We start from the raw sequence: 82,270 nt of genomic DNA on the forward strand, positions 1-82,270 counted from the left end.
AGAAACCCTGATTTGCCGCAATGCGTTATCCACAAGGTTTCTCCTCATTCAAAAACAAGGTTTTATTCAGCAAACAAAAAACCCTTACCATTTTAAAGGCAAGGGTTTGGATTTATGAACGGTTAACTATAACTGGCAAGTTATATAAATAAAATTAAACCTGTTGGTAAAACACCTGGTCAAACTGGTTTACGGCATCTTTGCTTTCCAGTGTTGAGTGTCCCATTAAAAACTCGTCAACCTTGCGGGCGGCCTCACGGCCTTCTGATATAGCCCATACCACCAGCGACTGTCCACGGCGCATATCACCCGCAGCAAATACTTTGCTTACGTTTGTACGATAAACACCTTCTTTCGCTTTCACATTTTTACGCTCGTCAAGTTCTACACCAAGTTGCTGCAAAGCACCCTCAAACTGAGGATTAACAAAGCCCATAGCTAAAAATACGCGCTGGCAAGATATCTCGCGTTCGCTTCCTTCTACCTCGGTAAACTTAACCGGGCGGCCCATAGCGTCTATTTCCCAGGTAACATCAGTTACTTTAAGGGCTTTCAGTTCGCCGTTTTCATCGCCGATAAACTCTTTAGTATTTATGCCCCAAAAACGTTCAACACCTTCCTCGTGCGAGCTAGTGGTTTTCAATACCATCGGGTAAGTTGGCCATGGCATGTGCGCGGTACGCTCAGATGGCGGTTGTATCATCACTTCAAATTGTTTAACCGAACGAGCGCCCTGGCGGTTAGATGTACCTACACAATCGCTGCCTGTATCGCCACCGCCAATTACAACAACATCTTTGCCTGCTGCTGTTATCTCTTCTGTATTAAAAGCGATGCTGCTTACGCGTTTATTTTGCTGTTTCAGGAAGTCCATGGCAAAGTGCACACCTTTAAGGTCGCGGCCGGGGATAGGCAGATTACGTGGTATGGTAGATCCGCCTGCTAATACTACTGCATGATAGTTGCGCACAATCTCGTCGGCGGCAATGTCTTTACCTACCTCAACATTGCATTTAAATTCAACGCCATCCTCTTCCATAATCTGGATACGGCGGTCTATCACCCATTTTTCCAGTTTGAAATCAGGTATTCCATAGCGCAACAAGCCACCCGGGCGATCGTCCCGTTCGTAAACTGTAACGTTATGGCCTGCCTTGCTTAATTGTGCGGCAGCAGCTAAACCTGCCGGACCAGAGCCTACTACTGCCACCTTTTTGCCTGTTTTGATTAACGGGGCAACCGGCTTAACCATGTTTTTTGAATAAGCAATCTCTATGATGTGCTTTTCTATTTCCTCTATAGTAACCGGTGGCTTGTTAATGCCTAATACACATGCCGACTCGCAGGGTGCCGGGCATATCCTGCCGGTAAATTCAGGAAAGTTATTGGTAGATGATAAAATATAGTATGCTTCGTCCCAGCTTTTACGATACACAGCATCGTTAAACTCGGGTATAACATTACCAAGCGGGCATCCGTTATGGCAAAATGGTATGCCGCAATTCATGCAGCGCGCCGATTGCTGGTTTAACTTTTCATCAGAATACAAACCAACAAACTCATTATAATTTTTTACCCTTTCGGCAACGGGTGTTTTTGCGGGAAGCTCCCTGTTATATTCCTGAAATCCTGTAACTTTTCCCATTATAATTTAGCTAACGGTTTGATATTCTAATTTCTGTAACACTTTCTTGTACTCTTTAGGGAATACTTTAACAAACTGGGTTGAAGCTTTGCTCCAGTTTTTTAGGATGTCTTCAGCTACTTTGCTTCCGGTTAAGCTGATATGCTTTTTAAGCAACGCTTTGATCTGTTCCTCGTCTTTAACGCTAAGCGGGTCAAGGTCAACCATCTCGGTATTGCAGTTATCAGCAAACGTACCATTAGGATTATAAATCCATGCAATACCGCCGCTCATACCAGCAGCAAAGTTGCGGCCCGTTTCACCCAGAATTAAAGCGCGGCCACCGGTCATGTATTCGCAACCATGGTCGCCAATACCTTCTACAACTGTGGTAGCGCCAGAGTTACGCACAGCAAAACGCTCGCCGGCCATACCCCTTACAAAGAGCTCTCCACTGGTTGCTCCATAAAGGGCAACGTTGCCTATAATAATGTTGTTTTCAGGTTTGAAGGTTGCGTTAGCAGCCGGATAGATAGCCAACTGGGCACCAGATAAGCCTTTACCAACATAGTCGTTTGCTTCGCCTTCCAGTTCAAAAGAAACGCCTTTGGTATTAAAAGCGCCAAAGCTTTGCCCTGCCGAGCCTTTAAACTTGTAATTAATAGTATTATCCGGTAATCCGGCAGATCCGTATACCTTTGATATTTCGTTTGATAGCAATGTCCCGATTGTACGGTCTACATTCTTCACCTCAAAGGTACCGAATACCGGCGTTTTATCTTCCAGCGCAGGTTTTGCGTGCTCAAGCAGTTGCCAATCCAGTATAGCATCCATGCCATGATCCTGTTTCTCGCTATTGTACAGCGTGCTGCCTTTAGCTGTAGTTACAGGATGTAATATGGCAGAAAGATTAATGGTTTTTGCTTTCCAGCTTTTTATACCGTCTTTCACCTTCAGGAACTGCACACGGCCCACCATTTCGTTAATGGTACGGAAACCCAACTCGGCCATTATCTCGCGTAACTCCTCTGCCATAAAGCGGAACAGGTTAACAATATGATCGGGCTTACCACTGAATAATTTCCTTAGTTCAGGGTCCTGAGTAGCCACACCTACCGGGCAGGTATTCAGATGGCATTTGCGCATCATGATACATCCACCGGCTACAAGGGCTGCTGTGGCAACGCCCCATTCTTCGGCGCCCATTAAGGTAGCAATAGCCAAATCGCGACCGGTTTTTAGCTGACCATCCGTTTGTAATACTACACGGCTGCGCAGTTTGTTACGTACAAGTGTCTGGTGTGCTTCGGCTAAGCCAAGTTCCCACGGTAAACCAGCGTGTTTGATAGAGCTGATTGGTGATGCACCTGTACCCCCATCATAACCGGCAATCAGGATCACATCGGCATGTGCCTTGGCAACACCTGCTGCAATAGTACCCACACCGGCTTTTGAAACCAGTTTAACGTTGATACGTGCGGCACGATTAGCATTTTTAAGGTCGAAGATTAGCTGGGCTAAATCCTCTATTGAATAAATATCGTGGTGTGGTGGTGGCGATATCAAACCAACTCCTGGCGTTGAGTGACGTGTTTTGGCGATCCACTCATCAACCTTATGACCCGGCAATTGTCCGCCTTCACCTGGTTTGGCACCTTGTGCCATTTTTATCTGAAGTTCGTCGGCATTGGTCAGATAATGTGATGTAACGCCAAAGCGTGCGGAGGCTACCTGTTTAATGGCCGAACGCATAGAATCGCCGTTAGGTAGCTTATCATAGCGCATTTCATCCTCACCACCTTCACCGGTATTACTTTTACCACCAATGCGGTTCATGGCGATAGCCATAGTGCTGTGCGCCTCATGAGAAATAGAACCAAACGACATGGCGCCTGTAGCAAAGCGCTTCATGATGTTTTCTGCAGGTTCCACCTCGTCAATGCTTATTGATTCGCGGTGATGTGCAAAATCAAGCAAGCCTCGTATCGTATAATGTTTTTCGGTTTGCTCATTTACAGCGGCCGCGTAATTTTTATATACCTGGTAACTATTGCTGCGAGTAGCATGTTGCAGCAGGTGCACGGTAGTTGGGTTGAACAAGTGGGCTTCGCCGCGGCGTTTCCACTGGTAAATACCGCCCTCAGGCAATAAATGACTATCAGTTTTCGGGCTGTTAAAGCCTGTTTTATGCTTGCAAAGCGATTCTTTTGCAATTTCATCAAGCCCAAGGCCTTCAATACGGGTAACAGCACCGGTAAAGTAACGGTCAACCACATCTTTGTTAAGACCTAAGATCTCAAAAACCTGCGAACCGTGGTACGACTGCAGCGTTGAAATTCCCATTTTAGAAAAAATCTTCAGCAATCCATCATTAACCGATTTTACATAGTTTTTGTAAAGCGATTTAAGATCAAGGCTGGTTTCCAGATGTCCCTGGTTGTAAAGCGTCTCTATGGTTGAAAGCGCCAGGTATGGGTTAATAGCTGTTGCACCAAATGCCAGTAAAGTAGCAAAGTGGTGTACTTCCCAAACATCGCCGGTTTCAGCAACAATACCTACCGCGCCGCGGCGGCCTTTTTTGATCAGGTGATGATGCACTGCAGAAACAGCCAGCAACATTGGTATTGGCGCGTGTTCCGAGTCGATAGCCCGGTCGCTTAATATCAATACTTCAAAACCATCATCTACGGCATCCTCGGCATAGCGGCATAGCCTTGCTATACCTTTTTCCATAGAGCCCGGATTGCCGTCCGCATTATAATAGGTTTGCAGCGTTTTAGCATGGAACATACCGGTATCAATAGAACGCAGTTTTTCCAGCTGATGGTTCTTCAATATCGGATGGTTAAGCACCACACAATGGCAATGCATTTTATCTTCATCCAACAGGTTGCCATTGTTACCAATAAAGGTAGCCAGACTCATTACCAGGCGCTCGCGGATAGGGTCTATCGGCGGGTTGGTTACCTGGGCAAAAAATTGCTTAAAGTAACTTGAAAGGTGCTGTGGCTTGTCGGATAATATGGCAAGCGGAACATCAGTACCCATAGAGCCAACAGGCTCTTTACCATCCAAAGCCATTGGCTTAATAATGGTGTCGATATCCTCGCGGCTGTAGCCAAACACCTGCTGATAACGGTAAACCGCATCGGCGCTAAGGCTGGCGAATGACAAGCGGGGCTCGGGCAGGCTGCCTAAACGGATCTTATAATTATCCAGCCAGGTGCCATAAGGCTGCTGGCCTGATATTTCGCGTTTAATTTCTTCGTCAGTGATGATCTTACCTTTTTCGGTATCTATCAACAGCATTTTACCCGGCTGCAGGCGGCCTTTTCTCACAATGGTACTTTCATCTAACTTTAAAGTACCGGCTTCTGAAGCGGCGATAACGCGGCCATCATTGGTAATAACAAAACGCAAAGGGCGTAGTCCGTTACGGTCAAGCACCGCACCTACCAGTTTCCCATCGGTAAAGCTGATAGCTGCCGGCCCATCCCATGGCTCCATTAAAGTGGCGTGGTACTCATAAAAGGCCTTTTTGATCGGGTCCATCTGCTCGTTACCATCCCATGCCTCAGGTATCAGCATCATCATTACATGCGGCAATGAGCGGCCGGTATGAAGCAATACCTCGATTATATTATCCAGACAGGCAGAGTCGGATTGATTATTATCTATAACGGGCAACAGCATTTCCATTTCCTCGTTAGTGAAATAGGCCGATGCAAATGACTTAACGCCCGAGTAAAACCAGTTAAGGTTACCGGTAAGTGTATTGATCTCGCCGTTATGGGCGATAAGGCGGAACGGCTGTGCCAGTTTCCAAGATGGAAAGGTGTTGGTTGAAAAGCGTGAGTGTATCAACGCCAAACCCGATGTAACGCGCGGATCGGCCAGGTCTGAAAAATACTTACGCAACTGGTAAGTTGTTACCTGCCCTTTGTAAATGATAGTTTTGCAGGAAAACGATGTAAAATAAAAATATTCGCTGGCTGCAGGTACTGTTTCCAGTACTGTTTTATTGATGTATCTGCGCAGTACATATAATTTGCGCTCAAAATCGTCTATGTTAGTAATATTACGGGGGCGGGCTACAAAAATCTGCTCACAATCCGGCTCGGCCTGGCGTGCGGTTTCGCCAATAACAGACGAATCCACATTTAACTTACGATATCCAAGTGTATCAAAGCCAAGCTTCTCAACAGCAGCAGCAATAATTTTTCGGCAAGCCTTTTTTAACGATGGGTCCTTAGGCAAAAACATCATACCCACACCGTACTCTCCCGGCTCCGGCAAACTAATCTCTAACTCAGAACATTCCTCCATTAAAAATTCATGCGGAAGTTGTATCAGTATACCTGCACCATCACCGCTTTCAGGGTCGCAGCCGCAAGCCCCACGGTGCTCCATATTTTCAAGCATAGTTAAGGCATCACTAACAATGCTGTGCGATTTATGGCCGTTTATATGAGTTATAAAACCTGTCCCGCAAGAGTCGTGCTCAAATTCGGGCCTGTAAAGGCCCTGCTGGTTGCATTCACTTTGATCCATATCTTTTACTAATGGTTTATAATTAGCGTAATAACGAAGTTACTAAAATTACCATTTTTTTATAAGAAGCGCCTTAATTTTTTTAAATTTTCTAAAACAATCATCATTTTATACAATAAATTTATTATGTCGACAATAATCATATACTTTATATATGAATTTGGTAATTTTAAACAACGATATGATATGCACACATAGCAAATACATCAATAATTCTACATTTGCAAAAAATTGAGTTTATACCTTATTATATGGCAGAAAAGAATAAAGCAGTGTTTTTAGACCGGGATGGCGTTTTGAACCAGGAGATGGGCGATTACGTTTGCCGATTTGAGGATTTCCATGTACTGGATAATTTTAGCGCGTTAAAAGAACTACAGGACAGAGGCTATCTGCTTATTGTGGCCACCAATCAGGGCGGCCTGGCCAAAGGCTGGTATACCGAGGATGAACTTGCTAAAATGCATAGCCATCTTAAACAGGTTTATCAGGAGCATGGTGTAGAACTAAAAGATTTTTTTTACTGCCCGCATCACCCTAATTTTACCGGCGACTGCGATTGCCGCAAACCTAAGCCCGGATTGCTGTTACAAGGCATTGAAAAATATAACATCGACCCATCGAAGTCCTACTTTATAGGTGACAGGGAGCGCGATGTTATAGCAGGTACAGCCGCTGGTGTAAAGGGTATATTAATTAATAGCGACCAGCCAATAAGTACTGTTTTAGATTTGATTGATTAACATAGCTCAAACATTTTAGCGCTACTTTGTTTATATGCAGTAAACGTTAATGGCATTTTGGAATAAAATAAAAAACTACGACACGCTATTTTTTTCGGTCTTAGCGTTTTTCGCTATTTATTTATTCTGCAGTTATAATGGCGTAGGCATCTCGCCCGACTCCATTATGTATACCAGCGCTGCCCGCAACTTTGTAGCACACGGTAATCTGCATACCTTTAATCATGCCCCCATTGTTGATTTCCCGGTATTTTACCCTACATTTTTAGGTATCATCAGCTTTATTACCCGGATAGACCCTACCCTGTTTGGATGGTGGCTGGATGCCCTAATGTTTGCCTCACTTATTTTTTGCAGCGGATGGATCATATCGCGCTTTGAACCAACGTCCCATATATATAAATGGCTTATTCTGATTGCGATTATACTTAACCCGGGCTTGTTACAGGTTTACACCTACCTGTGGTCTGAAACCTTGTTTATACTGGAGGTACTGCTTTTCATGATCATCTTCAGGCAGTACATGCTTCAGCATACCGTTAAATGGCTGGTATTTGCTGCCATAATTGGCGCTGTAGCCTGTATAACACGTTATGCTGCTGTAACCATTGTTGGTACAGGAGGCTTATTGCTGCTGCTGGACAGGTCGTTGCCTGTCCGCAAAAAAATTGGCCACATACTTATTTACGGGTTTATTTCGATATCATTACTCGTAGCCAACCTGTGGTTCAATGCGCTGCACACGGGTACGGTGACAGGCCCCCGGGAACCATCCATAACACCTTTCCATAAAAACCTGTATTACTTTGGCACGGTGTTTTGCGACTGGCTGGGCTTTACGCCAAATCAATACTTTCTGGCAACTCCTTTAGCTGTCATTATCCTCGCTGGATTTATCATTGCGCTTGTTTACAATTTTTATCGCCGCAGGCTAAGCAGCTTTGAAAACATTGCTATAACATTTGCCCTGGTTTATGGGTTATTTATTGTATTATCTTCTACCTTTTCAAGATATGAACGCATTAATCCACGTTTACTATCGCCCATGTACATACCAGCCTTATGGGGATATTCAAGCTGGGCACTGCTTGTGCTTAAGCGGGTTAACAACCGGCGCGTGCGCGTAGCAATAGCTGCATTGTTTATTGCTGCTATGTTAGGGTACATCACAAAGATCTTCCTGGTAGATAAAACGCGTTACAATGACTTGATAGCCGATGAATATGGCAACCCGGGTTACACAGATAACGACTGGATGGAATCGGAAATGGCAAACTATCTAAAGACTATGGATAAAAGCATTTTTAAACCAAAGGTCACTATCTACTCGGATGCGCATGAGGCGGTTTACTTTTTCTCGGGAATGTCATCATACCTGGTACCGCATAAATTTTTTAAAAAGGATGTTGAGAAGTTTTATCAGAAAAAACATTTCTATCTCATTTGGTTTAAAAACCTCGAGAACCGGGAGCTGATCAATCTCACAGATATCAAATCCCATAAACAACTTAAACCTATCAAGGAATTTGGTGATGAGGGTGGGATTTACGAATATAATCTGAACTCGAATTAAAAATTGTCTGAACTCGAATTATAAGAATTTATTGAAGTGACAGAATGAATTTGCTTTATAATTCGATAAATTCAACAAATTCTTATAATTCGAGTTCTAACATTTATATAAGCACTTATACATTTTAACATATTCATAAAAATTAAGTACGCCCATTATATTTTTAATAATTTATTAACCTTGAAATTTTGATTTAATAATTGAGTGGCTATATTTGCAGCACTTACCAGCGGTACTATACAAAAAAATGGAAAAGTATAAACTACATCATCTGCATCTGCACCATCACCACTCTGTGGTGAAAAGATAATGTATGTTTCTACGCGAAATAACAACCTCCGTTTATATAGTTACTAAAACTCCAATTTGTGAAAACATTAAAAATAGCGATCCAAAAATCGGGTCGGCTCAACGAAAAATCCGTTGAATTATTAAAAAATTGCGGCCTTAACTTCGAAAACTATAAGAGCTCGCTGATATCTCCGGTTTCCAACTTTCCGTTAGAAATACTTTTTCTTCGTGATGATGATATTCCCGAATATGTACAGGATGGCATTGCCGACCTGGGCATAGTGGGCGAAAACGTAATACAGGAAACCGAAGTAGAAGTAAGTTACCTGCAGAAATTAGGTTTCGGCAAATGCTCATTAAAAATTGCCGTACCTAATAATAATACAATTGATGATCTGCAGCAGCTTAACGGCCGCTCCATTGCCACTACTTATCCTGTAATTTTAGGAAAGTTTTTAAAGGAGAAAGGTATAACTTCAGATATACGCACCATATCAGGTTCGGTAGAGATTTCTCCCGGCCTGGGTTTAAGCGATGCCATTTGCGACCTGGTATCAACCGGTGGTACTTTAAAAAGCAATGGCTTAAAACCTTTTGCAGATGTAATGAGCAGCGAGGCGGTTTTGATTGGCCGCAAGGGTAGCGAGAATGAAGACCTGGTACAGGAACTGATCCAGCGCATACAATCTGTTCTGCGCGCAAAAGAAACCAAATATGTGGTATTAAATGTGGAGCGCAAGAACCTGCCGGCCATTACCGCGTTATTACCGGGTGTAAAAAGCCCATCGGTAGTGCCATTGGCAGAAGGTGATTGGGTTGCGGTACACACCGTAATACCCGAGCGCGATTTTTGGGACCGCATTAGTCAGTTAAAGCAGGCCGGCGCACAGGGCATAGTAGTAATGCCGATAGAAAAGATAATACTTTAGTTAGGCCTCTCCTAAATCCTCTTCAATGGAGAGGATTTTGAGTAAGGCTTTTAAAAAGTCCCTTTCCTTTGGAGGGGGGTTGGGGTGAGGCTAAAAATGAAAACATACAATTACAGCGATTTAAACAAGCAGGATATCCAAACCCTGGTTCAACGCAATATTGATCCGGCGAATGAGATACGTACACTGGTAGAAGACGTAATAGGTAATGTAAAACAGCATGGCGATCGTGCTTTGTATGATTATGCTCACCAGTTTGATAAAGTATTGCTGAAAAAGCTCTATCTGGATAAAGCAGAACTTGAAGAAATTGCGGCTACTGTATCTACCGAGCAAAAAGCTGCTTTACAGATTGCTTATAATAATATTTACAAGTTTCACCAGTCGCAACTAAAGGCTGAAGACAGAGTTGAAACAATGCCCGGTGTAACCTGCTGGCGCGAGTTACGGCCTATAGAAAAGGTTGGATTGTACATCCCGGGTGGTACAGCCGTTTTACCGTCAACGTTCCTGATGCTGGGCATACCCGCACGTATTGCCGGGTGCAAAGAAATTGTAGTTTGCTCGCCCCCGCAAAAAAATGGTAAGGTAAATGCCTTTATAGCTTACGTGGCTTTGATGCTGAACATCGACAGGGTTTACCTGGCAGGTGGCTCTCAGGCTGTTGCAGCTATGGCCTATGGTACGGAAAGTATAACCAAGGTCGATAAGATATTCGGCCCTGGAAACCAGTTTGTAACCAAGGCAAAAACCATTATACAATCAACCACTACAACAGCAATCGATATGCCTGCCGGCCCGTCGGAAGTATTGGTCATTGCCGATGATACGGCCAATCCCGCTTTTGTAGCTGCCGACCTGCTGGCACAGGCGGAACACGGTATTGATAGCCAGGCGATATTGGTTTGTACTTCCGAAAGCATCGCGCAGCAGACCCTTGCCGAACTTGAAAAACAATTGCAGGTATTGCCCCGTGCAGAAATTGCAAAACAAACTATCGATAATTCGTACATTGTTATTACTGACAACCTTGATGAAGCTATGAACTTTAGCAACCAGTATGCCCCGGAGCACTTGATACTGGCAACAGAAAAATGGCAGCAAATAACCGGGCAGATTGTTAACGCCGGTTCTGTTTTCCTGGGTAACCTTACACCGGAAAGCGCCGGTGACTACGCCTCAGGTACCAATCATACGCTGCCGACAAGCAGTTATGCAAGGGCATATTCTGGTGTGTCGGTAGATTCGTTTGTAAAAAAGATAACCTTTCAGCATTTGAGTGAGGAAGGTATAAAAAATATCGGCCCTGCAGTTGAAACGCTGGCCGACCTGGAAGGGCTTCACGCGCACAGAAACGCGGTGAGTGTGAGGATGTAATTAGAAAGATAAAGATGTGACTTTGCGACCGATAGCGCGGCAATCTCAGCATATCCATTTGTCCTATGAGATTGCCGAGTGACTGCTCTCCTCGCAATTACATAACTAACAAGAGAATAACAACATGTTCGATATAAATAAAATACTAAGAACAAACATCAAAAACCTGACCCCTTATTCGTCCGCGCGTGATGAATTTCAGGGAGAGGCCAGTGTATTTTTGGATGCTAATGAAAATGCCTTTGGTTCGCCGCTGGTACAGGCCTACAACCGCTACCCTGATCCTATGCAGTACCAGGTTAAAATGCGCCTGAGCCAGATAAAAGGTGTCCCTGCCCGTAATATTTTTTTAGGTAACGGTAGCGATGAGGCAATCGATATTCTGTTCCGCAGTTTTTGTAACCCCGGTGTTGATAATGTAATTATTGTACCTCCCACTTACGGTATGTACGAGGTATCGGCCAACATCAATGATGTGCAGATCAAACGGGTTTTATTAACCCAGGATTATCAACTGAATCTGGAAGGCATTGCCGAAGCTATTGACGAGAACACCAAACTCATCTTTATCTGTTCGCCAAACAACCCTACGGGAAACTCAATTAACCGCGACGATATAGAAACGCTGCTCGCTAACTTTAGCGGTATTGTAGTGGTTGATGAGGCATATATTAATTACAGTCGCCAGAAAACTTTTATACAGGAGCTTACAGAATACGCCAACCTTGTAGTGCTGCAAACACTGTCAAAAGCCTGGGGTCTGGCAGGTTTACGTGTAGGCATGGCCTTCGCCAGCGAGGAAATTATTGAGGTGATGAACAAGGTCAAACCGCCGTATAACATTAACGAAGCGTCACAAACACTTGCATTGCAGGCCCTGGACAATATAGATCAGGTGAACGTTTGGATTAAAGAAACCCTGCAGCAGCGTGATAAGCTGGTGCTTTCCTTAAAGCACATGGATTTCGTACAGGATATTTACCCGTCCGATGCCAACTTTATTCTGGTAAAGACAACCAATGCCAAAAGTATTTACGAATATCTTGTTCAACACGGCATTATCGTTCGCGACAGGTCAAAAGTTGAACTTTGCGAGGGCTGTCTGCGTATTACAATTGGCACACCGCAGGAAAATGAAGAACTGATCAACACATTACAGCAATTTAAATAATGAGCAAGCTGCAAAAAGTACTTTTTATTGACCGCGATGGTACACTTATTAAAGAACCGGCCGATGAGCAGATCGACTCATTCGATAAGCTGATCTTTTACCCGGGTTGCCTGCAATATTTACCACGTATAGCTGCCGAACTGGATTATGAGCTGGTAATGGTGACTAACCAGGATGGCTTGGGGACGGCTTCATTCCCGGAGGATACTTTTTGGCCGGTACATAATCTTATCATTAAAACCTTTGCAAATGAAGGCGTGCACTTTGCCGAACAGGTGATAGACCGCACTTTTGCCAGAGACAACGCCCCTACCCGTAAACCGGCTACCGGGCTTCTTGGCAAATATCTTGATGCAACTAAATACGATCTGGCCAACTCTTATACTATAGGCGACCGCAAAAACGACATTTTGCTGGCGCGAAACCTTGGTGCTAAAGGCATCTGGTTAAATAACAGCACAGGACTTGGTAACAGTGAGTTTAATGCACAGGATGACGAAGGACTGGACGAGGTTGTAGCTTTAGAAACCACCAGCTGGAAGGATATTTATGAATTTTTAAAACTTGGCCAGCGCGTTGTTGAACATCGCCGCAACACCAAGGAAACTGATATATACATTAAGCTGAACCTTGATGGTAAAGGCGATGCTAAAATTAGTACAGGATTGCATTTCTTTGATCACATGCTGGATCAGATCGCCCGCCACGGCGGTATCGACCTTGTAATTGAAGCAAAAGGCGATCTGCATATTGATGAACACCATACTGTAGAAGATACCGGCATTGCACTTGGCGAGATTTTTGCCGCAGCTTTGGGCAATAAAATGGGTATAGAACGTTATGGCTTTTGCCTGCCAATGGATGATTGCCTTGCACAGGCAGCCATAGATTTTGGCGGGCGCAACTGGATTGTTTGGGAGGCCGATTTTAAACGCGAAAAAGTAGGCGACGTGCCTACAGAAATGTTTTATCACTTCTTCAAATCATTTAGCGATGCAGCCAAATGTAACCTGAATATCAAAGCTGAGGGACAGAACGAGCATCATAAAATAGAAGCAATATTTAAAGCCTTTGCAAAAGCCATAAAAATGGCCGTAAAGCGCGATGCGGATAAAATGGTTTTACCAAGCACAAAAGGAGTTTTATAGAGATACAATAGTTAAGAATCAAGAGGCAAGATTAACACTTCCTGATTCTTGCATCTTAATTCTCAATTTTAAAAAAGTATGTAAAAAAGATAAGAATTAAGAGACAAGGCAAAAGCTTCCTGATTCTTTTATCTTGACTCTCGACTCTAAAAACTATGATAGGTATAATACGATACGGCGCCGGCAACATCTTTTCGCTAACAGCAGCATTAGACAGGCTGGGCATTGCCTATGGAATGGTAAATACCGAGGCAGATATTGAAAAGTTTGACCGTTATATCATTCCGGGTGTAGGGCATGCAGGTGCAGCCATGAGCAAACTACAGCAAAGCGGCCTGGTGCCTGCTATTAAGGCTTCAAAGAAACCAACGCTGGGTATTTGTGTAGGTATGCAACTCATGACAGCATACAGCGAAGAGGGTGATGCCAACATGTTGAACATATTTCCGGTTAAAACCTTAAAATTTAAAGGGGATACTGACTTTAAAGTACCACATACCGGCTGGAACCAGGCGTTTACTGAAAAAGCAAACCCTTTATTTGAAAATATTCCTAACGGATCGCACTTTTACTTTGTACATTCATACTTTATTGAATACGATACGTTATATACTTTAGCTTCAACAAATTATATCAATAAATTTTCGGCATCAATTTGGCAGGAAAATTTTTTCGGAGTGCAGTTTCACCCCGAAAAATCTGGTACTTATGGCGAAACATTATTAAAAAACTTTGCAAATATTTAAAAACATGTACATTATTCCTGCTATCGATATTCTTAATAAAAAAGTGGTGCGCTTACGCGAGGGTGATTACTCGCAGGTTACAGAATATGATGTTACCCTTGAGGAAATGATTGAAAGGTACCAAAGCAATGGTACCAATTTCATCCATATAATTGATCTTAACGGTGCAAAAAACGACTTTAGCAACCAGCAATATTTGTTTGACGTTATACGTAAAACCGATATGCGGGTACAATACGGAGGCGGCATACGTAGCATTGATAAAGTAAAAGAGCTGATCAACGCGGGTGTTTCACGCGTTATTGTAGGCACACAGGCCATCACTAATCCTACTTTTTTAGAAGAACTTAGTAAGGAGATATGCGGTAAGGATAAATGCAGCGACCAGGTGGTTGTTGCTATTGATGTACTGGATGAAGTCATAAAATACTCCGGATGGATGGAAAGTTCACCTATTAAGTTAATGGATTATGTGGATAAGTGCCTGCGTTTAGGTTTCTTTCGCTTTTTATGTACTGATATTAACAAAGATGGTAAACTGGGTGGTGCCGGCGTTGAGCTTTACAGTAAGTTGCTGGATCATTCGCCGTTCATTAAACTGATTGCATCGGGCGGAGTAAGCTCAATGAAAGATATTGAAGAGCTCAGCAAAATAAAAGTGGAAGCCTGCGTAGTAGGTAAAGCCATTTACGAAAACCATATCAGTATAGAAGAAATCAAAAACTGGAACCTGGAGAGTTTGATATCTATCTAACCTCCTGCTCCATACCAATATGTTATTGCGGGGTACCAAGCAATTTTGAACGCTAAGTAATTTTGTAGATCATAAAGAGATTGCTTCATATCTCGCAATGACGCTTTAATAACTATGTTAGCTAAACGCATTATTCCCTGCCTTGATGTTAAAGATGGGCGCACCGTTAAAGGTGTAAATTTTGTAGACCTTCGTGATGCCGGCGACCCGGTTGAGCTCGCCTGGAATTATTCTCAGCAAGGTGCAGATGAGCTGGTATTTTTAGATATCACCGCTACTGTAGAACGCCGTAAAACCATGGTTGAACTGGTTAAAGCTGTTGCCAGGCAAATCAATATCCCATTTACAATTGGTGGTGGAATCAATGAAATTGCAGACGCTGATGCACTGCTAAACGCAGGTGCTGATAAAATATCCATTAACTCAGCAGCCGTACGTAACCCTGCTTTAATTGATGAACTGGCTAAGGCATTCGGGGTTCAATTTGTTATCGTAGCGGTAGATACAAGGGTTATGGGTGATAAAAATGTTGTTCACCTTAACGGTGGTCGCCTGCCTACTGATAAAGAAACCCTGAACTGGATACTGGAAGCAGAAAGCCGCGGTGCCGGAGAAATATTGCTAACCTCAATGGATCATGACGGTACAAAGGCAGGTTTTGATAACGGATTGCTGAAACAAGTAAATGATGCGGTCAACATACCGGTAATTGCCTCTGGTGGAGCTGGCGCTGTCGAACATTTTATAGATGTATTTCGAAAAAGTAATGTAGACGCAGCGCTGGCCGCTTCGGTTTTTCATTATGGCGAAATACTGATACCAGACTTAAAATCGATCCTGAAAGAAAAGAATATAGAAGTGAGGGAATAATAAAACCCCGTCATGTCATTGTGAGGAGATATGACGAGCATCTCTTCATAGCAAAAGGGGCATGCATGGCTGCATAAGATTGCTACGAACCTCGCAATGACATAATTTTGAATGCAAAAATGAACATTGACTTTGACAAAACAAACGGCCTGGTGCCGGTTATCATACAAGATGAACAGACTCTGGAAGTACTGATGCTGGGTTACATGAACCAGGAAGCATTCGATAAAACTATCCGGGAAAATAGAGTTACCTTTTTTTCACGCTCAAAAAACAGGCTGTGGACAAAAGGTGAAACCAGCCAGAACTTCCTGCATGTTAAAAGTATGCATATCGACTGTGATAACGATACCTTGCTGATAAAAGTAAAAGCTGACGGCCCTACCTGCCACACCGGTTCTCGTAGTTGCTTTCAAACGGAATACAACCATAATTTCATTAATGAGTTAGAAAACATCATTACAGATAGGTATGCTAACCCGGTTGAAGGATCATATGTAAATAAGTTGCGCAATAAAGGGCTTAACAAAATAGCGCAAAAGGTTGGTGAGGAAGGCGTGGAAACAGTAATAGCCGCCCTTGCCGAAACCGAAACCGACCTTATCAACGAAGCATCAGACCTGGTTTTTCACTTATTGGTTTTGCTTCGCGAAAAAGGGCTTACTTTGGGCCAAATAGCTAAAAATTTAGAAGGAAGACATAAGTGAGTCAATAGTTAGTAGTCCATATTTGGCCCGGGCTATTATCTATGGTCTATCTACCATTGTTTAAAATGCAAGCACAAAAAAAAGCAGAACTTACCGGCCACAGTAATCCTATATTTAGTCTGGAGCTTTCTCAAAAGCCCGGTATATTGTTTACTGGTGGCAATGATAAGGGATTGGTGGAGTGGAGCCTAAAAGACAATACTTTCATTAAAGTAATGTTTCCGGTTCCTACATCTATCTATGCTATTCATTGCCCTGAAGGCTACCCGTTACTGTTTGCCGGGCTGCGTAGTGGCGAAGTATTGGTATATAATTTCATCGAGCAAAAAATAACTCACCGGCTGCGGAAGCATATCAAGCCTGTTTTCGATATTAAGTCGTCATCAAAAAAGGGCGAATTGCTTGTTGCTTCTGAAGATAGTTCAGTGTCTGTATGGAACCTGAGTACTTTAGAATTGCTGCATACCATTCAGGTATCTCATGATACAATACGGTGTATAGCAATAGACCCCTTGCAGGAAAAAGTTGCGTTTGGCTGTCGGGATAACAAGGTCATGGTTTATGACCTTAACGACTATAGCCCTGTAAAAGCACTTATCGGCCATACAATGGCTGTATTCTCCTTACAATACTCACCAAACGGTCAATATCTCATTTCCGGCTCCCGGGATGCACAGTTAAAAATATGGGATGTAAAAAGCTATTCGCTTATCAAAAACATACCCGCCCATATGTTTGCTGTTAATCATATTCTGTTTCATCCAACCCGGCCTTATTTTGCTACTGCCAGCATGGATAAAAGCATCAAGATATGGGGTGCCGATGATTTTAAACTATATAAAATACTCAGCCGTGAAAAGGGTTATGCCGGCCATTTACTATCTGTTAACAAACTTGCCTGGAGCGAAGACCTGCTATTATCCACCAGCGATGATAAAACAGTAATAATTTGGGATTTAAGTATTTGAGCATCTACAAACTTAATTTAACCTTTATTAATTTTTATTTCTTTAAAATAGCATTCGTTCATTTTGTTCATCATTATCGTTAACTATAACTTAACTGTAGCCTCTTCGTAGAAAACCCGCATAACCCTGAATTTTGGGTTTTGTTGGTGGCTATGCTGAATAAGATACTGTTTGCTTTTTTATTATTTGCGCTTTTTTCATTAAGTTGTTTTGCCCAGTCCACCTATAACTGGCGAGGCAATATTAGCAATGACTGGAGCGTAGCCGGCAACTGGCGTATAGGATCAACCACCCCAACTATCCCTCCTGGTCAATTAGATAATGTATTTATAGGTAATTCAACAACCGCTTTTACTTTTCAACCTCAGGTTAATAACGGTTACGAGGCTAAATGCGCTTCGGTTACTTTAGGTACCAGGTACGCTGTAACACTAACTGTTAATGGTAAACTCACCATAAGTGGCGATTTTACTCAAAAGCATAACAACTTAGGAGGTAACATAAGCAATATTTTGCAGGGCAGCGGTACAGTATCCTGTGCTAACTTCTGGTCGGGAGATGTAACAGCTCCACCTACTCCCGCTCTCGGCCTTTACTCTCAAACTTATACTACACTGTTAACTTCATCTGTTACCAATTTAAACGTAACAAATAACTTAAGGCTAAATTCTACGAGCGCCAGCGCCAATCTGATTATTGTAATACCAATTGTAGCCTATAATGTGGCCAACGCATTATTTTATTTAGATGGAGGTACCATGACCATAGGTAACTCTATTGTTACTACCAATAGTAGCTATGTAAATAACGGCAGCCTGCAAAATTTAGCCGAGTTTTTTATTACTGCTAAAACATCTGCCGCAACACTATATCTTAATGGAGCCACACCCTTTACATTTGACGCCAATGGTGCTGGTGGAGTGGATTTTTATAATCCGGACCCAAACGCTACCGTATATCAAAGCACTGTAATATACAATGCATCGGTGCCCCAAACCGTTTATACATCCAGCCAAGGCCGGTTTGGTGTGCAGCCATCAAGTTACCAAAATTTAAAATTTTCAAATACCGGAACTAAAAATATACAAAGTGGTACCCTTTCTGTATCCGGCAACTGGGATTCATCGGATGGAAAGATAGACGCCGTAACGCTTAATCCAACGGTTTCTTTCCAGGGCACCAATAATCAAACCATTACAGATAACGGATCCGACGGATTAAATGGCGTTGTTTTTAAAAATGTAACCTTTACTAACGGGTATACAAAAACGCTTTCGGCAGGTAATTTCAGTATAGCATCAACAGGTATAATTACTTTGTTGGCAAATACCACATTCAACGCTAACGGTAAACTTACACTTCTATCTGACGCAACATCATCAGCAGCCGTTGCGTCTATACCGTCAGGCTGCAGCATTACCAATAACTTGGATGTACAACGCTACCTGTCGGGCGGCAATACAAAGGTTTCCAGCGTCTACACCGCCCGGGGTTATCGCATGCTTTCATCACCGGTTAACTATAACGGCACAAATTATTTTGGTTTAGATTATATAGGCAAAAGCGCATTAACAGGCGGGCCGGGTAGTGGTTTTACTGTAACAACCAACAATCCTACTATTTATTTGTACCGCGAGGATGTTGCGCTAAGCAACACAACATTCAATTCGGGGCGGCATAAGGGTATACTTGCTATCAATAATAATACAGTAAATGTTTTTGACACAGGTAGCATACAGGTGCCTGTAGGTAACGGCTATATTTTTTACTTTGTAGGTAATATAAGTAACCCTGCTTCTAAAACAGTTCCGCCATTTACCTCCGGTCCTGAAAATACTGTTATCACTGCAACCGGTCGACTTAATCAAGGCGATATACCTGTAAACTTGTGGTATACACCTGCCGGTGCAACAGGTACTACTGTTAACAAACTATCATACCAAAGCTCTTTAGGTACGCTGGCTGGATACAACATGATAGGTAATCCATACGCTTCAACCTTAGATCTGGATAAAGTTATCTCCGATAATACGGCAAGTATAACCAACACGGTTTATGAATTGTATAATGTAAACCCCGGGCAAAAATATATTGCTTATAACCGTAACGGCTCATCAGACCCTAATGCAAGCCGGTATGTAGTAAGCGGACAAGGATTTATTGTAAAGGCAAGAGCGGCAAATGGCTCATTAATGTTTCACGAGTCGCAAAAAGCGCCCACACAGCAACTTACTGCTCCTGCCTTATTAATGGGAATACCAGTGGAAAATGCGCCTATAACCGGCTTTTACATAAAGCTGGAGCGTGATAGCCTGGTTAACGACTATTGCGGCATATATTTTAACGAAAATACCTCTGCAAATTACGACGATGAAGATGCCCGCGATTTGGATGGCGCAACATCACAGGTATATATGTCCAGCTTCAGCGCAGATGGTGTACGTACAGCCATTAATCACCTGCCGGACTATACAAAAGGCGCAAATATAAAATTGTATGTAAATGCCGCTGCAAATGGTATTTACCGGCTAAAGATAGAGGACATCAGACATATTAATCAAGCTTACGATATATGGCTCAAGGATAATTTTAATCATGACTCGTTAGAGATGCGGGCGCACAATACCTATAGCTTCAGGATCACCAGAAGCGATACCTCATCTTATGGCGAAAACAGGTTCAGGCTTATTATAAGGCAAAAGCCGCTCCCTCCCTATCAATTGATATCATTTTCGGCACAAAAGGTTAAAGAAGGGATAAAGGTAAGCTGGAAAGTATATAATGAAGGTGATTATACAGGTTTTGAACTGCAAAAGCTACAGGGCGAATACGCCGCTATTTATAACCGGCAAAGCGATGGCAGCACGCTTTATAGCTTTATTGACAAATACCCTTCACAAGGTGAAAACACCTATAGGTTAAAACAAAACGATATTAATAATAATGTTACACTATCTGCGCCCTTCACCCTGAATTTGCAATCCGGTTTAACAGATAAGGTTTTAAGCGTTTACCCCAACCCAGCGACCGAGTCGATCCGGGTGCAGTTAAGTGCATCTCAAAAGCAAAATAATTACACAGCAACAATCTACGATTATAGCGGCATAATGGTCATGCAAAAAACCATGAATAACGGGAACATGACACAATATGTAGGCCAACTGAAACCAGGAGCGTACATTTTTGAGCTTAGCAACATAAACGGAGAATTTATAGGCCGTACCAAGTTTATAAAGAAACTATAAGCATTACCATATCAAGCGATTATTAGACCAGACAGATAAAATGAATATGAAAAGAATAATTAACAAAACATCGCTATTAACAATATTGGCGTTGATACTTTTAATACTGCCATTTACGGTTTTTGCACAAATAGATGATTTGCCATGCGGTGGTGACGACCCTTATGCTACCGAGTGCCCGCTTGATACCTGGGTATGGGTGCTAATTGTAGGCGCAGCCGCGTTTGGTACCAGCCTGATCAACAGAAATAAAGAACCGAAAAATTTTCTTCAAAAATAACGCTTAATAAGCTTTAGCTTATGTGTATAGCGGTTTAAGTCTTCCGAAAAAATTCCCTGGGTATCCAACTTATCAATTTTTACTTTGCCGGATGCATGAATAATTTGCCCATTACCCAGTATAATACCTACGTGAGTAATGCGCCCTTCGGCATTATCAAAAAAGGCAAGATCCCCGGCCTTGCATTTCAATACAGAATCAACTGTTGTTCCCATTTCTGCCTGCTGCCAGGCATCCCGTTTTAACTGCAAACCTTTCAATTTAAAAACCGCTTGGGTAAAACCGGAGCAATCAATGCCAAAATGCGTGCGCCCGCCCCACAGATACGGGCTGTTTATATAAGACATTGCAATGTTCAGCAGGCTGCCGGTTTCCCCAATCTCACCAATTATCTCAAATTTTTGGTTACCAATGTAGCTGGTTGTTCCCTTTAAAAACGCAAGCGAACTCCCAACGGGTAAATAAATAACGGTGTTATCAGTCATGCGCCATGCCTGGGTAACCGCACGATAAGTTAATGGCGGCGGTGATTGCACAAGATTTTTATAAGCCAGGTGGCCCAGCATAATAAACTGAAGCCTATCAATCCACCCCGTATAATTATCAGTGGCGGTACGAACCTGTACCCATTTTTCCTTCCATTCCAAAATTTCAAAAGCCTCGCCAAAAAGTATCTGCGAAACCATTTCTGCACGGTCGTTCGGTTCGGCACGCAATGGTACTATTGCCAGGTTACAAATTCCGTATTCCATAATTTAAGGTTCAACATTAATACGCACAATTGCCAATAATGTTGTGTCATAAAAAAGGGGAGTACACTAATGCACTCCCCTTTGCTATAAAGTTTTTTTAAGTTAACCGTTAGCGTGCAGCCAGTCCTTTTTAGCATGCAGCTCTTCTTCTGTTTCGCGTACATCCTCATCATCAACACAGCAGTCAACAGGGCAAACTGCCGCGCACTGTGGCTCATCATGAAAACCAACACACTCGGTACATTTATCAGGTACTATATAATAAATATCATCAGACAAGGCAGCCTGCGCTTCTTCGGCATTTAAAGTATTACCATCGCCAAAATCAATTACACCTTTTAATGATGTACCATCGCTAAAGCGCCATGCCGCACCTGCATCATATATTGCATTATTAGGGCACTCTGGTTCACAGGCCCCGCAGTTAATGCATTCATCGGTGATTATAATCGCCATATTATTTAAAAATTCTTAAGTACTTAGTTTACCTTTGCCCAAATTTTGAGCTTGCAAATATAACAAAAAAAGCTCTTAAGGGTTTAAATCCTTTACATATATATGTCAAAAATTAATATTACCGATACTGTAAACGCGTTTTCTGAACTGGGCAGGAATTTGGTTTCTCCTGATGCGGAGTTAATAAACATCATCCAAACAGAACGCCATTACAATGCCTGGTTTACTCCAGAAAGTGTATCTGAAGCTGTTAATGCCATTGGACAGATGCTCAACCCTGCCGATTTAGAAAAGTGGCTGAATAATTATCCTATATCAAATAAGGGAAATAAAAGGATTGGGTTGGTGTTGGCTGGTAATATACCACTTGTTGGTTTTCATGATGTGCTTTGTGTACTGATAACAGGTAACCATGCGCTTATAAAATCATCATCGCAGGATGCACGCCTTATTAAATATGTATTGGGAAAACTGGTAGAAATCAACAGCAGCTACGCCTCTCAATTTAGTTTTGTAGAGCGGCTGGAAGGGTTTGAAGCCATTATAGCCACTGGCAGCAATAATACATCCCGCTATTTTGAGTATTATTTTGGTAAAGTGCCAAACATTATACGCAAAAACCGTAACAGCATAGCACTACTAACAGGTAACGAAAGCCAGTCCGAACTGGCGGCTTTGGGACATGATATTTTTGATTATTTTGGTTTGGGCTGCCGCAATGTTTCAAAACTGCTGGTACCGGCAAATTATAACTTTGATAAGTTCTTTCAAGCTATTGAAAGCTTTGCCCCAGTCATTAATCATCATAAGTATAATAACAACTACGATTATAATAAGTCTATATACCTGGTTAACAGGGATGAGCATTTAGATAACGGCTTTTTGATGCTTAAAAGGGATGAGAAACTGGCCTCTCCCCTTGCGGTACTATATTACGATACTTATATCAATATGCAAGAAGCACAACAGATTTTACGACAGCAGGCTGAAAAGCTACAATGTGTGGTTACCACAGCACAAATTGACATACAAAACCAGGTTGTAGGCTTTGGGCAGAGCCAGCATCCACAATTATGGGATTACGCGGATAGAATTGATACGATGCAATTCTTATCGCACTTAGCAAAATGCTGAAAGACCAAAGCTTTTTAAGCTTTTTAGCTGAGCTTAATTTAAAAAAAGATAAATTTGAAATCTAAAGCTTTAAGCTTACGAAATGTATATCATTAAAGTAAAAGGCGTTGCCAAGATACCGGATTATGTTCAGCTCAGGGATGACAAGTTTACCCTGCTTGCTTACTTTAGGGTAGACAGGCCCGAAAAATCTTTGGATAAAATAGGTCTTGCTGATAAATATGATTACATCATGGAGGTTATTAAAAACCTTCCCTTTGGTAAAATATTAAAATTAGAGCTGTAATTAAGATGATCGGAAACTCTATTATAAAGTTAAATAACGTAGATATTTTTCAGCAAAAGCACCTTGTGCTAAGTAACGTTAATCTGCATATTGACAAAGGCGACTTTGTGTGGCTGATAGGCCAGACCGGTTCAGGAAAAAGCAGCTTGCTGAAAGTTATTTATGGTGATTTGAATATTGCTACCGGTACAGGCCATGCCTGCGGATACGAACTTAGCAAGCTGGCCAACAAGGATATTCCATACCTGCGCCGCAAACTGGGTATAGTTTTTCAGGATTTTCAATTACTTACCGATAGATCTGTTGAGCAAAATCTGCTGTTTGTAATGCGCGCCACCGGCTGGACAGACAAAAAACTGATCACCGACCGTATACTGGATGTACTTGAGAAAGTGGGGTTACGCTCTAAATTAAAGAAAATGCCGCATGAACTTTCAGGTGGCGAGCAACAACGTGTGGTTATTGCGCGTGCATTGCTTAACAATCCTGAGATTATTTTAGCTGATGAGCCCACCGGAAACCTTGACCCGGATACATCTGAAGAGATTGTACTTTTGCTGAAACAGATCAGCCAGAGCGGTACCGCCGTTGTGGTAGCCACGCATGATTACCACATCATCCGCACTTTCCCATCGCGTATTATCAAGTGCGAAAATGGCCGTGTTCTTGAAGATGTACAGATTGCTTAATTAGTTAGCAGATTGAAGTTTGCAGTTTTGATACATATTAATATAACCAAAATCTGATAACTGCCAACTGTTTATAACTGCCATTTTTTTCCGAAATATTTAATGCTACTGCCAGCTTGTCGGTATTACCGCAATGGCAGGATACTTGATTAGCCCTATATGCTATGAATTTCAATGATATGCTAAAGAAAAAGAATAAAGAAAATTCAGAAACGCCAGAAAAAGCTGCTGAAGTGACAAATGAAAATGGACAGGTTGACGGTAATCAACAGCCGGCAGACAATAACGAACCTTCTGCAGAGGATAAACTTAAAGATGAATTAGCCCAGGCTAACGACAAATATTTAAGGCTGTATGCCGAGTTTGACAACTTCAGAAGGCGCACTATCAAAGAGCGTGAAGAAGCACGTAAAACAGAGGGCAAAGATATAATTGTAGCCTTGTTACCAGTGCTTGACGATTTTGAGCGTGCCCTACGCGCTATGGATAAAGCCACAGAGGTATCATCAGTTAAAGAAGGTGTTGAGCTTATTCAGAATAAGCTAAAAAACACACTTACACAAAAGGGCCTTAAAGAAATGCAATCTATAGGGAAACCTTTTGATGCCGATCTGCATGAAGCAATTACCAGTGTCCCGGTTCCGGCCGACGAGCAAAAAGGCTTGGTGATTGACGAAATGGAGAAAGGATATGAGCTGAATGACAAAGTTATACGCTTTGCAAAAGTTATCGTAGGTGCGTAACTATAATCAGTAAAGGATTGTGACTTATTGAATGAGTGAATGCCCTTTGCTGATTGGTATAAAATGAATTAATACATTAAGCGGGATCCTTGGTGTTATCCACTAATTCAATCCCTCAATAATTAACAGATAAAAATGGCTAAAAGAGATTATTACGATGTGCTTGGTGTAAGCAGGGGTGCGGATGCTGATGAGATAAAAAAGGCATATCGTAAAATGGCTATTAAATATCACCCGGACAAAAACCAGGGCGATAAAGAGGCTGAAGAAAAATTTAAGGAAGCAGCCGAAGCTTATGAAGTGCTGAGCAACCCCGAAAAACGCCAGCGTTACAACCAATTTGGCCATGCGGCTAACGCGCAATCTGCCACTGGTGGCGGCTATGGCGGCAGCATGAATATGGACGATATATTCAGTCAGTTTGGCGATATTTTTGGCGGGGGCAGCCCGTTTGAAGGCTTTTTTGGCGGTGGCGGCCGTCAGGGTGGCGGCAGGCGTGTGGTACGTGGCAGCAACCTGCGCATAAAAGTGCGCTTGACGCTTGAAGAAATAGCCAACGGCGCCGAAAAGAAAATAAAAGTTAACAAACAGATACTTTGTAAAACCTGCGATGGTAGCGGGGCAAAAGATAAGTCATCTTTCCAAACCTGTAAAACCTGCGGTGGCGCGGGCTCGGTACGCAGGGTAACCAATACCATTTTGGGCCAAATGCAAACAACCAGCACCTGCCCTACCTGTAACGGTGAAGGATCTGTAGTTACTTCCAAATGTAATGTTTGCCATGGCGAAGGTGTAGTGCGCGGGGAAGAAACCATTACTATAAATGTACCTGCCGGTGTAAGCGAGGGCATGCAGTTGAGCATGAGCGGCAAAGGTAACGCGGCCCCTCGCGGCGGCGTCCCCGGAGATTTGATCATCCTGATAGAGGAAGTACCTCACGAAACACTTAAACGCGATGGTAATAATGTTATTTACGATCTGCATGTAAGCTTTATTGACGCAGCATTAGGTACCAGTATTGAAGTGCCTACCATTGATGGTAAAGCCAAAATTAAGATAGACCCAGGCACACAGGGTGGTAAAATATTACGTTTGAAAGGTAAAGGCGTACCTGAAGTGAACTCATACCACCGTGGCGACCAGTTGATCCACATTAACATATGGACACCAAAGGCTTTAAGCCGCGAAGAGCGCGAGTTGCTGGAAAAACTGCAGAGCTCACCAAACTTTAAACCCAACCCCGGCAAAAACGAAAAAAGCTTTTTTGAGCGGATGAAGGAATATTTTGAATAAGCTTTTAAAGTAAGCTAAAGGCGAAAGCTATTGAAAGCCTGGAATTATTTTCTGATTCCGGGCTTTTTAGTTTATAATGAAAACAAAAAACGGCCGCTGTAATTGATGCAGCGGCCGTTTTAACAGTATGTTGTTATTTAATTAAAACACAAATCGGAAACCTAAGCCAAACCTGGCTGCTGTGAAGTTAGAGTTGTCACCTACATAAAATGCGGGGCGCCAGTCGAAAGACAGATCAATTGGTGTGTTATCTAATTTATAATCTAAACCAGCCATTGGCCTGATATAGAAGTCAGTGCTGCCGCTACCAAAACCTAATTGTGGGCCTACACCTAAATACCAGTTAAGGCCACCAGCATTACGTATCCTGTCCTGATATTGGTAGAATGCGCCAACATAAGTTTGATCGCCACCAAAGGTTAATTCTGCCTGCCCTACGCCGTTCGCTGTAAAATTGTGCCTGATAGCGGGACCAACCAGTGTTGCACCATCACCAAAATCAACAGTTAAGCCAGCTGAAGTTTGGCCTGTTTGTGCTTTTGCCGTGTTACCAAAGTAAAGAAAAGCTGTCGCAAATAATAAAAATAGTTTTTTCATAAAGTAATAGATTGATTAAAAAAATAGTTCAATATCATAACTCCTTATTAATAAGTAGTTAAATAATACTTACCGCGACAAATATGTAGATATTTTGTAAAATTTATGTCAGCAAATGAAAAATATTTACAACTCACAACATTTTTAAAAGCTTTCATAATTATACAATATGTCACTATAATGTCAACGGTATAACGCATTTACTGTAACAATGTTTAGGTTAAATCATCTAACATAAAAAAATACACACTCACTCATCATGCTAAGTATACACAGCATTGTTAAACAATATGCAGGTCACCGTGCATTGGACGATGTAAGCCTGGAAGTTGAAAGCGGTAAAATATTCGGACTTTTAGGACCAAATGGCGCCGGTAAAACCTCCCTGATCCGTATCATCAACCAAATTACAGCGCCAGACTCTGGTGAAGTATATTTTAAAGGTGAACGCCTTAATCAATCGCATATTGAACGAATTGGTTACTTGCCCGAAGAACGCGGCCTTTATAAGAAAATGGAAATTGGTGAACAGATGATCTATCTGGCAAGGCTAAAAGGCCTTACACGGGCAGAGGCATCTAAACGATTGAGATTTTGGTTCGAAAAATTGGGAATGGAAACCTGGTGGAAGAAAAAGATTGAGGAATTATCAAAAGGTATGCAACAAAAGGCGCAGTTTGTAGCCACTGTATTGCATGAGCCGGACCTGATCATTCTTGATGAACCTTTTAGTGGATTTGATCCTGTAAATGCCGACCTGATAAAAAATGAGATACTGGAGTTAAACCGCAAAGGTGCTACCATACTTTTCTCTACCCACCGTATGGAATCGGTTGAAGAACTTTGCGACTCGATAGCTTTAATACATAAATCGCATAAAATTTTGGATGGCCGGGTAAAACACATCCGTAACTCATATAAAGCAGAAACTTACCTGGTTGAATACAACGGTGAAAAGCTGTTTTTCGATGGCAGTCAGCCTTTTCGGATCATCAGCGAAACCAATAATGAGGACGACATCCATGTGATTAAGATTAAGCTGAACGGGGCATCTGCAAATGATATCCTGCATTATTTATTGCCCAAAACGCGAATTAACATGTTGCAGGAAGTCATCCCGACCATGAATGAGATATTTATTGAGAAAGTAAAGCATATAGCTTAATATGAAAAAAATATTACTAATCATACAACGTGAGTATATTACCCGGGTGCGCAAAAAAGCGTTTATTATAATGATATTTGTTGTACCATTACTGATATTAGGCATGACGAGCCTGATTGCATATGTAGCTAAGGACAGCGAGCAGCTAAGCAAACCACAAACAGTAAAGGTTATTGATGAAAGCAGGCAATTTACCGATAAACTTAAACCGGCTAATAACATCAGCTTTAAAGCCGCTACAGAAAGCCTTGATAAACTGAAGGGCGAATTGAAAGACAATGAAGATCTTTCAATATTGGTGATATCAAAGGATTATACACAAAAACCTGTACAGCTTTTATCGAAAAAGAAACCATCATTCACCCTGACCAATGAGGTGGAAAGCCAGATGAATGATATTGCCTCTGCCAATACCATGCTGGCCAACCACATTGATACAGCGGTATTGAACCAGGCAAAAAGGAACAGGGTATCTGTAAACGCCATGGAAGTAACCGAAACCGGTACCAAAGATGCCAATATAGGTGCGTCTATGGGTATAGGTATAGCTTGCGCCATATTTATTTATATGGCGCTGTTTATTTATGGTGCACAGGTTATGCGTGGTGTTATAGAGGAAAAAACCAGCCGCATCATAGAGGTAATAATTTCATCTGTTAAGCCGTTTCAACTGATGCTTGGCAAGATCATCGGTGTAGGGCTTGTTGGCCTGACACAATTTTCTGCCTGGATCATACTATCGGTAATAGCAACTAAGATTGCGGGCCAAACCTCGGCCGGGCCGGGTAGTTTCATGAGCGGTGTATTAACAACCTTACAAACTATACCTGTAGGGCAAATACTGGCTTGTTTCCTGTTTTACTTTATTACCGGATACCTGCTTTACAGTGCTTTATTTGCAGCAGTAGGTTCGGCGGTTGATAGCGAGACGGAAACACAGCAGTTTATGTTCCCGATAACCTTGCCCCTGCTTTTTACTTACCTGCTATCCGTATCGGTTTTATTCCGCGCGCCTGATAGTCCGCTGGCCGTATGGCTCTCCATGATACCTTTTACAGCCCCGGTAGCCATGATGGTGCGCATTCCGTTTGGCGGTGTTCCCGGCTGGCAGCTCGCTTTATCAATGGCGCTAATGGTGGCAGGTTTTCTGTTCACTACCTATGTAGCTGCCCGCATTTATCGTGTTGGCGTATTGATGTACGGAAAAAAAGCCAGCTTTAAAGAACTGGCCAAATGGTTCTTTTATAAAGAGTAATTTCTTAACCTCATCATGATTGCAATCCTTGCGCAGGTAACTCTGCCAGGGATTTTTTATTTTAGCGGCCTATGGAAAACCAAAAGCGAGCTGCAGTAATGGACTTGGGTACCAACACATTTCATTTACTGATAGCAAAACAATACGCCGAAGGCTTTACACCAATATTGAGGCGAACAGAGGCTGTTAAATTGGGAGAAGGCGGCATTAGCAGAGGCATTATCCAGCCCGCGGCACTTGAACGCGGCATTGCTGCCATGCAACGGTTTAAAGCACTTATAGATGAATATGAAGTAACCGCAATTAAAGCTGTTGCTACCTCGGCAGTGCGTAATGCCGCCAATAGGCAGGATTTTATAAATGAAGTACAGCAAAAGGCCGGCATCAGTATCGATCTTATTAATGGCGACCAGGAAGCGGAATATATTTACGATGGTATAAAAGCCAGCGGTGCGCTTAGCAAAGAAACATGCCTTATTATGGATATTGGCGGTGGCAGCGTAGAGTTTATTATTGGTAATGAAAGCAATATATTTTGGAAACAAAGCTTTGAAATAGGCGCTGCCCGACTGATGGATAAGTTCCATCGCAAAGACCCGATCGCACTACCCTCTATCAAAGAAATGACCGGCTTTTTAAATGGGAAGTTAACCGATCTGTTTCGGGCGGCTTTACAATATAAACCTACCTTACTGGTGGGGTCATCAGGCTCATTTGAAAGTTTCGCCGAAATGATTGAGACCGATAACAGTCGTGCGTTTGATGTGCAGCAAACGCAGGTTTATGATTTTGATACGGATAACTTGCTGAACGTTATAGAATGGCTGGCCAAATCATCACATGCGCAACGTAAAGCGAAAAGAGCCATTATCCCGGTAAGGGTTGATATGATAGTGACCGCAAGCTTACTTACCATTTATATCATGCAAAAGCTTGGCCTGCCAGATGTACGGATGTCAACATGGTCATTGAAAGAAGGTGTTATGGCCGGACTAATGGCTTAAGACATATTTAATCATCATTATCATTTGTATATTGCCTTTAATATCCTAATTACATGAAAAAGCTTTTCAGCGGCGCTATATTAATCCTCTCTGCATGCTTTGCACAGGCTCAAAAAAATCAAAACGATACTATAACAACTAATTATGAGCCATCGGTGCTATTTTCGGCGCTGCCTTATAAATATAAGGGTAATGAGTTTCATGCTGCTAACGGCGAACCCGGGCCTAAATACTGGCAAAACCGGGCAGATTACAAACTAAATGTAATATTAGATACAGTTAGCAAAACGCTTAGCGGTACAGCTAACATCACTTACACCAACAACAGCCCGGATGCACTGCAATACCTTTGGTTGCAGTTAGATCAGAATACTTATAAAAAAGACGCGCGCTCCAACTTTGTAACCGGCATGCAGGCCGCTCAGCATACCAGTGGTTACGAAATTGAATCGGTGGAGGTTGTTACCGGCAATCAACATATAAAAGCCAATTACAAAATCACAGACACCCGCATGCAGGTACGATTGGCGCAGGCACTTGGAAAAGGGGTTATCAACTTAATCATTAAATATCATTACACCATTCCCGGAAATTTTGGCGGGCGTACAGATTATGTGGATACCAGGAACGGTAAGATATATGAAATAGCGCAGTTCTTCCCCAGAATGTGCGTTTACGATGACAGTCGCGGCTGGGCAACGGCACCATTTCTTGGCAGCGGAGAATTTTACTGCGAGTATGGCGATATTGATTATAGTGTAACTGCTCCCTGGGACATGATAGTGGCCGGTCCCGGCGATCTGCTAAACCCGAAAGAAGTGCTTACTGCCGCGCAAATAACCCGCCTTGCAGCTGCGCGTAACAGCGATAAAACTGTAATGATACGCAGTGCAGCTGAAATAAACGACCCAAAATCCCGACCGGTAAATAAGGGCACCTTAACCTGGCATTACAAAATGCTGAACACTCGGGATGTGGCTTTTGGCGCTTCAAAGGCATACATTTGGGATGCTGCAAGGGTAAACTTGCCGGGAGGTAAAAAATCAATGGCCATGTCTGTATATCCAGTGGAAAGCCAGGGTAACGATGCCTGGGGACGCGCTACTGAATATTTGAAGAAGTCGATGGAATACTTTTCCGAAAAATGGTTTGTATATCCTTGGCCAACCGCCATCAATGAGGCAGGTATAGCGGGCGGTATGGAATACCCGGGTATTGTATTCGATGGCATAAATGATAAAGGAAAAGAGCTGTATTGGGTTACAGCCCATGAAATTGGCCATAACTGGTTCCCGATGATAGTAGGCAGCGATGAGCGTCGTTTTGCCTGGATGGATGAAGGGTTTAACACTTTTATAGATATCTATGCATCGGATGAGTTTAATAATGGCGAGTATGCCCCCAAACGTGATGGCGAATACGCGCCAGGCGGCGGCAACCCTGCAGATGAGATTATTGAACACATCATCGATCCGAACTCGCCCAGCATCATGACACAGCCTGATGCCATTCCCGAAAAGTATCGCCATCCATTAACTTACTTTAAACCGGCATTTGGCCTGGTGCTGCTGCGTGAGCAGATTTTAGGCAAGGATAGGTTTGACTATGCATTTAAAAACTATATTCAAAAATGGGCTTATAAACACCCTCAGCCGGAAGACTTTTTCCGCGCAATGGAAAACGGCGCTGGCGAGGACCTTAACTGGTTCTGGAACGCTTGGTTCTACAACAATTATAAATTGGATATTGCGCTTATTGATGCAAAATACATTGATGGCAAAAAAGGTATAAAGCTAACCATTGCCAATAAAGAAATGATGGCTATGCCGTTTACTGTTGAATTGAAATTGAATGATGGAAGCAAGCAACGCACCTACTTCCCGGTTGAGACCTGGCTGCAAAATAAAGTAACAAACTATACCATTCCACTTACAAAAGAGGTTGAAAGTGTTACTATCGATCCGGATAATGCTTTACCGGATGTAAACAGGAAAAATAATAGTAAGAAATTGTAATGGCATTTAACCTATTCTATGAGAAGGTAATGGACAATTTGTATGTTTAAGCTTGTCCAAGTTATTTCTCCATTAGGAATGGATCATTTTAAGAAGGCGTCGTTCTGTTCTTCGCTATTTTATTTAAGATTAACCACCTTTTTTAACTGCTGATAGACTTTTTCAGTCGGCAGGCCCACCACATTGGTATAGGAGCCGTTGATACGCTCTATTCCAATCAGGCCGACACGTTGCTGTATGCCGTATGAGCCTGCCTTATCAAAAGGTTGATATTCGTCTACATAACTGGTGATCTCTTCATCAGTAAGTTTGCGAAAGAATACCTCCGAACGGTCGTAAAATTTATTGTATTGGCCTTTGTAAAACAGGCATACCCCCGTATAAACCTCGTGCACCTTACCCGACAGGCGCTGCAACATTTCAATAGCATGTTCACGCGATTCTGGTTTTCCTAAGATCAACCCGTCAATGGCTACAATTGTATCTGCGGTAAGTACAATTTCATCAGTAATGTCCTCGTCAAATGCTTCCGCTTTTTTTAATGCGATGTAAACTGCAATCTCGGCCGGTGTTAACCCTTCTGGATAGGATTCGTCAACATCCTTTAAAACCACTTTAAAGTCAACATCCATCAACTTTAATAGTTCCTGCCTGCGCGGCGATTTCGATGCAAGAATGATCTGAGGAAAGTTTTTCATTGGTTAGTCAATAGTCCATAGACGATAGTCCATGGCGATAAAAGTTCACTTTACTATGGTCTGTTATTATCGACCATAGTCTAAAAAAACTACCAGCTATACGCCTGCTCGTTCATCCAGGTGCCTTGTACCTTCATCACCTTTTCTATTACCTCGCGCACACAACCGCGGCCGCCAGGTATAGGTGAAATGTAGCTGCAAATCGCTTTTATTTCTTCAGCAGCATCTGCAGGGCAAACCGGCATGCCTACCAGCTTCATGGCAGCCAGATCAGGTATATCATCAGCCATATATAAAATGGTTGATGGGTGGATATTTTTCTCTTCTATATAAAGCTTAAATCTTTCAGATTTTGTATGGGCGCCTAAATAAACGTCGGTAATCCCCAAGCTGTTTAAACGGAACAACGCGCTTTTAGAACGGCTGCCTGAGATAGCTGCCACATTATAACCGCTTTTAACCGCCAGTTGCAGCGCATAACCGTCTTTGATGTTGAAAGCACGGCTTTGCACTCCTGTCTCGGTCACAAACACGGTTCCGTCGGTAAGTACGCCATCCACATCAAAAATAAAGGTGGTAATATCTTTAAGCTTGGTTAAAAAGGATTCCATCTATCTGGTTTATTTGTTCATTGGTAATTAGTTATTAGTAGGATTAACTACTAACAGCCAACTGCAACTTAAACTACTGGTTATCGCGCCACTCGTATACCCATGCAGATTGTATCTGCTCCAGGTGGCCTTCGTTAGATTCTTCGCGTGTACCCGCAAAGTTAGGCAGGGTAAGTACCCACTCAAGCAGGTCGGTAAAGCGGATACGGTATATTTGAGATTCGCCAAACGCATCACCAAACTTTTCATAAAGCCCCATGGCAATGTCCTCGTAATCATTCCAATGTATTGGCAGCTCGAATTTATCGTTTGTCATTTTTGTATCGTAGATTATATATATCTGGTTGATTAATGGCCCATAAAGCCGGATTGATCGGGCAAGGTAACTTCAATATCGCCATCTATAATCACACACTGGCAACCCAGCCGGGAGTTAATGCGTGGATTAACTGCACGGTCAATAAAGTCTTCTTCCTTATCAGATATTTCCTGTATGTTATCCATTCCTTTATTAACATAGATATGGCAGGTACTGCAACCGCATACACCACCACAGTTATGCTGCAGCTCTATGCCATTTTCCAGGCAAACATCCAATACAGATTCACCCTCGGCAATTGGCAGTTCCACGCTTTCGTGGTCGGCTTCCTCAAAGTTAATCTTTACTTTAAAAATATTCATTTGGGCAAAAGTAACAAAATTACTTATCCCCGTTACCCTTGTTGTGGTTTTTGATAATATCCTGACTTAGCATCTCATATATCCGCTGTAAATGCGGCTGTGCTTTAAGCAATTGCAAATGCGTACCCATAGTATTTTTATCATTACGAACAGCCGGACCGGTTTGCACTGTGTAGGGTGAGTTCAGCATGGCTTTATCTGCGGTTTCCTTTATTAATGGCCGTAGCAAATCAAAATCCATTTCGCTATCCTTTAATAACTGCTCACCAATACCATACAGGTGATTAACAAAATTGCAGGCAAACACAGCCGACAAATGCAGCACTTTACGCTGCGCGGACGATATCCGGTAAACGCTGTTGCTGACATCACGGGCAAGCGCCTCCAACGTTTTAACAATATCCTCATCGGCACCCTCGATGCACATAGGTACTTCACGAAAGTCAACTTCCTTTGTTTTGCTAAAAGTTTGCAGCGGATAAAATACACCGGCTAATGGAGTAATGTTCAATAGTTGTTCCAAATCAACAGCGCCTGAGGTATGCGCAATTAGCTTACTATAGGCGGCCAAATGGGCAGCAGTTTCTATAATCGCATCATCTTTAACGGCAATAATAAACAGGTCGGTTTGCGGGTTGATATCTCTAAGATCATCAATAGCTTCAGCCCCTACATGGTAAGCCAGCAAAGTAGCGTTATGCATATCGCGGCTGTATACCTGCACTATGCGGTGCCCTGCATTTTTTAATGCTGCAGATAAGTGGGTAGCAACATTGCCCGAGCCAATAATGGTTATGCGCATAATTATATTTATTGAATCGTCGCAAATCTACATTAATCTGCTACTTTTATTACCGGTAACATTTTTCTTTAAATAATATCTAACTATAAAAATAACTCAAATGGATACTTCATTGATTACTACCAGCACCGGTTTAGATGGCTACAAAATTGTTAAACACCTTGGCGTGGTACGCGGCATAACCGTACGCAGCCGCAGCGTAGTAGGCAATTTTGCCGGCGGTTTGCAATCGCTTTTTGGAGGCCGGCTTTCTGTTTATGTAGAGCTTTGCGAAAACGCCCGCGAGGAGGCTTATCACCTGCTGATACAACATGCACAGGCCCTTGGCGCCAATGCTATCATCAGCATGCGTTATGATGCCAACGAAGTAATGCAGGGCATTACAGAGGTACTGGCTTACGGAACCGCGGTGGTAGTTGAAAAGGTAGCAGAGTAATACACTTCTCTGATCTTACTACGCTTTACCGGATAATTATTTCAAGTTGTTCACGAACACACAAGTGAACATCGTGAACACTTATAAATATATGATAATCAGAGGTATGTAATTTAAGGTGGCAAAGGAATGTCACTACTAACAACTTTAGTTTAAAACCACCACATCATTGAGAGGTACAAAGTAATCTCCAAAAGGCTTTTTCTTTATCCAGACAGTCGAAAAACCCTGTCGAACGATTATTCGCTTTATAAGGTCTTCGACGGGATCAAACGGACACCTATTTGTTAAGGTGAGCTTTTACCTGTCATGGTGAGCTTGTCGAACTACTATTCGCTTGGAGAGTCTTCGACAAGCTCAGACGGACACCTATTTGTTAGGGTGAGCTTTTACTTGTCATGGTGAGCCTGTCGAACCATTATTCGCTTCAAGAGTCTTCGACAGGCTCAGACGGACACTGTGTATAAGAAATAAACGTTAGGATATCCTCTTCAAAGTAAACATTATATTTGCCTAAAACATATAGCCTATGCAAGTTATAAAGCAATATATAGAAAACAACAAACAACGCCTGTTAGACGAGCTTTTTGAACTGCTGCGTTTCCCATCTGTAAGCGCCGACCCGAAATATGCGCCTGATGTTTTAAACGCTGCCGAATATGTGGCTAAGAAACTGACTGATGCCGGTGCCGAAAATGTGGAAGTGTGCCAAACTGCCGGCTACCCAATTGTTTACGGCGAAAAGATAATTGATGCCAGCCTGCCAACCGTATTGGTTTACGGCCATTATGATGTGCAGCCGCCCGATCCGCTGGAACTTTGGCATACACCTCCCTTCGAGCCCACCGTTCGTGATGGTAAGATTTATGCCCGTGGCGCCTGCGATGATAAGGGCCAGTTTTATATGCATGTTAAAGCTTTTGAGCTGATGATGCGAACCGACGGATTGCCCTGCAACATTAAATTCATGATTGAAGGCGAGGAAGAGGTAGGTTCAAACAACCTGTCGATATTTGTTAAAGCGAACAAAGAACGCCTAAAGGCCGATGTGGTGCTGATTTCAGACACCTCTATGATCAGCATGGAACATCCCTCACTGGAAACGGGCCTGCGGGGCCTTTCATACCTTGAAGTAGAAGTTACCGGCCCTAACCGCGACCTGCACTCCGGTGTTTACGGCGGTGCGGTGGCTAACCCGGCTACCATATTAGCCAAAATGATCGCATCGTTTCATGATGACAATAACCGTATCACCATCCCCGGGTTTTATGACGATGTTATTGAGTTGACTGAACAGGAGCGCCGGGAACTTAACGCTGCGCCTTACAATGAAGAAGAATATAAAAAAGACCTTGATGTAAATGAGCTATGGGGCGAAAAAGGTTATACCACCTTTGAGCGCACCGGCACCCGCCCTACCCTTGAGGTAAACGGAATTTGGGGCGGTTATACCGGCGAGGGGGCTAAAACTGTTCTGCCATCAAAGGCAAGCGCTAAGATTTCGATGCGCCTGGTACCTAACCAAACTACCGACAAAATTACCCAACTGTTTACCCATCATTTTTTGAACATCGCGCCCCCCTACGTTAAGGTAAAGGTTACTCCTCATCATGGCGGCGAGCCGGTGGTTACCCCTACCGATAGCATTGCTTACAAAGCAGCTCAAAAAGCCATTGCGGAGTCGTTTGGTAAACAGCCTATCCCAACGCGCGGTGGTGGCAGCATACCAATAGTAGCCTTATTTGAAGCCGAGCTTGGCTTAAAAACCGTTTTAATGGGTTTTGGGTTAGATAGCGATGCCCTGCATTCGCCAAACGAAAAGTATGATATATTTAATTACTATAAAGGAATAGAAACCATCCCGTTATTTCATAAATACTTTGCTGAGTTAAGTAAGTAAGTTGTCTGAACTCGAATTTAAAGAATTCAAAGAAATTAGGGAACACAGTTGTATTATTCAATTGTCTGAACTCAAATTTGAATAATTTAGGAAATTTGTTCTGTTAATTCCATAAATTCTTTTAATTCGAGTTCTGGCTATATGGTTGACATAGTTTACAACCCTTTGACAAACAAAATGACCTTATGGATGCTTAAATGAGTAAAATAATCTTTACTCTCATGAAAACAGAAGCAGATGGAAAGGTGAGGAGCGCAACTGACAACCAATTACGCCAACCTAAAACAGAGAAACCGGCAAAAAGCAACAGTGATGCAAAACATCCTAAAAGTAGTAGCTGGACGAGCAGATTTAGGACTCTTTAAATAAGAGAATAATAAGAAGCCTGTAAAATTTACGGGCTTCTTTATTTAGCATTTGTGCTGATAGCATTAAACTACAAACTTTTCGCAACTCTTTAAAAATGCTTCGTCTGCATCAGCGCCTATACCAGGTTCATCATTTATATTTAATTTGTAACCATCATAAGTTACGCCACCAATGCATGGGTCGGCCAGGTGGCCAAGCATGCAGGTATCCATGTCATAATACCTGATGTTAGGGCTGGCATAAACAAAATGCAGCTTACTGCTTAAGGCAATACGGCTCTCCAGCATACCGCCCATCATACAGGCAATCCCTCTTTCGGCTGCTGTATCATGTATCTTCTTAGCTTCATGTATACCGCCCGATTTGGCCATCTTAATATTGATATAATGGCAGGATCCACTTTCTATCTGCATACGTGCATCATGGTGATCATATACGCTTTCATCGGCCATAATTTTCACCGGCGATAGTTTCATCAGTTCCGGCAGGCGGTCATTAAACCAGGTGCGCATAGGTTGCTCACAAAATTCGATATCGTAAGCGCCGATGGCCTGCAAGGCAAACACCGCTTCATCAAAACTCCAGCCCTGGTTAGCATCTACCCTGATCTTTATATCAGGGCCAACAGCCTGGCGTATTTGCTTTATACGCTCTACATCCGTTTCGGCCCCTTTGCCAAGTTTCACTTTTAAAATATCAGCACCCGACAGTTTGAATGCTATTGCCTGCCCGGCCATTTTTTCGGGAGAGCCGATGCCTATGGTTATATCACTTTCTACCTCGCGCTTTTCGCCACCCAGAAATTTATACAAAGGCAAACCGGCATTTTTGGCAGCAATATCATACAGCGCCATATCAAATGCACTTTTAATGGTGGTATTACCTGCTGTAAAGCTGTGCAATTGTTGTAAACGGCCATTAATATCCAAAGCATCACGGCCCTTCCAAAGTTTGGCAAACTCTTTAGCCATTATTAGGCAGGTATCCTGTGTTTCACCAACAATTGCCGGGAAGGCCGAGCATTCGCCAACGCCATAAAAGCCTCCGTTGGTATGTACGCGTATAAAAACATTCTGTGCATAGTCCATTGTACCCGTAGCGATGGTGAAAGGTTCCATCGGAATGCTGAAACGATAAATATCAATTGAAGTGATTGCTAACATTGTTATGCTTTTGTTTGCTAAAAATAAGGATTAACCCAGGTATAACAATTTTTGTACATTAACACATTTACCTTATATTTGCGTTACTACAAAATATTCCATTTTAGTTCTCCGGTTTCCCAATCCATCACAGCGAAACTGATCATGAACTGAAAACAATTTCACGAACTTATTTATAATAATATACATGGCATTAACAAACTTGCCTGGTCCGTTTGATTATAACTCAACCAGGAGCAAACTTTTACTTACAGAATACGGCCGCAATGTGCAAAACATGGTTAAATACATTGTTGCCCTGCCCACCAAAGAAGAACGCAACAAATACGCACAGGTAGTTATAGACCTGATGGGCTTTTTAAACCCGCACCTGCGCGATGTAGCCGACTTTAAACATAAACTTTGGGATCACCTTCATATCATTTCAGGCTTCCAGCTGGATGTAGACTCTCCGTACCCAAAGCCTACCGAGGAGGCTATACACATCAAGCCCGAGCCTTTAAAGTACCCTTATCAGCGTATCAAATATCGCCATTATGGCAAAACTATCGAGCTGATGATAGAGAAAGCAAAGAGCATTGATGAACCTGAACGTAAGCGCCACATGGTGCAGGCTATTGCCAACTTCATGAAGATGGCTTATGTACAATGGAATAAAGACTCTGTTGCTGATGAGATCATTCTTTCAGACTTGTTGCACCTTTCTAACGGTGAACTGAAACTGGAGGAAAATGTAAACCTAAACCGGGTTGAGTTTCGCACTAATAATAACAATAACAACCAGAACAACCGCGGCCGCAATAATAACAACCAGAACAACCGCGGCCGCAATAATAATCAGAACAACCAGCGTAACAACCAAAACCAAAATAATCGTAACCGCAATAACGGGGGATCTAAAAAATATTAATTAAGTTTTCTGATGATGATATGCTGTGCTTAAAGCACATCTGATTTTTAGCTTATTTATTTAATTTTTGCAGATGGAGATCAACAGGCAGGATTATTGCCAGCATCTATCCATCATTTGCAATGAACTGACACAATTATGAGAAACGCATTTGAAATACAGGGTGGTAAGAAACTTAAGGGAGAGATTATCCCCCAGGGAGCAAAAAACGAGGCCCTTCAAATTATATCAGCCGTTTTATTAACCGGCGAAAAAATGACCATCAGCAACATTCCTGATATACAGGATGTAAATAAGCTGATCGATCTATTAGCCGATATGGGAGTTGAAGTAAACCGCGTATCGCGCGATACCTGTATTTTTGAAGCTAAGGAGATAGACCAGAACTTTTTTAGCTCTGATGCCTTTAAAACAAAAGGCGGTGGCTTACGCGGTTCTATCATGATAGTTGGCCCGCTGCTGGCACGCTTCGGTAAAGCATCGATACCAAAACCAGGTGGCGATAAAATTGGGCGCCGCAGGCTGGATACGCACTTCTTAGGCTTTGAAAAATTAGGCGCACGTTTTGATTATAACCCCGAAAACGGCTTTTATAATGTAGACGCATCTAACCTGCAAGGCACTTATATTCTGCTTGATGAAGCATCTGTAACCGGTACAGCCAATATTGTAATGGCGGCAGTACTGGCAAAAGGCACAACTACTATTTACAACGCCGCCTGCGAGCCTTATTTGCAGCAGCTTTGCAAAATGCTTAACCGCATGGGCGCAAAAATAAGCGGCATTGGCTCAAACCTGTTAACTATTGAAGGTGTAACCCACTTAGGCGGTACCGAGCACCGTATGCTGCCTGATATGATAGAGATTGGCTCTTTCATTGGTATGGCCGCCATGACAGGTTCTGAAATTACCATTAAGGATGTACACTACGACGAGTTGGGCATGATACCAGACGTATTTAAACGTTTGGGTATCAAGTTAGAGCGTCGTGGTGATGATATTTATATTCCGTCGCAAGACCATTACGAGATCGATACTTTTATAGATGGCTCGCTGCTTACCGTAGCAGACGCGCCATGGCCGGGCTTTACGCCAGACCTGCTGAGCATTGTACTGGTTGTGGCTACCCAGGCAAAGGGCTCGGTGCTTATTCACCAAAAAATGTTTGAGAGCCGTTTGTTCTTTGTAGATAAATTGCTGGATATGGGGGCAAATATCATCCTGTGCGATCCGCACCGCGCAACGGTTATCGGTTTGGATAAACGGGTACAATTACGCGGTATTTCCATGACATCGCCAGACATCCGCGCGGGTGTATCATTACTGATTGCCGCATTGTCCGCTCAGGGCCAGTCTACCATTTATAATATTGAGCAAATTGAGCGGGGTTATCAACACATTGATGAGCGCCTTAGAGCTTTGGGCGCGGAAATTAAACGCGTATAAAAGATAAAAGATCAAAAGATTAAGGACAAAGGATTGAGGATGCAGGTCTTTAATCTTTTGTCCTTTCTCTTTTATCCATTTTTTATAGCTTTATGGCGTCCAGACTAAAACCTGTATGCCTTACAAAAATCGGAGACCGTCTTACGCTACTTTTATCCTGATCTTTGTTGCTGTCAAGATTATTCTCAACGCATTTGCCATCAGCAATTTTGGCTTCCACCGCGATGAGTTGCTGCATCTTGTGTTAGGCGATCACCTGGACTGGGGCTATAAAGAGGTTCCGCCCCTTATTGGCTTGCTTGCAAAAATAACGTTAAGTGTATTTGGCCATTCGGTATTCGCAGCCCGCATATTTTCTACACTGGCCGGGGCGCTTATCATCTGGCTTGCCGGGCTAATTACCGTTGAGCTTGGTGGTAAACGGTTCGCTATTACAGTTGCATGTTTATCGCTCATTTTCTCTCCTGCGTTTGCTGCAAGCGGGTACCTGTTTCAGCCTGTAGTGTTTGATCAGTTATGGTGGGTGCTGACCGTTTGGCTGTTTATTAAATATTTAAACACTGCCAACGTAAGATACCTTTACTGGCTGGGCGCTGCCGTTGGTTTTGGCATGCTTACCAAATACAGCATGATATTTTTTACCGGCTCGCTTGTTGTTGGTATACTGATCAGCAAAGAGCGCAAATTGCTTTTTAACAGGCATGTTATATATGCAGCTCTTGTTGGTATTGTTATCTTCCTTCCCAACCTGATATGGCAGTTTGTACACCATTTGCCGGTACTTACGCACATGAAAGAGCTCCGCGAAACCCAGTTGGATTATGTAAAGCCAGCCGATTTTATTGAAGGACAGTTACTGGTGAACGGCCCTGCTTTTTTGGTTTGGTTTACGGGCTTTATCAGCCTGTTCATATCTTTCAGGGTACGCAGGTTCAGGTTTATGGCCATCGCCTACATTTTAATTTTCCTGTTCCTGCTGGAGATGCATGGCAAAACCTATTACATATTTGGCGCATACCCTATGCTGTTTGCTGCAGGCGGATACGCATTTGAGCGCATTATTAAAAGACAGGCTTATATTTTAAGGCCTATTGCTTTAATGGTGGTAATACTGCCCAACATTTTAATATTGCCATTAGTATTGCCTATATTTTCATTACAGCATACTACCACATTTATAAAACATGCTACCGAAAAGTATTCCTTTTTACGGTTTGCAGTTACCTGGGAAGATCAAAAACAGCATCCTCTAACACAGGATTATGCAGACATGCTGGGCTGGGAGGAAATGGCAAAAAAAGCGGCTGACGTGTATAACAGCCTTACGCCCGAGCAGCAAAAAAACACCCAGCTATATGCCGATAATTATGGAGAAGCCGGTGCCCTGCATCATTACCGCCACAAATATGGCTTGCCGGATGTGGTATCGCTTAACAGCAGTTTTCAGCTTTGGGCAGCAGATACGCTGAGTGCAAAATATATTATATACGTGGATGACGATGACAACGTTGAGCGCAGGCTGAGCCATGTAGTGGAAACTTACACACAAAAAGGAGAAGTTACTACGCCCCTGGCCCGGGAACGGGGCACACGCATTTACCTGCTTACCAATCCGTCGCCAAAACTTAACGAGATCTATCAGGCAGAATTAGCAAAAAAACGTTTACAATAATGCGGGGACTAAAAACCATACTCTTTCTTACCATATCAAACACCTTTATGACGTTTGCCTGGTATGGTCATTTAAAATTCAAGGAGTTTAGCTGGGGTAAAAACCTGGGCTTATTTTCCGTAATACTTATCAGCTGGGGGTTGGCATTTTTTGAGTACCTGTTTCAGGTGCCGGCAAACAAAGCCGGTTTTAAAGAGGATGGCGGGCCATTTTCACTTGTTCAGCTTAAAACTATACAGGAAGCCATAACGCTTACCATCTTTATGCTGTTCACCATCTTATTCTTTAAAACCGAAAAGCTCGGCTGGAACCACCTGGTTGGCTTCTCGCTAATAGTGCTTGCCGTGTTCGTAATATTTAAGAAATGGTAATGTAGATGTGCAGATTTCAGATGTGCAGATGTATGGTATGGTATTTTTATGGTAACCATTAAAACAAAAGAGACGCGAAGGATCGCGTCTCTATATATCTCATTTATCTTTTCGTCTTTACTCTTTTATCCTATCAGGCAGATATGGCATTGATGATATCATACTGAGTGATGATCTCTATCTTACCCTGCTCATCTTCCACTAAAACAGCGATGTTGTCCTTATTGATCATTCCGGATATCTTATCAATAGAGGTATTCAGGTCAACAAAAGGGAAAGGTGCGGTGGTAATGCTCTGCACCGGCTGAGATTTTATAGCCGGGTTTTCCATCAGCGAATCTAAAATATCGCTCTCAGTTATCTTGCCTATCACCATACCTTTTTGAGTAACAGGTATCTGGCTGATGTTAAGAGATTTAATAACATTTATAGCTTCCAGAACAGTCTTCTCACAGTCGATAGTAATAATTTCCTGGCTTTCTTTCTTGCTGATGATATCGCGGGCAGTCAGTTTTTCGTCTTTAAGGAAACCACGGTCGCGCAGCCAGTCGTCATTATACATTTTACCCAGGTAACGAGTACCATGGTCAGGGAAGATGATTACAACCACATCGCCTTCTTTAAAGCGGTCTTTCATTTGTAAAGCCCCGGCCACAGCAGCGCCCGTTGAGTTACCTGCAAAAATACCTTCCTTACGTGCTATTTCACGTGTCATTAGGGCAGCATCTTTATCAGTAACCTTTTCAAAATAATCGATCAAATTAAAATTGACGTTCTGTGGTAAAAAATCCTCGCCAATGCCTTCCGTGATATAAGGATAGATCTCATTTTTATCAAAAATGCCGGTTTCCTTATACTTTTTAAACACAGAGCCATAAGTATCAACACCCAGGATCTGGATATTCGGATTCTTTTCTTTCAGGTAGCGGGCTGAACCTGAGATAGTGCCGCCTGTACCCACGCCAACAACCAGGTGTGTGATCTTGCCTTCTGTTTGCTCCCAGATCTCGGGCCCGGTTTGCTCGTAGTTTGCCTGCGAGTTGGATAGATTATCATACTGGTTAGGTTTCCATGAGTTAGGCACTTCCCTTTCCAGGCGCGATGAAACCGAATAATACGAGCGCGGATCTTCGGGCTCTACGTTAGTAGGGCAAACAATAACCTCGGCACCAAAGGCACGCAAAGCATCAAATTTTTCCTTTGACTGTTTATCAGTACTGGTAAAAATACACTTGTAACCCTTAATAACAGCGGCAATAGCCAAACCCATGCCCGTGTTGCCGGATGTGCCTTCTATAATGGTACCTCCCGGTTTAAGCTTACCGCTTTTTTCGGCATCCTCTATCATTTTAAGGGCCATACGGTCCTTAATGGAGTTGCCTGGATTGGTGGTCTCTATTTTGGCCAATACCGTCGCGGGAATGTCTTTAACTACTTTATTAAGTTTTACCAGCGGCGTATTGCCAATGGTTTCAAGTATATTGTTATACCACATAATTTTATCGTCTACTTATTCTGTATACTTAATGGACAGGGCTCAAAATTAGTAAATATTCTGCCAGAACCCGAATTTTAAGAATCCAAGGATTGTCAGAATTACTGTCAAATAAAAACACATTAATTGATCAGATCGATCAAGCGTTCAATTAAAACTTAAGGTGCTTAACTGTAAGCCCGCCGTTTATTAATTGTTTCAGCGATTCTATACCTACCTTTAAATGCGTTTCCACATATTGCTCAGTTACGGTCGAGTCGCTCTCTGCGGTTTTAACACCTTCTGGTATCATCGGCTGGTCTGACACTAACAGCAACGCGCCAGTAGGTATTTTGTTGGCAAAGCCGGTAGTAAATATGGTTGCCGTTTCCATATCAATGGCCATGGCGCGCAACTCCTTCAGGTATTTTTTAAACTCTTTATCATGTTCCCAAACCCGGCGGTTGGTGGTGTAGCAGGTTCCTGTCCAGTAATCGCGGGAATGATCGCGTATGGTGGTTGATATGGCCTTTTGCAGGGCAAATGAAGGCAATGCGGGCACTTCTGCCGGCAGGTAATCGTTTGATGTACCTTCGCCGCGTATAGCGGCTATGGGCAATATCAGGTCGCCTACTTTATTTTTCTTTTTCAGCCCCCCGCATTTACCCAAAAATATAACCGCTTTAGGTTTTACCGCAGTAAGTAAATCCATTACTGTAGCCGCAACAGGGCTGCCCATACCAAAATTGATAATAGTGATGCCATCGGCCGTTACGCTTTGCATGGGCTTATCCACTCCCATCACCGGGGCGTTATTATGCCAGTCAGAAAAAAGCTGCAGGTATTTCGAAAAATTGGTTAAAATAATGTATTCGCCAAATGCATCCAATGTGCGGCCGGTATAGCGCGGCAGCCAGTTAGCCACAATAGCTTCTTTGGTTTTCAGTCCGCTTTTTACGGGCGATGTTACTTCTTTTGATTTTTTTACGACCGGGGTGGTCTCGTTTTTTTTGATATCTAATTCTTCGTTCATATTAGTATTTGTTAAGGCATCCGGGCGGATGCGAGGTTAAAACCAAACCTTTTTATACAGCAAACCCCGGCGTTTTGCCAGGGTGCTGTTTTTTTGAGATAGGCAAATATAGTAATTTGCCGTGATATTGTTGTTAAGCTACCTTTAACTTTTTGAGGTCGCTCTTTTCAAATTTCTCTCTTGCATAGTCAAGCGTTACTGTTAAACGCTTAACATCCTTTTTAGACGGGAATTCAAACATGGCATCAATCATGATGGCTTCGCAAATTGAGCGGAGGCCACGTGCACCCAATTTAAATTCCATAGCTTTATCAACTATGAAATCAAGCACCTCGGTGGCAAACTCAAGTTTCACCCCTTCATACTCAAACAACTTGGTATATTGCTTAAGTAATGAATTTTTGGGTTCTGTGAGGATATTATGCAATGCATCCCTGTCAAGCGGGTTTAAATAGGTAAGCACAGGCAAACGGCCTATCAACTCAGGTATCAGCCCAAATGATTTCAGGTCCTGCGGTGTAATGTATTTATACAGGTTTTTCAGGTCCACCTCGCCGGCATCATGTTTAAACTTATACCCCACGGTTTGGGTACGCAGGCGGTTTGCTATTTTCTTTTCGATACTATCAAATGCGCCACCGCAAATAAACAGGATATTGCTGGTATTCACCGTGATCATTTTTTGGTCCGGGTGTTTACGGCCACCTTGTGGTGGTACATTTACCATGGTACCTTCTAATATCTTAAGCAAAGCCTGCTGAACGCCTTCGCCGCTCACATCGCGCGTAATAGAAGCGTTATCGCTTTTACGGGCTATTTTATCAACTTCATCAATATAAACAATGCCCCGTTCAGCAGCATTAACATCATAATCGGCAGCCTGCAATAAGCGGGTAAGTATGCTCTCTACATCCTCGCCAACGTAGCCGGCTTCTGTAAGTACGGTGGCATCGCAAATACAAAAAGGCACATTTAATATTTTGGCAAGTGTTTTAGCCAGCAGGGTTTTGCCTGTACCGGTTTCACCAACCATAATGATGTTTGATTTTTCTATCTCCACCTCATCTTTATCCACCCGCTGGTTAAGGCGCTTATAGTGGTTATAAACCGCTACAGATAATACTTTCTTAGCATCATCCTGGCCGATAATATACTGATCGAGGTGGGTTTTGATTTCTGAAGGTTTCAGCACAGAAGGTACCGCAGGTGAAGCTTTAACTTTACGCACCTTAAGCTCTTCGGCTAAAATCTCATTCGCCTGGTCAACGCACTTATCGCATATATGCGCATCTAACCCGGCTATCAGCATCAGGGAATCCTGCTTACCTGCGCCACAAAATGAGCATCTGATCTCCTTGCTGTTCTTATTCATTGTAATGTGATTTTATCAAAATTAACCAATTGGCCGCTGATAACAAAAGCCTCAGACTGTTAAAGGCTTTTGGCGGCCAATTGTTTAAATTATTTGCTGGTATTTGCCCTTAATATTTCATCTATCATACCAAACTCCTTGGCTTCTTCGGCTATCATCCAGTGGTCGCGGTCTGATGCGTCCCAAACTTTCTGGTAATCGGTTCCGCTATGGTCAGCAATAATCTGATAAAGCTCTTTTTTAAGCTTAGTGATCTCGTGATAAGTGATCTCGATATCAGATTGCTGGCCCTGCGCACCGCCCGATGGCTGGTGGATCATAACCCGTGAGTGTGGCAATGCAGCACGTTTGCCTTTTGTACCTGCTACCAGTAAAACCGCACCCATTGAAGCGGCCATACCTGTACAGATGGTGGCAACATCGTTAGATATAAACTGCATGGTATCATAAATACCTAAACCCGCGTATACCGAACCGCCGGGTGAGTTGATATAAATTTGTATATCTCTTTTACTATCTGCCGATTGCAGGAACAATAGCTGTGCCTGGATAATGTTGGCATTCTGATCATAAATGGCATCGCCAAGAAAGATGATACGGTCCATCATCAAACGCGAGAAAACGTCCATCTGGGCGATATTCATCGGGCGCTCTTCGATGATATAAGGAGTCATACCGGTAGGCAGTTTGGCCCTGTCTACACCGGCAATAAATTTATCTACATACAGGCTGTTTATGCGGTGGTGCTTTACAGCATATTTACGAAATTCATTTTTATCAATATTACTACTCATGGTATGTGTTGTTTATTCTTTTCAGGTGCGGGATAAATATAGTTTTTAGTTGAATAGATTTACTATCATAAAGTTTGGAAAAAGTAAAAAAAGCCTCGCCTGCATTTTCAAAACCCGCCGGGCAGGGCTATATAACACAAAAGCATTTGCTGTTGGCAAATGCTTTTGGTGAAAATATATTTTTTAAAGTGATTAGTCGGCCATCGTATTAAACTCGGTAAACAGAATCTCTTTTTTATCAAGCGTAATAACACTTTTAATATAATCAAAAACCTTAACGGCCTTAACTTCTTCAAATATCTTGTTGGCGTTCTCTTTGTCCTGCAGATATTGAACTGTGTACTGGCCCAGTTGCTCTTCGCTTAAAGATTGCTGGCTATACATCCTGAACTGGTTATTCAGGCTTTGTTTAGCATAAGCAAATACTTCATCGTATTTGATCTCTATTTTGTTATCAACAATTACTTTATTAGCAATAAGCGTCCATTTAAGGTTTTTAGCAAAGTCGTTATAACCGCCTTCCAGTTCCTCGTCAGATAGTTTTTCGTTAGTGGCTTTTAACCAGCGTTTCAAAAACTCATCAGGCAATTCAAACTGTACTTTATCCAATGTATAGTTATAGATATCGTTTTGCAATTTGCGTTCGCTATCCTGTAACATCATTGTCTCCAGTTCCTCGGTGATTTTTTCACGGAAACCTTCTTCGGTTGTAACAACTCCTTCACCAAATAATTTATCAAAGAACTCCTGATTCAAATCTGCTTCGTCCAGGCGGTTTACATTTTTAACCGTTAACTGGAAGTTTGATTTTAGATCAGCTGCTTCACTTTCTTCAATTTTCAATAAACCCGCAACTTTAGCCGCATCGTTATCAAAAGCTTTTTGGACGTCAAGCGTTACCACATCGCCTTTTTTCAGACCGATCAAAGATTTCTTGATCTCTTCATCTTTTACCTGGTCCAAACGAACCGACGTAGTGTTGCTAATGCCTCCTTCAAAAACAGAACCATCCGGAGAAAGCTGCACTAATTCTGAATAAAGTACGTCGTCGTCTGCCGATACGTCAGGGTTTGTCATTTTGCCATACGCGCGACGGATATTTTTGATGCGCGATGCAAGGGTCTCGTCATCAACTTTAATTACATACTGGGTTAAAGTATCGGCCGAAGAAAAATCAACTGTAAAATCCGGAGCAAGGCCTAACTCGTAAGCAAACTCAAATTCATCGTTAAAATCCCAATTATATTCTTTAGTATCGTCCTCAAGCTTTGGCAATGGCTGGCCCAATACTTCAAGCTTTTCATCCTCAATATATTTATTCAGGCTATCTGATAACAGGGTATTGATCTCATCAACCAGAATGTTTTTACCGTACATTTTTTTGATGTGCGCCGGTGGAACCATACCCGGGCGAAAACCTGGTAATTTTGCTTTTTTTGCCTGTTCCTTTATTGCTTTCTCAACCTTTGGCTGATAATCTGCCGGGCTAAGATTGATCTTTACAATTGCATTCAGGTTGTCTGTCTTTTCCTGTGATATATTCATCTTATAGCGTATTTGTTAATCCTCTGCTGCATAGCCGCTTTGATTGCCGCTATACAAAATTTGAGGCGCAAAAGTATGAATTTATTTTTAGAATTATCAGCCTTTTGCCTTTTCGGGCGCTCTAAATTTAATAACCTTGTTCTTTACAGGTTTAACAGTGCGCAAATAGGTGTAAATAGCACTTAAATCGCTTTCGCTCATGCCGCTATATCTCCACCATGGCATAATAGTTTGAAATTCTCCGGTCTTAACAGGGGTTGCCTTTGCCCTGCTGCTATCAAACTGTTTAAAACGGGCTATAAACTGTTCCTTACTCCATGATTTTATCCCCGTAATATCGGGCGTTATATTGGCAGATTGCAATACGCCCATCTCCCCTAAATTATACTCGTTTCCGCCTGCAAGCTCCATACCGGGTATGGGTTTGCCTTTATCGGCCTTGGTATGGCAATCCCTGCAGGCAGCGGTTTGTACGAGGTAAGCGCCATATTTCAGCGTATCTTTTAAAGCGGGCACTTTACCCGGCTGGGCCTTTTGCGGCATTGTGTTTACCAGCAAATTAAGCGGAAAGTTTAACTTCCGTTTTGGATAAACCGCTTCATGTGGCGTTAAGGTACGCAGGTAAGCAATGATGCTGTAAACATCTTCAGGATCCATTTTTGAGTAAGACTGCCATGGCATAATTGGGAATATGGCCGAGCCATCTTTTTTTACACCGGTGGTAATAGCGCGATAAATTTCACCATCGGTCCAGTTTTTTAAATTAAAAGGGGTGATGTTGGGCACAAATACTTCGCCCGGAAAACTAACGCGGCTATCAAACTTTTCTCCCCCTGCCCCTATGTGGTTAGTATCTATAGGGCCTGCAAATTCGTTCCATTTACGCGAAGAATGGCAATCAATACAAACAGCTACGTAATTTGCCAGGTATTTGCCGCGCTCTAAACGCTGTGGGGTTATAGCTACTTTAAGGTTTGGCGCCTCGCCAACATTTGGCAATGCTAACGCGACATAAGCTATTGCCGCTACAATTACAAGAACTATGACAACGGCTATATATGCCGCCCATTTTTTAAACTTTTTCATGATAAGGTTAAGATACTTAATATATAACATATGACGGAAGTGTGCCGCCATATGTTACAATTTTGTATAAAAACCTTAATCAATTTTTTTAAGGGTTGATGCCCCGGTTTTTTCGCTGTTTACAGTGCCCGGGTTACCACGATACTGTATGTCTGAGGCACCGGTGGTATGTACGCTTAGTTCATTTAAAACATTCACCTTACACTCGCTTGCCCCAGATGTTTCAATGTTATACCTGCCTACTACAAAATCAAGCGCATTTACCTTGCCTGATCCGCTTAAATGCAGGTCATGTGAAGCGGCTTGTCCTCTTAAGGCTATCTCGGTAGCGCCGCTGCCTTCAGTACTTACATTGGCCGCGCTTAAATCCATATCTACTTTGGTAGCGCCTGAAAGATCAAAGTGTAAATCTTTAACATTTAAACGCCCATCAGTTTTAAGCTCTATACCACCAGAAGCTTCAATCTCATTGAGGTTACGCACACCTATTACCAGCGTAATTTCGCGACTGCCGCAAATGTTACGTTTATTTTTTATTCTTAGCGTGCCACCGTTTACGTCGGTTAAGATATATTGTAATAAATTATCGTCGGCGGTTATCACTACATTTTGCGAGCTATCCTGTTTAAGCGTTACCTTAAAACCACCGGCTATATCCAGCTTGGTGAAGTCGCCAACTTTATGTGTTTCGCTCTTGATATCGCCCGATCCCTTTTTACATCTGAACCTGCGGCAGGAGGTTAACACGGTTACTGATGCGATAGCTATAACTAAGATTATGTTTATGTGGTGCTTTTTCATATTTAAAGGGTTTTGGTTTAAGGTTTGACAACGCTTTACGCAATGAAGTTACATTAAAAATCAAAAAGCCGTCAAATGTTTTTTTCTTCGACGGCTTGAGTATATGGATAAGATTTAAGGTTGTGTATGATTATAAAGTTTTTGCTTCTTTGATATTTGCTTTAGCCACGGTGTTAACAGGTACCTGTTTTTTAACAACATTTACTGCCATAAGGCTGCTGTTGTTAATGTTGGCAGGCTGGGCGTACTCCAGATTGATATCATTTACCCTGCCCGCTAAATTAGCTTTAGCATCATCGTTAACGGTTACATTGGCTTTGTAAGCGTCTAAGTTCAGGGTAACAGTTGCGGCATCGTAAAGATTAACATCCAATTCAATTTTTGATAATTTACCGAATGATTTTACTTCGGCGTTATCATAAGCGGCAATTGCACGAAGGTCTGCTGCTGTAACCCAAACTACCAATTTCTGGTCGTTGTATGATGAAATGCGCAGTACACCATTCTGGCTTTGTACCAAAGCGCTTTCTGAGTAGTATTTGTTATAAACTTTCACTTTGTCGCTTTCGCCGTCTGATACATACAGCTCAACATTGCCGCGGATCTCGATCTTATTGATGCGGCTAACATTTGTCAAAACGGTGGCTTCGTCGTTACCATTATCAGTAACATTTGCATAAGTGTTTTTTGTGGTTACCACTGCCATAATCATTAAGGCTACCATGGTTAAAATTCTTGTTTTCATTTTATTAATATTTTGATTATGAATAATATGTGTTATGTTTTTATATCGTTAAATACATCAATATGACGAGCAGCAGCGCAAAACGTTACAGCCACATAGTGTATTTTAGACACAGTACGGTTTTATGTCGGTAAAAGCGGTAAAATGAGCGGTGAAATGAGGCGGGAGTTTTAAGGTCAGGGCAGTGACTCACCCCGACTACGCTGCGCTGGTCGACCCTCTCTGCTGCGCAAAGAGGGTGAAGGAATTCTATTTTGCTATGCCCCTGTCGACTTTGCCGACATAATTACCTCTCCTAAATCCTCTCCGAGGACAGGACTTTTAATAACTCACTTTCGCTTGCGAAGAGAGGGTGACCGAGCGGAGCGATGACCGGGTGAGTCAACAAAAAAAGCCATCCGTGATTGACGGATGGCTTCGATTTATATATATTGAACTTTAAAAGTATTGCTTTACAGGATGGCTAATTCCTGATCATTAGCCTTTACAAATTTGGTAGTTACTGTTTTGCTTGTATTTGCGGCAGCCAGGTTGGTCTGGTTAACAGTAGCCGACTGATCCTGGGTTAAGCTGTACTGATCTATTATACCACTTATGTTAGCTTTGGCACGGTCGTTAACTTTAATGTTTGCTTTGTATGCATCCAGTGTAAGGTTGGCCGATGCATTGTTGTTAAGCGTTACATCAATATCAATTTTAGAAAGGTTACCGAATGATTTTACGGTAGAGTTATCATTGGCCGTGATAGCGCGCAGGTCATTAGCAGTTACCCAAACCACCAGTTTCTTATCGGTGTATGATGATATGCGTAACACACCGTCCTGGTTTTGTACCAATGCATTTTCTGAATAGTATTTGTTATAAACCTTTACCTGGTCTGCGCTACCATCAGATACGTATAATTCAACGTTACCGTGCAATTCAATCTTGTTAATTTTGCTAACGTTTGTCAGTACTGTGCTGGCATCTTCGTTCTTGATGCTTTTGTCTGTTGCGTAAACTGATGATACTGAACCTAAGGCTAAAGTTACTACAGTTGCTATGGTTAAAAATTTCGCTTTCATGGTTTAATATTTTGATTGTGAGTGTTTTAATTATTTCTTGTTGTTAATTACACTCATAAGACGAGCCCACTTTGAAAACGTTACAGCAGTTTACCCGCAATTAGATGTACAGGGCAATTCACTCGGTGAACACGCAATTTATGTCGGTGAAATCAGAATATATTTTTAAGGAAATTGGAGACAGGAGGGCCGGGCGTTTACAGATAGTAATTTTCGCCGTCGGTTTTTAGCTTCCCGGCATCAAGCAACAGGCGGATGGTTTGGATCTTCTCTTTCTCGTTACCTATTTTCAGGGCGGGTATCAGTTCATTGATAGTAAAGGTCCCGGTGCTGAGCAGCTGTACTATTTCATTAGTGATATCGTCAATAATTTCGCTGGCGCGTTTCTCTCGGCGCTCTTCCAGGCAAACATCGCAAACACCACATTTAGGAGAATTCTCCTCGTCGAAATAACTTAACAGCATCTGGCTGCGGCAATGCTTTGCCTCGGCATAGGCAAATACCGCTTCCAACTTCTTTTTATAGGTTGCCTGGCGTTGCGCTATATATGCTTTGTTGACATACAGATTGCCTGCATGCTGCCGGGGTTTTATCCAGGTAATTTGCGGTTGATCCGTCTGTGGCAGATAGCTCAGCAAGTTAAACTGCTGCAACTGCTGTAAGCCGGTAATTACCTGCTGTACGCTCATACCCGTACGGCGGGCAACATCAAACTCTTTTATGCGCACATAATTTTCAAAGGACCCTCCGTAAGAACGCAGAAGGGTTTTAACAAATGGGTCCCAACCGGGGTTTTGTATCTGAAAGTTGTATAGCTCCTCGTTCAGCACCTCAAACCTGAACCGCGATGGTAAAAACACACTTTCTGTGAACGATACATAACCATCCTGCTCTAGGAACTTAAGGGCATTGAGCGTCTTGATAGCGTCCAACTCAAATCGGGTACAAAACTCACCCAGGTCGAGGTCAAAGCTTACGCCTTCGCCGGCCTCATACGCCAGTTGGCAGTAGTTGCCCAGATGATGATATATCTTCTTGATCTCCTCTACCGATGGAAAATTCTGCAAGAACCTTTTTTGCTGCCTCAGTTTATCGGTAGGGTTAAACAATAGCACGGCAAAAGCCTTTTGCTCGTCGCGCCCCCCCCTGCCTGCTTCCTGGTAGTAAGCTTCCAGGCTGTCTGGCATGTCTTTATGAATAACAAAACGTACATCCGGTTTATCAATACCCATCCCAAAGGCATTGGTTGCTACAATGATACGGCTGCGGTTGTTTTTCCAGGCTTCCTGCTTTTCAGATCGTTCGTCGGCGGATAGCCCGGCATGGTAATAGTCTGCCTTAACATGGTTTTGCTGATAAAATTTAGCTATTTCAAAGGTTTCTTTACGACTGCGCACATATACAATGCCGCTACCCGGTATACCATGGGCTATATCCAGCATTTTGCGCAGCTTGTCTTCCGTATGCTGAACAACATAACTCAAATTCTTCCGCTCAAAGCTTTTTTGAAAAACCGAAGCATCTTTAAAAGCCAGCTTTTGCTGTATATCCTCCTTTACTTCGGCGGTGGCCGTAGCGGTAAGCGCAAGTACCGGCACAGCAGGATGCAACTCGCGCAGAGCGGCGATCTGCAGATATGGCGGCCTGAAATCATACCCCCACTGTGAGATACAATGCGCCTCGTCAACCGCAAACAGGTTAACGTTCATGTATTTAATGCGCTCGCGCACCAACTCAGAAAGCAGGCGCTCGGGCGAGAGGTACAAAAACTTCACCGGGCCGTAAATACAGTTATCCAGCGCTATATCCACCTCCCGTTTACCCATGCCCGAAATGATGGCAATTGCAGGAATGCCTTTAGCTGTAAGGTTTTCAACCTGATCTTTCATCAGGGCTATCAACGGCGATACAACGATACATATCCCCTCTTTAGCCATGGCCGGCACCTGGAAACATACCGATTTACCCCCGCCGGTAGGCAGCAAAGCCAGGGTATCATGGCCTTGCAGAACAGAGGATATAATCTCCTCCTGCATCGGCCTGAAATTATCGTGCCCCCAGTATTGCTTAAGTATTTCGCGCGTGGTCATGCCTTACAAAAAAAGCCCGGCAAGCGGGCTTTTACTAAATATAAAAAGTTTTATCTGGTTTTAATGTTTACGTAGTCTCTGTCCTTTTCGCCTACATATATCTGGCGCGGGCGGCCAATAGGCTCTTTATTTGCTTTCATTTCCTTCCACTGGGCAATCCATCCCGGCAGGCGGCCAAGTGCAAATAAAACGGTAAACATTTCTGTTGGGAAACCTAAAGCAGTGTAAATGATGCCTGAGTAAAAATCTACATTTGGATAAAGTTTACGCTCAACAAAGTAAGGGTCGTTCAATGCCACTTCTTCCAGCTTTTTGGCAATATCAAGCGTTTCATCCTTCACCCCTAATTTCTCCAGTATGTCGTCGCATGCCTTTTTGATGATCCTGGCACGCGGATCGAAATTTTTATACACACGGTGTCCAAAACCCATCAACCTAAACGAATCGTTCTTGTCTTTTGCCTTGGCAACCCACTTATCTACATCGCCCCCATCTTCTTTAATTTTTTGCAGCATCTCTACCACAGCCTGGTTGGCACCGCCATGCAGCGGGCCCCAAAGTGCCGAGATCCCTGCAGATATGGAAGCGTACAGGTTAGCGTCTGACGAACCTACAATACGCACAGTAGAGGTTGAACAGTTTTGCTCATGATCGGCATGCAGTATCAGTAACTTGTTCATGGCGCTTACCACTACCGGGTCTATCTCAACCTCTTCGGTACGCTGGCCAAACGTCATATGCATAAAGTTGGTTACGTAATCATATTTATTACGCGGATAGATAACCGGATGCCCCAGGGATTTTTTATATATCCATGATACAATGGTACTCATCTTGGCAATGAGCTTAATGATCTCGAGGTTAACCTCATCCGCAGTAAGGCCTTGTTTTAATGAAGCCGGGTTAAACGCAGCAAGCGCACCTATCAATGATGACAGCTGCCCCATTGGGTGCGACCCTGATGGAAAGCCGTCAAAAAATTTTTTCATATCCTCATGCACAAGGGTATGATGACTTATTTCGTATTCAAAGCCTTTGAGCTCTTCTTCGGTAGGCAGGTTGCCATATATCAGCAGGTATGCAACCTCAATAAAGGTGGATTGCTCGGCCAGTTGCTCTATCGGGTAACCCCTGTATTTCAATATGCCTTTTTCGCCATCTAAAAAAGTAATGGCGCTTTTAGTAGCACCTGTATTTTTATATCCTACATCAAGCGTTACATAACCGCTCTGATCGCGCAGTTTAGAAATATCAATGGCTTTCTCGCCCTCAGTACCCTCTATTACAGGAAGATCATACGTTTTATCACCAATTTTTAATTGTGCTGTTTCAGACATAGGAAATATAGTATTTGCAACAAATGTAATTAAATCTGCGTATTATTAGCTCTCAAGATACATTTACTCTTTGTAAAATTATCTTTAAACAATATTCTGTTTTCTCAATTTTGTTTGGCTTTATTAAAAAAATTACCTTAGCTGCATGTCTTTCAAAAACCGGGTTCTTGTTTCCATTGAAAATGACATTACTATATACCGGCTTGTGCTGGTAGGGCTGTTGGTTGCAAGCCCGGCGTTACACTATTTATGCTATAATAACAGTTACGATCCTTTTTGGTTACGCGGAATAAACAGCGGGCTTTGCCTGGTAACCCTTGCGTTTTCTTACAGCAAAAATAAGGCGATCTTTAAAAGCATGATCTATGTCACCATAGCATCGTTCATGTTCATCAACAACTACCTGCTTTTAGGTACTAATGGTTTTGCAAACGTTTATCTTTTTAGTTCTATTACCATTTTCATTGCGCTTACCTTGTTTTGCAAGCAACGCATTGAATTTATTGGCATCAGCATATTCAATTTTATTGCCGTAGTGGCCGCGTACAGTTTTGCGCCAAAGCTTAATATAACATTTACAGCCCTCATTATACTTATTGGTGTTTTCGATCTGATAGCTTACATGTCTTTTTTAGCTGTTATGGCTTACAAGGCACAATTTAAAAAGGCGGTAAGCAACGTTATTGAGTTAAATGAATCGTTATTAACAAAATCAAGAAAACTAAAAGAAAGCCAGCAGCAACTGCATGCGCTTATCAGTTCAGTAAACGATACTATTTTTGAGTTTGATGAAAACCAAACCTGTATAAATGCATGGTTTGGCCCTCAAACGCCTGCTTATTTAAACCGGGAGCAATTTTTAAACAAAACACTTACCGAAGCTATAGGCCCGGATAAAGCCCGGCCCTTTCTGGAAGCATACAATTATGTGATTCAACATAAAAAACCTCACAGTATTGAGTTTTCTTCAATTTATGGCGAAGCTGGTTGGTTTGTAGCCAAGGCATCACCTGTGCTTGATGTTAATGGCAATTATACCAAACGCATATCTGTGGCAGTTACCGATATTACCGAGCAAAAACGGTATGCCAATGCTTTGATAGAAAATGAGTCCTTATTACTGCAGGCCCAGCATATAGCCAAAACAGGCAATTGGTGGTATGACGAATATAGTAAGGAAAATTACTGGTCTGAAAGCCTGTATCATATATTGGAGGTTAATGAAATACCCAATGGCCTTACGAGGTTTGAATATTATCTTAGCCTTGTTCACCCCAACGACCGGGATGCTGTTTCAGGCTATTTAACCAATATCTATTTTACTGATAAAAACAGTATCCATCACAAGTTAATTACCCCTAAGGGTAATTTAAGATATTTAAAGATTCTGCGTGGCGATCTGCTGTATGATGCCGATGGTAATATTAAACGTGTTGTTGGTATAATTCAGGATATCACTGAATCAAAACTGGCCGAAAAGGCGGTTAAGGTTAGCCAGGCCGAGCTTTTAGAGGCACAAACAATTGCCAAAATAGGAAACTGGAAGTGGGACAGCGCCACTAACGTGCTTGCATGGAGCCATGAAGTGAACTCCATACATGAGATAGACATCAGCCGGGCTTCAAAATCTCGATTCGGGAGGCTCCTGCTCCAGTACATCCACCCCGATGACAAGTATATTGCCAGGCAGCTTTTCGGCAATGGTAACGTTAGCGGCGAAAGCTTTGAATACCGCATAGTTACTCCAAAAGGCAATATTAAGTACATCAACGTTATAACCGGTAAATTAATGTACCGCCAAGATGGCAGCATTCGTAAGATCATTGGTACGCTGCAGGATATTACCCAGCGAAAGCAGGCCGAAATTGAACAACATCGTACAGAAAACAAGTACCGCCGTGTACTGGAAACCATTAAGCTGGCTGCAGTATCGTTAGATGCCAGCGGAAAAGTAATTTTTTGCAATAAATACCTGGCTAACTTACTTGGTTATACCCAAAGTGAAATGATGGGGATGAACTGGATGCAAAACTTTGTTACGGATGACCACAGACAGATAATTACCCAATGGTTTACCGGTAACCAGGTAAAGGCACATTACACCAATCCTGTTATTTGCCGTAACGGCGATCTAAGGATAATCAGCTGGCAAAACACGGTAAGTTATGACGAGCGTGGCAATATCAAAGAAACTACCAGCATTGGGGAAGATATTACTGTACAGCAAAAGGTAAGGCAGGAACTGATTACAGCAAAAGAACAGGCAGAGCGTTCGTCGCACTTTAAGTCGGAGTTTTTATCTATCATGAGTCATGAGATACGAACACCCATGAACGCTGTAATAGGCACTACTAATTTGCTTTTACAGGAAAACCCCAAACCCGAACAGTTAGAGTACCTTAATACGCTAAAATTCAGCAGCGATAACTTGCTGGCTATAATAAATGATATTTTAGATTATAATAAGATAGAGGCCGGCAAGCTGCAGCTAAGCCATGCGCCGTTTAACATTTATCAGCTTACTCAAAACATCAGGCAGTTATTTTATGCTAAAGCTACCGAAAAAGACCTGGCGATAGAGCTGTTCATAGATAATGATATTCCGGAATTTTTGATGGGCGACCATATACGCCTAAGCCAGATACTGTTTAACCTGGTAAGTAATGCAGTTAAATTTACGCATAAAGGCAAGGTTACAATAGCTTTGGAAAATGAACATAAGCAAAATACCGGTGATGTTTCTATCAGGTTTACAGTAACCGATACCGGCATAGGCATTGCGCCTGAAAACCTTACCCTGGTGTTTGATCCGTTTATACAGGGGCCACAAACCATTACCCATGAATATGGGGGTACCGGGTTAGGTTTAGCCATAACCCGTCGTTTAATTGAACTTTACCAAAGCAGTATTGATGTTGCCAGCAATTTAGGGGAAGGCACAAAATTTACCTTTACTATTCGGTTTGCTATAGCCACCCAGGTATTGCAGAGTGAAAAAAATGTTAATGCCAGTGTTGCCGCTATATTGCCTCAAAGCCTTGCCGGTATAAGCGTACTTGTAGTGGATGATAATAAAATGAATTTGATGATCGCATCCAAGTTTCTGAAAAAGTGGGATGCAAAAGTATCTGAAGCTATAAACGGCAGGATAGCATTGGAAATGACGATTGCCAACAACGGCTATGACTTGATTATAATGGACCTGCAAATGCCGGTTATGGATGGCTTTGAAGCAACGGCATTAATAAAGCAACGTTATCCGGATGTGCCGGTTATAGCTTTTACCGCTGATGCCATGCCAGAAACCCACACCAAGGCTTATGAAGCAGGTATGTGCGATTATCTGACTAAACCGTTTGTACCGGAGGTTCTTTTTGAAAAGATATCAAAATATTGCAAGTTGAACACAAACACCAGCTCTTTGCCTGAGTAAAAATCTCTCCTTTAAGCGCAGCTAATTGTTAATTTGTTCGGATAGCCTCTACCGGGTCCAGCTTAGATGCAAAGTAAGCTGGTACAATGCCTGATATCATGCCGATGGCGACTGAAATAGTTAAAGCGCGTATAACATTACCGGCATCAACTACTACCTGTATATCAGCAACTGCCTTTACCGCAAAAGTGCCTAAATAAACCAAAAACAGGCCAATGAGCCCTCCCATAAGGCACAAGGCAACAGCTTCTATCAAAAACTGCAGTAATATAAAGTAGTTTTTAGCCCCAAGGGATTTTTGAATACCTATGATATTGGTACGTTCTTTTACCGATACGAACATGATATTGGCTATACCAAAACCACCTACCAGTACAGAAAAACCACCTATGATCAATCCCGCAATGTTTACCACACCAAAAAGCTGGTCTAACTGGTTTGTCAGGATGGTTGATTTATTTAAAGAAAAATCATCCTCGCCACCGGGCCTGATACTGTGTATAGACCGCATAATACCGCGCACTTCGCTTTCCACTTCTTCGTCGCTCAAATTATCGTGCCCGCGCACAATGATCTGTGGGTTATATTTCTCGTTCTGAACGTCAATTAAATTTTTAGCAAAGTTTAAAGGCAGTAATATTTCGTTATCGCTGGTAATACCCAGCATATCTTTTCCCTCTTTGGCAAATACGCCTATAATGGTAACGTTCCTGCCCATTATTTTTATCTCCTTACCAATAGCATTTCCATCCGGAAACAGGTTGGAGGCAATATCTGCACCTATAATAGTTACCGGCGCACCCGTGCGCGATTCGATCTCCGTAAAATAGCGCCCATCCTGAAAATCAAAGTTCCAGGTCTTGTCATGGTCATGCGATACGGCGTCTATTTGTGCACCTTCTACTGTGTTACTTCCATACTTTACGGTACGGTTATCAATACTTATTTCATAAGAAATGGCTTTGGCCGTCTGGCTGCGGCGGGCCAATTGGTCAAAATCGCGAAGTTTGGGTACCGGCCGCTGCATATACTTCCACCACGGAAAGTTGTCCTCGCCAACCCAGGGCCACTTTTGTATATAAATACTGTTGCTGCCTAACTTATTTACACTTTTTTGAAGATTGTTGCGCAGCGTATCCACAGCAGAGAATACGGCAATTATAGTGAATATACCGATGGTAACACCTAATAATGAAAGTAGTGTGCGCAGCTTATTTTGCCTTAACGCGTCGTAAGCGAATAAAAAACTTTCACGAATGAGTTTGAGTATAATCATACAGTATATGGTTACTATAATTGTTGCCCTGATTAAAACAGTATTTGTTAGACTGTGTTAAAGCATTTAAGTTACAGTATTTTTCAATTTAAACCTTAATCAAAAAATGGCGCATAATTTATGAAAAAATTTATACATTTGCGCCCTGAAAATTCGTATATACAAGCATGAAATTATCCCAGTTTAAATTCAATTTACCTGAATCATTAGTTGCCCACACACCGGCAGATAAGCGCGACGAATCGCGTTTAATGGTTTTACACCGTGATTCAGGAAAAATTGAGCATAAGATTTTTAAGGATGTTTTGGATTACTTTGATGATCAGGATGTAATGATCCTGAATAACACCAAAGTATTTCCGGCACGTATGTATGGCAACAAGGAAAAAACCGGCGCTACAATTGAGGTATTTTTGTTGCGCGAACTGAACAAAGAATTACGCCTTTGGGATGTTTTGGTTGACCCTGCCCGTAAAATACGCGTAGGCAACAAACTTTATTTTGGCGATGACGACCTGCTGATTGCCGAGGTTGTGGATAATACCACATCACGTGGCCGTACCATCCGCTTTTTGTTTGACGGTACCGACGAGGAGTTTCGCCGTAACGTGGAGATCCTGGGTGAAACACCGCTGCCTAAATACATCAAACGTAAAGCAACTGCCGAAGATAAAGAGCGTTACCAAACTATTTTTGCTAAAAACGAAGGCGCTGTTGCCGCCCCTACCGCAGGTTTGCACTTTAGCCGTGAATTAATGAAACGCCTTGAGCTTAAAGGAGTAGAGTTTGCCGAAGTTACCTTGCATGTTGGCCTGGGTACCTTTCGCCCGGTTGAGGTTGAAGACCTGACCAAGCATAAGATGGATTCTGAGCAATTCATTATCGAGCAAAGTCAGGCTGATATTGTAAACCGTGCTATTGAGCATAAAAAAAGGGTTTGTGCTGTTGGCACTACTTCAATGCGTACTATTGAGTCGGCAGTTTCTGCCAACAAAACACTTAAAGCGGCTAACGACTGGACCAGCAAGTTCATTTTCCCGCCGTATGATTTTAGCATTGCCAATAGCATGATTACTAACTTCCATACACCAGAGTCGACTTTGTTGATGATGATATGCGCGTTTGGCGGTTACGAGCACGTAATGCATGCTTATGAAGTAGCGGTAAAAGAAAAATACCGTTTCTACAGCTACGGCGATGCTATGCTGATTATTTAATTAGTGAGTGATAGATGGTAAGCGGTGCGTAGTAACAATTCTGCTATCCTTGCCAACCAGATATTTGAGATATGAGCTAAACTCATATCTCATTTTTGTTTTATAGCTTTGAGGTCAAACGAGTCATCCCGAAATCTTTTCGGAATCTCATAGCAAATTTAAATTTGCTGTTGAGATGCTGAAACAAGTTCAGCACGACAGAAATACCAGATACATGTTAAATCTCACATCTAAAATCTCACATCTAAAATCTAATACCTACGCCATCATTGTTGCCGGTGGCTCGGGCAGTCGTATGCAGTCGGCATTGCCTAAGCAGTTTATTGAGCTTTGCGGGGAGCCTGTTATGATGCATACCATAAGGGTATTCCACCAAAGCAAAACATCGCCGCAAATTATACTAGCGCTCAACCCTGGCTATCATGATCTTTGGAAAGAACTTTGCCACAAATACAACTTTAAAATACCTCATACTGTAGTAGCAGGCGGCCAAACACGCTTCCATTCTGTGAAAAATGCTGTGGATAGCATTACTGAGGATAATGCCCTGATAGCCGTGCATGATGCCGTTCGGCCGCTTACGCCGCTTAGCGTAATTGATGAAAGTTATGAACAGGCCGCCAAAAACGGCTCCGCTGTTGCCGCCGTAAAAAGCCGCGACTCGGTAAGGCAGTTAAACGGCGAACTGACATCATGCCTTGACAGGGAAAACATTTACCTGGTACAAACGCCGCAAACATTTCAATCGGCTTTGCTTAAAAAAGCTTATGAGCAGGGCTATGTTGAAAGTTTTACTGATGATGCATCTGTTGTTGAACGAAGCGGTGTAAAAATACACCTGATAGAAGGAAGCCATAGTAACATTAAGATCACCTTTCCTGAAGACATGGCTATTGCAGAAGCCGTATTAAACAAAAAAGCCATCAGCAATAGCTAATGGCTTAAATATTACGTCACAAAATATCAGGCTCGTCTTATCACACCTAATAAAAGGGCGATAACAGCTATCACTAATAAAATGTGTATCAATCCTCCTGCGTGGTTAACAAAGAATCCGAAGATCCACCCTATAACCAGAATAACTGCGATAATGTACAATAAGCTTCTCATGGTAATGTGTATTTAGTTGTTAAAGTTTTTGTTGATATATATTAAACCAGCTTTAAACCAAAAGGTTTTAAGAATGTAAAAGGCCTCGATCGGGCCTATTAAATTATCAGGCTCGTCTGATAATGCCTAATAGTAAAGCAATAATTGCTATCACCAATAAAATATGAATTACGCCACCGGCATCTGCGTAGAAAAATCCAAATGCCCATCCTATTACAAGAATTACGGCAATAATGTACAATAAGCCTCTCATTTTTTTTGATATGTTTTTGTTTAAGTAGATATTAACTAAAAAAACCAAATACCAAAATCATTCCAAATTACCTATGTATAAAAAAAGCCGCTGATTATCAGCGGCTTAACTATTATAATAATATTTTTTTAATATTCGTCTTCGTTGAAAAAGAAATCATCTTTTGTAGGGTAATCAGGCCATATCTCTTCAATATTTTCATAAGGTTCGCCATCATCTTCAAGCGCCTGCAGGTTTTCAATAACCTCTACGGGTGCACCAGAACGTATGGCATAGTCAATTAACTCATCTTTTGTGGCAGGCCAGGGAGCATCTTCCAGGTGTGATGCTAATTCAAGTGTCCAATACATGTTTTTATATTAAATGGTAAATAGTATAATGTTTAGATTTTCGCAAAAGTATAATATTTTTAAATTGATTTTCAATATTTTTTTGTAAAATTTTTAAACACGCGGTATCCACTGATTTTCAGCAACTTTATATTCGTAAGCTATGGCACGCGCCAATGTAAACAAGTAATCGCTGAGCCGGTTCAAATAAATTTTCACTTTCTCGTCAACCGTGCTTTCTTCGCCCAGATGCACACATAAACGCTCAGCGCGGCGGCAAACACAACGGGCAATATGGCAAAAAGAAATAGCATTGCTGCCGCCTGGTAATATAAAATGACGAAGCTCTGGCAACGTTTCATTCATCCTGTCCATCTCCCTTTCCAGCAACTCAATGTCTGTAGCATGAAGATCAGGAATAACCATTTTTGATTTTTCAGGGTCTGCAGCTAAAGATGATCCTATTGTAAAAAGCCTGTCCTGTATTTCTTTCAGTATATTCTTATCATGCTGGTCAATTCCCTGATCGCGAATAAGGCCTATATAGGAGTTCAACTCGTCTACCGTACCATAACTTTCTATCCGCAGATGATATTTAGGCACACGTGTGCCGCCTATCAGGGATGTGTAACCTTTATCACCGGTTTTGGTATATATTTTCATAAGCAATTAAATATTCGTGATGGCGTTTTAATATGCATATTTACAAAGTTTAAACTTAAACATCTGCTTTGTGTTTTGTTCAAATAAATTCTGTACAGCCATCATGAAATTTATCATCTCATCAGCACGGTTTGTTACCATAAGTTTATTTACAACATCGCTTTTAAGCTTTAACTGCAGCAATACCGGTTCAAAAAAGAATACCGACAGTGTAGCTACTGCCACTGCGGCAAAACCCGCCTCTTTCAGTAAGTTTTTAAGCGAAACGCAGTTTAATGAGCTTTTTCCTGAGCGCAACAAGTTTTACACTTATGCAGCTTTTATAAAAGCGGTTGATGAGCTGGCCCAAATAAAGGTGCAGGTAACACGCAGGGCGGTTTCGGTATACCAGTTCATCCGTACAGACAAACGCACCGGCAAGGCCACCACAGTGCGCCAGGATGGGGACTGGAACGAAGAATGGGCCAAACAAAAACCCGACAGCACTTATATGGTTGATTACGGCGGCTTTTGCACCGAAAGCGACGCTACCACCAATAAACGCGAGCTGGCAGCGTTCTTCGCGCAAATAGCCCATGAAACCCGGCACGGCCAAAATGAAAGTTATACCGATGGCCTTATGCTTTTGCATGAAGACAATACCAATATCAACTATATAAGCGACAGCGACGAGTACTCGCCGGTGGCCGGGCAAAAGTACTATGGCCGCGGCCCTATGCAAATCAGTTATAATGGCAATTATGGCTATGCGTCCGACTGTATATTTGGCGATAAAAAGGTTTTGCTGAACAATCCGGGCCTTGTGGAAACCGACCCGGTAGTATCATTTAAAACGGCTATTTATTTTTGGATGACGCCGGAAACACACAAGCCCTCGGCACATGATGTAATGATTGGCAAATGGCAGCCTAAAGAGAGCGATAAGGCCAAAGGACGTACACCTGGTTTCGGCATGACCATTAACATTGTTAACGGCGAATTGGAATGTAATAAAGGGGAAGACAATTACAGTATGAAAGACCGTATTGGCTTTTACCAGTTCTTTTTGAAAAAATTGGGCATTACCGACCCTAACTGCGCTTGCAGCTGCGGTAAAATGGAGCCTTATAAATATTGATAAAAATGCTACAGGTGGATATTTGCAATACTGAGGGGATCAAAGATATATTACTATCACTGCAAGCTGATACCCATCCTCTTTGGGGCAGCATGAGCGCCCGGCAGATGCTTGAGCACATGATTGACCAGGTACAATATACCAATGGTGTAAAAACACCTGTTGATACCGGCCTGCCCGCAGATTTTGAGGAACAAAAACAACGTTGGGTGTACACCAATGAACCCATCCCCCGGAATGTGGTACTTGCACAATTACCTGATGAGCTCACCTACCCTGATCTGGAAACCGCGGAGCAACAGTTACTTGCTGAACTGGAAACTTTCCATGCCTACTACCGGGCTAACCCGGGCATAATGGTATTACACGGCGGCTTCGGCATGATGGATTACCATGAATGGGTGTTGTGGCACAACAAGCACTTCACCCATCATTTTAAACAATTCGGCCTTATCCAATAGTTAAACATTTAGGTTGTAATAAATAAATGGTTGTACTATCTTAGTACCATGAACTCCTTATCAGTTGATGCCACCGGCCTTCCCGATATTGGCAAATACCCCTATGATACCACCTGTCAAAGACTCAGAAACCGTTTCAGGATAGAGGTACCAGGTAAGATAGATTTTAAACTGGAGCAATTTGAGGTATTGAACCATCATAAAGCAGTGAACCTGCGCGATACTTTTGCCATCAAAAACCCATGCGGCGATAGTTATATATTGCTTTTAGATACAGATATAAATACACATTCTATTAACCAGCAGGAAAAAAGCAGTGCGGCCTCTTTCCAGCCATGGGCATTGGCCTATTTAAAGCGCAACTTTGGCCGTATTATCATCCGCACAGAAACGATTGTGGACAAGATACGCGAAGTTATATTCCCCATAGAGTTCGATATCAGGGATGACAAACCGTTCAGCAAACGTTTTTACGTTTTAACGGACGATCGTCAAAAGGCCGAAACAGCTATGACTAAGGAGTTCAGGGACGCGGTAATGTCCATCAAAAAAAGTGATTTTGTGATTGAGATATTTGAACATACCCTTATCATCGGCAACCATAAGCCTGTAACACCCGAAAACACACTTTACCTGGCTGATTTCGTTGCAAAACTTGCTGAGTTAAAGTGTTAGCTAATCTACTATCGCCGGCAATATATACTCCTGCATCATTTTATCAACCTGCGGATGGGCATAGCCTTCATTATATGCAGTTGAGGTTATTACAACTACCAGTGGCGCATCTTTAAATACAAATATTTTGTTGCCGCCATTGCCTGTGCAGTACCATGTTTCGTAAGTTTTATTGTTTACCTGGTAAGTTTTATTCCAGAACAGGTAACCATAGTAGCCCGGGCCAACAACATCGGCAGGTAAGGCCATGTATCTGGTGAACGATTTTTCGACCCAACTTTGTGGTATCACCTGCTTGCCATTCCAAATGCCTTTATTTTTATAGAGTTGCCCAAACCTGGCAAAGTCAATCGCCCTTAAGCGTATTCCGCCAGCTGTATTAGGTACGTTTTGCGGCGTATACTGCCATTTGTAGTTTGTTATACCTAAAGGTTTAAACAGTTTGGTGTCGGCGTATCTCTCAAGCCCCCCGGGTACTTTTTGGTTTAAGATGTCGCCCAGTACTACTATCCCGGCGGTAAAATAATTCCAGCTTTTGTATGGTTCTTTGTTGCTATCTACCTTCAGATCGATGGCAAACTTAACCCAGTTGGTAGTTGGGTACATATTATTTTCGTTACCGGGCGAGTTATCGTCATTATCGTTAGCATCAAAAACAGAGCTCATGGTAAGCAGGCTTTTAAGTGTGATGCTGTCTTTTTTGGGTGAATAATGGTCATATTTCTTCAGGTCGTAAAATTCACTAAGCGTTTGCAGTTCCGACTTGATATAGCCATCATGTATAGCAATACCCATCGTAGCGGATGCAAACGTTTTGCCGACCGAACGCGGATCATGCAGGGTATCCCGGCCACTTCCGTTGAAGTATTCTTCAATTAATAACTTCCCGTTTTTAATGACAACAATACCACTGATATTTTTGAATTTATTTTGCAGGATCTTTTCGTTCAGGTCAGTAATCAGTTGCTTATTGTACGTATCTGTTGATACCGGCCAGCCGCTGTTAGGTTTAATAGTCTGGATGGTTTTATCCTTTACATCAATAATAGGTATAACAACTTTTATCTCTCCCTGGGCTATTAAATCGCCAACCTTCAACTCGGGTATGCTTACGTAAGGCCGTAATTCTATCTTAAGTGTATGCGCGCCTGTTGTCAGCGCTTCCTCGCCTCCGCGCAGCATGAAACGGCTGAACATGTACCTCGACCACATATCCTCGTGCAGAGTGCTTAAAAGCTTAACCGTTAAAACTGTTCGCCCATTTTTATTGCGTGCATAACCGGCTCCTTTGTGCAGATTTTCCTGGTAAATCTGTTTACCATCTACATAAAAAGTAAACTGATAATTACCCTGGTTAAGCTGCTCTATAGTTAAATCGGGCGCTAATTGATGCTGGTAGTTAGTGAGTGAGTTAGCCATAAAAGCACACATGCTTAAATTGCTTTGAGGGCCTAAAGTGATCTCTTTTAAAAAATCCGCTTCAGTAGTTTTAGCCAAAGGGATAGTATCTGTTAAAAACACAATACGCCCTATATTAGCCTTTTGCAAAGGCGAAGTTATGCTATCGGGCCGAACAATATTGGCAACCTGGGCAAAAAGGCTGTGTGTAGTTATAAGTGTAAGAAGCAAATACGCAGGTTTGATTATCCTCATGGGCTAAACTGTTTTCACAAAGTTGCATAAACCTTTCAAGGTAAAATAGAACATATTTAACGTGCTATGAAAATAACAATTGGCGATATAGGGAAGGCTTACAATTGTTGAATTGCTTAAAGCAGCGAAGAAAATGGCTTTGGTCGGCAAAGCCGCATGAAAGGGCAATTTCTGTTAAGCTCAACTTCGTGTCGTGCATCAGCGTAAAGGCTTTTTCAATACGCAAGGCCCTTACATAATCCCCAAAATTAGTGTTAAAATATTTTGGGAAGTCGCGCGATAAATGTACCGGATGCACATCGGCAATTTCAGCAAGCTGTTGCAGGGTAAACTTCTGCGAAATATCGTCATGCAAAACCTGTTTTAATTTTTCTGCCCAAAGCGGTTTCTGTTTTACCTTATACTTTTCTGGTGCAGAAATATCTGCCAGCGCTTGTAAGAGTAAAGCTTCTATCGGGGCAGACGACATGCCATCTCTTCCTTTAGATTCTCGGAACAAATTGTAGAACAACAAGTGTGATTTGGGGTCGGCAACAGCAAAACTGCCCTGAAGGTTACTAAAATTTAAGCCTGTATTTTTGAACCAGTGTTCATGCAATTCCACATGAAAACCGCGTGTGTAGCCTTTGGGTTTGATATTGTAATGGGCGTCATGCCAGTTGTGAAAAAGCAGGCTTCCGGCAGAACAGTTATAAACTTCTTTCCGGTTACCTTCAATTACGTTGCCTTGTAAAATAAAAGTGAAGTAAGCATTCTCGTGGTAGTGCCAGTCAACCCGATCATGTGTGTATTCGGTATCAGTTATGGTAGCAAAATCAAACTGAAGGGTTTGGCTGGTTTGACCGTAAAAACGCCCGGTTTGTAAGGTTTCCACTATTTGCCGATATTTTGTGAGCTGGTTATATGCTTTGCCTCAAATCCAGAGATTGCATCATTCAATATGCTGAGGTCTTTTGATGGAAGATTTGCAGTAGTATCAGATAGCAGCTCAGAAACTGTGTAATATTCAGTATAAGACTTTATGGTTTTCCTTTTTAATACTACCTGAACAGTGTTTTTTACTTCGGCATAAAGGTCAAAAAAGCCAGGTAAGCTAAGTGACTTTAACTTATTATCTAATATTCCAAGCGACTGCATGTCCTGGATTAAACTTAACTCAAATAATATGTCTGACAAACCTAATTTTAAACCTTTCAGAACTATGACTTTACCTTCATTTTCCCACTCATCTAACACTTTTACAGGTGATTCAAGGTTAAGATTAACATGTAGAGAATCGGCTTCTCTTTTATATGCCTCCAACTTATATTGCCAAAGAACTTCATATACTTTCTTGTAAGTATTATAGTTGCTTTTGTTTATTTTCAAAGGCATAGAATATCTATTTGGTTAGATCAATACCTTCCTTTACCTCGGGCTCTCTCCTGCTTACGGTTTGGATATTTTCGTTGATGTAATCGTTTTCAACCAAACCGTCGCGCATGCGCACAATGCGGTGGGCATGCATAGCAATATCTTCCTCGTGCGTAACTAAAATAATGGTGTTGCCTTTGGCATGAATATCCTCCAGCAGGCCCATAATTTCTATGGATGTTTTGGTATCCAGGTTACCGGTAGGCTCATCAGCAAGTATGATAGACGGATTGTTGATCAACGCCCTGGCAACAGCCACGCGCTGCCGCTGCCCGCCCGAAAGCTCATTAGGCCGGTGGTCAATACGATGGCCAAGGCCAACGTTTTCTAAAGCAGCCTTTGCACGCTCGTTGCGTTTCTCTTTGCTTATCCCGGCGTAAACCAAAGGCAAGGCTACATTGTCTAACGCGCTGTTACGTGGCAAAAGATTAAATGTCTGGAATACGAAGCCAATTTCGGAGTTTCGCACCTCGGCAAGGTCGTTATCGCTCATGTGGCTAACATCAATACCGTTTAAAATGTACTGGCCTTTGGTTGGGGTATCCAAACACCCCAGGATGTTCATCAGTGTCGACTTGCCCGAACCCGATGGGCCCATCAACGCTACAAACTCACCCTTATCAATAGTTAATGAAACCGATTTAATGGCGTGGATAACCTCCGACCCAATAACGTATTTACGGCCAATATCTTTAATGGTAATAAGTGGTTCGCCCTGGGCAAGTTTCTGCTTCATCCGTCTTTTTGCTGGTTTGACAATAAGGATGTATAAAATGTTACAGTTTTTAGGATAAAAGATGAAAGGACAAAAGAGAAAGGATCAGAATTACAATTTTCTTCAGTCTTTGATCTTTAGTCCTTACGTTATTTAGAAATCACCTTTGCTACCAAAAAGTGGCTATCATCGTGCAGCGGGGCATTTTTAAGCGCCTCTTCGGTTGTAATATCCTGTTTTACCACATCATCGCGCAGGTTGTTTACCTGGGCGGTCATATAAACAAGTGGTTCAACGCCGGTGGTATCAACCTCATTAAGTTTATCCATAAAACCTAATATCTTGTTCATATCCTTTATCATGGCCTGCTTCTCGTCGGCGGAGAGTTCAAGGCGAGCAAGGTGGGCTATCTTATCAACGGTTTGCTCGTCAATATTCATGGTTTGTTGAGTTTAGTATTGATTATATCGAAAACCTCGTCGCGCAAGGTATCGGCATCATCAATTGTTAAATGGGCCGTTTCAATAGGCTTATGTACAAATATATCACATACGCCCGGTTTACTGCCAAACTTTTTACCGTCGTCCCATAAAATTTTCCAGGTGTTTGGTGATGTTACGGGTATGACAGGTATTTTATGTTCGATGGCCATCCGGAAAGGGCCATTTTTAAACTGGTGCAATTGCGGTGGATAATGATCAGGAATGGTAGCTTCCGGAAAAATCACTACAGACGTTCCTTTCTCAAGCCTCTCCATAGCTTGCTTAAAGGCCTTGAATGAGCCTATTTTGCTTTCTCGGTTCACCGGTATATCTACCGAGCGAAAAAAGATACCGGTCACCAGTCCGTCAACCAGTTCCTGTTTGCCCATAAAACAAAAGTTGCTTTTCACAAGCAGGCTCATTGCCGTAATATCCAGGTTTGAGGTATGGTTGGGTGCAATAATATAAGTACGGTTCCAGTCGATGGGTTCCTCAAAATGATAACGATAAGTGATGCCTACTGTACCCGAGCTAAGCAAACCCCATACGCGCCTCACGGCGTTCATGTTCTTATACCGCTCCGGCTTACGCGAATAGTAATATAAAAAGGGCCATAATAAAAAGTAAAAAAGTGCCACGCTGCCCTGGTAAAGGTATAGGTGCACTTTCTTCAATATCATTTTCATCGACCCCAAAAATATAAAAAATACTTACTTTCGCCCTTTATATGGAAACTGTTGTTAGTGGTATCAGATCTACCGGGAACCTGCATTTAGGAAACTATTACGGAGCTATACAAAACTTCGTAAAAATGCAGAGCGAATATAACTGCTATTTTTTTATCGCGGATCTGCACTCGTTAACCACTCACCCCACCCCGGCTAATTTACATGCCAATGTAAAGCAGGTTCTGGTGGAGTACCTTGCTGCGGGCATCGACCCGGATAAGGCGACCATTTATGTACAAAGCGACCTGCCTGAAATTGCCGAGCTTTACCTGTACCTCAACATGAACGCTTACTTGGGCGAACTGGAACGCGCCACCTCTTTTAAAGATAAAGTGCGCGCCAATCCCGATAATGTTAATGCAGGTTTATTGACTTACCCTGTGCTAATGGCGGCTGATATTATCATTCACAAAGCCACTAAAGTACCTGTTGGTAAGGACCAGGAACAACACCTGGAAATGGCCCGCACTTTTGGTAACCGCTTTAACCGTTTGTACAATCATGAATACTTCCCCGAGCCTTACGCATTTACATTCGGTGAGAGTCTGGTAAAGATCCCCGGACTGGATGGTAAAGGCAAAATGGGAAAAAGCGAAGGCGAAGGCAACGCTATATATTTAGCTGATACTCCTGAAGCCATCCGCAAAAAGGTAATGCGTGCGGTTACGGATAGTGGCCCGACGACTGAAAATCAGACAAAACCACAGGAAATCCAAAACCTTTTCGACTTGATGAAAGTGGTATCGTCTGCAGATACACTTGCACACTTTGATAACCTGTACAACACCTGCGCTATACGTTACGGTGACTTGAAAAAGCAGCTGGCAGAAGATATGATCATCGCCACCGCGCCCATCCGCGAGCGCATTAACGATATAGCCAACGATGCTGACTATTTAAGAAAGGTAGCCCAACAGGGCGCGGATAAAGCACGTGAAAGCGCGGCCAAAACCATCAGGGAAGTAAGGGAGATCATTGGTTTCAGGAAATTCTAAGATTGTCGGAATCAGAATTTACAGAATTTTAGAATTTTCAAAATCTCAACAGGTATTTTAAAATTCGCTTAATTCTGTAAATTCGGAAAATTCTGATTCAGATTATATATGCACATAGCTATTGTAGGAAATATTGGTGCGGGCAAAACCACTTTGACAGAAATGCTCGCAAAAAACTATGGTTGGGACCCGCTTTTTGAGGCGGTTGACAACAACCCTTACCTTGAAGACTTCTACAGCGAGATGAAACGCTGGAGCTTTAATCTGCAGATCTATTTCCTGAACAGCCGCTACCGCCAGATCATCGAAATACAAAAGAGCGGCCGTAACATTATACAGGACCGCACCATTTACGAGGATGCCTACATCTTTGCCGAGAACCTGCATGATATGGGCCTGATGACTACCCGCGACTATGAAAATTACCAGAGCATGTTTGATAACATTACCGAATTCATCAAACCTCCCGACCTGCTGGTGTACCTTAAGGCCTCGGTACCTACTTTGGTAAATAACATACAGCGTCGCGGCCGCGAGTATGAAATAGGGATCCGCATAGATTACCTCTCTAAACTAAATGAGAAGTATGATAAGTGGATAAAGAACTATAAATTAGGCAAGCTGCTGGTGCTTGACAAGGATAACCTTGACTTTGCCAATAACCCGGAAGATATGGGCACTATCATCAACCTGATAGAACGCGAGATCAATGGGTTGTTTTAGTACGTTCTACACCTGAAACCTTATTAATTTACTATAATGAACTTAAACCTAAAAGGCCTGTTGGCTATTGCTGCTGTATTGTGTGCAGCAAATGTTAAAGCACAAGATTATGTGATCACAACTAAAGGTGATACAATCCATTGTAAAGTATTTTCCACATTTTGGTCTACAAAATATCGCCTAAACGATAACGACCCTGGAAAAAAAATAGATTCTGATGAAATTATTGAATATCTGGATACAAAGAACAATTATCTTGTAAGAGCTGTATATCCCGAAGGGAAAAAAAAGCGTGAATACTATTATACGAAATTAAAAGGTGCCATTACTATATATGAGGAGCGTATCCAAAATGGCTGGTACACTGAAAAGATTTGGTATTTTTCAAAAGGAACAGACACCGTTTACAAATTAAAGTTCAATACTTTAGGTGGCAAGTCACGAGACGTGCGTAAAAACAAACTTGGTGAAATGTTTAAAGATGACTCTGAGGTTTATGAGAAATATCTATATGATAATAAGTTCACATTTGATCAAATCCTTTCATTAGTTAAACAATACAATAAAAATCATCCAACAACTATTTAAAACTTTCATAACAGCATATTGGTTTTCAATACAAACGGGACCAATATGCTTCAGCAATGCAAGACCCTTCTTTTCGTAATATACTGCTTAACTCTCTCTGCCTGCAGTAAAAACAAGGGTCCGCTGGCGCTATTTAAAAAACTATCTCCGCATGATGCCTACGCGCAACGCTTAAAAGATAACGGTTTTGGACAGACAGCCATGGGCAGCGCGTGGCTGCAGGAGGCTGAAAGAACTACCAGCAATCCGTTGAATGTTAAGATTCCATACAAAGAAACAGGCTACTTTGCCGATGAGAAAGTTGGCAGTACTGCCCTACGTTTTGATGCCAGGCGAGGACAGAAGATCAGAGTAAGCCTTACTAAAAAACCCGCCATTAATTTTGATATTTATATTGACCTGTTCCGGGAGGAATCGTCTGCTAATCTTAAACTTCTTTCATCAGCAGATACATCAGGGGCATCTTTTGAAACAGAGATCAAACAAACCGGCAAATATATATTGCGCCTGCAGCCCGAGCTGCTTCGCGCCGGTGAATATACTCTGACCATTACAGCAGGGCCATCATTAAGCTTTCCTGTATCCGCATCAGGCAAGCCGCATATTGGTAGCTTCTGGGGCGATGGCCGCGACGAAGGCAGTCGCAAGCACGAGGGGATTGATATTTTCGCGCCTAAACGCACGCCAGCCATTGCTGCGGCTAATGGTACCGTAACTGGCGTAACCACGAACAACCTGGGTGGCAATGTAGTATTTATGCGCCCGCAAAACGAAGATTACACTTTGTACTATGCCCATCTTGATGTGCAAACTGTGCAGCCTGGGCAAAATGTAATAACAGGTGATACATTAGGTTTGGTGGGAAATACCGGCAATGCACGCACAACACCATCGCACCTGCATTTTGGCATTTATACCGGCAGCGGCGCTATTGACCCGTTGGCTTTTGTACAGGTGGATAACCGGCAGCCCGCATCCGTTATGGCGCCTCTTAAATATTTAAATACAACGGTACGTACAACATCCAAAAGCAGCAGGTTATACAACCTGCCATCAGAAAAAGGCTTCGCGGTACAAACGCTTGCCATAAACACGCCTTTAGTAGTAAGCGCGGCAACTGACGGATGGTATAAGGCAACCCTTCCCGATGGGCAAACGGGTTTTGTAAACAGTAAATACGTTACTGAAGCCGGTAACATCCGGAATATCGTAGTAAAATCTCCAAAGCCACTTTTTAACGCGCCTGATAGCATCAATGCACCAAGTAAGAAAACATTGGAAGCCGGCCAGAGAGTAAGCTTATTAGGTATTTATGGCAAGTATATGCTTGTGGATAATGATGGAGTGACCGGTTGGATAGAAGGATTGTAATTAACTGCTGACCGTTCAGTCAACATTGATGTTCTCCGATTGCTCCTTCGTTAGGAATGGTTTTGTTTATGAATACCTAAAGGTTATCTGGAGACTGCTTCGTCGTACCTCCTCGCAATGATGTGTTACAAATAGTCTGACGAACCCAACGCCACCGTCATCAATGCGGCATTGGCAGATTGCGGGTAGTAAAGGCACTGCAACAGCACTAACTTACAAAGCAAGCTGGCGCAGCCGCGAGGTTTCTTTTTCGTTCTTTTTCTTTTCCGGCAAAAGAAAAAGAACATCCACCAACTATCATACTGCACAACCATTCCTAACGGAGAACTCATAGTAGTTTTGAGCGTTAATGCTTTGGTTAACGCCAGTCCGCTCATTGCCGCGGGGGCTACTTCTTTTGTCTTGATACAAAAGGAAGCAAAAAATCAAGACGAAAAAATCCTACCTCCGCACAACCTCGCCCATCGGCCACGGTTTTTCGTCGGCCCACCGCTCTTCAATAGTAATTCAGCGTAGGAAAATAAAATAATAACGAGACTGACAAACCCAACGTCATCTTCCTAAAATGCGGCATTGGCAGATTGCGGGTAGTACAGGCACTGCAACAGCACTACCTTTCAAAGCAAGCTGGCGCAGCCGCGAGGTTTCTTTTTCGTTCTTTTTCTTTTACGGCAAAAGAAAAAGAACATCCACCAATGATGATAAAGCACATCCATTCCTAACGAAGAACCTGAAGATTATTTAATGTACTTCCCAAAATTAAGTAGTAATAATTAAGCCACTAATGATTTGCTTTGTTTCCCAAGTACGCATAAGATCTATAAATACCCCAACCCCTTCACTTTCACCAGCTTTTAACAATTATAAAATACACCCTGCAAAGCCCGCAAATTTTCTTACTTTTGTATCCCGTACACAAACAATTGGCAGCCGTTTAAAACTGCCGTTTGATTTTCAAAAAGAATCATGACTAAATACATTTTTGTTACGGGTGGTGTAACCTCATCGTTGGGAAAAGGCATTATTTCGGCCTCATTAGCTAAACTTCTTCAGGCGCGAGGCTATCGCGTAACTATCCAGAAATTCGATCCTTATATAAATATCGACCCGGGTACCCTAAACCCTTATGAACATGGCGAATGCTACGTTACCGAGGATGGCGCTGAAACTGATCTTGACCTTGGGCACTATGAGCGTTTCCTGAATACACCAACATCTCAGGCCAATAACATCACTACCGGCCGTATTTATCAAAATGTAATTAACCGTGAGCGTGAGGGTGCTTTTTTAGGTAAAACCGTACAGGTAGTACCTCATATTACTGACGAGATTAAACGCAACTTCCGCATTTTGGGCGAAAGCGGTGAATATGATATCGTTATTACGGAAATTGGTGGCACCGTGGGCGATATCGAGTCGCTGCCGTTTGTAGAAGCCGTAAGGCAGTTTAAGTGGGAAGCTGGCCCTAATAACGCGCTGGTTATCCACCTAACGCTTATCCCCTTCCTGGCAGCTGCAGGCGAGTTGAAAACCAAACCAACACAGCACTCTGTAAAAATGCTTTTAGAGTATGGTATACAGCCCGATATACTGGTTTGCCGTACAGAGCACCACATTAATGCGGATATCCGGAAAAAAATTGCGCTTTTTTGTAACGTAAACATCAATGCGGTAATCGAATCAATGGATGCACAAACCATTTATGATGTGCCGCTGCTAATGTTAAAGGAAAAACTGGACCAGACCGTATTAAGCAAGTTAAAACTATCACATAAAAATGAGCCCGACCTGGAAAACTGGAAAGATTTTCTGGGCCGCTTAAAAAACCCTACTTCTGATGTTAAGATTGGCCTGGTAGGTAAATATGTTGAATTGCCGGACGCTTACAAATCCATCATAGAGGCGTTTGTACATGCCGGCGCTAAAAATGAGTGCAAAGTACGTGTACAATACATACCATCAGAAGGTTTAACACCTGAAAATGCAATTGAAAAACTGCGCGGACTGCACGGGGTGCTGGTTGCCCCTGGTTTTGGCGAACGTGGTTTTGAAGGAAAAATAGAAGCGATACGTTATGTGCGCGAAAACAACATCCCTTTCTTTGGTATATGCCTGGGCATGCAATGCGCGGTGGTAGAGTTTGGCCGAAATGTGCTGAATTATAAAGATGCAAGCAGTACAGAAATGAGCCCTGCAACGCCAAACCCGGTAATAGATATGATGGAGGATCAAAAAAACATTGTAAATAAAGGTGGTACCATGCGCCTTGGCGCTTATTCCTGCGACCTTAAAAAAGGCAGCAAAGCTGCGGCAGCTTATGGTAAAACGCACATCAGCGAGCGCCACAGGCATCGTTACGAGTTTAACAACCAGTATTTAAAAGAGTATGAAGCTGCAGGTTTGGTTCCGTCTGGCATTAACCCCGATAATGGTTTGGTTGAAATTGTGGAGCTTAAAAACCACCCATATTTTGTAGGCGCGCAGTTTCACCCCGAATTAAAATCAACAGTTGCTAATCCGCACCCACTTTTTATTAACTTTGTCGCCGCTTCGCTGGCTTATGCCCGCAAGAATTAGTACAGTACGATAAACAATAATGGATAAAAATACATTTACAGGATTATTCCTGATCATGATCATAATGGCGGTTGGTGTGTTTCTAATGAAACCGTCTGAGGCTGATCTTAAACAAGAACAACTAAATGTTCACCGCGATTCAATAAAAAAAGGACTTGTCAAAGCCCCTGCAGCGGCCAAGGCAGATACCGCAACCAAAACTGCCGCAGTTGATTCGGCCGTTTTAAAATCACCTTTTGGCGCAGCAACTGTTGGCACACAACAATTTGTTACGTTAGAGAACGCCGATGTACGCCTTAAACTAAGTACAAAAGGCGGCCGTGTATATTCTGCCGAACTTAAAAACTATTTAACCTATACCAAAAAACCGCTGATACTGTTTGATGGTGATAATAACGCGTTTGGCTTAAATTTTAGGGCGGGCGATAAAAATATCAATACCAATGATCTTTATTTTACGCCAAGTACTACCGCTTTAAAGGTTGCAGGCCAGGACTCGTCTTCCGTAACCATGCGTTTAAGCTACAGTCCTACTCAGTATATCGATTACATATACAGTTTAAAAGGTACCGGTTTTAAAGTAGGCTTAACAATACGTTCAACAGGTTTAGACCAGGTAGTAGCTAACAGTAATGCTTACAACCTTAACTGGACAGCCAGCCTGAATAAGCAGGAAAAAGATCTGAAACAGGAGCGTCAATACTCTACCGTTTACTTTAAAAACACCGAAGGCGACGTTGACTATTTAGCAGAAACTAAAGACGACCAGAAAGCAATCAGCGATAAAAAGTTACAGTGGGTTGCATTCAAACAGCACTTCTTTTCAAACGTGTTGATCTCTAAAGATGGCATAGCCAAATCTGATCTTGCTGTGGTTACAGACGTTAACGACACCACCGATGTAAAACAGATGAAGGCCAACCTGCAGCTTAACCGCGATGCAAGCGGCGCCATCCCGCTGGAGTTTTACTTTGGTCCAAATCAGTTCAATACTTTAAAAGCACAGGGCTATGACCTGCAAAAGATCATCAATTTAGGTTGGGGGCCACTTAAGTACATTAACCAGTTTGCCGTATTACCAGTGTTTAACTTTTTAAAACAGTTCAACTGGAATTATGGCCTTATTATTCTTGCGCTTACTGTACTGTTGAAGCTGGTTCTATCTCCGCTTACTTACAAGTCTTACCTGTCTATGGCCAAGATGCGTGTGATAAAGCCGGAGATGGATGAAATTAAGGCAAAGGTTGGCGAGGATAATCCTACCCTGTTACAGCAGGAATACCTGAAGCTTTACAAAAAAGCCGGTGTTAACCCGTTGGGCGGCTGTTTGCCTTTGCTGCTGCAAATGCCTATTGTAATTGCATTCTTCCGCTTTTTCCCAAGTTTGTTTGAACTGCGCGGACAAAACTTTTTGTGGATGCATGATCTGTCGACCTACGATGATGTGATCAAATTTTCAACTACTATTCCAATCATAGGTAACCACATTAGCGCAATGTGTTTACTGATGACGATTTCTACATTGATCTACACCTATTTCAACAACCAGATATCAGGTGCTACAGGACAAATGAAGTATATCGGTTATATCACACCGTTTATCTTTTTTGCTACCTTGAACAGCTACCCTGCCGGTTTGAATTATTACTACTTCCTGGCGAACATGTTCACTTTCTTACAGCAATACTTAATTAAATTCATGGTTGATGATAAGAAGATACATGCCCAGATACAGGAAAATAAAAAGAAACCTGAAGATCCTAAAAAGAAAAAAACAGGGTTCAGCGCCCGCCTGGAAGAAATGATGCGTCAGCAACAACAGGTACAGGCTAAGAAAGGGAAATAGTCTTAAGTCGGAAGTCAAAAGTCCGAAAGATAACAGATATAATAGTAAAGCCCGGTAACCAAATGCTACCGGGCTTTGCTATATACACACTAAAACAAAAACCTTGTGTTGCATCTTCGGACTTCGGACTTTCAGACTTCCTAACTTTTTAAAATTTAACTAAAATTATTAGCAATTAATATTTACATTTGTTATTACCATGTATGCGATTGTAGATATTGAAACGACAGGAGGACATGCCAGCGCGAATGGCATAACGGAAATTGCCATATGCATACATGATGGTAAAAAAGTCATCCGCCGGTTTGAAACGCTAGTCAACCCGCAACGCGAAATACCTGTTTACATACGGGCCTTAACCGGGATAACAAACGAGATGGTGCAAAATGCGCCTCTGTTTGAAGACGTTGCCCATGAGATTTTTCACCTGCTTAAAGGGCAGATATTTGTGGCACACAACGTCAACTTCGATTATTCATTCCTCAAATACCATCTTAACGCCGCAGGATATGAAATTAATCTCAACAAGCTTTGTACCGTAAGATTAGGGCGTAAAATTATGCCGGGCTTAATGTCATACAGCCTTGGTAAGCTGTGCAGTCATTTAAGCATACCCAACAACGCAAGGCACCGCGCCATGGGCGATGCGGAGGCAACAGCGCAGCTTTTTTCTATTCTGCTGAATAAAGACACTGAAAACCACATAGCCAAGGCGCTTAAACAAAACAGTAAGGAGCAGGTTTTGCCACCTAACCTGCCTAAGGCTGATATAGACGCGCTGCCATCCAACCCTGGCGTTTATTACTTTCACGATCAAAAAGGTAAGGTGGTGTATGTGGGGAAGGCCAAGAATATACGCAAACGTGTTTGCAGCCATTTTACCGGCAATAACCCTAACCTGCAGCGGCAGGAGTTTTTAAAAAACATCCACCACATCAGTCACCAGGTGTGCGGTACCGAGCTAATTGCTTTTGTACTGGAAGCGGTTGAAATAAAACGCTTGTGGCCAAAATACAACCGCTCGTTAAAGCGCTTTGAAAACACCTATGGCATTTATATGTACGAGGACCAGCGTGGGTACATGCGCCTGGCAGTGGATAAGCACCGCAAGCACATGCCATCCGTTTACGCCTGCAATTCACTACTGGAGGGCCACAACCTGCTGAACAACCTGATTGAAACATTCGGCCTTTGCCCAAAACTGTGTTTTATTCAAAAGAATGATCAGCCTTGCAGCGGTGCTAATGTTGGCCAATGCGCCTGTGAGGGTAACGAGTCGTCTGATGTTTATAACAACAAAGTAATGAATGCTTTACACGAGTTGAAGCAAAGCCTGCCAACCTTTGCCATACGCGATGAGGGCCGTACAGGCGACGAGCACAGTTGCATACTGATAGAAAAAGGCCGTTTTTATGGCATGGGCTATATTTCGCATTACTATAACGCCGATAATATCCAGGCGCTTAAAAATTACCTTACCCCCTACCCAGGCAACGATTATATCCGCAATATTGTAGCCGGATATGCGGAGCGGTATCCGCACCGCAAAGTAATGTTTGCATAGGGTAATAAGATACGGTGTTCACGAACACACAAGTGAACATCGTGAACACTCGCTAATAGTTAATAATGAGGCACTTAAAAATATTGGTGACATAACACTGTCATCATAGGTTTAAAGCAAAAGGGTACTTACTAAAGCAGAAAGAACCCGCCCCTAACCCCTCCAGGGAGGGGAATTAAATTACCTATATGCTATAGGAAGCTTGTCGAACCATTAGTAAGCGTACAAGTCTTCGACAAGCTCAGACTGACACATCAAAGAGTGTCATGGTGAGCCTGTCGAACCATTAGTAAGCGTACAAGTCTTCGACAAGCT

At 42.4% G+C, this 82,270-nt stretch carries 76 protein-coding genes; 42 read left to right on the plus strand and 34 right to left on the minus strand.

Translation table 11 applies throughout. The features are described from left to right. Positions 1 to 154 precede the first annotated feature (154 nt). Both ACFQZX_RS01100 and gltB read right to left on the minus strand, forming a co-directional pair. The gene (locus tag ACFQZX_RS01100; protein WP_377110899.1) at positions 155 to 1,645 is read right to left on the minus strand and encodes a glutamate synthase subunit beta; all 1,491 of its coding nucleotides are present in this window, start codon (positions 1,643 to 1,645) and stop codon (positions 155 to 157) included. Positions 1,646 to 1,651: 6 nt separating this feature from the next. Continuing rightward, positions 1,652 to 6,175 (minus strand): glutamate synthase large subunit, encoded by a 4,524-nt coding sequence (gltB, locus tag ACFQZX_RS01105; RefSeq protein WP_377110900.1) that lies wholly within the window; start codon positions 6,173 to 6,175, stop codon positions 1,652 to 1,654. 251 nt (positions 6,176 to 6,426) lie between these two features. On the opposite strand from gltB, the gene ACFQZX_RS01110 reads away from it, so the two are divergent. From ACFQZX_RS01110 to ACFQZX_RS01170, 13 genes are all read left to right on the plus strand, one after another. Beyond that, positions 6,427 to 6,918, plus strand: coding sequence for a D-glycero-alpha-D-manno-heptose-1,7-bisphosphate 7-phosphatase (locus ACFQZX_RS01110; RefSeq protein ID WP_377110901.1), 492 nt, complete (start codon positions 6,427 to 6,429; stop codon positions 6,916 to 6,918). Positions 6,919 to 6,967: 49 nt separating this feature from the next. Then, positions 6,968 to 8,491 carry a hypothetical protein gene (locus ACFQZX_RS01115; RefSeq protein ID WP_377110902.1) on the plus strand — a complete coding sequence of 508 codons (1,524 nt, stop codon included), beginning with the start codon at positions 6,968 to 6,970 and terminating at the stop codon, positions 8,489 to 8,491. A gap of 368 nt (positions 8,492 to 8,859) precedes the next feature. Next, the gene (hisG, locus tag ACFQZX_RS01120) at positions 8,860 to 9,711 is read left to right on the plus strand and encodes an ATP phosphoribosyltransferase (protein WP_377110903.1); all 852 of its coding nucleotides are present in this window, start codon (positions 8,860 to 8,862) and stop codon (positions 9,709 to 9,711) included. Between the two features lie 96 nt (positions 9,712 to 9,807). Beyond that, on the plus strand, positions 9,808 to 11,088 hold the full coding sequence (gene hisD / locus ACFQZX_RS01125; protein ID WP_377110904.1) for a histidinol dehydrogenase: 1,281 nt from the start codon (positions 9,808 to 9,810) through the stop codon (positions 11,086 to 11,088). Between the two features lie 124 nt (positions 11,089 to 11,212). After that, entirely contained in the window at positions 11,213 to 12,259 is a 1,047-nt protein-coding gene (gene hisC, locus ACFQZX_RS01130; RefSeq protein WP_377110905.1) for a histidinol-phosphate transaminase, read from the plus strand. Next, positions 12,259 to 13,407, plus strand: a complete 1,149-nt coding sequence (hisB, locus tag ACFQZX_RS01135) for a bifunctional histidinol-phosphatase/imidazoleglycerol-phosphate dehydratase HisB (RefSeq protein WP_377110906.1) — start codon at positions 12,259 to 12,261, stop codon at positions 13,405 to 13,407. Before hisC ends, hisB begins: the two co-directional genes overlap by 1 nt. Positions 13,408 to 13,562: 155 nt before the next feature. Continuing rightward, the gene (gene hisH, locus ACFQZX_RS01140; protein WP_377110907.1) at positions 13,563 to 14,153 is read left to right on the plus strand and encodes an imidazole glycerol phosphate synthase subunit HisH; all 591 of its coding nucleotides are present in this window, start codon (positions 13,563 to 13,565) and stop codon (positions 14,151 to 14,153) included. A 4-nt stretch (positions 14,154 to 14,157) separates the two neighbouring features. Then, the gene (locus tag ACFQZX_RS01145; protein ID WP_377110908.1) at positions 14,158 to 14,907 is read left to right on the plus strand and encodes a 1-(5-phosphoribosyl)-5-[(5-phosphoribosylamino)methylideneamino]imidazole-4-carboxamide isomerase; all 750 of its coding nucleotides are present in this window, start codon (positions 14,158 to 14,160) and stop codon (positions 14,905 to 14,907) included. Between the two features lie 114 nt (positions 14,908 to 15,021). Beyond that, positions 15,022 to 15,777, plus strand: a complete 756-nt coding sequence (gene hisF, locus ACFQZX_RS01150) for an imidazole glycerol phosphate synthase subunit HisF (protein ID WP_377110909.1) — start codon at positions 15,022 to 15,024, stop codon at positions 15,775 to 15,777. Positions 15,778 to 15,896: 119 nt separating this feature from the next. Then, positions 15,897 to 16,484, plus strand: a complete 588-nt coding sequence (hisIE, locus tag ACFQZX_RS01155; protein WP_377110910.1) for a bifunctional phosphoribosyl-AMP cyclohydrolase/phosphoribosyl-ATP diphosphatase HisIE — start codon at positions 15,897 to 15,899, stop codon at positions 16,482 to 16,484. Between the two features lie 65 nt (positions 16,485 to 16,549). After that, positions 16,550 to 17,452: a WD40 repeat domain-containing protein gene (locus ACFQZX_RS01160; protein WP_377110911.1), complete on the plus strand. Its 903-nt coding sequence runs from the start codon at positions 16,550 to 16,552 to the stop codon at positions 17,450 to 17,452. Positions 17,453 to 17,604: 152 nt separating this feature from the next. Further along, positions 17,605 to 20,697 carry a T9SS type A sorting domain-containing protein gene (locus ACFQZX_RS01165; RefSeq protein ID WP_377110912.1) on the plus strand — a complete coding sequence of 1,031 codons (3,093 nt, stop codon included), beginning with the start codon at positions 17,605 to 17,607 and terminating at the stop codon, positions 20,695 to 20,697. A gap of 46 nt (positions 20,698 to 20,743) precedes the next feature. After that, positions 20,744 to 20,977, plus strand: coding sequence for a hypothetical protein (locus tag ACFQZX_RS01170; protein ID WP_377110913.1), 234 nt, complete (start codon positions 20,744 to 20,746; stop codon positions 20,975 to 20,977). Here the strand turns inward: ACFQZX_RS01170 and ACFQZX_RS01175 are convergent. Then, positions 20,968 to 21,729 carry a C40 family peptidase gene (locus ACFQZX_RS01175; RefSeq protein WP_377110914.1) on the minus strand — a complete coding sequence of 254 codons (762 nt, stop codon included), beginning with the start codon at positions 21,727 to 21,729 and terminating at the stop codon, positions 20,968 to 20,970. The genes ACFQZX_RS01170 and ACFQZX_RS01175 overlap by 10 nt on opposite strands. Before the next feature lie 102 nt (positions 21,730 to 21,831). Next, positions 21,832 to 22,185: a 4Fe-4S dicluster domain-containing protein gene (locus ACFQZX_RS01180; protein WP_146271673.1), complete on the minus strand. Its 354-nt coding sequence runs from the start codon at positions 22,183 to 22,185 to the stop codon at positions 21,832 to 21,834. 102 nt (positions 22,186 to 22,287) lie between these two features. Between ACFQZX_RS01180 and ACFQZX_RS01185 the strand changes: the two genes are divergently transcribed. The 5 genes from ACFQZX_RS01185 (at position 22,288) to dnaJ (ending at position 26,330) form a co-directional block, all read left to right on the plus strand. After that, positions 22,288 to 23,319, plus strand: coding sequence for an acyl-CoA reductase (locus ACFQZX_RS01185; protein ID WP_377110915.1), 1,032 nt, complete (start codon positions 22,288 to 22,290; stop codon positions 23,317 to 23,319). Between the two features lie 82 nt (positions 23,320 to 23,401). After that, positions 23,402 to 23,605: a fructose-6-phosphate aldolase gene (locus ACFQZX_RS01190; RefSeq protein ID WP_377110916.1), complete on the plus strand. Its 204-nt coding sequence runs from the start codon at positions 23,402 to 23,404 to the stop codon at positions 23,603 to 23,605. A gap of 5 nt (positions 23,606 to 23,610) precedes the next feature. Beyond that, complete coding sequence (locus tag ACFQZX_RS01195; protein WP_377110917.1) at positions 23,611 to 24,294, plus strand: cell division ATP-binding protein FtsE; 684 nt, start codon at positions 23,611 to 23,613, stop codon at positions 24,292 to 24,294. 164 nt (positions 24,295 to 24,458) lie between these two features. Further along, the gene (locus tag ACFQZX_RS01200) at positions 24,459 to 25,037 is read left to right on the plus strand and encodes a nucleotide exchange factor GrpE (RefSeq protein WP_377110918.1); all 579 of its coding nucleotides are present in this window, start codon (positions 24,459 to 24,461) and stop codon (positions 25,035 to 25,037) included. Positions 25,038 to 25,172: 135 nt separating this feature from the next. Beyond that, positions 25,173 to 26,330 (plus strand): molecular chaperone DnaJ, encoded by a 1,158-nt coding sequence (gene dnaJ / locus ACFQZX_RS01205; protein ID WP_377110919.1) that lies wholly within the window; start codon positions 25,173 to 25,175, stop codon positions 26,328 to 26,330. A gap of 141 nt (positions 26,331 to 26,471) precedes the next feature. Here dnaJ and ACFQZX_RS01210 read toward each other — a convergent pair whose 3' ends face one another. After that, entirely contained in the window at positions 26,472 to 26,927 is a 456-nt protein-coding gene (locus ACFQZX_RS01210; protein WP_377110920.1) for a hypothetical protein, read from the minus strand. 259 nt (positions 26,928 to 27,186) lie between these two features. Between ACFQZX_RS01210 and ACFQZX_RS01215 the strand changes: the two genes are divergently transcribed. From ACFQZX_RS01215 to ACFQZX_RS01230, 4 genes are all read left to right on the plus strand, one after another. Next, on the plus strand, positions 27,187 to 28,092 hold the full coding sequence (locus ACFQZX_RS01215) for an ABC transporter ATP-binding protein (RefSeq protein WP_377110921.1): 906 nt from the start codon (positions 27,187 to 27,189) through the stop codon (positions 28,090 to 28,092). Between the two features lies 1 nt (position 28,093). Next, complete coding sequence (locus ACFQZX_RS01220) at positions 28,094 to 29,347, plus strand: ABC transporter permease (protein WP_377110922.1); 1,254 nt, start codon at positions 28,094 to 28,096, stop codon at positions 29,345 to 29,347. Between the two features lie 71 nt (positions 29,348 to 29,418). Further along, on the plus strand, positions 29,419 to 30,351 hold the full coding sequence (locus ACFQZX_RS01225) for a Ppx/GppA phosphatase family protein (RefSeq protein ID WP_377110923.1): 933 nt from the start codon (positions 29,419 to 29,421) through the stop codon (positions 30,349 to 30,351). A gap of 53 nt (positions 30,352 to 30,404) precedes the next feature. Then, entirely contained in the window at positions 30,405 to 32,366 is a 1,962-nt protein-coding gene (locus ACFQZX_RS01230; protein ID WP_377110924.1) for a M1 family metallopeptidase, read from the plus strand. Positions 32,367 to 32,485: 119 nt separating this feature from the next. Here the strand turns inward: ACFQZX_RS01230 and ACFQZX_RS01235 are convergent, their stop codons facing one another. The 5 genes from ACFQZX_RS01235 to ACFQZX_RS01255 form a co-directional block, all read right to left on the minus strand. Continuing rightward, positions 32,486 to 33,064 (minus strand): Maf family protein, encoded by a 579-nt coding sequence (locus tag ACFQZX_RS01235; protein ID WP_377110925.1) that lies wholly within the window; start codon positions 33,062 to 33,064, stop codon positions 32,486 to 32,488. Positions 33,065 to 33,153: 89 nt separating this feature from the next. Next, positions 33,154 to 33,675 (minus strand): KdsC family phosphatase, encoded by a 522-nt coding sequence (locus tag ACFQZX_RS01240; RefSeq protein ID WP_377110926.1) that lies wholly within the window; start codon positions 33,673 to 33,675, stop codon positions 33,154 to 33,156. A gap of 73 nt (positions 33,676 to 33,748) precedes the next feature. Next, complete coding sequence (gene iscX / locus ACFQZX_RS01245) at positions 33,749 to 33,991, minus strand: Fe-S cluster assembly protein IscX (protein ID WP_377110927.1); 243 nt, start codon at positions 33,989 to 33,991, stop codon at positions 33,749 to 33,751. A 32-nt stretch (positions 33,992 to 34,023) separates the two neighbouring features. Continuing rightward, on the minus strand, positions 34,024 to 34,356 hold the full coding sequence (locus ACFQZX_RS01250) for a 2Fe-2S iron-sulfur cluster-binding protein (protein ID WP_377110928.1): 333 nt from the start codon (positions 34,354 to 34,356) through the stop codon (positions 34,024 to 34,026). Positions 34,357 to 34,375: 19 nt separating this feature from the next. Beyond that, complete coding sequence (locus ACFQZX_RS01255; protein WP_377110929.1) at positions 34,376 to 35,158, minus strand: Rossmann-like and DUF2520 domain-containing protein; 783 nt, start codon at positions 35,156 to 35,158, stop codon at positions 34,376 to 34,378. 100 nt (positions 35,159 to 35,258) lie between these two features. On the opposite strand from ACFQZX_RS01255, the gene ACFQZX_RS01260 reads away from it, so the two are divergent. Further along, the gene (locus ACFQZX_RS01260) at positions 35,259 to 35,594 is read left to right on the plus strand and encodes a YbjQ family protein (RefSeq protein ID WP_377110930.1); all 336 of its coding nucleotides are present in this window, start codon (positions 35,259 to 35,261) and stop codon (positions 35,592 to 35,594) included. 529 nt (positions 35,595 to 36,123) lie between these two features. Then, positions 36,124 to 37,494 carry a dipeptidase gene (locus ACFQZX_RS01265; RefSeq protein ID WP_377110931.1) on the plus strand — a complete coding sequence of 457 codons (1,371 nt, stop codon included), beginning with the start codon at positions 36,124 to 36,126 and terminating at the stop codon, positions 37,492 to 37,494. Between the two features lie 431 nt (positions 37,495 to 37,925). On the opposite strand, the gene ACFQZX_RS01270 is transcribed toward ACFQZX_RS01265, so the two are convergent. Further along, the gene (locus ACFQZX_RS01270; protein ID WP_377110932.1) at positions 37,926 to 39,026 is read right to left on the minus strand and encodes a mandelate racemase/muconate lactonizing enzyme family protein; all 1,101 of its coding nucleotides are present in this window, start codon (positions 39,024 to 39,026) and stop codon (positions 37,926 to 37,928) included. A 187-nt stretch (positions 39,027 to 39,213) separates the two neighbouring features. Between ACFQZX_RS01270 and ACFQZX_RS01275 the strand changes: the two genes are divergently transcribed. The 4 genes from ACFQZX_RS01275 to ACFQZX_RS01290 all read left to right on the plus strand — a co-directional run bounded on the left by ACFQZX_RS01275 (position 39,214) and on the right by ACFQZX_RS01290 (position 43,425). Then, a complete protein-coding gene (locus tag ACFQZX_RS01275; protein WP_377110933.1) occupies positions 39,214 to 39,936 on the plus strand; it encodes a DUF4290 domain-containing protein in 723 nt (240 codons plus the stop codon). Between the two features lie 138 nt (positions 39,937 to 40,074). Next, a complete protein-coding gene (murA, locus tag ACFQZX_RS01280) occupies positions 40,075 to 41,382 on the plus strand; it encodes a UDP-N-acetylglucosamine 1-carboxyvinyltransferase (protein WP_377110934.1) in 1,308 nt (435 codons plus the stop codon). A gap of 115 nt (positions 41,383 to 41,497) precedes the next feature. After that, positions 41,498 to 43,054 carry a glycosyltransferase family 39 protein gene (locus ACFQZX_RS01285; RefSeq protein WP_377110935.1) on the plus strand — a complete coding sequence of 519 codons (1,557 nt, stop codon included), beginning with the start codon at positions 41,498 to 41,500 and terminating at the stop codon, positions 43,052 to 43,054. Beyond that, entirely contained in the window at positions 43,054 to 43,425 is a 372-nt protein-coding gene (locus tag ACFQZX_RS01290) for a DMT family protein (RefSeq protein ID WP_377110936.1), read from the plus strand. Before ACFQZX_RS01285 ends, ACFQZX_RS01290 begins: the two co-directional genes overlap by 1 nt. A gap of 133 nt (positions 43,426 to 43,558) precedes the next feature. Here ACFQZX_RS01290 and ACFQZX_RS01295 read toward each other — a convergent pair whose 3' ends face one another. From ACFQZX_RS01295 to ACFQZX_RS01345, 11 genes are all read right to left on the minus strand, one after another. Then, positions 43,559 to 44,920, minus strand: a complete 1,362-nt coding sequence (locus ACFQZX_RS01295) for a pyridoxal-phosphate dependent enzyme (RefSeq protein WP_377110937.1) — start codon at positions 44,918 to 44,920, stop codon at positions 43,559 to 43,561. A 151-nt stretch (positions 44,921 to 45,071) separates the two neighbouring features. Further along, entirely contained in the window at positions 45,072 to 45,932 is an 861-nt protein-coding gene (locus ACFQZX_RS01300; RefSeq protein ID WP_377110938.1) for an AMP nucleosidase, read from the minus strand. 133 nt (positions 45,933 to 46,065) lie between these two features. Next, positions 46,066 to 47,304 carry an ATP-dependent Clp protease ATP-binding subunit ClpX gene (gene clpX / locus ACFQZX_RS01305; RefSeq protein ID WP_377110939.1) on the minus strand — a complete coding sequence of 413 codons (1,239 nt, stop codon included), beginning with the start codon at positions 47,302 to 47,304 and terminating at the stop codon, positions 46,066 to 46,068. Between the two features lie 89 nt (positions 47,305 to 47,393). Beyond that, positions 47,394 to 48,098 carry an ATP-dependent Clp endopeptidase proteolytic subunit ClpP gene (gene clpP / locus ACFQZX_RS01310; protein ID WP_377110940.1) on the minus strand — a complete coding sequence of 235 codons (705 nt, stop codon included), beginning with the start codon at positions 48,096 to 48,098 and terminating at the stop codon, positions 47,394 to 47,396. A gap of 192 nt (positions 48,099 to 48,290) precedes the next feature. Then, positions 48,291 to 49,643 carry a trigger factor gene (gene tig / locus ACFQZX_RS01315; protein ID WP_377110941.1) on the minus strand — a complete coding sequence of 451 codons (1,353 nt, stop codon included), beginning with the start codon at positions 49,641 to 49,643 and terminating at the stop codon, positions 48,291 to 48,293. 96 nt (positions 49,644 to 49,739) lie between these two features. Further along, positions 49,740 to 50,729 carry a c-type cytochrome gene (locus tag ACFQZX_RS01320; RefSeq protein ID WP_377110942.1) on the minus strand — a complete coding sequence of 330 codons (990 nt, stop codon included), beginning with the start codon at positions 50,727 to 50,729 and terminating at the stop codon, positions 49,740 to 49,742. 75 nt (positions 50,730 to 50,804) lie between these two features. Further along, entirely contained in the window at positions 50,805 to 51,530 is a 726-nt protein-coding gene (locus tag ACFQZX_RS01325) for a head GIN domain-containing protein (protein WP_377110943.1), read from the minus strand. Positions 51,531 to 51,660: 130 nt separating this feature from the next. After that, positions 51,661 to 52,275, minus strand: coding sequence for a GIN domain-containing protein (locus tag ACFQZX_RS01330; RefSeq protein ID WP_377110944.1), 615 nt, complete (start codon positions 52,273 to 52,275; stop codon positions 51,661 to 51,663). A gap of 452 nt (positions 52,276 to 52,727) precedes the next feature. Continuing rightward, complete coding sequence (locus ACFQZX_RS01335; RefSeq protein WP_377110945.1) at positions 52,728 to 53,339, minus strand: GIN domain-containing protein; 612 nt, start codon at positions 53,337 to 53,339, stop codon at positions 52,728 to 52,730. A 197-nt stretch (positions 53,340 to 53,536) separates the two neighbouring features. Continuing rightward, a complete protein-coding gene (locus ACFQZX_RS01340; RefSeq protein WP_377110946.1) occupies positions 53,537 to 55,429 on the minus strand; it encodes a RecQ family ATP-dependent DNA helicase in 1,893 nt (630 codons plus the stop codon). A 50-nt stretch (positions 55,430 to 55,479) separates the two neighbouring features. After that, a complete protein-coding gene (locus ACFQZX_RS01345) occupies positions 55,480 to 56,766 on the minus strand; it encodes a citrate synthase (protein ID WP_377110947.1) in 1,287 nt (428 codons plus the stop codon). A 145-nt stretch (positions 56,767 to 56,911) separates the two neighbouring features. Between ACFQZX_RS01345 and ACFQZX_RS01350 the strand changes: the two genes are divergently transcribed. Next, positions 56,912 to 60,199: a PAS domain S-box protein gene (locus tag ACFQZX_RS01350; protein WP_377110948.1), complete on the plus strand. Its 3,288-nt coding sequence runs from the start codon at positions 56,912 to 56,914 to the stop codon at positions 60,197 to 60,199. Positions 60,200 to 60,227: 28 nt separating this feature from the next. Here ACFQZX_RS01350 and ACFQZX_RS01355 read toward each other — a convergent pair whose 3' ends face one another. Further along, on the minus strand, positions 60,228 to 61,475 hold the full coding sequence (locus ACFQZX_RS01355) for an ABC transporter permease (RefSeq protein WP_377110949.1): 1,248 nt from the start codon (positions 61,473 to 61,475) through the stop codon (positions 60,228 to 60,230). 167 nt (positions 61,476 to 61,642) lie between these two features. Between ACFQZX_RS01355 and queA the strand changes: the two genes are divergently transcribed. Beyond that, positions 61,643 to 62,692, plus strand: a complete 1,050-nt coding sequence (gene queA, locus ACFQZX_RS01360) for a tRNA preQ1(34) S-adenosylmethionine ribosyltransferase-isomerase QueA (protein ID WP_377110950.1) — start codon at positions 61,643 to 61,645, stop codon at positions 62,690 to 62,692. A gap of 175 nt (positions 62,693 to 62,867) precedes the next feature. Next, on the plus strand, positions 62,868 to 63,629 hold the full coding sequence (locus ACFQZX_RS01365; RefSeq protein ID WP_377110951.1) for a 2-C-methyl-D-erythritol 4-phosphate cytidylyltransferase: 762 nt from the start codon (positions 62,868 to 62,870) through the stop codon (positions 63,627 to 63,629). A 26-nt stretch (positions 63,630 to 63,655) separates the two neighbouring features. Here the strand turns inward: ACFQZX_RS01365 and ACFQZX_RS01370 are convergent, their stop codons facing one another. The 4 genes from ACFQZX_RS01370 to ACFQZX_RS01385 form a co-directional block, all read right to left on the minus strand. Further along, positions 63,656 to 63,802: a lmo0937 family membrane protein gene (locus tag ACFQZX_RS01370; protein ID WP_377110952.1), complete on the minus strand. Its 147-nt coding sequence runs from the start codon at positions 63,800 to 63,802 to the stop codon at positions 63,656 to 63,658. A 106-nt stretch (positions 63,803 to 63,908) separates the two neighbouring features. Continuing rightward, positions 63,909 to 64,055, minus strand: a complete 147-nt coding sequence (locus ACFQZX_RS01375; RefSeq protein ID WP_377110953.1) for a lmo0937 family membrane protein — start codon at positions 64,053 to 64,055, stop codon at positions 63,909 to 63,911. A gap of 128 nt (positions 64,056 to 64,183) precedes the next feature. Beyond that, positions 64,184 to 64,405, minus strand: coding sequence for a DUF2795 domain-containing protein (locus ACFQZX_RS01380; protein WP_002996718.1), 222 nt, complete (start codon positions 64,403 to 64,405; stop codon positions 64,184 to 64,186). 93 nt (positions 64,406 to 64,498) lie between these two features. Further along, complete coding sequence (locus ACFQZX_RS01385) at positions 64,499 to 65,047, minus strand: cob(I)yrinic acid a,c-diamide adenosyltransferase (RefSeq protein ID WP_377110954.1); 549 nt, start codon at positions 65,045 to 65,047, stop codon at positions 64,499 to 64,501. Between the two features lie 103 nt (positions 65,048 to 65,150). Between ACFQZX_RS01385 and ACFQZX_RS01390 the strand changes: the two genes are divergently transcribed. Genes ACFQZX_RS01390 through ACFQZX_RS01400 form a run of 3 tightly spaced genes read left to right on the plus strand, consistent with a single transcriptional unit; the run spans position 65,151 to position 67,300 of the window. Further along, positions 65,151 to 66,164 carry a chitinase gene (locus ACFQZX_RS01390; RefSeq protein WP_377110955.1) on the plus strand — a complete coding sequence of 338 codons (1,014 nt, stop codon included), beginning with the start codon at positions 65,151 to 65,153 and terminating at the stop codon, positions 66,162 to 66,164. Positions 66,165 to 66,169: 5 nt separating this feature from the next. Further along, a complete protein-coding gene (locus ACFQZX_RS01395; RefSeq protein ID WP_377110956.1) occupies positions 66,170 to 66,625 on the plus strand; it encodes a hypothetical protein in 456 nt (151 codons plus the stop codon). 48 nt (positions 66,626 to 66,673) lie between these two features. Continuing rightward, positions 66,674 to 67,300, plus strand: coding sequence for a hypothetical protein (locus ACFQZX_RS01400; protein ID WP_377110957.1), 627 nt, complete (start codon positions 66,674 to 66,676; stop codon positions 67,298 to 67,300). Here ACFQZX_RS01400 and ACFQZX_RS01405 read toward each other — a convergent pair whose 3' ends face one another. The 6 genes from ACFQZX_RS01405 to ACFQZX_RS01430 form a co-directional block, all read right to left on the minus strand. Further along, on the minus strand, positions 67,301 to 68,953 hold the full coding sequence (locus ACFQZX_RS01405) for a serine hydrolase domain-containing protein (RefSeq protein WP_377110958.1): 1,653 nt from the start codon (positions 68,951 to 68,953) through the stop codon (positions 67,301 to 67,303). A gap of 64 nt (positions 68,954 to 69,017) precedes the next feature. Continuing rightward, a complete protein-coding gene (locus tag ACFQZX_RS01410; protein WP_377110959.1) occupies positions 69,018 to 69,827 on the minus strand; it encodes a helix-turn-helix domain-containing protein in 810 nt (269 codons plus the stop codon). After that, a complete protein-coding gene (locus ACFQZX_RS01415) occupies positions 69,827 to 70,327 on the minus strand; it encodes a hypothetical protein (protein ID WP_377110960.1) in 501 nt (166 codons plus the stop codon). Before ACFQZX_RS01415 ends, ACFQZX_RS01410 begins: the two co-directional genes overlap by 1 nt. A 7-nt stretch (positions 70,328 to 70,334) precedes the next feature. After that, positions 70,335 to 71,102, minus strand: a complete 768-nt coding sequence (locus tag ACFQZX_RS01420; RefSeq protein ID WP_377110961.1) for an ABC transporter ATP-binding protein — start codon at positions 71,100 to 71,102, stop codon at positions 70,335 to 70,337. Positions 71,103 to 71,230: 128 nt separating this feature from the next. Next, complete coding sequence (gatC, locus tag ACFQZX_RS01425; RefSeq protein WP_377110962.1) at positions 71,231 to 71,521, minus strand: Asp-tRNA(Asn)/Glu-tRNA(Gln) amidotransferase subunit GatC; 291 nt, start codon at positions 71,519 to 71,521, stop codon at positions 71,231 to 71,233. Further along, on the minus strand, positions 71,518 to 72,249 hold the full coding sequence (locus ACFQZX_RS01430; RefSeq protein ID WP_377110963.1) for a lysophospholipid acyltransferase family protein: 732 nt from the start codon (positions 72,247 to 72,249) through the stop codon (positions 71,518 to 71,520). Before ACFQZX_RS01430 ends, gatC begins: the two co-directional genes overlap by 4 nt. A gap of 41 nt (positions 72,250 to 72,290) precedes the next feature. On the opposite strand from ACFQZX_RS01430, the gene trpS reads away from it, so the two are divergent. The 4 genes from trpS (at position 72,291) to ACFQZX_RS01450 (ending at position 75,968) form a co-directional block, all read left to right on the plus strand. Beyond that, positions 72,291 to 73,286: a tryptophan--tRNA ligase gene (gene trpS, locus ACFQZX_RS01435; RefSeq protein ID WP_377110964.1), complete on the plus strand. Its 996-nt coding sequence runs from the start codon at positions 72,291 to 72,293 to the stop codon at positions 73,284 to 73,286. Between the two features lie 108 nt (positions 73,287 to 73,394). Continuing rightward, positions 73,395 to 74,009, plus strand: a complete 615-nt coding sequence (locus tag ACFQZX_RS01440) for a deoxynucleoside kinase (protein WP_377110965.1) — start codon at positions 73,395 to 73,397, stop codon at positions 74,007 to 74,009. A gap of 36 nt (positions 74,010 to 74,045) precedes the next feature. Then, positions 74,046 to 74,597, plus strand: a complete 552-nt coding sequence (locus tag ACFQZX_RS01445; RefSeq protein ID WP_377110966.1) for a hypothetical protein — start codon at positions 74,046 to 74,048, stop codon at positions 74,595 to 74,597. 45 nt (positions 74,598 to 74,642) lie between these two features. Then, the gene (locus ACFQZX_RS01450) at positions 74,643 to 75,968 is read left to right on the plus strand and encodes a peptidoglycan DD-metalloendopeptidase family protein (RefSeq protein ID WP_377110967.1); all 1,326 of its coding nucleotides are present in this window, start codon (positions 74,643 to 74,645) and stop codon (positions 75,966 to 75,968) included. A 125-nt stretch (positions 75,969 to 76,093) separates the two neighbouring features. On the opposite strand, the gene ACFQZX_RS01455 is transcribed toward ACFQZX_RS01450, so the two are convergent. After that, the gene (locus ACFQZX_RS01455) at positions 76,094 to 76,300 is read right to left on the minus strand and encodes a hypothetical protein (protein ID WP_377110968.1); all 207 of its coding nucleotides are present in this window, start codon (positions 76,298 to 76,300) and stop codon (positions 76,094 to 76,096) included. Positions 76,301 to 76,533: 233 nt separating this feature from the next. Here ACFQZX_RS01455 and ACFQZX_RS01460 point away from each other — a divergent pair, with 233 nt between their 5' ends. The 4 genes from ACFQZX_RS01460 (at position 76,534) to ACFQZX_RS01475 (ending at position 81,955) form a co-directional block, all read left to right on the plus strand. Next, positions 76,534 to 76,713, plus strand: a complete 180-nt coding sequence (locus tag ACFQZX_RS01460; RefSeq protein WP_377110969.1) for a hypothetical protein — start codon at positions 76,534 to 76,536, stop codon at positions 76,711 to 76,713. A 221-nt stretch (positions 76,714 to 76,934) separates the two neighbouring features. Continuing rightward, complete coding sequence (locus ACFQZX_RS01465) at positions 76,935 to 78,545, plus strand: CTP synthase (protein ID WP_377110970.1); 1,611 nt, start codon at positions 76,935 to 76,937, stop codon at positions 78,543 to 78,545. Positions 78,546 to 78,564: 19 nt separating this feature from the next. After that, positions 78,565 to 80,391 (plus strand): membrane protein insertase YidC, encoded by a 1,827-nt coding sequence (gene yidC / locus ACFQZX_RS01470; RefSeq protein WP_377110971.1) that lies wholly within the window; start codon positions 78,565 to 78,567, stop codon positions 80,389 to 80,391. 199 nt (positions 80,392 to 80,590) lie between these two features. Then, positions 80,591 to 81,955: an exonuclease domain-containing protein gene (locus ACFQZX_RS01475; protein WP_377110972.1), complete on the plus strand. Its 1,365-nt coding sequence runs from the start codon at positions 80,591 to 80,593 to the stop codon at positions 81,953 to 81,955. Positions 81,956 to 82,270 lie beyond the last annotated feature (315 nt).

This window comes from Mucilaginibacter litoreus, assembly GCF_042676805.1.
Taxonomy (GTDB): Bacteria; Bacteroidota; Bacteroidia; order Sphingobacteriales; family Sphingobacteriaceae; genus Mucilaginibacter; species Mucilaginibacter litoreus.

Coding starts and splice junctions, on each gene's coding strand:
- ACFQZX_RS01100 (WP_377110899.1), bottom strand. CDS start 1,645: ATGGGAAAAGTTACAGGATTTCAGGAATATAACAGGGAGCTTCCCGCA.
- gltB (WP_377110900.1), bottom strand. CDS start 6,175: ATGGATCAAAGTGAATGCAACCAGCAGGGCCTTTACAGGCCCGAATTT.
- ACFQZX_RS01110 (WP_377110901.1), top strand. CDS start 6,427: ATGGCAGAAAAGAATAAAGCAGTGTTTTTAGACCGGGATGGCGTTTTG.
- ACFQZX_RS01115 (WP_377110902.1), top strand. CDS start 6,968: ATGGCATTTTGGAATAAAATAAAAAACTACGACACGCTATTTTTTTCG.
- hisD (WP_377110904.1), top strand. CDS start 9,808: ATGAAAACATACAATTACAGCGATTTAAACAAGCAGGATATCCAAACC.
- hisC (WP_377110905.1), top strand. CDS start 11,213: ATGTTCGATATAAATAAAATACTAAGAACAAACATCAAAAACCTGACC.
- hisB (WP_377110906.1), top strand. CDS start 12,259: ATGAGCAAGCTGCAAAAAGTACTTTTTATTGACCGCGATGGTACACTT.
- hisH (WP_377110907.1), top strand. CDS start 13,563: ATGATAGGTATAATACGATACGGCGCCGGCAACATCTTTTCGCTAACA.
- ACFQZX_RS01145 (WP_377110908.1), top strand. CDS start 14,158: ATGTACATTATTCCTGCTATCGATATTCTTAATAAAAAAGTGGTGCGC.
- hisF (WP_377110909.1), top strand. CDS start 15,022: ATGTTAGCTAAACGCATTATTCCCTGCCTTGATGTTAAAGATGGGCGC.
- hisIE (WP_377110910.1), top strand. CDS start 15,897: ATGAACATTGACTTTGACAAAACAAACGGCCTGGTGCCGGTTATCATA.
- ACFQZX_RS01160 (WP_377110911.1), top strand. CDS start 16,550: ATGCAAGCACAAAAAAAAGCAGAACTTACCGGCCACAGTAATCCTATA.
- ACFQZX_RS01165 (WP_377110912.1), top strand. CDS start 17,605: ATGCTGAATAAGATACTGTTTGCTTTTTTATTATTTGCGCTTTTTTCA.
- ACFQZX_RS01170 (WP_377110913.1), top strand. CDS start 20,744: ATGAAAAGAATAATTAACAAAACATCGCTATTAACAATATTGGCGTTG.
- ACFQZX_RS01175 (WP_377110914.1), bottom strand. CDS start 21,729: ATGGAATACGGAATTTGTAACCTGGCAATAGTACCATTGCGTGCCGAA.
- ACFQZX_RS01180 (WP_146271673.1), bottom strand. CDS start 22,185: ATGGCGATTATAATCACCGATGAATGCATTAACTGCGGGGCCTGTGAA.
- ACFQZX_RS01185 (WP_377110915.1), top strand. CDS start 22,288: ATGTCAAAAATTAATATTACCGATACTGTAAACGCGTTTTCTGAACTG.
- ACFQZX_RS01190 (WP_377110916.1), top strand. CDS start 23,402: ATGTATATCATTAAAGTAAAAGGCGTTGCCAAGATACCGGATTATGTT.
- ACFQZX_RS01195 (WP_377110917.1), top strand. CDS start 23,611: ATGATCGGAAACTCTATTATAAAGTTAAATAACGTAGATATTTTTCAG.
- ACFQZX_RS01200 (WP_377110918.1), top strand. CDS start 24,459: ATGAATTTCAATGATATGCTAAAGAAAAAGAATAAAGAAAATTCAGAA.
- dnaJ (WP_377110919.1), top strand. CDS start 25,173: ATGGCTAAAAGAGATTATTACGATGTGCTTGGTGTAAGCAGGGGTGCG.
- ACFQZX_RS01210 (WP_377110920.1), bottom strand. CDS start 26,927: ATGAAAAAACTATTTTTATTATTTGCGACAGCTTTTCTTTACTTTGGT.
- ACFQZX_RS01215 (WP_377110921.1), top strand. CDS start 27,187: ATGCTAAGTATACACAGCATTGTTAAACAATATGCAGGTCACCGTGCA.
- ACFQZX_RS01220 (WP_377110922.1), top strand. CDS start 28,094: ATGAAAAAAATATTACTAATCATACAACGTGAGTATATTACCCGGGTG.
- ACFQZX_RS01225 (WP_377110923.1), top strand. CDS start 29,419: ATGGAAAACCAAAAGCGAGCTGCAGTAATGGACTTGGGTACCAACACA.
- ACFQZX_RS01230 (WP_377110924.1), top strand. CDS start 30,405: ATGAAAAAGCTTTTCAGCGGCGCTATATTAATCCTCTCTGCATGCTTT.
- ACFQZX_RS01235 (WP_377110925.1), bottom strand. CDS start 33,064: ATGAAAAACTTTCCTCAGATCATTCTTGCATCGAAATCGCCGCGCAGG.
- ACFQZX_RS01240 (WP_377110926.1), bottom strand. CDS start 33,675: ATGGAATCCTTTTTAACCAAGCTTAAAGATATTACCACCTTTATTTTT.
- iscX (WP_377110927.1), bottom strand. CDS start 33,991: ATGACAAACGATAAATTCGAGCTGCCAATACATTGGAATGATTACGAG.
- ACFQZX_RS01250 (WP_377110928.1), bottom strand. CDS start 34,356: ATGAATATTTTTAAAGTAAAGATTAACTTTGAGGAAGCCGACCACGAA.
- ACFQZX_RS01255 (WP_377110929.1), bottom strand. CDS start 35,158: ATGCGCATAACCATTATTGGCTCGGGCAATGTTGCTACCCACTTATCT.
- ACFQZX_RS01260 (WP_377110930.1), top strand. CDS start 35,259: ATGGATACTTCATTGATTACTACCAGCACCGGTTTAGATGGCTACAAA.
- ACFQZX_RS01265 (WP_377110931.1), top strand. CDS start 36,124: ATGCAAGTTATAAAGCAATATATAGAAAACAACAAACAACGCCTGTTA.
- ACFQZX_RS01270 (WP_377110932.1), bottom strand. CDS start 39,026: ATGTTAGCAATCACTTCAATTGATATTTATCGTTTCAGCATTCCGATG.
- ACFQZX_RS01275 (WP_377110933.1), top strand. CDS start 39,214: ATGGCATTAACAAACTTGCCTGGTCCGTTTGATTATAACTCAACCAGG.
- murA (WP_377110934.1), top strand. CDS start 40,075: ATGAGAAACGCATTTGAAATACAGGGTGGTAAGAAACTTAAGGGAGAG.
- ACFQZX_RS01285 (WP_377110935.1), top strand. CDS start 41,498: ATGCCTTACAAAAATCGGAGACCGTCTTACGCTACTTTTATCCTGATC.
- ACFQZX_RS01290 (WP_377110936.1), top strand. CDS start 43,054: ATGCGGGGACTAAAAACCATACTCTTTCTTACCATATCAAACACCTTT.
- ACFQZX_RS01295 (WP_377110937.1), bottom strand. CDS start 44,920: ATGTGGTATAACAATATACTTGAAACCATTGGCAATACGCCGCTGGTA.
- ACFQZX_RS01300 (WP_377110938.1), bottom strand. CDS start 45,932: ATGAACGAAGAATTAGATATCAAAAAAAACGAGACCACCCCGGTCGTA.
- clpX (WP_377110939.1), bottom strand. CDS start 47,304: ATGAATAAGAACAGCAAGGAGATCAGATGCTCATTTTGTGGCGCAGGT.
- clpP (WP_377110940.1), bottom strand. CDS start 48,098: ATGAGTAGTAATATTGATAAAAATGAATTTCGTAAATATGCTGTAAAG.
- tig (WP_377110941.1), bottom strand. CDS start 49,643: ATGAATATATCACAGGAAAAGACAGACAACCTGAATGCAATTGTAAAG.
- ACFQZX_RS01320 (WP_377110942.1), bottom strand. CDS start 50,729: ATGAAAAAGTTTAAAAAATGGGCGGCATATATAGCCGTTGTCATAGTT.
- ACFQZX_RS01325 (WP_377110943.1), bottom strand. CDS start 51,530: ATGAAAAAGCACCACATAAACATAATCTTAGTTATAGCTATCGCATCA.
- ACFQZX_RS01330 (WP_377110944.1), bottom strand. CDS start 52,275: ATGAAAACAAGAATTTTAACCATGGTAGCCTTAATGATTATGGCAGTG.
- ACFQZX_RS01335 (WP_377110945.1), bottom strand. CDS start 53,339: ATGAAAGCGAAATTTTTAACCATAGCAACTGTAGTAACTTTAGCCTTA.
- ACFQZX_RS01340 (WP_377110946.1), bottom strand. CDS start 55,429: ATGACCACGCGCGAAATACTTAAGCAATACTGGGGGCACGATAATTTC.
- ACFQZX_RS01345 (WP_377110947.1), bottom strand. CDS start 56,766: ATGTCTGAAACAGCACAATTAAAAATTGGTGATAAAACGTATGATCTT.
- ACFQZX_RS01350 (WP_377110948.1), top strand. CDS start 56,912: ATGTCTTTCAAAAACCGGGTTCTTGTTTCCATTGAAAATGACATTACT.
- ACFQZX_RS01355 (WP_377110949.1), bottom strand. CDS start 61,475: ATGATTATACTCAAACTCATTCGTGAAAGTTTTTTATTCGCTTACGAC.
- queA (WP_377110950.1), top strand. CDS start 61,643: ATGAAATTATCCCAGTTTAAATTCAATTTACCTGAATCATTAGTTGCC.
- ACFQZX_RS01365 (WP_377110951.1), top strand. CDS start 62,868: ATGCTGAAACAAGTTCAGCACGACAGAAATACCAGATACATGTTAAAT.
- ACFQZX_RS01370 (WP_377110952.1), bottom strand. CDS start 63,802: ATGAGAAGCTTATTGTACATTATCGCAGTTATTCTGGTTATAGGGTGG.
- ACFQZX_RS01375 (WP_377110953.1), bottom strand. CDS start 64,055: ATGAGAGGCTTATTGTACATTATTGCCGTAATTCTTGTAATAGGATGG.
- ACFQZX_RS01380 (WP_002996718.1), bottom strand. CDS start 64,405: ATGTATTGGACACTTGAATTAGCATCACACCTGGAAGATGCTCCCTGG.
- ACFQZX_RS01385 (WP_377110954.1), bottom strand. CDS start 65,047: ATGAAAATATATACCAAAACCGGTGATAAAGGTTACACATCCCTGATA.
- ACFQZX_RS01390 (WP_377110955.1), top strand. CDS start 65,151: ATGAAATTTATCATCTCATCAGCACGGTTTGTTACCATAAGTTTATTT.
- ACFQZX_RS01395 (WP_377110956.1), top strand. CDS start 66,170: ATGCTACAGGTGGATATTTGCAATACTGAGGGGATCAAAGATATATTA.
- ACFQZX_RS01400 (WP_377110957.1), top strand. CDS start 66,674: ATGAACTCCTTATCAGTTGATGCCACCGGCCTTCCCGATATTGGCAAA.
- ACFQZX_RS01405 (WP_377110958.1), bottom strand. CDS start 68,953: ATGAGGATAATCAAACCTGCGTATTTGCTTCTTACACTTATAACTACA.
- ACFQZX_RS01415 (WP_377110960.1), bottom strand. CDS start 70,327: ATGCCTTTGAAAATAAACAAAAGCAACTATAATACTTACAAGAAAGTA.
- ACFQZX_RS01420 (WP_377110961.1), bottom strand. CDS start 71,102: ATGAAGCAGAAACTTGCCCAGGGCGAACCACTTATTACCATTAAAGAT.
- gatC (WP_377110962.1), bottom strand. CDS start 71,521: ATGAATATTGACGAGCAAACCGTTGATAAGATAGCCCACCTTGCTCGC.
- ACFQZX_RS01430 (WP_377110963.1), bottom strand. CDS start 72,249: ATGAAAATGATATTGAAGAAAGTGCACCTATACCTTTACCAGGGCAGC.
- trpS (WP_377110964.1), top strand. CDS start 72,291: ATGGAAACTGTTGTTAGTGGTATCAGATCTACCGGGAACCTGCATTTA.
- ACFQZX_RS01440 (WP_377110965.1), top strand. CDS start 73,395: ATGCACATAGCTATTGTAGGAAATATTGGTGCGGGCAAAACCACTTTG.
- ACFQZX_RS01445 (WP_377110966.1), top strand. CDS start 74,046: ATGAACTTAAACCTAAAAGGCCTGTTGGCTATTGCTGCTGTATTGTGT.
- ACFQZX_RS01450 (WP_377110967.1), top strand. CDS start 74,643: ATGCTTCAGCAATGCAAGACCCTTCTTTTCGTAATATACTGCTTAACT.
- ACFQZX_RS01455 (WP_377110968.1), bottom strand. CDS start 76,300: ATGAGTTCTCCGTTAGGAATGGTTGTGCAGTATGATAGTTGGTGGATG.
- ACFQZX_RS01460 (WP_377110969.1), top strand. CDS start 76,534: ATGCGGCATTGGCAGATTGCGGGTAGTACAGGCACTGCAACAGCACTA.
- ACFQZX_RS01465 (WP_377110970.1), top strand. CDS start 76,935: ATGACTAAATACATTTTTGTTACGGGTGGTGTAACCTCATCGTTGGGA.
- yidC (WP_377110971.1), top strand. CDS start 78,565: ATGGATAAAAATACATTTACAGGATTATTCCTGATCATGATCATAATG.
- ACFQZX_RS01475 (WP_377110972.1), top strand. CDS start 80,591: ATGTATGCGATTGTAGATATTGAAACGACAGGAGGACATGCCAGCGCG.